Source organism: Sphingomonas sp. BK481 (genome assembly GCF_014194875.1).
GTDB classification, from domain to species: Bacteria; Pseudomonadota; Alphaproteobacteria; order Sphingomonadales; family Sphingomonadaceae; genus Sphingomonas; species Sphingomonas aerolata.
Map to the genome: position 1 here is coordinate 56,036 of NZ_JACIAP010000006.1, position 115,343 is coordinate 171,378.

Below are 115,343 nucleotides of genomic sequence, written 5' to 3' on the forward strand. Positions count from 1 at the left end.
AACACGTTTGAGGATAAGAACCTGATCCGGAACAGCGTCACCGTTCAGGTCGCCACCGGCAGACCATTGGATAGCCCATCCCTTCGGAACTACCGACGATGGTTCGGGCTGAGACACCATCGCTGAGGTGTTAGCAGTCATCGAGGCATTTGAGACAGGCGGCGTAGCATCATCGGATGTGTTGTCAGCTCTCGACGAATTTGCGCACGCCGACGTTGCCAGGACGACCGCCAAAGCGGTCAGGGTCGATTTTAGCATTCAATTTTCTCCTGTTCGATTGTCACGATCAGGGGACAACAACAGGAGTGCAACAAGTATTTGACACGACTGGGGGACAGACGATGTGGGGGGCTTGCAGCCATGTCGCTGAATGGATTTGGTCCAGCTCCTTGGTGAAAACGTACGCCGGCTCCGGAAGGAGCGCGGGCTGTCACAGGAGGAGCTGGCATTCCAAGCAGGGATGAAACGCAGCTATCTCAGCGATCTTGAGCGCGGCACAAGAAACCCCACCGTTAGGGCATTGGACAGGCTAGCAGCTGCGCTCGCTGTTGAACCGTACGGGCTCATTAAAGAGCAGCAGAAACATCCGTCGATCGCCAAAGATCATTCGGGATAGATCAAAAATACAATAATCTCATTGACTTAGAATCCCAATGACACCCCGCGATTTTATGTCCGAGTCGGCCCCAATATCGTTGTCACTTTTAAGCTTCGCACAGCTGCAGAATTCAGAGCAGAGCTTGCGCGCGCCCAGAATAATGTGAGATTACACTTACAGCTATATGAACTTGTGGCTTGGTAAGGGTTCCATCGATCCTCTCGATGACCCCCATAGTCATGCAGCTGCTCAACCAGGTCCGCATCAAAGCAGCATAGTAGCGTGGCACATATCCTATCGGTAATCCGGCTACAAATATCCGTACGGCGTTTTGATCATGTGGATTATCAATTTCCGGCATGAAGGTCACAACTTGTCCCATCATTGCTGATATCTCAAGATGCATACCGGCATTGTATCGGAAACCGGCAACTTCCATGAGAAAAAGGTGCGGCATGGTTTCGTAGCGGTAATCTATGGCACACATGAATCCGTCGCCCGGCAGAGTGGCGCCGGTAAAACCAAGAAGCGCAAAATCGCTAATCTGGCCAACGGGATCGATACGATGCTTTTCGAGATAGGTGCGAAAATCTGATCGATTCCGAGGTGGTAACCGACGCGAAAATACTTCTACGACATTGAAATGATGAACCGGGACATCCAGCGGAAAGGCAGGATGCCCAGTGAAGCCAACGCTCATTGCTTCTTGCAAATCATGGCTATAATAAGCGTAGGTAAGGGAAACCCGATCCGATGCCCTTACAAGCTCTCCTACAATGAACTTCTTACGAACTGTGGGGTTGCTCGATTGCCATATTAACAACAATCGATTCGGCTCGATCAGGTGTGATATTTTAATCATCGTCTATCGCCAACATAATACCCTGGAGACGCTCAGTCCGACGGGCTAAAACTTTTACGATTGCATCTGCCCGGAGCGCCGTAAGCGGATGCGCTGATTTGGATCCGACAAAAGATCTTAGCTCCTTCGAAAACCCGGCAACATTCCAGTTCAAGCTATCAGATATAGCTTCCCGCAACCCTGGCCTCTGACGGCAAATCGATGCTATCATTTCAAGATGGCCAGCCTGCTTAGCGTCCGAAACGTCAAATCGCATATGGTGCCTGCCACGATTGATATAGGCATCTAACCTTACCATATCGTTGAACATGGTAAGCTTTTCTTCGATGATCTCGTGAAGAAGAGACGTGCCATTATCGAATGCCGGGGCAAATCGGGGAACCATCTTTCCTACTTTGTCCGCACGCCACAACACGCCCCAGTTATCCTGATGACGATCAGTGTTTCCGATCACTGCGTCAAACACGAGCATTTTACCCCAGCTAGCCCAGTGATCCACACCGAACATCTGTCTAAATCGAGTGATTAAATACCCAATATGCTTTAGATTATGTTGCCGGCCGGTCTTAAGGTCATAGTTTTCTATCCTCCTGACCATGTAGCTGCCACCGGGTACGTAGAGGCTGTGCGTTTCTGGGGCTGCGGCGGGAATATCTGGATCGTAACCTGGAACGTCAACAAGCGCGGCGGCTGCGGTGATCGAGTCCTTCTCAATCTCATACCCGTAGAACCATGATATTAGTGTTCCAGGCTGGCCACTTGCCTCATCTTCCGCATAAAAGCATTCGGGAACGGGGACGTTCATAAGCCGCCCCACTACGCCCGCTATCATTTCCGACCAAAACTGAACTGGATATCGGGGATTTGAAAACTTCATTAGGTAGCGATGACCGGGGACGATCCGAGCGTCGGCTGGTACCTCCGGAGCGATCAAGGCATACTTGTCGCGAGCACCCTCAGGAAATGGCGAAAATTCACCGTCCTGTGCCCATCCTCGGATATCGACCGCCTGCATAACGCCTCTGTGCGTTATTCCTAAAGCGGCGTGAAGGGGCGAAGCGCACCGCTTAGAGCTGGAGCTACCGCATACTCTGCAGGACGTCGACGTTCATCTCGGCGGTCAGGTGCTTCGCGTAAAACCGGTCGATCATCTCGACGCTGGTGCGAGCGTTTCGGGCGAGGGTGAGCAGGCACATATCCTTCCCCTTGATGAGACGGAACATGATCGCTGAATGACGGAGGGAGTACAGCGTACGCGTTTCCCCAGACGTCGATTTATACAGATCAGCAGAACGCAGAACCGTACGTAGCTGACGGCCAAGGTTCCGAATAACGAACGTACGGTTCTTGTACTTCGGCATGAAAATAAAATCGTCAGGATTCCCGAACCCTGCGGCCTTGCCAGTTTTCAGTAGGGTTTCATAAATCGGCACCGCGTTCGGCATCGAGACAACCGGGGTATTCACCGTCTTGCTGAAATCCGTTGTGATCCGGAGATACTGAGTTTCCTTCGTCCGAACGATTTCGACATGACGGTGGCGTAGCTCCTTTGCATCCGACGGGCGCAGGAACGTGTTGACCGAAAACGTGCAGAACCGGCGCAACTCGTCGGTGATCTGATATCCGTAGACCTTCGTCCCTGCATCCTCGTGCCGTTTGCACTCCTTCAGCAGCGCTTGGTATTCCTTGAGCGAAAACCATCCTCGAACCTTCTGCTTCAGGCTGACCTTCGGCATCAACGGAACGTGATCAATCGCACCGGCACGGGCGGCGGCTTGAAGCGTCTTGCTGACGAGGACGAGGATCATTTTGATCGTCGCTGATGACAGATCCTTATCCCGCAGTTCCTCGACGAATTCGTCCAGGACGACGGTCTTGATACGACGAACGTCGAGGTCGCCAAGCGGCTCCTCGCAATGGCACCGGAGGATGCGACGTTGATCTAGCGCTAGACGGGGGTTCTTCTCACCGCGCGCGACCCGGCGTTCGTCGGCAACGATCACGTCCTCAGCGAAACGGCGGAACGAGTTGTCGCCTCGAACGGCCTTTGCAGTCGGTGCCAGCTTATCAGATATAGCCTGTGCATCGATCCGGGCCTTCCCGATATCGTCCGTCTTGAGCGACCTAGCGACTTGTCGTCCATCGTGACGATAGCGGGCATAATAGAAGGGTGAGCCAACCGCTTGGGTCAGCGTTACATTTCCGATCCTTTCTGTGAGCATGGGTGATTTTCTCCGTGTGGTAAGCGCCGGACGACGCTCTTGACCGTCTCGGCATAAAACCGGCCTCCCTTTTTCGCGGGGATGCCGAGCGTGTTGAGGTGGCGAGCAATCGCCGAATATGACCGTCCCTCGTCGATGAGCGGCTGGACAACGGACGCAAGCGAATGAGCATGGTCGACGGCTTGCTGGCGATGCTTGATCGCGAGTACCGATGCGTTGGCACCGAGGCGGACACCTCGCTTCTTCGCCTCAGCAAGAGCAAGGCGCGTCCGCTCCGATATCATTCGGCGCTCTTCCTGAGCCAGAGCAGCGAATATGTGCAGCTGGAAATCCGAGGCGTGCGGCATGTCGGCTACGACCAGACCGACGCCCTGCTCCATGATACCGGCGATGAAGCTGACTTTGCGGGAAAACCGATCGAGCTTGGCGATCAGCACTTTCGCTCCGAGCCGCTTGGCGGCGGCGATAGCCTGCCACAGCACGTCCCGCGTATCCGACTTCCCGGACTGGACCTCTACATAGTCCCCTAGAACCTGATCATTGTCACCGATGAATCCGTCCACCAGCGACTTTTGTGCGGCCAGACCTAACCCGGATCGTCCCTGCGCAGCGGTCGATACTCGATAATAGGCAACATACCGTGTCATTCGCTGGCTCCGTCAAAGGCAAACCTTGGTTTGCTTTGGACGGGTCATCGAATCTTCGAACCATAGCAACGACGCAGTTATCTCCGGTCTTGGCTTTGCGCCCCGTAATTGCTGTCCGCTGAGCGAGTTGCCCTCGATAAATTAGTCAAAAGCTGGTTTCTTGCCGCCTCGAAAGGATGCGTGCACCATGCGGCGGGAAGTCCCCGCCTTATGCTCTCGTCGCGTAATGGGGTGTAGAGCGAAGTCATATGGTCGAAAAATGACTGAACGCGCTCCCGCCTCATTCCAATCCGCTTAATTGTCCCTCGCTCTGCGTAAATATCAGCAGTCTGCCTTCGGAGCTCGTTCCATGTTTTCTCGTCGGCAATGAATGTGTCCATCATCACATTTTCCAGAAACATCATATCAGCGAGAAAATAGCGTATTACGTACGCGCCCAAGCGGCTGACGATGTAATTTGACTCAACACCTGGTGCCGAATGAGATGTGGTATGTATAAAACGTAGACGACATAAGTCGGAAATCACCTTCATGGTGACGGCATCGCCGAACCCAATGATCCTCAGATTCCGGACTATATCACTGCCTTCCAAATGCCTAAAGGCAGAGTCACTACTGAGATCGACAATGGCAGCTAATAGATATGTACGAACTAGCTGGGCTTCAGTCTTGGCTAATCGGCTATCGAATGGATTTCCCACGACAGAATGCTCTTCAAAATATTGCTTCTGAGTGCCCACCATAATTGCACGCAGCGCCTCATGCTGCGGCATTACGTATCGACCAGTGCTTTCGTATATCCTCAAGGCCTTACCCGAGGCGGTCCACCCCGACTGCAAGAACTCGCGCGTCATACGCAACGCTAGTCGGATATCCGACGTAGCAAGAACCTCGATGAGATTCCCAATCGTTGTACCTAGAACCGAGCTTTGAACTAGGTCAATTATTACTGGAAGCTTTTGGACTTCAACCTGCGCACCATTCTCCGCCGTGAAATCACCAGATTTCCCCTCGAGTAACTGCTTCGCGACAAAAAAGCGTCGTGCGAGAACCGCCTCGATGACAGGTGGCTCAATGGCTATTGGATCAAAGTCGAAAGCGTCGAATATAGGACTGTTTTTATGAAGGACGTATGTGCCCTCTCGCATCGCACATACCAGATTGGCGCCGATCTTTTGCGCCAGCGCCATCGCGTCGGAGAAAATTTGTGACTGAATGGACTCGTCGTCAAACTGATCGATATTATCGACGACGAGAAACACGGCGGCACCTTTGGCCGCATATCGTATTATCTTTTCTGCATATGGAAGACCCTTATTGTAATCGTCCATCAAAAGCTCGGTGATCCGACGGCGGCGCTCTGTTTCGTCATCACGTAATAAATATAACGGTCCGCGGAAAAGCGCGTCCGTTTCTTCTTTGTAAGCATGCCGCACGCAACGCTCATAGTCTGATAGAAAGGGGTCAGCGTTGATACCGCTAATTAAGCTCGAAACTAAAAACGCTAGGGCAGACTCACCCTTGGCAAAAGGTCGGAAGTCAACATGAAACCAATGTGGATAGGGTTTATCTCGCCGAGGCTCAAATATCTCCGCCGCACTGACTTTTCGGGTGTACTCCAGAAACGTTGTCTTACCGGCACCGACCTGCCCCAATACGAGCATTGCTAGTGGACGAGCTCGACTACCAGCGCCCGCGATTAGCGACGCTATCTCCGCACTACCCTTTTCACGTACCGCTCGTATTGGAGCTTTGGACGCGACCCCCTCACGCTTTTGGATATGAATTCTGACTCTGTTATCAAACCGCATACGGTCAGGAGTCCGCACGTACATTTTTGCTAAAAGTGCAGGGTCGGAATTTACGATATCTTCCGTAAACGCGGTGACAATAGCGTCTTCGATCAACGGATACAGACTGTGCCTTGTAATCCGAGAAAATCCGGCGGGGAAAAATCTGTTTAACCGGCGATCACCAATTTGATTTTCGATGCGACCGAGCAACTCGTTTTCAAGGCTCCCGTTTATGACAGCGTCTCGGGACAAAAGGTCCGTAAACTCTGCATAGTCTGTATCGAGTATCGAACGCAGGTTCGGGAAAATAATCGCTGAGGAATCGGAGAATTTCACCTGGTCCGTCCGGGTGGCAGGAAATACAATCCATGTGTTTCCGTTGGTTACAACGGCAAAGGGCAGGCTGAGTTTTCGTGCATAGTCCCGTGCCTGCGTAATGGCAGCACCTGTTTTCCCGGTTAGTAACTTTCCCCGTAGCTGGGCACGCCGCGTATCTGGAACCTCGTCGAATGTTACACCGACACGCTTGGCCTCTACCACCAACGCCGTCATACCTGTCCGAAGAGTGTAATCGGCCCAAGTGGTTTCGCCATCTTCCGATACTCGATCCTCGGAATGAAGGTCGGCGTGCGTCCAGCCCAAAATGTGATACAAAACATCGTTGATGACTTTGTGCCGCGTCTCAGCTTCGTTGGCATGCTCAAGAACTAACGTCTCGTACGACGCAAGGATCGAAGCGGGGGTTGGAATTTCGGCCATGCGGAAACATATCCCGGAATGGCTGTCGTGCACAGTAGCCATCACCCTGCTTTAACCAGCTAAGGAATGAGAATGATGACCGTCGCGCTCCGTCTAGCGAGAAGCGCAGGGAACGGACGCGAGCTCAATGCAGGGTCGTTGTACACATCGAACCATTTAAAGCAGGATCGATTATAGCGGCGATCAGCTCAGCCTTCGTTTGAGGTGAAACGGTCTTCGTCAGCATGCTTAGGACGCGGCCGATCAAATGTTGAGAACGGCTTGATCCGAACACCCATATTAACCGGCCACGTACAAACAATCTTACCAGTGAAGCCGGCGGGCTAGCTTTTAGCTGGGTTCTGGACGAATCAGCGATCGCAGCCGGGACAGACTGATCCGCCGTTGACCGTTTTTCGCTATCGGACCGGCAGCGTCCCATGCTTGAGCGCCAGGCGCATCGTAAACAATCTCAGCTTCTTCGGGACTGACGACTTTAAGAACGACCAAGCGATCGCATGTCGAATACATCGAGATGCTCTTGCCAGCTGTCATTTTAATTTGAACATCGCCTGCGGCATCGAAGGCGTCGTGAGCGGGCTGAGAGGGCGGATATAGCGTCAGCCCTAGAGCCTCTGCAGCTACGACTTCGCCTATTGACCCAACGAGGTGACCATCGGGGGTAAATGGCCGACCGGGATACAATGCAGCCAACTCCTCGGTAGCTCGGTAAATTGCCGCGACGGGTGCTGGAAGCTTGACCCGCCTATTCACCGATCACGAACCGATCAAGCGTCGGACCGAATGGCTTCGCGTTGAAAGACACCATTTCGACGATTTCGCCAGCTGCTGTAATCCGATCGAGCTCAGCCCGATTCCCCCATTTCGCAAACTTTTTACATCGGCGGCATTCCACGCGAAATGCGTTATGGGTTTCAAGCGGTTGCTCGATCCACCTTGTCCCCTCTCCGCAGGTACACCGCATTTGCATTTCAAACCCCTAAAGCTACGAGCGATCGGTGAAGCCGTATCGCGATTGAACCGCAGCGCAAAGGGATCAAAGTGGCGGTACGATGTTGACGAAGCTCGGCGGTGCATCCGTCTACCGGATGACAATCACAGTCGCTTGATCTCGCTTTAAACGATCTACCGAGGGCATGAGTGTCATTGAACCCTGCTCAAATATTTCAACATACCGGAACGATGCAGTCTGCAATGCACGGATTAGCTCGGCCTTCGTTTTAGGAGAAACTGTCTTTGACAGCATGCTCACGACCCAACCTGATCGAACGACGAGAACGGCTTGACCCGACCTCCCGTACCGACCGACCACGTACGAGGTGTATCCGCTGGTGGCACGGATGATCGTCCTTCTACGGCGATCTTCAACCGTTCATCGATCGATCGCTGTGTTTCCAGCTTTTCAGGCAGTTTCGAACCGACATGCAGGACGCGTTGACGCATCATTTCCGAAAAGACCTGCGTCCGCGTTTTCCCTGATAGGAGGCAGACGCGGTCGAACGATTCCAAAAGCGGCTTGGAAGCCCGGAAATTGACGAGGGTGTGTAAAGAGCTGGTATTCATCGATCTGCCTCTGCTGGTAAGTACCGGGTACTTATGCTCAACTGGCACGGCGAACACTTTACATAGGGTGGTTAACTAACATTGACGCGTAGAGCGGGCGCAAAGTGAATGCTTTCCAGATTGCCAGAACCGTGCCGGGGCGTTTCAAACGTCAACCCGATATGCGTCACCGAATGGTCGGATATCATACCGGGCACCGCCCAGAACGCGTCCGACGGTAGATAGGCCAATACCGAGCATCCGGATTTTCCAAGCGATATCGAGAACGGACCAAGCGCACCTACGGTCTCCTCCTTGGTACCGGCAGAGAATGAGCGCGACGACCGCAACGCGACCTCGATCGCCTGACCGACATAGCGATCGTAAGGCTTCGATGCAGACCCGATCCGACCGAAAATATCGATGACCGCTTCGTCAGTCGATCCTCCAGTCGGGGTATGACGTTGTAGGAAGTAGGTTCGCTCAACCGTCTCGATCAACACCGTCATTTCGCCGGTCGTTACGGCCTTCGGATTCGAGCTAACCATCGGTCAATCCAGTCCTCCGCATCGATTGGTCGAATTGCTATCACTGGACCACGATCGTTTGAGCCGCCGTCCGCACTTGATGGAATATGAGGACCCGAAATTCGAGTAAATGCTTCGCAACGCTCAGCGAACAGCGGCATCAATTCACGGTAGAGAATGATGAGCCGATCGTCGTCCCCGTTCCGAGATGCTCTGGCGACGAAAAACAGTTCATTCCTGATCAGGTCGAGGCTTGACCGGTCTCCCAACGCAGCGGCGTTCGCAGATGCATCGAACGAGCCGAAATAGTCGTATCCGTTGAACGTCATCGCAAACTCAAAAATCGCGGCAGCGTCATCCGGGTCGGGAAGGTCGGTGATTTCCATCATCTATGGATCAAGGATAATCGACGTCGAGACAACGAACGGCGGCACGGCAGCGGGACGGTTCAATCGTTATCTTCGCTGCAGTGTCCGAGATGGAGAGGAAAGCGGCCCGGCTGCATTCGGCTAATTGGAGAGCGTAAGCAGACGTAGGTTAACGAAGCCCCGGATGGTAGCTATGCGCGGCAGCAATAAGGGGGCTCGTCCGAAAAATGGATATTCAAGGTTATCTCGCTGAAATTCGGGCGCTTTACGCCAGCGGGCGTTCTACCGAGCACAGTTTCCGCCCCGCCCTGGCTAAATTGTTCGGCTCCATCGATCCCGCGCTGACCGTTATCAATGAGCCCAAGCATCTTACCGATGTTGGCGCGCCGGACTTCGTGTTCAACCGTGGAGATGTTGCCATCGGCTGGTGCGAGGCCAAGGACATCGGCAAGGACGTGCGAAAATTCGCTGTCACCGACTACAGCAAGGCCCAGAAGGAACGTTACAAGAAGGGCCTGCCCAACCTGATCTACACCAACGGCCTAGACTTTGAATTCATCCGCGACGGCGAGTTGGTAGATTTCATCACCGTGGCCGACCTTATTCCGACGCTGCCTGCGCGAGTCGAAAACTTCCCCACGCTCGAAAGCCGGCTGCGTGACTTCGTACAAGTTACCCCGCTTAGCATCACTTCGTCGGCTAAGCTGGCCGCGATGATGGCTGGCAAGGCGGCGATCATCAAGGACATCATGGGACGCGCCCTTGTGGCAGACATGAAAGCCAAGGACGCTACCGCCACGACAACTGACCTGATCGGTCAGTATGAGGCGTTCAAGACCAGCCTGATCCACGACATAACCGTGGAAGACTTTGCCGACGTCTACGCCGAAACCATCTCCTATGGCCTGTTCGCCGCGCGGCTGCATGATGAAAGGCCGGACACGTTCACTCGTACCGAGGCGCTGGACCTATTGCCAAAGACCAACCCCTTCCTGCGCGAACTGTTCATCTACATCGCTGGCCCCAATTTAGATGAGCGCCTACGCCGCGTGATCGACGAGCTGTGTCATGTGTTTTGCGCCACAAATATGGAACGGGTGCTGCGCAATTTTGGCAAGATCACCGCGCGGCAGGACCCGTTCCTGCATTTCTATGAGAACTTTCTAGCCGAATATAATCCAGCGAAGCGCAAGGCGCGCGGCGTGTGGTATACGCCCGAACCTGTCGTGAATTTTATCGTGCGCGCCGTGGACGAAGTGCTGAAAACCGAATTTGGGCTGGCCGATGGCTTGGCTGATACGTCGAAAATTACGATTGATTGGGACACCGGCCAGAACAACCCGAAAACGGGGAAAGCCGCCACCATTAAAAAGGAAGTCCATCGCGTCCAGATTCTTGACCCAGCGACGGGCACCGGCACCTTCCTTGCCGAGGTAGTTAAGCTGGTGTCTGAGCGCATCAAGGGCGTCGCGCCGGGGCAGTTGTCTGCTTATATCGAGCGCGATTTAATCCCGCGTCTGCATGGGTTCGAATTGCTGATGGCCTCCTACGCCATGTGCCACATGAAGCTGGACATGATCCTGACGCGACTAGGCTACAAACCGTCGGCCAACCCGCCCCGCCTTGGGGTTTACCTCACCAACTCTCTGGAAGGTGGGGAGCGCGTATTGCAGACCTTCGATTTCGGCATTCAGCGCGCCATCGCCGAAGAGTCCAAGCAGGCCAACAACATCAAACGCCAAACCCCGATCATGTGCGTGATCGGCAATCCGCCGTATTCCGGCATTAGTCAGAACAACGACAAATGGATCACCGATAAAATCGAGGATTACAAATATGTTGATGGCGTTCACTTCGGCGAACGCAAACACTGGTTGCAAGATGATTATGTAAAGTTTCTCCGCTTAGCGGAACATATGATCGCGCAGAATGGCGAAGGCGTGCTGGGATTCATCACCAATCACGGCTATCTGGATAACCCTACCTTTCGCGGTATGCGCTGGCACCTAATGCGGACATTTGATCGCATTCATATCCTAGACCTGCATGGCAATTCTAACAAAAAGGAAATCAGCCCCGACGGCTCGCCAGACAAGAACGTCTTCGACATTATGCAGGGCGTTGCAATCATCATTGCCGTAAAACATCGGCACAAGAGCAAGGCACTGAAGGCGCTCGCGGAGGTGCGTCATGGCGAGCTATGGGGCACCCGTGAGCGCAAATATGCCCAGCTTTGGGATGGCACTACCGCTAGCCTAGCCCCAACGGCGCTGCCACACAAAGCCCCTATCCATCCTTTCGTGCTGCGCGATTATGACGTGGAGGAGGAATACTCCAAGGGCATCTCGATCACCGAACTGATGCCTGCTAACGTCGCAGGCATCGTTACAGCGCGCGATGGACTGGTCATCGCCATGAATACGCAGGAACTAACCGAGCGTATTGCTGCGTTTGCCGATTTATCCGCCTCCGATGCCGAAATTCGCGAGCGGTTTTTTGGTCGCAAAGCCGGTGGCAAATATCCACCAGGCGACTCAAGAGGATGGAAGTTGCCAGCCGCGCGCAAGGCGCTCCAGTCAACAAATTGGCGTAATGACGTTCAGTCGATTGCTTACCGACCTTTTGACACACGAGCGATATTATCACGTCCTGACATGGTCGATTGGGGCCGCGTCGAGTTTATGCAGAATTTGCAATCTCGACCAAACCTATCCGCTTCATTCACGCGCACGATCGAAGGCGGCCGTAATTTCGCAGATTTCCTCGTTCACGACCTACCGATTACTCATCATACGCTGAGCATTAAGGAAGTGAACTATTTAGCCCCACTCTATCTCTACCCAAGGAAGGGCACTCTTGACCAGAGTATCCGCATAAACTTCGATGCCAAGCTGTTCGCCCAAATCCGCAAGGCGGCTAGCCTCAATAGCCAACTGATTGCGCCTGATGGCACGGACGCTTTCCGTCATGCCATCGGCGATGCCCGTCCCGATGAGGTCAAGGTGTTCGATTACATCTATGGCATTTTGCACAGCCCCGCTTATCGCGAAACCTATGCTGAGTTCCTGAAAATCGACTTCCCCCGCGTTCCCCTTCCGGCGAGCCCGAAATCCTTCCACGCGGTTAGCGAACAGGGCGAAGCGCTGCGCCGCCTGCACCTGATGGAGGCTGAAGCCGTCGGCGCAACGCCCTATCCGTTCCACGGGCCAGACGACGGCAGCGGAGACAGCGTGGTGGACAAACCGCGCTATGAGAACGGGCAAGTCTGGATCAATGCAGACCAGTATTTTGACGGCGTGCCGTCAATTGCATGGGAATTTCACATCGGCGGCTATCAGCCCGCGCAAAAGTGGCTGAAAGACCGCAAGGGACGTGCCCTGACCTATGACGACATCCGCCATTATCAGCGCATCATCAAAATCCTAATTGAAACCGATCGGATTATGCACACCATCGAATTGCTCCATTTGAGTTCTTAGCCGCTCCGCAGCCAAGACATTGCAAACAGCCTTCGATCCGGCAATCGACGATGACCCCCTGCAAGGCTTCAGTGTGATTCATCGCCGAAAGCCGTCGTTCAGGTAGCGGACGGGAACAGCGGCTTAATCTCTAGTATTCGCCTCGCAGCGCCACCGCAGTCTGATGGCGCAGTGATGAATGAACGTCGGAAGTCGGGAGGGCAAAAAGGCGGCGGGAGAAACGCTTTTTGTGTTGTCGTGGTGGTCGTTGCGATTGCTCTCCAATCTAACGAAACCCGATCGACCCTGACATCCCGGAAATAACGTGTTTTAAACCGGCGTCAGCGACCGATCCGACTCCAAAACGCTGGGTCCTACCAATCACGATCAATCCGCGCTCTAATCCGTTCTCTTGAACGGCCTTCGTAAACCGGAGCCTGGACAATCAAAAATCTCCAAAAGGAATTAGCTCTAGAGATTCGAATAACACCTTCAATCTTGATTATACTTGAATAATATGACATTAACTGTTCTATAGATCCAGCTTATATCTGTCAGATTAGTTTAAAACCGGCTGACGTTCTAGAAAATACCGATCTACCAAAACCGACTTCGTCGGATGACTGCGTCATCGATATTATAATGATATTTTAGAGATATTATTAGATATCTAATCTAAAGGTTTGTAGATGTGTTTTAGACACGCTTATTAATCAAGGTCCGAAAGCGTTTTCGAACCAAGAGGTGTAGGTCAACGAGGGCAAGGGTCTCGAAGGGGTGTATACCCGTCAGTCGGGATTGTGGTAATTCGGCCAATCTACAGCATCGCTGTAGTTAGGCTTGTCACGAAACTTGCTGATGTAGTTGATCCATCCGATATCGGCCTGAGGCTGGATGTCGATTTGATCGTGGCCCCATTGGGTACGAAGCCATGTGTCCCGAACGAGGTTCGAGAAGTCGGAGAGTAGATCGGCCCGAGGGCAGTCGATCATAACGTGATAGTGAAGCCGCTTGCCATTCCCACCCTCGATAACGGGGATGAGGGGAAGCCGCTTGCCGAAGCGGTCCGCTGGCTTGCCGAGAAGCTTTCGGCTTAGAACACTGTGGAAGTGACCGAGATTCTGGGAGGCCTTGCCTTCATCCAGATAGGCCATCGTCGAACGACACCCATTCGCAACCGGCATCCCCTGCTTCATCGTCAGCGTCACAGCATGAGGTGCATGCCAGTGATCGATCCGAGCAAACTCTCGGAACGCTGCTTGATGGGAAAGGGTTTGGGTTCGGTTCATGGTCCTCTGGCGTTGGTTGGGTAAAGTGAAAGTAGGGTTTGGTTATTTATACGGATGCCGAGGCGTTTTGTGACGTCCCGGCAACTATATTTCACTGCTTGCTAAGGTGTACTCGTCCAATGATGAGGTCATACCCACATGCATTGTCCGACAAGGGAAGCGGCTTTCCGTCGTAAGACACTTCGCTCGTGACGGGCCATCCATCATATTCGGTAAACGAAATGCTGATGAGATCTGGATCGAAAGGCTTGTTGGTATGAATAAGATACTCATGATAACCCTGGCCATCTGAACTCACTTGAAGCTCCCCGAAGCTAGCTTCGTTATCGTTGCACGGCTCAAACCAGCCTCCACCGGTCGACAGGCCAACTGACTTTAATGCCAAACCGTCGTTATATCCGTCCTTAACTCGTTCGGTGATGTCGGCAATCAGCTTACCCTGGCCATCGACGACAGTTACTTCGAAGCCACTTTGCAGTCGAATCCCAAAATCATGGAACAGGTCATCGGTCAAACCGAAGTCTGGCAATTCATATTTCTTGTCGAGATCGGCCCATACATCCTGATGGACATACTCACCCGAGCCCCAATGCACCATGCTCAGAGCAAAACTACCTCTCATGGCCCAGTGCTTAGCCATATCGAGGCCAATCGTACCACGAGTCATTTCCAACGACGTTCCTAGGACACGTACGAAGTACGATTTTGGACGTGTGGACATGTATAGAATATTATTTTTTTTGATATGAGTATTGTAGTCGGTCATATTATTCCTTGTGTTAAGTTGTGTTATTGAGTTTCCTCTTCGTCTTTATGCCAAAACTATACTTAAAAAGCAAGAAAATAGGACTAAAAGGGATTGACACGGCTAAGATTTAAGCAAGCAATATCAATGGCTTGGCAAGACCACGAAGAATATATTCGTATGCTGGAAATGCGTCCCTAAAGACACGCTTTTAGACCCCTGTACCGGTCTGTCAGAGCCTGTTGGGTGACCGGTGAGGACGACGCTACAGCAGCCAATCGAGCCACTACGAACGCAAAAAGGCCGTCCGTGAGGACAGCCTGTTTACACCTGATTTTGAAGGTGGTGCCGCTTACAGGACTCGAACCTGTGACCCCCGCATTACGAATGCGATGCTCTACCAGCTGAGCTAAAGCGGCCCGACGACGGATATCTCCGGTCGAGGGAGCGGCGCTTAACAGCGGAATTTTGCCGTGACAAGCGCTAACCCGCATTTACGTGCCGTTTACCAAGCAGCGTGCACAAGCAGCCGTAAGTGAACGGGGAAGTTTTCGGTATGGGCATGCGACGCGAGCCGGACGGCGAATACGGCGAGATCGACGAGACCGAGGCGGGGCTTCCCGGCGGGGCGACCGACGCGGGCGTCAACGACGTGATGTTCGATCTGGGCGGGGACGAACGCCGGATGCATGTCCGCGCCTATAACCACTGGGTGTCGCTGCTCAGGGGACGCCCCTATCCGACGATCGCGGACCTCGATCCCGGCTCGATCGCCGATTTCGGCCCGCATAGCGTGCTGCTCGACTTCCGCACCGATCCGGGCACGGGCGCGGATCGGGATGCCGCGGCGGTTGTGACGATCGACGATCCGCGAATCGCCTATCTCGGCGCCAAGCTGCGCGAGGAATGCGGGCTGGTCGGGCCGATCACGTCGATCGCCGACGTGCCCAGCCGGTCGCTGCTGTCGCGGCTGACCGACCATTATCTGCAGATCATCGCGAATCGCGCGCCGATCGGGTTCGAGGCCGAATTCGTCAACAGCCGCGGGCGCACGACGCTGTACCGCGGCATCCTCATGCCGTTCTCGTCGAGCGACGAGGGCATCGATTTCCTGTATGGCGTGATCAACTGGAAGGAACTCGCCGACGACCGGATGCAGGCGACGCTCGCCGCCGAGCTCGAGGCGGCGGTTCGCGCCGCGCCGGTGCCCGCGTCCGGGCTCACCGCCTATGCCCGCCACGCGCCGATGATGCCGGGGCTCGGCGCATCGCTGGCCTCGACCGGGCACGCGCCCGCCACCTCGCCGGGCGTGCCGATCTGGGCCGACGGGCCGAGCGCCGAATTCGCCGACCCCATAGCGGCGACCGGCCCGACCGATGGCCCGGCACCCGACACGCTCGCGCATGTCGTGCTCCGCACCGACGCGGAGCCCGGCGCCATCGTTCTGCTCGTCGCCCGCGCGGGGGTGGATGGCGGGCTCGACATCATCGGCACGATCACCGACGACGCGGTCCTCATCGAGCAGGCGATGGCCGCGATTAGGTAGCCGAAAACCGTGTTCGCGCCGCGCCGACGCGCCTCCGAATGCTGCACCGCAACAGCGGTGTTCGCACCTGCCACAAGCCTTGAGGTCGTATCCTACCCGGCGCATAGGCGCGGTCATGGCTGATCTTTCCACGACGCTGACCGACGCGCTCGCCGCCCGGTTGACCGAACGCGCGCTTCCGGGCGAACTCAAGGACTTCGGCACGACGGAGGCGGCGCACGCCGCGGCTTTCGTCGTCGCCACGGCGCTTCGGCGCGACGATGGCGCGCCCGCCATCGCGCTCGAACCGATCAGCGCCGACGACACGCGCCGCCGCATGCGGCTGGCGATCGTCAACGACGACATGCCGTTCCTAGTCGATTCGATTTCCGCCGCGATCGCCGCGCAGGACATCGCGATCGATCGCATCATCCATCCGGTCGTTCACACGACGCGCAGCCCCGACGGCGTGCTCCAGGCGATCGGCGACACCGGCCCCGCCGAATCGATGATCTATCTCGAGATGGAGCGCGCCGACGCGCGCGATCGGCGCGGGCTGATCGAGGAACTGACCGGCGTGCTTGCCGATGTGCGCGCGGCGGTGAAGGACTGGCGCGCGATGCAGGGCGCGATGGCGACCGATATCGCGCTGCTTCACAGCGACGGTCCCGATGCGGAAGGCGCGGCGCTGCTGCGCTGGTTCCTCGACGGGCACCTGACGCTGCTCGGGCATCAGGTCTGGTACCGCGACGGCAGCGGCGGCGCCTCGCTTGGCATCGCGCGCAATCCGCATGCCGTGCCGATCCTGGCGGAGGCCTCGCGAGCGCTCGCGATCCAGTGGTTCGAGGCGGGCAATCTCGCCCCGCTGCTGCTGAAGTCGAACCTGATCTCGACCGTCCACCGCGCCGTCCCGCTCGATCTGATCGTCGTGCCGGTGATCGAGGGCGAGACGATCGCGGGACTGTCGATCTACAGCGGTCTGTGGACCAGCGCGGCGCTGACGACGATGCCGCGCGACGTGCCGATCCTGCGCACGCGGCTCGCCGCGATGAAGGCGAAATTCGGCTTCGATCCGCGCGGCCATGCGGGCAAGGCGCTGACCCACGCATTCACCGCCCTGCCCCATGATCTGGTGATCGCGTTCGCGCCCGACGCGCTCGAGGAACTCGCGCTGACCGCGATGAGCCTGGCCGACCGGCCGCGTCCCGCGCTGGTGCTGGTCGCATCGCCGCTCGGCCGCCATCTGTTCGGCTTCGTCTGGCTGCCGCGCGACGACGTCACGACCGGCCGCCGCACCGCGATCGGCGAGATGCTCGCCGAGGCCGCGAATGCCACCGTGCTGAACTGGTCGATCGCGCTCGAGGACGGCGAGACCGCGATGCTGCGCTACACGCTCGACCTGCGCGGCGAAGGCCGCGTGCCCGACGTCGCGCCGCTCGCGCTCAGGCTGCAGCGGATGGTCCGCGGCTGGGTGTCCGACGTCGAGGCCGCGCTGGTCGAGACCTTGCCGTCGCCGCGCGCCGCGCGCCTCGCGCTGCGCTGGGCCGCCGCCTTCCCGCAAAACTATCGCAACCTCAGCAGCCCGGCCGAAGCCGCCGAGGACATCCAGCGGCTTGCCGCGCTCGACGGGCCGGGCTCGCGCGGGGTGCGCCTGATCTCCAGCGCGCCCGGCGAAGACCGCCAGCTCAAGATCTACAAGCTGGGCGGCGCGCTGCCGCTGTCCGATGCCGTGCCGGTGCTCGAGAATTTCGGTTTCCGCGTGATCGGCGAATTGCCGACCCGGCTGCAGGAGGACAGCGATCCCTTCGTGCACGACTTCGTGCTCGAGGCGAACGATGCGGTCGCGCAGGCCGATGCCGCGACGCTCGAGCGCGCGATCGCCGCGGTGCTCGAAGGCGCGGCCGAGAACGACGCGTTCAACCGGCTGATCGTCGAAGTGGGCATGAGCCCCCAGGCGGTCGTGCTGTTCCGCGCCTGGTTCCGCTATCTGCGCCAGGCGGGGCTGCCCTACGGCCTGACGACGGTGGTCGACGCGCTGCGCCGCGCGCCCAGGGTCGCGACCGCGCTGATCGCGCGCTTCGCCGCCGCGCATGATCCGGCCGATGCCGGGCATCCCGCCGATGCCGACGCGACGATCGAGGCGGGGCTCGACGCGGTGACCGCGATCGACGACGACCGCATCCTGCGCGCCTATCACAGCCTGGTCGGCGCGACGCTGCGCACCAACGCCTTCACGCCCGCCGCGGCCGAGGCGCTCGCGTTCAAGCTCGACAGCCACCTGATCCCCGGCCTCCCCGCGCCCGTGCCGTGGCGCGAGATCTGGGTATACAGCCCGCGGATCGAGGGTATTCATCTGCGCGCCGGCCCGGTTGCGCGCGGCGGCCTGCGCTGGTCCGACCGCCGCGACGATTTCCGCACCGAGATTCTCGGGCTGATGAAGGCGCAGCGCGTCAAGAACGCGGTGATCGTGCCGACCGGCGCGAAGGGCGGCTTCTATCCCAAACAGCTTCCCGCCCCGTCGAACCGCGACGCGTGGCTGGCGGAAGGGACCGAGAGCTACCGGATCTTCATCCGCACGCTGCTGTCGATCACCGACAACATCGTCGAGGGCAAGGTCGTCCATCCGGCCGGCGTCGCGATCCTTGACGGCGAGGATCCCTATTTCGTCGTCGCCGCGGACAAGGGCACCGCGACGTTCAGCGACGTCGCAAACGCGCTCGCGCTCGACCGCGACTTCTGGCTGGGCGACGCGTTCGCGAGCGGCGGCTCGGTCGGCTATGATCACAAGGCGATGGGCATCACCGCCAAGGGCGCCTGGGTCTCGGTCCAGCGTCACTTCGCCGAGCGCGGCATCGACGTGCAGAGCGATCCGATCACCGTCGTCGGCTGCGGCGACATGTCGGGCGACGTGTTCGGCAACGGCATGCTGCTGTCGAAGTCGCTCAAGATCGTCGCGGCGTTCGACCATCGCCACATCTTCATCGATCCGAACCCCGATCCCGCCGCAAGCTGGGACGAGCGCGCGCGCATTTTCGCCCTCCCCCGGTCGAGCTGGGCGGACTACGACACCGCGCTGATCTCCGAAGGCGGCGGCGTCTATCCGCGCACCGCCAAGGTCATCCGTCTCTCGCCCGAGGCGCAAGCCGTGCTCGGTATCGCGGTCGACGAGATCGAGCCCGGCGCGCTGATCTCCGCGATCCTCAAGGCGCCCGCCGACCTGCTCTGGTTCGGCGGCATCGGCACCTATGTGAAGGCGGCATCGGAGAACAACGTCCAGGTCGGCGATCCCGCCAACGACCGGCTGCGTGTCAATGCCGAGGATCTGCGCGTCACCGCGATCGGCGAAGGTGCCAATCTCGGCGTCACGCAGGCCGCGCGCATCGCGTTTTCCGAGCGCGGCGGGCGGATCAACACCGACTTCATCGACAATTCGGCGGGCGTCGACTGCTCGGATAACGAGGTCAACATCAAGATCGCGCTCAACCGCGAGATGATCGAGGGGCGCCTGGGCTATGAGGACCGCAACGCGCTGCTCGCCAGCATGACCGACGACGTCGCGCATCTCGTGCTCGAGGACAACCGGCTCCAGACGCTCGCGCTGTCGATCGCCGAAGGCGCGGGCGCGCTGGCGGGACCCGGCGGTCTTGGCGGTGCGACCGGCGGCGGCGGCGGGCCGGGCTCGATGCCCAGCTATGTCCGCGTCATCGAGATCTTCGAGGGCAGCGGACGGCTCGATCGCGCGGTCGAGGGGCTGGCCGCCAATGACGACCTGCTTCGCCGCGGGCTCGACGGCCATGGCCTGACGCGTCCGGAACTCGCCGTGCTGCTCGCCACCGCGAAGCTCGCGCTGCAGGATTCGATCGAGCACGCCGGGCTCGGCGACGACCCCGCGCTGAAACCCGATCTTCACGCCGCCTTCCCGGCCGCGATGCGCGAGCATTTCGCGCAGGCGATCGACGACCACCGGCTGCGCGGCCAGATCGTCGCGACCAAGCTTGCCAACCGCATCGTCAACCGGCTCGGCGTGCTCCACCCGTTCGAGCTGGCCGAGGAGGAAGGCGCGGCGATGGGCGATATCGCGGCGATGTTCGTCGTCGCCGAACGGCTGTTCGACCTGCCCTCGCTCTGGGCGGACATCGAATCACGACCGATGCCCGAAGCCGCACGCATCGCGCTGTTCGACGAGGTGGCGGTCGCCACGCGCTCGCAGATCGCGGATCTGCTGCGCGTGTCCGCCCCCGGCACGATGCCGGGTGCCGTGCTCGCGCGGCTCGCCAAGGGGATCACGCATCTCGATGGCCAGACCAAGGCGCTGCTGCTCGAGGAGGCGAGCGCGCAGAGCGACCGCATCGCCGCGCAGCTCGAGACGGCAGGTGCCCCGCACGACCTCGCGATCAAGGTGGTCCGGCTGTTCGAGCTCGACGGTGCGGTCGGGCTCGCCGATCTCGGCGAGCGCCTCGCGCTCGACGAGGCGGTGCTGACCCGCGCCTTCACGCATCTGGGACAGGCGCTCGGGCTCGACTGGGCACAGGCGAATGCCGCGCGGATCACCCCGTCGGATCCGTGGGAACGCCTGCTCATCGCCGGACTTGCCCGCGATTTCCAGCAGTTGCGGCTGGAGTTCCTCGCGCGGTGCGGAGCCAGGGATCCGCAGGGCGCGGTCGACACATGGCTGGCGAGCAATGCCACCCGCGTCGCGCAGTTCAAGGCGGTGATCGACCGTGCGCGCCACGCCGCCGTCCCGAACGCCGCGATGCTCGCGCAGATCGCCAGCCAGGCGCGCGTCCTGCTCGGCCGATAGGCGCAAACCGAAGCCCTGCCCCGCCACATTACCGGCGGGGCGGGAACCCATCGCGCGTCCGGCGGTTCGATGATGTCTTCCCGACAATCGCGTACGTCGCGGTTGAGTATTCACCCGCGCTTGGCCTAGAGCTACCGGGAACACGAGGCCAGCATGACCGATATCCCCAATACCCAGCCCGACAGCCGCGAGACGACGATTCTCGACGCCCCCGACCGCATGGTGAAGGTGCGCGAGATGTTCGGGATCGATTCCGACATGGAGGTGCCCGCCTTCTCCGAGGCGGATGAGCGCGTCCCCGATCTCGACCCCGCCTATGTCTTCGACGCGGACACCACGCTCGCGGTCCTTGCGGGCTTTGCGCACAACCGTCGCGTGATGGTCCAGGGCTATCACGGCACCGGCAAGTCGACGCATATCGAACAGGTCGCGGCGCGCCTGAAATGGCCGTGCATCCGCATCAACCTCGATGCGCATATCAGCCGCATCGACCTGATCGGCCGCGACGCGATCGTCCTGAAGGACGGCCAGCAGATCACCGAGTTCCGCGAAGGCCTGCTCCCTTGGGCGCTGCAGACGCCGACCGCGCTCGTGTTCGACGAATATGACGCAGGCCGCCCGGACGTGATGTTCGTGATCCAGCGCGTTCTCGAGACCGAGGGCAAGCTGACGCTGCTCGACCAGAACCGCGTGATCCGCCCGAACCCCTGGTTCCGCCTGTTCGCGACCGCGAACACGGTCGGCCTCGGCGACACCAGCGGGCTGTATCACGGCACGCAGCAGATCAACCAGGGTCAGATGGACCGCTGGAACATCGTCGTCACGCTCAACTATCTGCCCGCCAAGGTCGAGGCGCAGATCGTGCTCGCCAAGTCGGGCGAATATGACAAGCCCGACGGCAAGAAGGTCGTCGAGAACATGGTTCGCGTCGCCGACATGACCCGCAAGGGCTTCGTCAACGGCGACATCTCGACCGTGATGAGCCCGCGTACCGTCATAACCTGGGCGCAGAACGCGCTGATCTTCGGCGACGTCGGCTTTGCGTTCCGCCTGTCGTTCCTCAACAAGTGCGACGAGGCAGAACGGTCGCTGGTCGCGGAATATTACCAGCGCGTGTTCGGCAAGGATCTGCCCGAGAGCGTGATGGGCAAGGCCTGAGGCCTTGGCGAACGAAACGCCCCTCGACCGGTTCAAGGCGGTTCTCGCCGGCACCGCGCGTGCGATCGCGGAGGAGCCCGAGGTCGAGCTCGCCTTCACCGCGGACGCGCCGGCGCAGTCGGGCAAGCACATCAAGGTGCCGATGCCCGCGCGCGCGCTGCCCCCCGAACAGGTCGCGGAAGCGCGCGGGTTCGCTGACGGCTTCGCGCTTCAGCTGAAGCATCACGACATCGCGCTGCATAACCGTGCCGCGCCGGTCGAGGCGGTCGCGCGTGCGGTGTTCGATGCGGTCGAGACCGCACGTGTCGAGGCGCTGGGGTCGCGCGGCTATGCCGGGATCAGTGACAATCTCGCCATGGCGCTCGACGTCCGGCTGCGCGCCGACCCGATCACGCGCGCGCGCAACCGCGACGAGGTGCCGCTGTCGACCGCGCTCGGGTTGATGGTGCGCGAGCGGCTGACCGGGCAGGGATCGCCCGCGGTCGCCGCCCCCGGCCTCGCGCTGGTGCGGGAGTGGATCGAGCAGAAGACCGATCTCGACGCGCTGGCTTACGCGATCGACGACCAGAAGACGTTCCAGGGCCTGGCGCGCAAGATGCTCGCCGAGCTCGAGCTCGTCCAGGCGGACCAGGTCCCCGAGGAGAGCGAAGAGGGCGGCTCCGAGGACGAGGGCACCGACGAGCAGCAGCAGGACGAGGGCGACGAAGGCGACGACCAGGGCGAGGACGGCCAGGGCGAAGTCGAGGCGCGCGGCGAACAGTCCGAGCAGCAGAACGAGGAAAGCGACGGCCAGGAGCAGAGCGACGAGTCGATGGACGACATCGACGGCGAGCCCGGCGATGACGGCGAGGAGGGCATGCAGCCCGTCCGCCCCAACCGCCCGATGGCGGACATGGGCACCGCGTTCGACTACAAGCCCTGGACGACGCAATTCGACGAGGTGATCGCCGCGACCGAGCTGTGCGATGCCGAGGAACTGGCACGACTGCGCGGCTATCTCGACCAGCAGCTCGTCCATCTGCAATCTGCGGTCTCGAAGCTCGCCAACCGCCTGCAGCGCCGGCTGATGGCGCAGCAGTCGCGCTCGTGGGATTTCGATCAGGAGGAGGGTATCCTCGACGCGGCGCGGCTCGCCCGCGTGATCGTCAACCCGACGCTGTCGCTCAGCTACAAGGCCGAGCGCGAGACCGATTTCCGCGACACCGTCGTCACTTTGCTGATCGACAATTCGGGGTCGATGCGCGGGCGTCCGATCTCGATCGCGGCGATTAGCGCGGACATCCTTGCGCGCACGCTCGAACGGTGCGGTGTGAAGACCGAGATCCTCGGCTTCACCACGCGCGCGTGGAAGGGTGGCCAGTCGCGCGAGACCTGGCTCGCGGCTGGTCGTCCGCCCCAGCCCGGCCGTCTCAACGACATCCGCCACATCGTCTACAAGCGCGCCGACGAGCCATGGCGGCGTGCACGCAACTCGCTCGGGCTGATGATGCGCGAGGGGTTGCTGAAGGAGAATATCGACGGCGAGGCGCTGATGTGGGCGCATGCCCGGCTCGTCGCGCGGCCTGAGGAACGCCGCATCCTGATGGTGATCAGCGACGGTGCGCCGGTCGATGATTCGACGCTCAGCGTGAATTCGGGGTCCTATCTCGAACGCCATCTGCGTCAGGTGATCGGCTGGATCGAGACCAGGTCGCCGGTCGAGCTCGTCGCGATCGGCATCGGCCACGACGTGACGCGCTATTATGCGCGCGCGGTGACGATCATGGACGTCGAACAGCTCGGCGGGACGATCATCGAACAGCTCGCATCGCTCTTCGACACCGAGTGACGGCCATTCGGCCACCACGCGCGTGATCGCCCCCCCGCGCGGCGGGTTTGCAGGCCCCGTGAAGCGGTCGATCACGATCGCGGGTCACCAGACGTCGATCAGCCTCGAACCGATCTTCTGGCAGGCGCTCGAGCGCGAGGCGGTCCGGCTCGACCTGCCCTTGTCGGCACTGGTCGCCGAGATCGACGCGCTGCGCATCGTCGCGGACGTGCCCCCGAACCTTGCCAGTGCCTTGCGCAGCTGGTTGTTCGACGAGTCGACTTGAGAACCACTCGCATTAGCATTGACAGTGCGAACGACTCTCAATAGCGATACTCCAAGAGCAAAAGGGGTTTCACTATGTCGACTGTTTCGCCGCGGGGCGTCGCGCCGCGTCCTGCCACGATGCCCGCCTTCCTGGCCCTGTCCTGCATCGGCGCCTTCACGACCGCGCCGGCGTTCGCCGCCGATGCCGACCGGACGACGGCGACGCCCAAGGCCACGACGGATACGGCCGACGTGCAGCACCGTGACGAGATCCTGGTCAACGGCCACCGCGAACGCGACGCCGGCCCGAAACAGGTCGCGCCGCTGGTCGATACCCCGCGCTCGATCATCGTCCTGCCCAAGGAGGTGATCGAACAGACCGGTTCGAACAGCCTCGCGGATGCGCTGCGCACCGTGCCCGGCATCACCTTCGGCGCCGCGGAGGGTGGCAATCCGATCGGCGACCGCCCCTTCATCCGCGGGTTCGACAGCCAGGGCAGCATCTTCGTCGACGGTGTCCGCGACCTCGCCTCGCAGACGCGCGAGGTGTTCGCGGTGGAGTCAGTCCAGATCGTCCGCGGGTCCGATTCGACGCTCGGCGGCCGCGGCTCGGCGGGCGGCACGATCAACATCCTGTCGCGCCTGCCCGTGCTCGACACGTTCGGATCGCTCAGCGGCAGCTATGGCGAGGCGGACTATAAGCGCGTCACCGGCGACCTGAACCTCAAGATCTCCGACACCGCGGCATTCCGGATCCAGGGCATGTGGCACGACCAGGATGTCGCGGGCCGCGATGCGATCTGGCAGAAGCGCTGGGGCGTGGCGCCCTCCGTCGCGATCGGGCTCGGCACGCCGACCCGGCTGACCGCGAGCTTCTATCACATGGAAAGCAGCGAACTGCCCGACAGCGGCATCCCCTATCTCTACACGATCAACAATCACCCCGGCACCGGCAGCGTCACGACACGGCCCGCGCTCGGTACCGTGACGACCGCGGGCGGCCAGACCGGTTTTGTCTCCCGGAAAAACTTCTACGGGCTGGCCGCGCGCGACTTCCGCGACGCCGACACCAACCAAGCAACGATCCGCGTCGAGCATGATTTCGGCGGCATCACGCTGCGTAACACCGCACGCTACACGCACAGCACGCAAAGCTTCATCTTCACCCTCCCCGACGACAGCCAGGGCAATGTCTATGGCACCACCGCGACCAATACGGGCGCGAACGTGACCAATGGCGGCTATGTCTGGACGCGCGGCAACACGCGCTACGGCTATAGCGAGAGCATCGTCGACCAGACCGACCTGTACGGCAAATTCAATACCGGCGGTATCGAGCACAGCTTCTCGCTCGGCACCGAGCTTTCATGGGAAAAGACGCGGCGCGGCACGTTCGTGTCGGCGAACGGCTCGACGATCTCGCCACGCTGCAACACGGCGACGATCGCGCGCTCCTATTGCGTCAGCCTGTTCGATCCGAACCCCTATGCGCCCTGGGTCAATTACGCGAGCGACACGTCGACGACGCAGACCCCGATCGCACGGGGCGCGCTGTCCACGGAAACGCAGAACGACGCCAATACCAAGGCGGTCTACGCGTTCGATTCGATCACGCTGATCCCCGCGCTGATCCTGAACCTGGGTGCGCGTTACGACCGGTTCGAATCGACGATCACGCTGCCGGGCGCAACGCAGACGAAGCTCACGCGCGTCGACAACCTCTTCAACTGGCAAGCAGGGCTCGTCTTAAAGCCGACGCCTGAGACCAGCCTCTATGCGAGCTACGCGACCGCCGCGACGCCGCCCAACAGCCTGCTCGGCGAGGGCCGCGAGGATAACGCGATCACCGCCGCAGTGCTCGGGCTGTTGAAGCCGCAAAAGACCAAATCGTACGAGGTCGGCGCCAAGGCCAGCCTGTTCGCCGAGAAGCTGCAGCTCGGCGCGGCGGTGTTCCAGACGGAGATTTCCAACGCGCGCGTGCTCGACGACACCAACACCGCGTCGTTCATCGGCGAGACGCGGATCCGCGGGTTCGAGTTCAACGTCAGCGGGACGATCCTGCCCGGCTGGACGGTGTTCGGCGGGTTCACGCATCTCGATCCGAAGATCATCGACGGTGGCTTCACGACGCTGACCGCCCCCGCGATCACGACCACCGCGAACGGGGTGACGACCGTCGTCCAGCCTGCGCGGACCACCGGCGTCGTGTCGGTCAACACCGGCAAGCAGGTGCCGCAGACCGCGAAGAACAGCTTCACCGCGACGACCAGTGTCGATGTGACGCGCCGGCTGCAGATCGGTGGCACGGCACTGTACATGGACGAACAGATCGGCGGCTATGCCGACAATCGCGCCGCGCGACAGACCGCGGCGGGCGTCGTCACGGTAACCCCCGCGACCAAGGTCCTCACCCGCAGCACGCCCGGTTACTGGCGCTTCGATGCGCGGGCCAGTTACAAGCTGACCGACATGATCGACCTCAGCGTCAACGCGCAGAACCTGACCAACAAGACCTATTTCTCGCAGACCTATGCCAGCCACTATGCCACGCTCGCTGCGGGCCGTACGGTGTTCGGCACGGTCAACCTGCGGTTCTGAGGGCCAGAGTGACGGCGCTAGACACACTTTCGCCCGACGCCATCGCCGCGCGCCTCTCCGGCAGTCCGGAGGACCGCGCGGCGTTCGTGCGCGAGGCGGCAGACGCCGGCGTGGCGGAGGCACAGGCGGTCTACGGGCAGATGCTGCTCGACGGCGCCGGTGTCGCGGCCGATCCGGCTGCTGCCCTGGCCTGGTTCATCAGGGCGGCGGCGCAGCATCACGTGATGGCGCTCAACATGGTCGGGCGCTGCTACGATCTCGGCTGGGGCACGCCGGTCGACAAGGCGCGCGCGGCCGAATGCTACCGGGTCGCGGCTGCGCGCGGGCTCGACTGGGCGATGTACAATTACGCGACGCTGCTGGCGCTGGGTGACGGCGTGCCCGAGGACAGGCCGGCCGCGCTCGCCTTGCTGGAGAAGGTTGCCGCGATGAACACAGGGCTTGCAAGCGCGAAGGCGATCAACTTCGTCGGCAGCTTCGCCGAGGATGGCTGGGCCTGCCCCCGCGACCTCGCGCGTGCCGCGGCCTGCTATGCGAGCGCGGCAGAAGGCGGCGATTTCCGCGGCTGTTTCAACCATGCGCGGATGCTCGGTGCGGCGGGCGAGATCGACGCCGCGCTCGGCTGGCTCGAACAGGCCGGCGCGCGGGGCAACGCCGCGTTCGTGACGAAGGCGCAGGCGTTTCTCGCGACCAGCGACATCGCGGCGTTCCGCACGCGCGGCGTCGCGGCATTGCGGGAGGGCGCGCAGTGCTGATCGCGATTCCGGACGTGCTCGATTCCGCCGGCGTCGCGCGGGTCCGTACGTTGATCGACGCGGCCGAGTGGGTCGACGGCAACGCGACCTCGGGCGTGCAAAGCGCACTCGCCAAGCGCAACGAACAATTGCCCGAGGAGTCCGCTGCGACGAAGGACGCCGGTGGCATGATCCTCGACGCGCTGGGGCAGTCGGCGCTGTTCATCGCCGCGGCGCTGCCGCTGAAGGTCTTCCCGCCGCTGTTCAACCGCTATGCCGGCGGGCAGGATTTCGGGCTGCACGTCGACACAGCGATCCGTATCCGCCGCGGCAGCGATTTCCGGATCCGCAGCGACCTGTCGGCGACGCTCTTTCTCGAGGACCCCGCCGACTATGACGGCGGCGAGCTGGTGATCGAGGATCAGTTCGGGCCGCAATCGGTCAAGCTGCCCGCCGGGCACATGGTGGTCTATCCCGCCTCCAGCCTGCACCGGGTGACGCCGGTGACGCGCGGCGTGCGGACCGCGTCGTTCTTCTGGCTGCAGTCGATGGTCCGCGACGACGGCGCGCGCCGGATCCTGTTCGATCTCGATCAGGGCGTGCAGGCGGTCGCCGCGGCGCAAGGGATGGCCGACCCGGCGACGATCCGGCTGACCGGCGTCTATCACAATCTGCTCCGTCGCTGGGCCGATGCGTGACCACGCCCTGCCGATCCGGCCCCTCGTCGCGCTGGTCGCGATCGCGGGGATCAGCAGCCAGTCGAGCGCGCACGCTAACCTAGCGTTTGCCGGAATACCGGACGTGACGATCGACTATTACCTGGTCGATGGCGCCGATGCGATGGCGGTCCGCCGGGCGATCGACGCCGCCCGGCCGACCGATGCGCATGACGGCCGCCGGGTCGATGCGCTGAGCAGCTGGGACCTGCGCTGGTCCTGGCCGCGAACCAGACGCGGCGGCTGCGATCTTGCCGCGGCGACGATCCGCTACAAGGCGACCGTACGCATGCCGCAACTCGCGGCGACCGCCCGGCTGACCGCCGCCGAGCGCGCCGACTGGGACCGCTATGCCGCGGCGCTTGCCCGGCACGAGGCGGGGCATGTCCGCTACACCTATCGCCACCGCGGCGACATTTTGGCCGCGATCCGGCGGGCGACCTGCCGGACTGCGGACGCCGCCGCGCAGGCAGCGCTTGCCACGCTCGACGCCTATCATGTCGCCTATGACCGCGAGACGGCGCATGGCACCAAGGACGGGGCAAGCTTCCCCGCCTCCTGACCCGTCAGGCGAACGCCGCGGCACCCTTCAGATGCTGATAGGCGGCGATGACCTTCTGCAACTCCGATTCATGCGCCCGGTCTCCGCCATTGCGATCGGGATGATAGCGCCGCACCAGCTCGCTATAGCGTTTGCGCAGCGCGGTGCGGTCGGTGTCGGTCCCCAGCCCCAGCACGCGCAGCGATCGCCGCTCGCCATCGGACAGCACGCGGCCGTCCTTGCGCGCCCCCCCGAAACCCGCCGCCATCCGCTCGCCGAACCGCGCGCCGATCGCATCGATCGGGTCGGCAAAGTCCGCCCATTTGGGCGGCGTGTCGCCGCCGCCATGCGCAAAGGCCCGGGTCTCGCGTTCCCATCCCGCCATCGGCCGCTGCGCATGGTGGATCTCGTCCGCGGTCATCCCGTCGAAATAATTATAGCCTGCGTTGAACGCGCGGACATGCTCGAGGCAGAACCAGCGGAACTGCGGCGGCCCGCCATCGCTCGGCCCCTCGAGCGGCGGCGCGCGGAATTCGCCGGGTTCGGCACAGCCCGGCCACATGCACACACGTCCGCTGCCCTCCACGCGCCCGTGGAAACGGGGGCTGGGCCGATCCTTGCGCTCTTTTCTCGCGTCTTGCGTCACCGGCTCCCCGTCTATCCAAGACGGGCTATATAGGTCGGATGACAGACCTCGCCACCGGCTCCGTACAGGACCAGATCACCGCGCGCCTCACCGCCGCGCTCGCCCCGACCCATCTGACCGTCGTCAACGAGAGCGCGCTGCATGCCGGACATATGGGTGACGACGGCACCGGCGAGACGCATTTCCGTGTCGAGGTGGAAGCACCGGCGTTCCAAGGGCTTAACCGCGTCGCCCGGCAACGCCTCGTGAACCACGCGCTCGCCGAACTGCTCAGCACGCAGATCCACGCGCTCGCGATCAAGACGCGTGCGCCTGGAGAGGCATGATGGCCTATACGCTCTGGTACTGGCCCGGCCTTCAGGGCCGCGGCGAATTCGTCCGCCTCGCGCTCGAGGGCGGCGAGATTCCCTATACGGATGCGGCACACGATCGCGGTGCCGAGGCGCTGATGGCCGATCTCAACGACCGCACCGGCCGCACGCCCTTCGCCCCGCCCTATCTCGAACTCAATGGTCTGGTGATCGCACAGGTCGCCAACATCCTGATGTATCTGGGCGAACGCCACGACCTCGCGCCGTCGAACATGGCCGATCGGCTGTGGCTCAACCAGCTCCAGCTGACGTTCGCCGATCTCGTCGCGGAGGTTCACAACGTCCACCACCCGGTCGCGATGATGGACTATTACGCCGACCAGAAGCCCGAGGCCGCGCGCGCCGCGAAGCAGTTCCGCGAGCAGCGGCTCCCCAAATTCCTCGGTCACTTCGAGGATGCGGCACAGGCCAATCCGGGCGAATGGCTGATCGACCATCGCTGGACCTATGCCGACACCTCGCTGTTCCAGATCGTCGAGGGGCTGCGCTACATGTTCCCGCAGCGGATGCGCACGCTCGAGCCCGACTATCCCAACCTGGCCCGCATCCGCGACCAGGTCGCCGAGATCCCCGCGATCAGGGCCTATCTGAACAGCGACCGGCGGATCGCGTTCAACACCGACGGCATCTTCCGCCACTATCCCGAACTCGACGCCGCGTGAGCCTTGGTCGCTTCCCGACATCCAACACCTCCCCGGCGAAGGCCGGGGTCCAGTTGGGGGACAGGCATAACGATGGGCAGCCCTTCGCGATATCGACCTTTCCAACTGGACCCCGGCCTTCGCCGGGGAGGTGCATCGGGCTGTGAGAACCCCGCGCCCCGCCGCGCGCATCCTGCTCGTCGATGCGCAGGACCGCGTGCTGATGTTCCGTTTCACCCCCGACGATCGCCCGCCGCTCTGGTGCACGCCGGGCGGCGCGGTTGATCCGGGCGAGAGCTATGCCGCCGCCGCCCGCCGCGAGCTTTGGGAAGAGGTCGGGCTCGATATGGATTGCGGCCCCGAGGTCGCGCGCCGCGTCGTCGACTTCCGGACCTTCGAGGGCGTCGAGGTGACCGCCGACGAACGCTATTTCCGCGTCGACGTGGATACGTGCGACGTCGCGGCGGGCGGGCTCACCGATCAGGAGCGCAAGCTGCTCGTCGGTCACCGCTGGTTTTCCCGAAACGACATCGCGGGGCATGACGAAGTCCTCTATCCAGCGGACCCCGTCGAACTCCTCGACGCCACGGAGACACGCCATGCTGGATGATTTCGTCCTCCAGACCATCCTGCCCTCGACGCATGATCTGGGCGGCTTCAAGGTCCACCGCACCTTGCCGAACAAGGAGCGGACGATGGTCGGCCCGTTCCTGTTCTTCGACCAGATGGGCCCCGCGCATCTCGAGGTCGGTACGGGCATCGACGTGCGCCCGCATCCGCACATCAACCTGTCGACCGTCACCTATCTGTTCGACGGCGCGATCGACCACCGCGATTCGCTCGGCACGAAGGCACGGATCGAGCCCGGCGCGGTCAATCTGATGACCGCGGGTCACGGCATCGTCCATTCCGAACGCTCGCCCGGTGACGAGCGCGCCGGCGGGCCCAACCTGTCGGGTATCCAGACCTGGCTGGCGCTGCCCGAGGCGGTCGAGGAGATCGATCCCGCCTTCGAACACGTCACCAAGGCGCAGCTGCCGGTGATCGAGGCGCACGGTGCGCGCTCGCGGATCATCATGGGGAGCCTGTGGGGCCAGAGCGCGCCGACCACGACCTATTCGGGCACGATCTACGCCGACATCGCGCTCGACCCGGGTGCGAGCGTGCCGATCGACGCGGCGGCGGAGGAGCGCGCGGTCTATCTCGCCATGGGCGAGGCGACGCTGGAGGGCGTGCCGCTCGAGCCGCAGGTGCTCTACGTGCTGCGCCCCGGGATCGCGGCGACGCTGCGCTCGGCGAGCGGCGGGCGGGCGATGCTGTGCGGCGGCGATGCGTTCACGACACCGCGCCACGTTTGGTGGAACTTCGTCAGCTCGAACCGCGACCGCATCGAACAGGCGAAACGCGACTGGAATGCGGGCAATTTCCCGAAGGTCCCCGGCGACGAGAAGGAACGGATCGAGATCCCGGCGATACCCAAGACGGTCAGCTACCCCTGACCCGCAGATAGATCCTCCCCCGCCAGGGGGAGGATCGCGAAATGGATCCGGCCCTTGTCCCGCCCTGCGCGGTACCGCACACTCCCCCTATCGGTGCAGACCATATCGACCCCCGGCCAGATCCGGGGGCACCACGCGGGAGAGAGACATGACCGAGCTGCAGAGCCTCCGACTATCCACCGGCGTCGACCTCGACGTCGCGATCAGCGGCGATCCCGCCAACCCGCCCGTCATCCTCCTCCACGGCTTCCCCGAATCGCACCGCACCTGGCGCCACATCGCCCCCGACCTCGCGCGCGACCATTATGTCATTGCCCCCGACCAGCGCGGCTATGCGCGCTCGTCGAAGCCCGAGGGCGTCGCGAACTACACCCCCGACAAGATCGTCGCCGACCTGCTCGCGCTCGCCGATCAGCTCAAGATCGACCGTTTCACGCTGGTCGGGCATGACTGGGGCGGCGCGGTCGCCTGGATGGCCGCGCTCCAGCATCCCGACCGCATCGAACGGCTGGTGATCGTCAACGCCCCCCACCCGCTCGTCTTCCAGCGGACGATCTTCGACGATCCCGAACAGCGCAAGGCGAGCCAGTATATCCGCCGCTTCCGCGACACGAGCATCGACCAGGGCCTCACCGGCACAGGGCTCGAGAAGTTCCTCGGCTCGACCTTCGCGCATCACGTGACGCAGGCGATCGCGGGCAAGGACAAGGCCGCCTATCTCGACGAATGGTCACAGCCCGGCGCGATGACCGCGATGCTCAACTGGTACCGCGCCAGCGCGATCGTCGTCCCCGCGATGGACGAGACACCGCCCCGCCCCGCCTTTCTCGACGCACCCTTCCCGCCGATGAAGATGCCGGTCCTGGTGATCTGGGGCATGCGCGACACCGCGCTGCTGCCGAGCCAGCTCGATCTTGCCGACTATGTCCCCGAGCTGACGATCGAGAAGGTCGATGCGGGCCATTTCGTCCCCTGGGAAAAACCCGACGCGGTGATCGCCGCAATGCGCCGCTGGGGGATCTGACTCCCCCTTTGTCAGGATGACGGCAGTGGAGGTACGCCTGACCGCCACCTGTCTGAATCCTGACCAGCACATTCTGAAACCGTTCAGCGGCCGGGGAGCAAATCCCCTGTCATGCCGTTTGATACGGCGTCGAAGACAGGAGAGCATTATGCGTAAGATCATCCTCGCGGCCGTAGCCGCCGCAACCTTGGTCCCCACGTTTGCCAGCGCGCAGAGCTATGGCGAAGTCCGTCGCAGCGACCGTGAAGTGCGTCAGAGCCAGCGCGAACTCCAGCAGGTGCGCCGCTACGGCGACCGCGGCGACGTGCGCGAAGCGCGCCGCGAGCTGCGCGAAGACCGTCAGGAGCGTCGTGAGGACTGGCGCGATTATCGCCGCAGCCACGCCAACGTCTATCGCCGCCCCGCCTATGTCGGCCCACGCGGCTATCAATATCGTCCGGTCAATGTCGGCCACCGGTTCGCGCCGCAATATTACGGCCGCAACTACTGGATCAACGACTACCAGACCTATCGCCTGCCGCGCCCGGGCTTCGGCTATCAGCGCTGGGTCCGCTATGGCCGCGACGTCGTCCTGGTCGACACGCGCAACGGCCGCGTCGCACAGGTCAACAACGGCTTCTTCTACTAAGGCGCCACGACGGCCCGGGAGCGATCCCGGGCCGTATTGTTGTGGCGATCGGGGCGATCCGGTTGCACCCTCCCCAGCCCGATCGTAAAGCCCGGCGCGTGCCAGACTCCCAGATCATCATCGCCGTCCCCAAGGGACGTATCCTTGCCGAGGCTTTGCCGCTGCTCGCCCGCGCCGGCATCCATCCCGAAGCGGCGTTTTCGGACGAGGACAGCCGCGCGCTTCGCTTCGCGACCAACGACCCCGACATCTCGCTGATCCGTGTCCGCGCGTTCGATGTCGCGACGTTCGTTGCGCACGGCGCGGCGCAGCTCGGCATCGTCGGCTCGGACGTGATCGCCGAATTCGGCTATTCCGAACTTTATGCCCCGGTCGATCTCGGCATCGGTCATTGCCGCCTGTCGGTCGCCGAGCCCACCGAGATGGCGGCGAAGGACGATCCGCGCGGCTGGAGCCATGTCCGCGTCGCGACCAAATATCCGCACGTCACCGCTGCACATTTTGCTGCCCGCGGCGTCCAGGCCGAATGCGTGAAGCTGAACGGCGCGATGGAGCTCGCCCCGACGCTCGGCCTCGCGCCGCGCATCGTCGACCTCGTCTCGTCGGGCCGGACGCTCAAGGAAAACGGCCTGGTCGAGGTCGAGCGGATCATGGACGTCACCAGCCGTCTGGTCGTCAACCGCGCCGCGATGAAGACGCGCGCTCGGGTGGTGCCGCTGGTCGAGGCGTTCCGTCGTGCCGTCGAGCAGGAGCAGGCCGCATGATCCGCCTTTCCACCACCGACGCCGACTTCGCCGACCGCTTTACCGCGCTCGTCGAGGATCGCCGCGAATCGGATGCAGGCGTCACGCAGGACGTCGCCGCGATCATCGCGTCCGTCCGCCACGACGGCGAGACCGCGCTGCGCGACCTGACGCAGAAGCACGACCGCCACGACCTCGAAGCGACCGGCTGGCAGATCGACGCCGCCGACTGCAAGGCCGCGTTCGACGCGATCGAGCCCGAGCTGCGCACCGCGCTCGAACTCGCCGCGACGCGGATCCGCGCCTATCACGAGAAACAGCGCCCGACTGACAGCGACTCGGTCGACTCGGCGGGTGTCCGGCTCGGCGCACGCTGGCTGCCGGTCGACGCTGCGGGCATCTATGTCCCCGGCGGCCGCGCGGCCTATCCCTCGTCGCTGCTGATGAACGCGATCCCCGCCAAGGTGGCAGGCGTCGGTCGTCTCGCGATGGTCACGCCGACCCCCGACGGCCAGATCAACCCGCTCGTCCTCGCCGCCGCGCATCTCGCAGGTGTCGACGAGGTCTGGCGCGTCGGTGGTGCGCAGGCCGTCGCCGCACTCGCTTACGGCGCCGGCCGGATCGCGCCCGTCGACGTAATCACAGGCCCCGGCAACGCCTGGGTCGCGGAGGCCAAGCGCCAGGTTTACGGCGTCGTCGGCATCGACATGGTCGCAGGGCCCTCCGAAATCGTCGTCGTCGCGGATGCGCTCAACGACCCCGAATGGACCGCCGCCGACCTGCTCAGCCAGGCCGAGCACGACACCACGACGCAATCGATCCTGTTCACCGACGACGCGGCGTTTGCCGACAAGGTCGCCAACGCGGTCGATCGCCAGCTCAGCGAACTCGCCACCGAGGCGGTCGCGCGCGTCGCCTGGGATGCGAACGGCGCGATCATCGTCGTCGACACGCTGGCGGACGCGATCCCGCTGGTCGACCGGCTCGCCGCCGAGCATCTCCAGCTCGCCATCCCCGACCCGCAAGGGTTCTTCGACCGCATCCGTCACGCGGGCTCGGTGTTCCTCGGCCGCTACACCCCCGAGGCGATCGGCGATTACGTCGCCGGCCCGAACCACGTCCTGCCGACCGGCCGCCGCGCGCGGTTCGCGAGCGGCTTGTCGGTGCTCGACTTCATGAAGCGCACCAGCTTCCTCGCGCTCGACGAAGCCGCCTTGCGTGAACTCGGCCCCGCCACCGTCGCGCTTGCCAACGCCGAGGGTTTGCCGGCCCACGCAAAATCGGTGGCGTTGCGGCTTCGCCTCAACCACTGATTTTTGTTCGCGCGGAGGCGCGGAGGCGCGGAGATGTTGTACGCGGCGCAGCCGCCCCGATCCTCACCAGCGGGTTATTGGAGGGCCGCTGCGCGGTAAGGTCGACACCTCCGCACCTCCGCACCTCCGCGCCTCCGCGCGAACCAATCTTCTTCGCTTAGACACGCCCGAAACGCGAAGGGCTGACACGCAGCCCCCCCGCGCGTACAGGCAACCGCTTATGTCCAGAACCGCTCCCCGCACCAAGGCACGCGCCGCCGCGCGACTCGCCGCCGTCCAGGCGACCTACCAGCATGAGATGGAGGGTACCGCGATGCCCGTCCTGCTCAACGAATTCCATCAGCACCGGCTCGGCGCGACGATCGAAGACGTCGAATATGCCGAGGCGGACGTCGATTTCTTCGACGACCTCGTGACCGGAGCGAATGCCCGCAGCGGCGAGATCGACCTGCTGATCGAGGGCAAGCTCGCCAAGGGCTGGACGCTCGCGCGGCTCGACAAGCCGATGAAGGCGATCATCCGCGTCGGCACCTATGAACTGCTTGCGCGCAAGGACGTCCCCGTCGCCGCGGTCATCAGCGAATATGTCGACGTCGCGCACGCCTTTTACGACAAGCGCGAATCGGGATTCGTCAACGGCCTACTCGACGGCATCGCGAAAGAGGTTCGGGCGTAATCTATCGTCATCCTAGGCTCGACCCAGGACCCAGAGTAACAGGACGGAGCGTTCGTTACTCTGGGTCCTGACTTTCGTCAGGATGACGGTGCTGTATTGGCGGAGGACATGACCGAAGCCGAGTTCATCGCCGCGCTGCGCCGCCTCCCGCTCCACCCCGCGGCACGCGGCCTGAACGACGACACCGCGCTGCTCGACGCAGGGCCCCTCGTCGTCACCACCGACACGCTGGTCGAGGGCGTGCATTTCCTCCCCACCGACCCGCCACAGGACGTCGCGTGGAAGCTCGTCGCGACTAACCTCTCCGATCTCGCCGCCAAGGGCGCGGTTCCCGAGGGCATCCTGCTCAATTACCCGCTCGGCGACGACGCATGGGACCGCACGTTCCTCGAAGGCCTCGCCGACATCCTTACGGCCCATGACACGCGGCTGATCGGCGGCGACACGGTCACCCTCCCCCGAGGTGCGCCCCGCATCCTCACCGTCACCGCCTTCGGCAGCGACGCCGCCGCCCCCGCCCGAAACGGCGCGAAGGCGGGCGATGCGCTCTACGTCACCGGCACGATCGGCGACGCGGGCGCTGGCCTCGCCATCGCGCGCGGCAAGGATGGCCCCCCCGAACTGCTCGCCGCATACCGGCGCCCGCAGCCCCGCCTCGCCGACGGCCGCATCCTCGCGCCACACGTCCATGCGATGATGGACGTGTCCGACGGCCTCCTGATCGACGCCGGGCGAATGGCGCGTGCGAGCGGGCTCGCGGTGGCGATCGACCTCGCCAGCATTCCGCTGTCGCCCGCCTATCGCGCCTTTTCGGGCGATCGGATCGCGGCGGCGACCGCAGGCGACGATTATCAACTGCTGTTCGCCGCACCGAAAGACTTCGTGACCCACGCCACCCGGATCGGCAGTTTCGCGCCCGGCGCCGGACTGGCGCTCCACAACTCGGGCGAGCCGGTCGCGCTGCCCGCCAGCCTTGGCTACGAACACCGCCCCTCCGCATAACTTGCGCAATGTTCCCGCACTGATAGGCTCGACCAATCGGGACTCGGCAAAGCCGAGACCGGGGAGGAACTGAAAAAAGGGATAGTGCCGTATGACGACCGTCTATCTGGCCATGGTCTGCGGCGTCATCGCCGTCCTATATGGCTTCGTCACCAGTCGGCAGGTTCTCGCCGCGTCACCCGGCAATGCGAAGATGCAGGACATCGCCGCCGCCATCCAGGAGGGCGCAAAGGCCTATCTCGGCCGCCAGTACACCACCATCGCGATCGTCGGCGTCATCGTCGCCGTCATCCTGCTCGCCACGCTCGGTGTCATCTCGACGATCGGCTTCGTCATCGGCGCGGTGCTGTCGGGGGTCGCGGGCTATGTCGGCATGAACATCTCGGTCCGCGCGAACGTCCGCACCGCAGAGGCCGCACGCACCTCGCTGCAGGCCGGGCTGACCATGGCGTTCCGCTCTGGCGCGGTCACCGGGATGCTCGTCGCAGGGCTCGGGCTGCTCGCGATCAGCGCCTTCTTCTGGTACCTCACCGGCCCGGCGGGTCACGCGCCCAACGACCGGATCATCGTCGAGGCACTGACCGCGCTCGCCTTCGGGGCCTCGCTGATCTCGATCTTCGCGCGGCTCGGCGGCGGCATCTTCACCAAGGCAGCCGACGTCGGCGCGGATCTGGTCGGCAAGGTCGAGGCGGGCATCCCCGAGGACGACCCCCGCAACCCCGCGGTCATCGCCGATAATGTCGGCGACAATGTCGGCGACTGCGCGGGCATGGCCGCCGATCTGTTCGAAACTTATGTCGTCACATTGGGCGTCACGATGATCTCGATCGCGCTGCTGATCCAGGCGAGCGGCGCCGAGTTGATGCGTCTGATGACGCTCCCGCTGCTCGTCGGCGGCGTGTGCATCGTCACCTCGATCATCGGCACCTACATGGTCCGGCTCGGCGGCGGCAGCATCATGGGCGCACTCTACAAGGGCTTCTTCACCTCGACGATCCTGTCGATTCCCGCCATCTACCTCGCCACGCAGTACGTGCTCGGCGACCTTCACCGCGTGATCGGTGGTGCAGGCTATCTCGATCCCGCGACCGACGACCTGACCACCCAGGCCGCGCCGTCGCTGACGCAGAGCTTCACCGGCATGGACCTGTTCTGGTCGATGATGATCGGGCTGGTCGTCACCGGGCTGATCGTGTGGATCACCGAATATTACACCGGCACCAACCACCGCCCGGTCCAGTCGATCGCCAGGGCATCCGAGACCGGCCACGGCACCAACGTCATCCAGGGGCTCGCGATCAGCCTCGAATCGACTGCGATGCCGACGCTCGTCATCGTCGTCGCGGTGATCGTCGCCTACCAACTCGCCGGGATCATCGGCATCGCCTTTGCCGCCACCGCGATGCTGGCGCAGGCGGGCATGGTCGTCGCGCTCGACGCGTACGGCCCGGTCACCGACAATGCCGGCGGGATCGCCGAGATGGCGGGCCTGCCCGACGACGTCCGGCAGAAGACCGATGCGCTCGACGCGGTCGGCAACACCACCAAGGCGGTGACCAAGGGCTATGCGATCGGCTCGGCCGGGCTCGCCGCGCTCGTCCTGTTCGGCGCCTATACCACCGACCTCGCGACCTATTTCCCGCAGGTCACGGTCGATTTCAGCCTCAGCAACCCGTACGTCATCGTCGGGCTGCTGCTCGGCGCGCTGCTCCCCTATCTGTTCGGCGCGTTCGGGATGACCGCGGTCGGTCGCGCGGCGGGCGCGGTCGTCGAGGAGGTCCGCACGCAGTTCCGCGACAATCCCGGCATCATGCTCGGCACCAGCCGCCCCAATTATGCGCGCACCGTCGATCTCGTGACGAAGGCGGCGATCCGCGAGATGATCGTGCCCTCGCTGCTGCCGGTGCTGTCGCCGATCGCGGTCTATTTCATCATCACCGCGGTCGCCGGCCAGGCCTCGGGCTTCGCCGCACTCGGCGCGATGCTGCTCGGCGTGATCGTCTCGGGGCTGTTCGTCGCGATCTCGATGACCAGCGGCGGCGGCGCCTGGGACAATGCCAAGAAATATATCGAGGACGGCAACCACGGCGGCAAGGGATCCGAGGCGCACAAGGCCGCGGTAACCGGCGACACCGTCGGCGATCCCTACAAGGACACCGCGGGCCCCGCGGTGAACCCGATGATCAAGATCACCAACATCGTCGCGCTGCTGCTGCTCGCCGCGCTCGCGGGGGCCGGGGCGGGCTGATTCGACGCTCCTCGCCCGCAGAGGGGGAGGTGGCAGGCGCGGCCTGACGGAGGGGGCGGCACGCGCTGCCCCCTCCGTAACACCCCCCCGCCAATACCGCCGTAACGGACCCGATAGACCGTCCGCGGATGCATCTGGCTTGGACGGACCGGCTTTTGCCCCCGCATCCTGCCCCGATGCGCAACCGCCCCGAAAACCACCTCTTCTATGGCGACAATCTCGCCGTCCTCCGCAAGGAGATCGCCGACGAGAGCGTCGACCTGATCTATCTCGACCCGCCGTTCAATTCGAACGCCACCTACGGCATCCTGTTCAAGGAACCCGACGGCCGCGCCTCGAACGCGCAGATCGAGGCGTTCGAGGACAGCTGGCATTGGAACGACAGCGCCGAGGAAGCCTTCGACCAGGTCGCGCGCAGCGGCAACACCAAGGCATTCGACCTGCTCAACGCGATGCGCGGGTTTCTCGGCGAAAATGACATGATGGCGTATCTGGCGATGATGGCAGTGCGGCTGCTCGAACTGCACCGCGTCCTGAAACCGACCGGCAGCCTCTATCTCCACTGCGACCCGACCGCGAGCCACTATCTGAAACTTCTTCTCGACGGCGTGTTCGGGCACAAGGCGTATCGGAACGAGATCGTGTGGGACTATTCGTTCCGGCTGATGGACCTGCCGCATTTCTTCAACCGCAAGCACGACGTCATCCTGTTCTACGGCAAGAGTGCTGGGAGCCGTTTCGCCATGCCGAAGACGCCGTGGACGCGCAGCGAACTGCTCGCATCGCGCCGCCAGGCGGTCCATGTCGACGAGGCCGGGGTGGAGTGGATCTGGATGCCGGGCGGCAAGGGGCATTCCAAAAACAAGCTTCGCCGCATTGACGATATCCTCGCCGGCGGCAAAGCGATGTCGGACGTCTGGCCGATGCCGATCCTGTCGTCGTCGTCGAAGGAGCGGTTCGGCTATCCGACGCAGAAACCGGTCGCGCTGCTTGAGCGTATCATCGCCGCCTCATCCCGCGAGGGGGATGTCGTCCTCGATCCCTTTTGCGGTTGCGGCACGGCGGTCCACGCGGCGCAGAAGCTCGGCCGCCAGTGGATCGGGATCGACGTCACGCATCTTGCGATCTCGCTGATCGAAAAGCGGATGCGCGACGCCTTTCCCGCCGTCATGTTCAGTGTCGAGGGCACGCCGACCGACCTCGCCTCCGCACGCGATCTGGCACTGCGCGACAAATACCAGTTCCAGTGGTGGGCGGTGTCGCTGGTCGATGCGCTCCCTTTTGGCGGCCGCAAGAAGGGGGCGGATGGCGGGATCGACGGGCTCATCTATTTCAACGATCACGATGTCGCCGCAGGAAAGATGGTCACGCACCGCGCGATCGTCTCGGTCAAGGGCGGGCTCAATCCCGATGTGACGATGGTCGAGACGCTCGCGGCGACGATCGCGCGCGAAAAGGCGCCGATCGGCGTGCTGATCATGAACGCCAGGCCCACGCGCGAGATGGAGCGCCGCGCCGCCGCGGTCGGCATCTACCGCGCCGGCGTCGACGAGACGTTCCCGCGGCTTCAGATCCTCACGCTCGCCGACCTGTTCCAGGGCAAGCGGCCGCGGATCCCCAATGTCGACCGCGCCGCCTTCCGCCGCGCCGCGCGCGAAGCCACGGGCACACAGCCCGGGCTGCTGTGACGCGCCCTTGTTTCGGACGCGGCGAACACCGACATCCAGGTCTGAGGGGCGCGTATGGGCATAAGGGCCATGCGCGCCTTTCGGGCGTGCTTTCCTTTTTCGCCAAGCTGCGGTAAGGGCGCTCGTCCCGAAATTCCCCCAATTCAGAGATTATATTTGGCCAAGGAAGAACTGCTCGAGATGCGCGGCCGCGTGGTGGAACTCCTCCCCAACGCGATGTTCCGGGTACAGCTCGAAAACGACCACGAGATTCTCGGTCACACCGCCGGCAAGATGCGCAAGAACCGCATCCGCGTGCTGGTCGGCGACGAGGTGCTGTGTGAGCTCACCCCGTATGATCTGACCAAGGGTCGCATCACCTACCGCTTCAAATAAGCGCTGGCCGCGGGTCGTCCGCGGTCGTGCAGCAAGATCGAGGCAATTGTGCTCGTCCTAGCCTCCTCCTCGCCCCGCCGCCGCGACCTGCTGGCGCGGCTCGGCGTCGTGCCGTCGCGCGTGGCGTCCCCCGATATCGACGAAAGCCCGCACCGGGCCGAAGTGCCGCGCGCCTATGCGCTGCGTCTCGCGGTCGAGAAGGCATGCGCGGTCGATCGCGCGGCGGGTGAGATCGTCATCGCCGGCGACACCACCATCGCGCTCGGCCGCCGCATCCTGCCGCCCGCCGATACGCCCGACATCCAGCGCGACCTGCTCGGCAAATTGTCCGGGCGACGTCATCACTGCCTGTCCGCGGTCTGCGTGATCGACGCCGCCGGCACCGTCCGCACCCGCCTCGCCGACACGATCGTCGCGTTCAAGCCGCTCTCGAGCGCCGAGATCGACGACTACATCGCGTGCGGCGAAGGGCTCGGCAAGGCGGGCGGCTATGCGATCCAGGGCCGCGCGGAGGCGTTCGTGCGCTTTCTCTCGGGCAGCCATTCGGGGGTCGTGGGGCTCCCGCTGTTCGAAACCCGCGCGCTGCTGAAGACCGCCGGCCTCGCGCTTGCCTGAACCCGGTCCCGTCTGGCTCTACGAAGCCGGCATCGGCGAAGACCGCGCCGCGCTGGTCGAGAATGACCAGATCGTCGAGGCACTGATCGAGCGCGACGACGTGGCGCTGCGCGTCGGCCATGTCGCGCGCGCACGCCTCGTCGAGGCGCTGGGCGGCGGGCGCGGCCGCATCGCGCTCGACGGCGGCGAGGCGCTGGTCAGCCATCTGCCGCCCGGCATCACGCAGGGCGCCAGCCTGACCGTCGAGATCGTCCGCGAGGCCCTGCCCGAGGCCGGCCGCGCCAAGCTCGCCAAGGCGAACGCCACCGATCGCCCACCCTGCGCCGCGCCGACGCTGTACGACCGTCTCGTCGCGACCGGCCTGCCGATTCACGCCCCGCGCGCGCACGAGCCCGATGCGCTGGAGGCCGCCGGCTGGTCCGAACTGCTCGACGAGGCGATGAGCGGCGAGATCGTCTTCCCGCTCGGCGCGCTGCGGCTGTCACCGACCCCGGCGATGACGCTGTTCGATGTCGACGGCGCGCCGCCGCTCGACCCGCTGGCGGTCGCCGCCGCGCACGCCGTCGCGCGCGCGATCCGCCGCCACGGGATCGGCGGCTCGATCGGCGTCGACTTCCCCACCATCGCGGGCAAGGCGCAGCGAAACGCCGTCGCCGCGGCGATCGACGCGACGCTGCCGCCCCCGTTCGAACGGACCGCAGTCAACGGCTTCGGCTTCCTGCAGATCATCCGCCCGCGCGCCCGCGCCTCGATCCCCGAGATCCTGCGCGCCGATCCCGTCGGTGCCGCCGCTCGCGCCGCGTTGCGCACGCTCGAGCGCACCCCGCCGACCGCCCCGCGGCGCCATGCGCTGCCCGCCGCGGTCCATGGCCGCCTCATGGCGCACCCCGACTGGCTGGCGACGCTCGCCCGTCGTACGGGCGTCGTCCACGATCTGGAGAGCCGCTGATGCCCGCCGTGAAATGCCCGATCTGCGGCCAGCCCTCCGTCCCCGACTACGCCCCCTTTTGCTCGAGCCGGCACCGCGACCGCGACCTGCTGCAATGGCTCGGCGAAGGCTATCGCATCCCCGGCCGCGCAATATCGCAAACGGGGCTAGACAGCGGTGAAGAGCCCGACTAAACGCGCCCTTCCGATCGCACGATCGGCCCTTCATCCGATCCTGATCGGACGATGCCCGGATAGCTCAGTTGGTAGAGCATGCGACTGAAAATCGCAGTGTCGGCGGTTCGACCCCGTCTCCGGGCACCATTTTGCCCTTCTGCCGCGACCGCGGACTTCAAGCTCCGGCGAGCGTCAATGTGCGCTCAGCAGCCGCATCTTGCCGCTCATGGTCCAGCCTCTCCCGGGCGGCCATCGAGCCTATAGTCTGATCAATTGTGCTCCAGATCGCATGGCGCTCCGGCATTGAGAGCCGTTTTGACTTCACTCGGACAAATACTTGCAAAGCCCGACATCCGGGTTAGTGTGAGCGCTATCGCAAATGCTAAATTGCGCATCTCCTTCTGAAGTCGGAGACATGCAATTCGGTCGCCCATGCCCCACGCACGATGAGGCAATGCGACCCATGAGGGGAAGCCAGGATGGGCTCGACGACGTCTGCTGCTTCCACCGTTGCGGCCCAAAACCCGACGCTCGCCCGGCGTGGCCCTGCAGTCGCGCACGTGATCAGCGTTGCCGCGCTGACCTGCGCGCTGCCCGCCTTCGCGCAAGACATTGCCATTCAGAGCAACACGCTACCCCTGCCCGCGATAGACGGGGCTGGTAACGACATAGTCGTCAGCCTCCGCGCACGCACGGCGGTGATGCCCGGCTCGATCGAAAACGACGCCCCGACACACCGTCTGGTGGCCAGCCCGCCTCACCACCGCGATCGTATCCACCGTTTCGTTCGCTCCGGGCTCCAGCCCGTCTGACCTGCCAGAGGACCCATCAAATCATGCAACGCCTGCCCGTGCGTCTCGCCATCGCCGTCCTTCTCGCCAGCAGCGCGTCCGCCGCGCTGGCCGCCCCGCGCCTCGACGGCGTGCTGACCGATCACGCGGTGATCCAGCGAGGTCAGCCGATCGCGCTGACCGGCGAGGCGGCGGCGGGGGAAACGGTGATGATCACGCTGGCGGGGCGTTCGGTCACGGCAAAGGCGGACCGGGCCGGCCGCTTCGCTGCGGAATTGCCCGCGCTCGACGCCGGCGGTCCCTATGATCTGACGATCGCGGCGCAGAGCGGCGCGGCAGTGCTGCATGATGTGCTGATCGGCGATGTCTATCTGTGCTCGGGCCAGAGCAACATGGAACTGGCGGTCAGCGAGGCGCAGGACCTGATCCCCGATGCTCATGCACCCGTCGACGCCAGCCTGCGCCTGCTGACCATCCCGAAGCGCGCCGCCGCGACGCCCGTCGCGCGGCTCGATGATGCGGTGCGCTGGACCGTCGCCGGCCCGGCGAGCCAGCCCACCTTCTCCGCGGCCTGCTTCTACATGGCGCAAGCGCTGCGGCGAAGCGCGGCCGTGCCGATCGGTGCGATCCATGCGAGCTGGGGCGGGTCGCGGATCAGCGCGTGGATGAGCGACCCCGCGCTGCGGCGGGCGGGGCTCGGCGACCAGGCGGATCTGCTGGCGCTCTATGCCCGCGATCCCGGGGCGGCGAACCGGCGTGCGATGACGCTGTGGGAGACATGGTGGCGGACCGGATCGGGCGACGCGGTCGGCCGCGAGCCGTGGCAACCCGGCGCAGCGCTCGACTGGCAGGCGGTGCCCGCGATGACCAATTTCGAGACCTGGGGCATCGCCGACCTCGCCAGCTACAACGGCATGCTGTGGTATCAGCGCAGCGTCGAGATCACCGCCGAACAGGCGCGCGGTCCCGCCACGCTCGTGCTGGGGACGATCGACGATGCCGACCGGACCTGGGTCAACGGGATCGGTGTCGGCGGCAGCAGCCTCGCCTCACAATCGCGCGTCTATGCACTACCCGTCGGCACGCTGAAGGCCGGGCGCAACGTCATCACCGTCAACGACGACGACGTCTATGCCTATGGCGGGATGACCGGTCCTGCGGACACGATGCGGATCACCTTCGGGGACGGGAGCAGCGTGCCGCTCGGCGACGGCTGGCGCTATGCGAAGGCACAGCGGATCGCGGGTTCCGCCCCCCGGGTGCCGTGGGACGACATCAACGGCGCCGGGACGCTCTACAATGCGATGATCGCACCGCTTGGCCGGACGCGCGTCGCCGGGATCGCCTGGTATCAGGGCGAGTCCGACACCGGCATTCCGGGCTATGATCAGCGTCTCACCGCGCTGATCGCCGACTGGCGCACGCGTCTCGGCAGCCCGCAGGCCGGCTTCGCCATCGCCCAGCTCGCCGGCTACGGCGCACCGTCCTTTGCGCCGGGCGAGAGCGGCTGGGCCACCGTGCGCGATGCGCAACGTCGCGTCGCCGCCGCGGACCGCCACGCCGGCGTCGCGGTCACGCTCGACATCGGCGATGCGCTCGACATCCATCCGGGCGAAAAGCATGCGGTGGGGCAACGCCTTGCCCAGGTCATGCGGGCGACGGTCTATGGCGAACGGATCGCACCCTCGGGCCCGGCCCTCGCCCGTGCGCAGCGTGCCGCCGGTGGTGGCGTCGCGCTCGACTTTTCCGGCGTGACCGGCGCGCTGCACGCGAAAAGCGCGCGCGAGGCGATCGGGTTCGAGATGTGCGGCGCCGCCGCTGCAAGCTGTCGCTACGCATCCGGCACGGTCGTCGGCACGCAGGTGACGCTGCCCGGCGACGGCCAGCCCGTCACGCGGGTCCGCTATGCCTGGTCGGACGCGCCCGCGATCAACCTGGTCGACGATGCGGGGCTGCCCGTCGGCCCGTTCGAAACGCCGCTATCGTGACGCGCCGGCGGCGACGTCCGGCGAGCATGGGGGAGACGATGATGCGCAAGACTATGATGCCCACCCGGCGCGCGGCAATCGGCCCGTCGCTCGCGCTTGCGATGGCGCTCGTCGCGGCCCCCGTCGCTGCGCAGACCAGCCCGGCCGCGCCCGACCAGGCCACGGTCATGGCCACCGCGCTCGTCGCGCAGCTTCGCGCGGACGAGAAGCTGCCCCAACTGCTCAACGTCGCGCCCGCAATCCCGAGGCTCGACATTCCGGCCTATAACTGGTGGACGGAATCGCTCCACGGCGCGCTGGGGCCGATCGCGACGACCAATTTCCCCGAGCCGATCGGTCTGGCCGCCAGCTTCGATTCGCCGCTCGTCCAGGCGGTAGCAGGCGCGATCAGCACCGAGGTCCGCGGGCTCCACACGCTCGCGCGCGAAACCGGGCGGGTCGGGCATATCGGAACCGGGCTCGACAGCTGGTCCCCCAACATCAACATCTTCCGCGATCCGCGCTGGGGACGCGGCCAGGAAACCTATGGCGAGGATCCCGTCCTGACCGCGGCGATGGGCGTCGCCCTCGTCCGCGGACTGCAGGGCCCCGATCCGGAGCACCCGCAGGTCATCGCCACGCCGAAGCATTTCGCCGTCCATAGCGGGCCGGAAGCCACGCGACACCAGGCGAATGTCTATGTCTCGGCGCACGACCTCGAGGATACGTTCCTGCCGGCGTTCCGCGCGGCGATCGTCGACGGACAGGCGGGGTCGGTCATGTGCGCGTATAACCGCATCGATGGTCAGCCCGCCTGTGCCAGCGACCCGCTGCTCAAGACGCATCTGCGCGGCGCCTGGGGGTTTTCGGGCTATGTCGTGTCCGATTGCGACGCGGTGAAGGACATTGCCGACAACCACAAATATGCCCCCGACGGCGCGGCCGCGGTCGCCGCGGCACTGCGCGCGGGAGTCGACAATGAATGCAGCGGGGATACGCTGAGCGACACGGCGGGGCTCGACGCCCGCTATCGCACCGCGTTGCAGCGCGACCTCGTTACCCCGGCCGATATCGATCGCAGCCTCGTCCGGCTGTTCGCGGCGCGCTACCGCACCGGCGATCTGCCCGGTCTGGCCGGCGCGCCCGCGGCGGTGCCGGTCGACGCGGTCGGTGCCGCCGAGCATCGCCGCCTCGCGCTGACCGCCGCCGAACGGTCGATGGTGTTGCTCAAGAATAACGGCGTCCTGCCGCTGCGCGCCGGGACGAAGGTCGCGGTGATCGGGCCGCTGGGCGACGCCACGCGGGTGTTGCGCGGCAATTACGCATCGCCCTTGTCGGGACCGCCCGTCTCGATCGTCGACGGCCTGCGCACGACGCTCGGCACTGACAGAATCACGCTGGTCCCGTTCGGCGAGTCGGTGACCGACGGCGACCGCGTTCCGACCTCCGCGCTGCAGACCCCCGATGGCAAGCCGGGCGTGCTCGCACGCTATTACAACCCGGTCGCCCCGCTGCCGACCGCTTTTGCCCCCGGCACGCGCGACGCGATCGTCGCGGCGGTGCGCTATCGGGACACCCCCATCGTGACCCGGATCGAACCCGATGTCGGCGACCGTCAGCTCGCGCTGGCCGGGGTCGCCGACGTGCACCGGACGATCCGGACCGGATTCCTCATCCCCCCCGAAACCGGCACCTATCGCCTCGGCCTGTCGGGCGGGGGTGGCGTGCTGGAAGTCGACGGGGTGGTCGTGTCGGACCGTCGCAAGGCGCGCTGGAACGATCTGCCCGGGATGAAGACGCTCACGCTCACCGCCGGGCGACGCTACCGCATCGAGGTCGACGGCGGCGGCGGCGATCTCGTCTGGAAACGCGTATCGGACGATCCGACCGCCGCGCTGAAACGCGCCGCTGCGGCGGCCGACATCGTCGTCGCGGTCGTCGGCCTTACCTCCGATCTCGAAGCCGAAGAAACCGGCGTCAGCGTCCCGGGCTTTGCCGGCGGCGACAAGACCACGCTCGACCTTCCGGCCGACCAGATCGCGATGCTCGAACAGGCGCGCGCCGCGGGCAAGCCGATCGTGCTGGTCGCGATGAACGGCAGCCCGATCAATCTCGCCTGGGCCAGGGATCACGCGGCCGCCATCCTAGAGGCCTGGTACCCGGGCGAACAGGGCGGGCTCGCCGCGGCGAATATCTTGACCGGCCGGACCAATCCGTCGGGTCGGCTGCCGCTGACCTTCTACCGTAGCGTTGCCGATCTGCCGCCGTTCGGCGACTATGCGATGGCCGGACGCACCTATCGCTATTTCACCGGCACGCCGGTCTATCCGTTCGGGGCGGGGCTCAGCTACACGCGCTTCGCCTATGACGCGATCCGGGTCGAACCTGCGCCGGGCGGAGCGGAGACCGGCATCCGCGTCACCGCGCGGCTCCGCAATATCGGCAAGCGCGCGGGCGCCGAAGTCGCGCAGCTCTACCTCGATTTCCCCGACCGGCCCGGCACGCCGCGGATCGCGCTGCGCGGATTTCGCCGCGTCGACCTCAACCCCGGAGAAACCCGCATGCTCAGCTTCGACCTGTCGCCGCGCGACCTCAGTTCGGTCGCGCTCGACGGCACGCGATCGGTCGCCGCCGGCACGTACCGCGTGACGCTGGGGTCGGGCCAGCCCGGCACCGGCGTTCCGGGCACGACGACAAGCTTCACCGCGCGCGCTTCCGCGGCGCTGCCGCTATGATCGCCCGCTCGGTCCTGCTGCTCGGCACCGCGCTCGCATTCGCCGGTGCCGCCGCCCCGCCCGCCCATGCCGCCCCCCGCGATCCGCTTGCGGCGACCGGCCGGTGGAGCGCGAATGCCGATGGCCACGCCCCCGTCCCGCCGATGGGCTGGAATTCGTGGAACGCGTTCAACAGCGATGTCGACGAGGAGAAGGTGCTCGCCTCCGCGCAGGCGCTGGTCGACACGAAGCTGGCAACGCTCGGCTATCGCTACGTCAATATCGACGACGGCTGGTGGCTGAAGCGCCGCCAGCCCGACGGGCGGATGATCATCCGCACCAGCCACTTCCCGTCTGCGGCGACCGGCCCCGACACCAGCTTCCGCCCGCTCACCGACCGGCTCCACGCGATGGGGCTGAAGGCCGGGATCTATTCGGACATCGGCCGCAACAGCTGCGGCCAGATTTACACCCCCGATTTCAAGAACCAGCCTGAAGGCAGTGTCGCCGAACGCGAAGTCGGGCTCTACGGCCATGTCGATCAGGACATGAAGACCTATTTCCGCGACTGGAATTTCGATTTCATCAAGGTCGATGCCTGCGGTATCCGGGGGTTGCCCGCGGACGCGCCGCGCGTGCGATCGGGTCTCTATCGCGCGCTGCCACCGCTGGTCGACATGCAGTCGCTCGGCCGGTCCGACGTGGCGGGTATCCGCCGCCTCTATGAAGATGTCGGGGCGGCGATCCGCGCCGAGGCGGCGGGACGGCCCTATGTCTATTCGCTATGTCTCTGGGGCGCGGGCGACGTGCGCGCCTGGGGCAAGGACGTCGGCAACACCTCGCGCACCAGCGACGACATCCAGCCGCTCTGGCCGCGCATGCTGACCAATATGGACACCGTGACGCACCGTGCGCTCTATGCGCATCCCGGGTCGTGGAACGACGCCGACATGCTGTTCGTCGGGTCGGGGGATTTCGATCGCAGCCATCTCGTCGAGGCGCGGGCGCATTTCACGCTCTGGGCAATGCTGAACTCGCCGCTGATCATCGGCTATGACCTGCGCAAGCTGACGCCCGATCTGCTCGCGATCTTCGGCAATGCCGACATCGTCGGGCTGAACCAGGACCCGGCCGGCAATCAGGCGGTGCTCGCCTATGACTCGGACGAGGTGCAGATCCTCGTCAAGACGCTGGCCGACGGCAGCAAGGGCGTCGCGGTCGTCAACCGGACCGCGCAGCCCGCCAAGGCGACGCTGACCGCCGAGCATCTCAAGCTGCGGCCCGATACCGATGTCCGGTTGCGCGACCTGTGGAGCAAGGCGGACAGCAGCTTCCGCAAGGACATGGCCCTGTCGCTGGCCCCGCACGAGACGCGCGTGTTCCGCGCCGCCGGCACCCGGCGTCTTGCCGACGGGCTCTATCTTTCCGAACAGACCGGGCGGGTCAATCCGGCGGTGGACGGGGTCGCATCGCCCCAGGCCGATCCGACCATCCACCATTCGATCACCCCCTGGATCGGCACGCACGGCCCGGGCGAGCATCCGCAATATGGCGGCTGGGGCGGAGCCGAGGCGGACCGGGCACCTTTTGGCAAGCTGTTGCGGATCGCCGGGACGGACTTCGACACGGGGCTCGGCGTGCTCGGTCAGTCGCGTCTCGAGGTGCGCAATGCCGGGTTCACGCGCTTCGCAACGAAGGTCGGCGTCAACGATTCCGGCACCCCCAAAGCCGGCACGGTCACGTTCGAGGTCTGGGGCGACGGGCGCCTGCTCGCGACCTCGCCGGCGATGGCGTTCGGCATGGTCGCCGCGCCGCTGCGCGCGGACATCAAGGGGGTGCGGATCGTCGAACTCGTCGCCCGCGGCAGCACCTCGACCGCGACGCAACCCGTCGCCTGGGCGGAGGCGGCGCTGCTGCGATAACAGCGGGTGGCGCCGCCCTATCGGGTCGCGCCGCCCGCCGGCGGCAGTCGTGAGAGGCGGAAGCTGTCGATGTCGATCCAGCCGGTGCTGCGGGCGGGCGCGTAGCAGAACAGCGCGAACTGCTCGCCCTGGAACGTACCTGTCTGCCATGCGAAGGCGAGCGGGAAGTCACCGCCGAGGCCCGTCCAACGAACACCGTCTGCGCTATAGGCGACCCGGCCCCGGCTCGTCGTGAAGTCCATGTCAGTGCGCAGCCACAGCGTATCGCCCGGCGGCAGGTCGGTGGTGGCACGCGTTTCGGTCTGCGCCCCCTCGACCCGGTCGGTCGACACCTCCATCGCGACCCGCGCGCGGCGGTTCGCGTCGCGCGTCACGGTCAGGTTCGCGCTGATCTGCCCCAGCGTGCCAAAGCCGCAGCGGTCGCCGGGTGCCAGACGAGCGATATCAAGCTTCACCTCGCCGCGGCTTGCAGGCCCCTGCCCCTTTTGCGTCAGCGTGTTGCGTGCGGTCCAGAACCGCTCCGCCACGGTCGGGCGCAACCGCAGCCAGCCGGGGCGTGCGGCAAGCGACCAACGTTCCGGTTCGGGATTATGGTTCCACTGCCATTGCAGCTCGAGCCGCCGCCCGCCGAAGTCGTCCGACGTCGCAGGCTCGGCAAAGCGATGGCCCGCGATCGGCTTGGCCGCCTGACGCGGCACGCGGCCCGGGGCGGCGGGGGTCCCCCAGATCGGCCAATCGTCGCGCCAGAAGACCGGGCTGATATTGGTCATCCGCCCGATCGCGCCGCTATCCTCCATCACGAACCCGAACCAGCGCCCGTCCGGCAGATCGACCAGCGCGCCCTGGTGCCCACCGGTCGTGTCGTCGATCTGGTCGCGGGTTTCCCACGGCCCGAACAGGCTGCGCGACCGCGATACGGACAGCGCAAGCCGCGGCGGCAGCGCGTTGAACAGATAATAATAGTCGCCACGCCGCAGCAGCTTGGACCCTTCGGCCCCCTTGATATAATGGATCTTGCGTGATGCCGTGACGTGCGCGAGCGCACGATCGAGCGTCAGCAGCGTGATCGTCCCGTCGGCGGTGCTCGCGGTGGCGAGATAGGCGCGGCCGTCGGGCTCGATGAACAGGCCGGGATCGAACGCCTGGCGATCGAGCTCATGGTAGCGCCACGGGCCGCGGACGTCCCTGGCATACCAGATCCGCGTATTCTGCCCGACCGGCGTATTGGCCAGATAATAGGTGCCCGCGTGATAGCGCAGGCTCGAGGCATAGAGCCCCTTGCGATAGGCATTGCCGCCGACCAGGTCATATTGCGGCCGACCCTCGAGACGCGCCACCAGATGCGACGTGATCGTCCAGTTCACCAGGTCGCGACTGTGCAGGATCGTGATGCCCGGCGTGTTCGCAAAGGTCGTCGACGCGAAATAATAGTCGCGACCGACGCGGATGATGTCGGGATCCGGATAGTCCGCATAGAGCACCGGGTTGCGGTAGCTGCCATCACCCTGATCCGACCGCCAGACCTGCGCCGAGGCCGCGGTCGCGAGGAGCAGGCCCGCGGTGATCGCCGATCCCGCCTTCATTTGCCGAACGCCAGCGCGCGCGCGAAGAACGGCATCATCTGGTCCTGCACACGTCCCGCGACGCCACTGGTATGATCGCCCGGATAGATCGCGAAGCCGTTGGCGATGCCGTAGCGATCGAGCGCCTCGTGAAACTTGACCGCGTCGTCCTTCAGGCCGTCGCGGTCGCCCACGTCGATCCCGATCGCGGCATAGCGGCGCAGGTCACTGGCATATTGGTCGAGCATGGCGAGCGGGGCGTTGGCGGCCCAGCGCGCGGTCACGTCGGGCTGGGGCCGGCCGTCCTTGACGGGCAGGTCGAGATAGAGCGGCGGGGCCTTGGGATTGGGCGACCAGGCGGCGGCCGTGGCGAGCTGCGCCCGCACGCCCCAGGGCAGCGACGCGCCGTCGGCGGGCGATTTCAACGCCCGGATCGTGGCCTCGACCGCTGCATCGGGGGTGCCCAGCGCGCGTGTCGACAGGCAGCAGGGGCTCATCATGTAGAGCGCGCCGAAAATATCGGCATGCTTCATCCCGATCCGTGCGGTGCCATAGCCACCCATCGAATGCCCCGCGAGGCCGCGACTGCGACGATCCGCGATCGTCCGGTAATGCGTGTCGACATAGGCCACCAGATCGTGCGCGACGAAGGCCTCGAAATCGCCCACCGTCACCGACCGCGAATAGAAGGATCCGTTGTGCACCGTCTTGCTGTCGGGCAGCACGACGATCATCTCGCGGACGCCCTTGGCGAACGCCCCCTCGATGGTCTGCGGCACATGGATCTCGCCGATCCATTGCTCCACGCCGATCGAATAGCCGTGCAGCGCATAGACCACGGGATAGCGCTTGCCGGGGCTGGTCCGGTAGCCGGGCGGGAGGATGACGATGACCGCGCGGTCGGGACTATTCCCCTCCAGATTGCCGGTGATGGCGGGGGAATGGACGGTGATGCGCTCGACCGTGACGGCCTTCGCCCCCGGCACGACCGCGGGCGCCGGGGTCTTCACCTGCGCGCCCGCACTCCCGATCGACGCCAGCCCCAGCGCCGCACCCAGCAGCCATGCTACACACCGATTCCGCATCGCATCCCCCATTCATCGTCACTGCCGAACACGTCATGCCCGGCCGGCCGGTCAGCGCAGATCGAGCACCAGCACCGACTTTGCCGGGACGGTCACGCTGAGCGTCCCGCCCGCAATCCGGGCATCGGCGAAGGGCTGCGGGGTCACCGCATCCGGCGAATCGAAGCTGTTATGCGCGTCCATCGTCGGACCGGTGACGATCCGGCCGCTCGCCTGGGTCGCCTGCAACCCCGTCATCGCGACCGAGACCGGCATCGCCCGATTGGGGTCGAGGTTGACCAGCGCGACATGCACCTGCCCTGCCGCGTCGCGCACCGCCGACGCGCTGACCGCGGGCACCGCCACCTCGTCCTTGTGATACCAGGGCGAAGTCAGCGTGATCGGCAACGACGTCGCGCCCTGCCACGGCTTGTACAGGTCGAACACCCAATAGGTCGGCGTCTTCACCATCCTGGCGCCGTCGGTCAGCAGCATCGCCTGCAGCACGTTCACCATCTGCGCGATCGCCGCCATCTTCACCCGGTCGGCATGGCGCGCGAAGATGTTGATGTTGAGCCCCGCGACGACCGCATCGCGCACCGAATTCTGCTGCTCGAGAAAGCCCGGATTGCTGCCCGGCGTCGGGTCATACCATGTCCCCCATTCGTCGACCGCAAGCATCACGCGCTTGGCCGGATCATATTTGTCCATGATCGCCGAATGCTTGGTGATGAACTCCTCCATCTGCAGCGTGTGCGCCATGGTGCTTGCCCATTCGCGCTCGGCAAAGCCCAGCGCCGGCCCCTTGTCGGCCCAGTTCTTGTCGCGCGGACGCGTGTAATAATGCAGCGCGAGTCCGTCGATATTCTTGCCGGCGATGCGCATCATCGCCTCGGTCCATTCATAGTTGGAATCGCTCGGGCCGCTCGCGATCTTGAGCATCGGGCCGTTGGCGGACTTGGCGAACTGGGCATAGCGGTTGGTCAGGTCGGCGGCATATTCGGCGCGCATGTTGCCGCCGCAGCCCCATAATTCGTTACCGATGCCGAGATACTGAATCTTCCACGGCGCGGCGTGGCCGTTGCGCTCGCGCTCCTTGGCCAGCACGGTGGTACCCTGCGGCGCGGTCATGTATTCGACCCATTGCGCGGTCTCGGCGGGCGGTGCGCTGCCGACATTGGCCGAGACATAGGTGCTGCCGCCCAGCCGGTCCATCAGCCCGAAATATTCGTGCGTGCCGAAACTGTTATCCTCGTTGACGCCGCCCCAGTTGGTATTGACCTTGGTCGGCCGCGCCTTGGTCGCACCGATCCCGTCACGCCAGTGATATTCGTCGGCGAAGCAGCCACCGGGCCAGCGCACCATCGGCACGTTGATCGCCTTCATCGCCGCGAGCACGTCGCGCCGATAGCCGCCGTCATTGGGGATCCGCGAGTTCTTGCCAACCCAGATGCCGCCATAGATGCCATGACCGAGATGCTCGGCGAACTGCCCGAACACGTCGCGGTGGATCTGCGGGCCGGGCTTGTCGGCCTGCAATGTCGCACTGGCCGTTTCCGCCGACAGGGTCTGCGCTGCGGCGGCGCCGGACAGCGCCGTGCCCGCAAGGATCAAAGGCGCGAGCAACGACGCGGCGGTGATGCGTCCCATGCGACGAGGGCGGATGGCGCACGACCGTGCGAGGCGAGGACTGATCCGGTTCATGCTCTCCCTTTCGGCCCCTTGGCGAGGCCCCGTCTTTTGAAGTTAATAGTAGGAGTAGTCGACTCTGCGCATCCGTCAACTCCGCTCGGCGACCGACGGCCTTGTCAGGGTCGCTTGAACGTCCACCGTCCCGCCGGGCTTGCCGGATCGAAGGCCGCGAGTGTCGGCGTGCTCGCACCGATCGCGACCAGCGCGAGATCGCGCCCGTCGCCGGGCACGACCTTCGGTTTGATCCGGTAACTGCCGTCGGTGAGCTGATCGATCTGCCATAGGGGCTCGGCGTCTGCGGTGGCGGCGGTGATCGTCTCAACCTCCCCGTTCGGGGTGGCGGCGAGCATGCGCGACGTGCCTGCGATCGCGATCCGGTAATAGGGGGCGCCGAAATAGCCCCCCGCCGCGGGCACCGGCGTGATCGTCCACAACTGATGCGGCCGCACCAGATAGTCCGCCAGATCTACCCGGATCCGCCCGCGTGGCCAGTCGGCAGAATCCTGAGCCAGCGTCTGGTCGGGGATCGGCCCGACCGGATCGGTCGCGGCGGCCATGAAACTGCGGCGGACGTCGAACGGAATGCGGACGATATCGGTCGCCAGACTCAAGGCATAGCCGCTGCGCTCGGAGGCGATCTCATAGGTGCCCGGCGCCACCGTCTCGCCCACGACTGGCCAGCCGTCGGTCCACCGCAGGGGTTCGATCGCAAGGACGCTCCGTCCGCTGCGATCCATATCGGCTTCATAATGCAGCGACAGCTTCTCGACCCCGCCGGCGAGCGCGATCCGTCCGAAATGCCCCGGTCCGATGCGGCGACCGCGCGCGCTGACGACCATCTTGCCGCCGCCCCGCAGCAGCGGGATCCCCATATGGTCGAGATAGGGGCCAAGCGGGCTGCGCGCCCGGCCGGCACGGATGTGATAGGTCGAATTGGGCCCGTCGCAGCACGTGCCGTGCGTCCCCAGCAGATAATAATAGCCGTCGCGATACAGCATCGCGGTGGCCTCCATGTCGATCGCCACGTCGACGGGGGCGTTGCCCGCCATGCGCAGTCCCGTCTTCGGGTCGAGTTCGATCATCCGGATCGGGCCGAAATACGTGCCGTAGGTCAGCCACAACCGCCCCTCGGCGTAGAGAAACGCGGGATCGATCGCATCCGCGGTCTCGACACCGTCGCTCGACGCGACGACGCCGATGTCGTGGAACTTGAAGCGCGGCGATGCCGGATCGAGCGACAGCGTCCACATCATCTTGACCTGGCTGGCATGGCCGCCCCCCATGCCCCCGCCGCCGACCGCATAGGCAACGTAATAGCGGTCGCCGATCTGGATGACGTCGGGCGCCACCCCGCCGCCCGGCCGCTCGGGTCCGCCATGCCAGGTCCAGCCGTCGTCGGATACCAGCCCGCCGCCGCGGGTGCCGAACGTGTAGTATTTCCCGTCCGACAGCGTGACGGTCGAGGGATCGTGGATGAAGGGTTCGCCCGCCAATTGCCCGGCGGCGGGCGCTGCGCCCATGATTCCCAGGCACACGGCGATAAGTCCGCACCGCATCCGGGTACCTCGCTGTTGCCGATCCGCGGTATCGCGACGGGGACTATCGAACATGGGTCGTCAGATCGGTGATCGGACGGCCGGCTTCGTCGACGAAGCGGACGCAGAAGCTGCTCAGCCCTGGGCCGTTGATCACCGCGCCGCGGATGACGTTGCTTCCCTTGCGCAGCGTCAGACGATCCGACAGCACATCGTCCATCACCATGCGACGGTCGTTGAACAGCCCGACCGCCTCGGTGCCGTTCAGCCACCAGATCGATGCCGCGTTCGAACCGACCGCCAGGCGGACGTCGCGCTGCTCGCGGGGGCTGTCGACGATCGTCACCGCCCAGAATATCACGCCATAGGTCGGCGCCCCCAGTGCCTTGGCGAAGTCGAACAGCTTGACGTCGAACCCTTTCGAATCAAGCGCATGCCAGCGCAGTGGCCCGGCGGCCTCTTCGATCTGCCCGTCCCTCGGGATTGCGGCCGGCGACCCCGGCTGGGATGCGGTCAGGGCCTGCCGGACATAGGTGGCGGTAAAGCCGGTGTTCGTGCGATTGGGTTTGGCGATCGGTTCGAGCAACAACCAGCGGCGCAGAAAGCCGTCGCGGTCGGGCGTCGTCGTCGCCTCCGACACCGCCGTGAAATAGGGCGCCAGCGCGGGCGGTATCGGTCTGGCCGCAGTCTGGGGATCCGCCACGGCGGTGATTGCGTTCGAACCCGGCGTCGCCAAAGGCTCCGCCGCCGTGCCGGGCGACAGGCCTGCCAGCAACGGCACGCATGCCCAGTGCACAAGCGATCCCCGCGATGCGCGACTTCGATCGGTGATGAGCCCCGTCATCTCTCTCCCTCCGCCACGGCATCGGGTCGATCCACCGGCGCCTTCGCCCGATGCCTGCCCTGCTCGTAAGGCGGGAACGTAAGTCGATACCGCTATCATGTCCAGCCGCGTATCGGTTGGCTTTCCAAGGCCTGATGACATGGTAGCGCCGTCGAAAGTTAGCGCTATAGTCTGAGTAAGATTGACCGATCAGCAATCGGCGATACCGGGACTTGGGAGAGGGTATATGACGGGAACGGCTTGGTTTTGCCTGCTGGGGACACTGGTTTCGACCGCGACGCCCGGCGTGGCGCGCGCGCTGCCGCGCGATGCCGCAGCCCCGCAGGATGCCACCGCACGACCACGCATCGCGCCTGCCCACACAGGTCGGGCCGCGCGCCCGGACGCGGTTGCACCGACGCTTGGCGAGGCGGGCTATTACGAGGCACCGGCCGTCAACGTGCTGGTCTTCTCGAACTGGTATGACGGGCTGTTCGCCGATTCGAAGATCAGCGGCGTCGAGATCATCCAGCAGGGCGAACGGATCGCGACCAATGGCGACGTGCGCCTGTCCGCCACGCCGGGGCAATGGGATGCGACCGCGCGATTCGTCGACCGGCAGGTCGATCGCGCGGCCGGCACCGTCACCGTCACGCTCGAATATCCCGACTATAACTGGCGATACCGGATCCGCTCCTCGACCAAGGGCGCGGCCGTCGCGCTGGCGGTGATCCTCGACGCGCCCGTTCCCGCGGCGCTTGCGGGCAAGGCGGGATTCAACCTCGAATTCCTCCCCGCCGCCTATTTTCACCACGGCTATATCGCGGACGATCGCAGCGGCGTCTTCCCGCTGCACCCCGCCGACACGATGACCGCGACGCCACAGCGCAATGCGGCGAGCGGTCGCGCCGAGGGGCCGGGCGCAGAGCCGAACGCCATTGCGCAGGGCACCCGCTTAGTCCTCGCGCCCGAGGATCCCGCCCGCCGCGTGACGATCCGCTCGAGCGCGCCGGTGCAGCTGTTCGACGGTCGTAATCAGGCGCAGAATGGCTGGTTCGTGCTCCGCTCGCTCCTCCCCGCCGGGCGGATCGGGACCGTGCTCGAATGGGAGGTTCAGCCGAACAGCGTCCCGGGCTGGCTGCGCGCGCCCGTGATCGCGCATTCGCAGCTCGGCTATGCCCCCGGCGCACGCAAGGTCGCGACGATCGAGCTCGATCGCAACGATCGCACGACGGCACCGGCGCGCCTGCTGCGGGTCGGCGCCGATGGCAGCACGACCACGGTCAAGACCGCACCGGCGACCCGCTGGGGCGACTATCTGCGCTACAGCTATCGCCAGCTGGATTTCAGCGACGTCCGCCAGCCCGGCCTCTATATGCTCAAATATGGCGCGACGCGCACCGCGCCGTTCCGCATCGCCGACGACGTCTATGCCGGCGCATGGCATCCGACGCTCGACGTCTACTTCCCCGTCGCGATGGATCACATGTACGTGAACGAGGGCTATCGCGTGTGGCATGGCGACGCGCATCGTGACGATGCACGCCAGGCGCCGCTGAACCACGAGCATATCGACCTCTACGCGCAGGGGCCGACCACCGACACGAAGTACAAGCCGGGGGAGCATATCCCCGGTCTTGCGGTCGGGGGCTGGTTCGACGCGGGCGATTTCGACATCCGTACCCAGTCGCAATATCAGGTCGTCCGGTCGCTGGTCGACACCTGGGAGCAATGGCGCCCGACGCGCGACACGACCGCGGTCGACTGGACCCGTCGCCGGACCGAAATTCACGTCCCCGACGGCACGCCCGATCTGCTCCAGCAGATCCGCCACGGCACGCTCCAGCTCGTTGCCCAGTTCGATGCGGTCGGTCATGCCATCCACGGCATCGTCGAGCCCGACGTCGCGCAATATACGCATCTCGGCGACGCATCGACCAAGACCGACGGGCTGATCCACGATCCGGCGCTGAAGCTCGGCGAGGAACGCGGTGGCCGCAGCGGCACCCCCGATGATCGCTGGGCCTTCACGACCAAGGCCTCGGCACTCAATTATGGTTCGATCGCCGCGCTTGCCGCCGCATCGCGCTCACTTGGCGAGGCCGATCCGGCATTGGCAAAGACGGCGCTGGGAATCGCGACGCGCATCTGGGCAGAGGAGCAGACGCATGCCCCCGACCTGTACCAGCATGGCAACACCACCGGTGGCCCGCTCGACTCGGAGCGGTTCGCCGCCGCTGTCGAGTTGCTGCGCACGACCCGCGACCCGCGCTATGCCACCGCGGTCCAGACGCTATGGCCGGCGATGGAACGGCGCTTCGCGTTCAACCTGCGCGATGCCGTCGCCGCGATCCCGCTCATGCCCCAAAGCTATCGCGAGGGCATGATCCCCGCGGTCCGCGCCTATGCGGCCGCGACGGTCAAGGCGGCCGCGGCAAACCCGTTCGGCGTGCCGATCACCACGGGCGGCTGGGCCGGAAGCGGCACGGTGATCGCCGGTGCGCTGAACGCCTATGCGCTGCACAAGGCGTTTCCGGACATCATGCCCGCCGATCCGGTGTTCCGCGGTGCGGAGTTCCTGCTGGGGCATCACCCCGGTTCGGACATCTCGTTCGTGTCGGGGGTCGGCACCGTGTCGAAGGAGGTCGCTTACGGCAACAACCGCGCCGACTTCTCGTTCATCGCCGGCGGCGTGGTGCCGGGCGTCCTGATCGTGAAGCCCGATTTCCCCGAGAATCACGAGGACTGGCCGTTCTTCTGGGGCGAGAATGAATATGTCATCCCCGAGGGCGCGATGTGGATAGAACTGGCGCACGCAATGCAGGATCTCGCGGGCAAGCCCCCGGCGAAGTGACGCGCAGCGGGTGCCGCGCCTAGCGCCGCACCCGCGTGACGTGACCCATCTTGCGGCCGGGCCGCGCCGTCCCCTTGCCGTAGAGGTGGAGATGCGCGCCCGGTTCGGCGAGCAGATCCTGCCAGCGATCCACGTCGCTGCCGATCAGATTCTCCATCGTCGCCTCGCGCCCGGTCAGCGTCGGTGCGCCGAGCGGCAGGCCGCAGATCGCGCGAATATGGTTCTCGAACTGCGAGCATTCGGCGCCCTCGATCGTCCAGTGCCCCGAATTATGCACCCGCGGCGCCATCTCGTTGAACACCGGCCCGTCCGCGCCGACGAAGAATTCGCAGGCCAGCACGCCGACATAGTCGAGCTCGGTTGCAATCCGCTCGGCGAGTGCCGCCGCCTCGTCCGCCTGCGCCAGCACCGCGGCGGGCGCGGGCACCGTGGAGTGCCGCAGGATCGCATCGCGGTGGAGGTTGAGCGGCGGCGCGTAGCGGACGATGCTGCCATCCAGCCCGCGCGCGATCAGGATCGAGAATTCATGCTCGAACGGCACGAACGCCTCGAGCACCGCGGGGCCGCCGATTGCATCCCAAGCGTCCTGTGCACCCTCGGGCGCATCGATCTTCACCTGCCCCTTGCCGTCATAGCCGAACCGCGCGGTCTTGAGCACCGCAGGCGTCCCGACCCGCGCCAGTCCCTCGCGCAGGCTGGCAAGGCTGTCGACCGCCGCCCATTTCGCGGGCCGGCCACCGACGCTCTCGACGAAGCGCTTCTCGCCGATCCGCTCCTGCGCCACCCGCAAGGCGCGCGGGCTCGGATGCACGGGCACACGGTCGGCGAGCCATTCGACCGGCTCGACCGCGATGTTCTCGAATTCGTAGGTCACCACGTCGCAGGCGTCGGCGAAATCGGCGAGCACGATGCGGTTGTGATAATCGGCGCGCGTCATCGTCGAGGCGGACTGCGCGGCGACGCTTTCCTGGTCGGGGGCGAGCACATGCGTGTGATAGCCGAGCTGCGCTGCGGCGGTCGCGAGCATCCGGCCGAGCTGACCTCCGCCAAGGATGCCGATGGTCGATCCGGGGGGAAGCGGCGTCATGTCGGCGTCTTTCAGGCTGGGTCGGTGGCGACGGAGTCGGTCTGCGCGGCGCGCCAGGCTTTCAGCCGCTCGGCCAACGCGTCGTCGGCGGTCGCGAGGATCGCCGCGGCGAGCAGCCCCGCGTTGATCGCACCCGGCTTGCCGATCGCCAGCGTGCCGACCGGGATGCCACCGGGCATCTGGACGATCGACAGCAGGCTATCCATGCCCTTCAGCGCCTTGGATTCGACCGGCACGCCGAGCACCGGCAGGTGCGTCATCGAGGCCGCCATGCCGGGCAGATGCGCCGCGCCGCCCGCGCCCGCGATCACGACCTTCAGGCCCCGATCGGCGGCGGTGGTCGCATAGTCGTAAAGCCGCTGCGGCGTACGATGCGCGGACACGACCCTGGTCTCGTACGCGACACCGAGCGCATCGAGCGTCTCGGCAGTGTGGCGCATCGTCTCCCAGTCGGAGGTGCTGCCCATGATGATGCCGACTAGAGCCAATTTCGCCCCCCGCTTCAGGAAGCGCCGTGCCTAGCGACGCGGGGGGACGAGGGCAACGCTGTTGGTGGCATCGTACGGATCGACCGGCAAACGCGATTGCCACCATTTCCGACCGCACCTCCCCGGCGGAGGCCGGGGTCCAGTTGGGGGATGCCGTCAACGAAGCACGTCGCCCCGTTACTGCGACCTTTCCAACTGGGCCCCGGCCTTCGCCGGGGTGGCGCATCTCGCCGGCGTGGGTCATTCGAGAAGAAGGGCTTACCGCTCGCTCAGATAATAACGATCGGTCGCGTTCAGGTCCGCGTCCAGTTCGTACACGATCGGCTGACCCGTCGGGATCTCGAGGCTCGTGATCTCGTCGTCCGGGATGTTGGACAGGTGCTTGACCAGCGCGCGCAGCGAATTGCCGTGTGCCGAGATCAGCACGCGCTGCCCGTCCTTGAGCGCAGGCGCGATCCGCGCGTCCCAATAGGGCAGCACGCGATCGATCGTGTCCTTCAGGCTCTCGGCCTTCGGAATGGTGATACCGTCGTAACGCCGATCCTTCGACAGGTCGAACTCACTGCCATCCTCGAGCGGGGGCGGCGGCACGTCGAAGCTGCGGCGCCAGATATGGACCTGCGCGTCGCCGTGCTTGGCGGCGGTCTCGGCCTTGTCGAGCCCGGTGAGCCCGCCATAATGCCGCTCGTTCAGCCGCCAGTCCTTCTCAACCGGCAGCCAGAGCCGCCCCATCGCCTCGAGCGCGATGTTCAGCGTCTTGATCGCGCGCGTCTGCAGGCTGACGAAGGTCTGGTCGAAATCGAGCCCCTTGGCCGCCATCAGCTCGCCTGCCGCCTTGGCCTCGCCCTCGCCCTTGGCGGTCATGTCGACATCCCACCAGCCGGTGAAACGGTTTTCGAGGTTCCAGCTGGACTGGCCGTGGCGGATCAGGACGAGTTTGGGCATGCGGGCTCCTGCAATGGCGAAGGACGAAATGGAAATGCGGCGATTGCCCCCTAACCGTCATCCTGACGAAAGTCAGGCTGACGGTTAGGGATCAGATCGTGTCGATTACATCCGCGAGCGTCTCGAGCATGGCATGCGCAAGCTGCTTCGACCGTTCCGGCGACCAGCCATATTCGGCATCGGGATTCGCGTCGTGATCCTTGAACGGCATCTCGAGCGTCATCGACACCGCGCCGAAGCGCTCGGCAAGCTGGTTGGTCGACATCGACAGGTTGGCGGTGCCGGGCGCGGATTTGGGATAGCCCTTCTCGGTCTGGAAGTCGGGCGTGTGCGCCGCGAGCCGGCGGCCATAATCGTAAAATTTCTCGCCATGTGCATCGGTCCAGGACGGGATGCCCTCATAGCCCGCGATGAAGTTCGCCGGGATCGCCTCGTCGCCATGAATGTCCATCGCGACGTCGACGCCGGTCACGTCCATCGCGTTGCGGACGCACAAGACTTCGGGGCTCTTTTCCGCGCTCGGCGTCGCCCATTCGCGGTTTAGGTTCACGCCGGCCGCATTGGTGCGCAGATGCCCGCGGTATGTGCCGTCGGGGTTCATGTTCGGCACGACGTGGAACGTCGCCTTTTCCAGCAGCGTCGCGGTCACCGGGTCGGCCGAATCGGTCAGCCGCTCCAGCGCGCCTTCCATCCACCATTCGGTCATCGATTCGCCGGGATGCTGGCGGCCATAGATCCAGACCTGCTTGGGCCCGGTGCCGATCGTGAAGGCATCGATCGCCTGCCCGTCGAGCGACTGGCCAAGCTCGCGGTGCGTGACGCCCGGCAGCAGGGCGGTCCGCGCGACCAGCGCCGCATGCATCTCCATCGTGTACGGCGCGAAATAGGCGAACCAGGCGAGGTCCGTCCCGGCGGTGAAATCGAATTCGAGCACGCCATCGGCGTAGCGCGTTTCGATCATCCGCCACGCCTGCCGATCGGTGCTCGCGCGCGCCTTGTAGCCGGGCCAGCCGAACGGATAGGCCGAACGACCGGCATTGAGGATCCGGTAAGTCAGCGTGCGGCCCGCCGCCCCCGCCACGCGGAAGTAGAACCACTGGAAATAGTCGGAGTCGCGGTCGTTGACGATTTCCAGGTCGATCCGGTCGCCATCGACCCGCACGAGGCGGATATTGCCGCCATCGAAGGCGGCGTTGATGGCGAGAGGCGTGGCGGCGGCGGCGGTCATCGGGCGATCGTTCATTTCACCTGGATAGTGCGACCGGACTCGCCGGGGAACCCCGCGAACAGCGCGCTGGCGAGCTTTTCGGCCTGGATCTGGCTCGTTGCATCGGGCTTCCTCGCGTCAGCGAAGGTCTGCGCCCGCCCCTCCCAGACCGGCGACTGGTCGAGCGACCGCTTGATCGTCACCGCCATCTCGGTGACCAGGATCGCGTCGCGGCCGCCCCCGCCAATCGGGAAGCCGACCCCGCCGCCGAGCCCCACACCGCCGCCGCCCCGGCCGCCGCTGAAGCCACCGCCGCCAATCCCGACGCTGAACGGCGACCGCTTGGGCGGCCCCGCCTGCGTGGTACGCGTGAAGGCGACGGTCGCGACCAGCAGCGGCTTCGTCCCCGGCGCGGGCGGGTTGTACCCGACCTTGATCAGCTGGCCCTGCACGGCGGCGGCATAGCTCTTGAACTCGAGGCTCGCAGGCGCGCCCGCGGTCAGCGGCTGGACCGCGATCGTGCCGCGGTCGAGCGGCTCGCCGAGGTGATAGCGCAAGACCTCGGTCGGCGGCAGCGACGGACCGGTCGCGCAGGCCGTGAGGGATGCGCCCGCCAGCGCGAGAACCATGATCGAACGAACCGCCATCGGGACTTCCTTAGAATGTTGCGCTACAGTAACGCTTGGACCAGCCGGGAGGGTTCCCGGCCGGAACGAGTGCGTCTGTTGCTTGACTTGGACACACCCCGCCATTAGGCGATCCCGTCTTTCCGCACACCTAGATTTGAAAAGAAGCGAATCGATCATGAAGATCCGCAATTCCCTGAAGTCGCTCAAGGATCGTCACCGCGATAACCGCGTGATCCGTCGTCGTGGCCGTACCTACGTCATCAACAAGACCAACCGTCGCTTCAAGGCACGCCAGGGCTAAACCCCTGAAGACCAGCGTCATTTTTGACGTCGGTCGTGTCCTGTACGATTGGGATCCCCGGATCCTGTACGAGCGCCTGATCGATGACGATCGGGCGCTCGACGCGTTCCTGCGCGATGTCGTCACGATCGATTGGCATTTCCAGCATGATGCTGGCCGCGACTTCGCCGACACCTCGGCGGAGCTGGCCGCTTTGCATCCGCAGCATGCCGACCTGATCGCCGTCTGGGGCCCGCGCTTCAGCGAGAGTATCGGCCCGGCGATTGCGGGGATGCACGAACTCGTCCGCGATCTCGACGCAGCCGACATACCGCTGTTCGCGATCACGAATTTCAGCCACGAATTCTGGCCGCCGTTTCGCGCCCGCGAATCGGCGATGTTCGACCGCTTCCGCGACATCGTCGTGTCGGGCGACGAGAAGATCGTGAAGCCCGACCCCGCCATCTATCGGCTCGCGCTCGATCGATTCGGCGTGCGTGCGGACGAGACGGTGTTCGTCGACGACAATCCGGCCAATATCGCCGCCGCACGCGCGCTAGGGATCGAATCGGTGCTTTTCACCGACGCCGCCAGCTTCCGCTCGCGACTCGTCGAGCTTGGCCTGCCGATTGCCGCTACGGGCGAAACGCGCCCGCGCTGAACCGTGCGCGCACGACAATGCGCGCCCGTACTTCCCATAGAAACGCCCCAAGACCGCGCATCGGATGTGCCGCGTCAGGACCGATCGTGTCGCCCGATATGGCAACCCACTCCGACGCCGCTGGCCAGCCGGAGAGTCACCTCGCCGCGCACGCGCCTACGACGAACCGCCTCCTTCCCGGGGCGGACAGAAGGAACATCACGACAACTGGTGGAAATGGTTGAGGAATGTTCATCATTTCTACGCTATAGAGAGGGTCACGGGATTGGGGTTTTTCGGGAATTTCGATGTACGATGAACAGGGCGCACGGCGAGATCGTCGTGCCATTCTAAAGAACGGTCTTGTATTGGCCGGTGCACTTGCAGTTCCGAGTGCGGTATCTGCAACACAACGTCTTACGGCACGCGATTTGAAGCCGATGACTCAGCCACCATTGCCGCGTTCGCCGGCGATGCCGATTTCGTCGTCGCGCGTCGTGCGCCCCGAATTGCTGCGCCAGGCGATGGCCGCGCTGGGTCGCAACGGCAGCCGGATCCCGCATCACGACCGGATCGCGATCGCCGATTTCACCGCCTCGTCGTCGCAGCCGCGGTTCCACTTCGTCGACCTCGCCAGCGGCCGCAGCACGTCGCTGCTCGTGTCTCACGGCAGCGGTTCGGACCCGGCGCATACCGGCTATCTCGAGCGCTTCTCGAACGCGTTCGGCTCGAATGCGTCGTCGGAAGGCGCCTTCGTGACCGACGATTATTACGTCGGCAAACATGGCCGGTCGCAGCGGCTGATCGGGCTCGATCGCACCAACAACAACGCACTCGGTCGGGCGATCGTCGTCCATTCGGCCTGGTATGCGAACAAGGACATGATCGCGTCGCACGGCATGCTCGGCCGCAGCCAGGGCTGCTTCGCGGTCGGCGAGAAGGATCTCGACCAGGTGTTTGCACGCCTGGGTCAGGGTCGGATGATCTTCGCCGCGAAGGTCTAAGGCGCACACGCCGGTTGGCGCATCGCGCGGCGTACGCCGCCGATCGCCCCGGACCATAACAGCGCGGGCAGCCCGGCATAGCCAAGCCCGAGATGCGCCGGCCGTGCGGCAAGCAGGTCGGCGACCCCGAGCGTCCCCGCGCGCAGGCCGGCCCGCCCGACACCGCACCAGCGCCGCGCGGTTTCCCATCGGATCAGCCGGCGATCCTCCCCCGAACAGCGATGCCGTGCGAGAAACTCGGCCTGGATCGCCCCCAATGCGCTGCCCAGCGCCGTCAACGCAGCGCGATCGGGCACCGCGCGCCGTGCCAGGATGTGCGCCACGATCAGCACCGCGATCGGGTGCGCCTGTTCGCCGAACCGATCCGCATGCCGCTCTGCCAAAATCGCCGCGGCCACGGTCTCCATCCGCTCGGTGAACCGCTTCGAGACCCCGCCCGCGTGCACGCGGTACACCATCAGCGGCTCGTCGAGGCGCGCGATCGCGCCGAACCGGCGGATCCGCTGATACAGGTCGAAATCCTCCGCATAGAGCCGTTCGGGCCGCATGAACGGATCGAGCCGCCGCGCCGCGTCGCCGCGAATCATGACCGATGACCAGATCAGCGGGTTCTCGATTCCTGTCAGCCAGTCGATGAGCATCGGCGTGGTGATCGCGGCATGCTCGGACGGCCTGATGACGCCGTCCACGAGCAGGTCCGCCGCCGTCCCGAGCAGCACGGTCGCCGGTTTCGCCTCCAGATACGCGACCTGACGGGCGAAGCGGTCGGGGCGGCACAGATCATCGGCATCAAGCGCGGCAATATAGCGGCCTCGCGCTGCAGCGACCCCGGCGTTGCGCGCCAGCACCGGGCCACCATTGACCGGCATCGCCACCAGCCTGACGCGCGGATCGGACCAGCCCGCAACGCAGGCGCGGGTCGCGTCGGTCGAGCAGTCGTCGACGACGATCACCTCGAAATCGGTGAAAGACTGCGCGGCGAGGCTGTCGAGCGTGGCGGGCAACAAGGCTGCGCCATTATACACCGGCATGACGACGCTGATGACCGGATCGGGCCTGGGGCGGACGGCACGCGTCATCGAGGGGGAGCGCTCGGCATCCCCCTCGCCTTGCACGGTCAGGCTTTAACGGGCGATTACGTAGAGTTACGCGGCACGCCGCTGAGCGTGTCCTTCGCTCAGCCCTTCGCGATCCAGGCATCGCCGATCTCGCGCAGCATATCGAGCGGTACGCGACCATAAGCGAGCACCGCCGCATGATAGGCCTTGAGGTCGAACGCCGTGCCCATCTTCGCCTTGGCGCGCTCGCGGATATCGACGAACACCGAATGGCCAAGCTTGTAGCTCGCCGCTTGGCCCGGGTTGACGCAATAGCGCTCGACCTCGCGCGTCGCGAAGCCCTCCGCGTCGATGAAATGACGGATCGCCTGTTCGCGGGTCCAGCGCAGGTGATGGATGCCCGCATCGACGACACAGCGGTTCGCGCGGAACAGCTGGAACTTCAGATAGCCGAGCCGCCCGAGCGGATCGTCGTCATACATACCGATCTCGTCCGCGAGCTGTTCGGCGTAAAGCGCCCAGCCCTCGCCATAGCCCGAAAAACTCGTCATCTTGCGGATCAGCGGCAGCCGCGTGTTCGACAGCGCAAGCCCGCTCTCCATCTGATGCCCCGGCAGACCCTCGTGATAGACCGTCGTCGCGAGGCAGAATTTGGGCCAGTCGGCGCTGTCCTTCAGGTTGAAATAGACCAGCCCCGGGCGCGAGCCATCGATCGCCGGTGGTTGTGCGAACGCCGCGGCGGCACCGGCTTCGGTCTGCGCAGGCACGCGCCGCACTTCGAACCCGTAAGGCGGCATCCGCTCGAACACGCTTGGCAGTTTCGCGCGGATCGCCGCGAGCCGGTCGTTGCAATAGGCGATCGCCTCGCGCTTGCCCGCATCGGTGTTGGGATAGAGCTGGTCGGGATTCTTGTAGAGCGCCGCCATCCGCGCACCAATGCTCCCCTTGCTGTACCCCTGTTTGCGCAACAGCGTATCGAGCTGCGCCGACAGCATCTTCGCCTGGTCGAGCCCGAACCTGTGCACCTCGTCGGGTGACAAATTGGTCGTCGTCGTTGCGTGCAACGCGGCGGGATAAAAGGCGGCGCCCTCCTTCAGCTTCCACACGCCGGCATCATGCGTGGCCGCCCGGCGGAGGTCGCGGGTCGCGGCAATCTGCCGGTCGAGCGCGGGCAGCACCGCCGCGTCATAGATCCGCGCGGCATCGCGGCCATAGCTTTCGCCCAGCCCCTTGGCCGCCGCGCGCCGGACGAGACTCTGCACGACCAGCGCCTCGCTTGCGGGCTGGCGCGTCTTGGTCATCTGGTCGAGCGCGAGGTCGAGGATGAAGTCGGGGGCGACGACGCCGACGCCCGCGTCATGCCGCATGCGCGCGGTGTTCGCGTCGATCTGTCCGGCAAATGCCTGGAGCCGTTGCAGATAGGCGTCGGCATCACCCTTCGTCTCGATCCGGTGCTTGGTGTCGAGGAAATCGGGCACCGACTGATACGCACCCGACAGCTGCGACACGACATAGGGGCTGGGGCCATAGGACGTGCCGCCGAAATCGAACGCCTGCACCGCCGCCGCCGACCGCCGCGTATAGACTACGCAGTCGAGGTCGATCCGCTCCGCCGGCGACAGCCCGGTGCGGTCGATCGCCGCGAGCTGCGCCAGCTCGGCCCTTGTCTGCACCTTGGCCGCAGCGATCCCCGCCGCCGACGGGTCTGACAGCTTCGCGCGCAGATCGGCATTGGCGCCGGTGTCGAGCCCGAGCGAGGTCGCACTCTCGGGACTGCGCCGCAACTGCGCCTGAACGAGCTGGTCGAACAGCCGCGACAGCTGCGTCGCGGGCGTCTCTGCCGCCTGCGCGAGTACCGGTACCAGCGATGCCGCGCCGCCCAGCATCGTGCCCGCAAGCACCGCGCGGCGATGGATCTTCAAACTCATCCCACTCTCCGAAATGCAAACGGCCCGCCTTCCACCGGGAAGACGGGCCGTTCTTCGTCACGTCGTGATGCCAGAGGCGATCAAGCGGTGCGCGTTCCCGACAGCGGGAAGCTGCCGAAGGCGCCTGCACCGACGGTGCCGGTCATCGTGTCGCCATCGACGGTCGCCTTGCAGTCGAGCGTCATCGGCATCGGCACGGTCATCGCCTGCTTCCAGCTTAGCGTATCGCCATCGACCTCGCCGGTCACATCCATGCCGCCCATCGCACCCGACACCGCGCCCGAAAAGCTGGTGTCCGCGCTGTTCACGGTCAGCGTCATCTTCTGATCGCCAAGCGGCGACTTCACGACGCAATCCCAGCTGCCATCGACATTTGCCATGCTATTCTCTCCTTCGATTACTTGGCCTTGGCCGCAAGCGGCGTCACCGGAACCACCGGCAGCCCCGCGACCGAAGCCGCGCTCACGACCTCGACCGGCAACCCCAGGCTGTCAAGCTGCGGCTTGACCGTCTTGGCGTCGCCGACGACCACCCAGGTGAATTTCTTCACGTTGATCACCCCCGCGATCGCGGTGTTCAGCTGCGGCAGGGTCAGCGCGCCGTAGCGTCGCGTGATCGTCGCGTAATAATCGTCGGGGCGCTTCAACAAATCATTCTGCTGCATCGCGCCGAGCACCGCGCCCGACGTCTCGAAGCTGCCGGGCAGCGCGCGAATCCCGCCGTCGATCGCCAGCCCGAATTCGGTCTGGGTCATCGGCTTTGTCGTCACGAACTGCGTCACGTCCTGTTGCAGCGCGGTGATCGACGGGCCGGTCTTGTCCGCCTGCACCCCGGCCGAAATGCCATAGGGCGCATCGAACGCGGCCGTCTGGAACCGCCCGCCCGCGCCGTAGGACCAGTGCTTCTCCTCGCGCAGGTCCATGTTGATCCGGCTGAGGAAGCTGCCGCCCAGCGCGTCGTTCGCGGTGTTGAACACCAGCATGTCGTCGCTGCCCTTCAACCCGGTCCGCTGGCCCGCGAGGATCAGCGATTGTGGGCTGTTGGGCCGGTCGACCAGTACGATCTTCGGCGTCAGCGGGGTGCGCGTCGTCGGGAAGCTTTTGACGCCCGCCGGCCCCTGCGCCGTCCAGTCGCCGAACCCGCGGTCGAGCACCGCCCTGACCTCGGCGAGCGGGCGGTCGCTGACGACGAAGATCTTTGCCTTGTCGGGGCGCAACCACGCCTGCTGGAACGCGACCAGGTCGGCGCGCGTCAGCGCGGCGACCGCCTTCGGATCACCACCGCCCTGTGCCTTGCCGTAAGGGGTATCGCCGTTGATCAGCTTGCCGATCACGCGGTTGCCCAGGCCCTGCGGGCTGGTCAGTTCCTGCTGGATGCCGGCCAGCTGCTGGTTGCGGACCCGGCCGACCTCCTCGTCCGCGAAGGCCGGATTGCGCGCGATATCCGCGAACAGCGCGACCGCGGGCGTCAGGTTCGCGCTCGGCACGCTCATCGACAGCGTCGTCCGGTCGAGCGAGGTGCCCGTCCCGATCGATGCGCCCAGCCGCTCGCGCGCCTCGGCCAGCGCGATCCCGTCGAGCGTCCGCGTCCCCTCGTCCATCACGCTCAGCGTCAGCTGCTGCGTGCCAAGCTTGTCCGCGACATCCGCGGCATAGCCCGCGTCGAAGCTCAGTACCACCTGCGTGATCGGCACCGCATCGCGCCGCGCATAGACGAGCTCGATCCCGTTCGACAGCCGCGCACGCTCGACCGCAGGGAAGGCAAGCCCGGTCAGCGTGCCGACCGCGGGGATGCCGCCCGCGCGCGTGCCCTTGACCGGCGTCTCTGCCGCGGGCTTCACCGCGACCGCGGGCGGCACGACCGCCTCCTCATATTTGTCGCGCTCGCCGTCGACCACGGTCAGCGTATAGGCGGGGCGCGTCAGCCAGCGCGTCGCGGCGGCCTTGACGCTCGCCGGCGTCTGCGCCGCGATCGCCGCCAGCTCCTTCTTGTAGTGGCCCGGGTCGTTAGCATAGAGCGCGCCGCCCGCCAGCGCGACCGCCTTGCCGCCGAACCCGCCGACCGATTCATAGCCGCGGATTCGTCCAGCGACCGCCTGTGTCTGGACGCGCTGGATCTCGTCCGCGGTCGGTCCGGTCTTCAGGAAGTCGGCAAGGATCTCGTCGAGCCGCGTCGACACGACTGCGGGGTCGACGCCCGGCCGCACGATCGCGCGGATCGTGAACATGCCGATCTGCGCCATGTCGCTATAGCCGGCGGACACGTTGACCGCGAGCTTCTCCTTGCGGACCAGCGCATTGTCGAGCCGCGACGAGGCGAGCCCGCCCAGCACCGTACCGCCGACGTCGAGCGCCGCGGCATCGGGATCGAGCATCCCCGGCACTGCCCAGTTCTTGGTGATCATCACCGCCGCGACGCGGTCCTTCATGACTTCGTTTACCGGTGCGGTGAGTGTCGGCACGGTGACGGTCGGCAGGACCGACTTGGGTCCCGTCTTGATATCGCCGAAATATTTCTCGACCAGCGGCCGCGCGGTCGCGGCATCGACGTCGCCCGCGAGCACAAGCACCGCATTGTTGGGGCCGTAATGCGAGCGGAACCAGTCCTTCACATCGGCAAGGCTGGCGCGGTCGAGATCCGCCATCGACCCGATCGGGGTGTGGCCATAGGGCGTGTCCGCGGGGAACAGCCCGCCGAACAGCTTGTACTGGACGAGGCCGTAAGGCTGGTTGTCGCCCTGGCGCTTCTCGTTCTGGACGACGCCGCGCTGCTCGTCGAGCACGCCCTGCGTGATCGCGCCGGTCAGATGCCCCATCCGGTCGCTCTCGAGGAACAGCGCGCGCTCGAGCGCGGCGGCGGGGACCGTCTCGAAATAGTTGGTCCGGTCGAACGAGGTCGTACCGTTAAAGTCGGTTGCCCCGACCTCCTTCAGCGGCGCGAAGAAATCGCCCGGCGCATTCTCGCTGCCGTTGAACATCAGATGCTCGAACAGATGCGCAAAGCCCGTGCGGCCCTGCGGCTCGTGCTTCGACCCGACGTCATACCAGACCGATACCGCGACGACCGGCGCCTTGCGGTCGGTGTGCACGATCACGCGCAACCCGTTCTTCAGCGTGAACTGCTGATAGGGAATATCGACCGACGTCACCAGCGCGGCGACCGGTGCGGGCTTTGCGACCTGCGCGCCAACGGGCGCGACAAGCGCGGCGGTGGCGACGCCAGCTAGGGCCAAGAGCTTCAACGACATGGATTTTCCCCCGGGATACGACGACTGTTATACCAAGGTATAACAGTGGATTGCCGCCCCGCAAGCTGCCGCCTTCGCGGTTGGCGCGGATCTCGATCGATCCTCGGCGCCACGACCTGCGCCGCCCGCCCGTACCATCACCGGGTCCGCGCCCGTGCCTAGCGCAGCAGCCCCGCTGCGCGGAGCGCACCGTTGATCATGTCGCCGACCTGCGATCGGCCCGGACTGTGGCTCCACGGGTGCGGACGCGGCGATGCGGGCTTCGGCTTCGCGCGGGTCGCCGCCGCGCGCGCCGATGGGCGCTCGATCAGCCCGAAGAACGCAGCGCTGTGCAACGTCGACGAGATTCCCACCTCCAGCATGTGCGGACCCGGCTGGCCGAGGCCGTCGGCGCCCGTCGTGGCCAGCGGTGTGCCATGGCCCAGCCCGCGGATCCGATACTCCTCGACCGCGGCACGGCCCTGCGCGTCGCGCCAGAGGCGATGGGCATGGCCTTCGACCTGTTCGACCTCGTCGGGTGCGTAGGCGAGCCCGTGCACGCCGCGCCACTGTGCGACGATCGCATCGGCATTGGCGGGCACCACGGTCGCATCGGCATCGCCGTGCCAGACCGAGACGCGCGGCACGCGACCGCCGGCCGGCGCCGCGCCGTCGACCAGCGCGGCCAGCGCGGAATCTGCGGGCAGGCCCCGCCCGCGCATCCGGTCGAGCGCCTGCGACATCGAGGTCGCGGTGCCATAGGGAAGCCCCGCAATGATTGCCCCGGCAGCGAACAGCTCGGGATAGGTGGCGAGCATTACGCCAGCCATCGCGCCGCCGGCCGACAATCCCGTCACATAGATGCGGTCGGGATCGATCGCGACGTCGCGGACCATCGTCGCAATCATCGACCGGATCGACTGCGCCTCACCGCCACCGCGGCGAATGTCCTCGGCGTCGAACCAGTTGAAGCAGAGATTGCCGTTATTCGCGCGCTGCTGCTCGGGATAGAGCACGGCGAACCCGTGCCGGTCGGCAAGATCGGACCAGCCTGCCCCCCGGTCATACCCCGTGGCGGTCTGCGTGCAGCCATGGAGAACGACGACCAGCGGCATCCGCCGGTCGGACGTCGCCTCGGGCACATAGGTCAACGCACGCAACGCGCCGGGATTCGCGCCGAATGATTCGAGCGGGCGCAGGCGTGAGTCCTCGTTCTCTGGCTGCTCGGCGAAGCGCGCCGCCGCGGCGTGTTGCGCCTGCGCCAGTTGCGCGAGTGTTTCCGAAAGCCTGGCCATCGATCGTCCCGTCATGCGCGCCCGACGCCTTGACGCCCGGCTCCGTGAATGGTGCAGTGCAGCATATCTTGTGCCGCCCCTGCCCGATCACAAGGGTAAATCGCCGCCGGACCTCAGCCGTGCGACCGCGCGAAGGCGGCAGCGTCGGCGACCTGTGCGTCGCTCGGGCGGACGCCGGTGTAGAGCACGAACTGCTCGAGCGCCTGAAGGATCGCGACCTCGGTGCCGGTGATGCAGCGTTTCCCCGCCGCTGCCGCGGCGCGCAGGAACGGCGTTTCCGGGGGATATTGCACGACGTCGAACGCAATGGCGCTCGCCGCGATCATCGCCGGCGGAAAAGCGAGCGCGTCCGCATCGGCACCCGTCATCCCCATCGGCGTGACGTTGATCAGCAGGTCCGCCTGCTCTTCCGTGTGAAGATCCGTGGCCCATGCAAAGCCATAGAGATCGGCGAGCGCACGACCGGCGGGTTCGTTGCGCGCGACGATCACGCCGTCGCGAAAGCCCGTGTCGCGCAACGCCGCGGCGACCGCCTTTGCCATCCCGCCCGACCCGCGCAGCATGAACCGCGTTGCCGGATCGATATCCGCGATCAGCGCTGCGACCGCGGCATAATCCGTGTTGTGCCCGGTCAGCACGCCTTCGTCGTTCACGATCGTGTTGACGCTGTCGATCGCCGCGGCCGAGGGCGCGAGTCCATCGAGCAGCGCGATCACCGCCTCCTTGAACGGCATCGAGATCGCGCAGCCGCGGATGTCGAGCGCCCGGATACCGCGCACCGCGCCCTCCAAGTCGCGGGTCGAGAACGCCTTGTAGACATAGTCGAGTCCGGTCAGCGCATAGAGCCGATTATGGAACCGGGTCCCGAAATTGCCCGGTCGCGCGGACAAGGACATGCACAGGCGTGTATCGCGCCCGATCAGCGGACGAGCGGGTTCCGGGGCTGAGGTCTGTTGGGTCATCACCATAAAATAGGACGGCGATCCGCCGGGGTCGAGATACAAGCGCGGCGGAACAAGCGCCGCTACCCGGCGTAGAACCGGCGATGCGCGTCGTAACCCTTGCCGAACCGGACGATTTCGATGGCTGGCGCGATGCAGCGCGCGGCCTGATGGCCGATGACGTGCCACCCGACGATGTCGTGTGGCAGGTCGGCAGTGCCCCCGCCGACCTGTTCGGGACGGTGCCACCGGATCCTCCTGCAGCATCCGCGCCGCGGGCTGCCTCCGCGACCGTCTCGGTCCCGCGCGCGTTCCTTGATCTTGCCCGCAGCGTCATCCTCGGCAGCGATCCGGAGCGGTTCGCGTTGCTCTACACGCTGCTCCACCGCCTGCGCCGCGAACCCAAGCTGATCGAGGATCGGGCCGATCCTCTCGTGCGACGGCTTGACCGGATTGCGAAGGACGTCCGCCGCGACATCCACAAGATGCGCGCGTTCCTGCGCTTCCGCGAGGTCGAGGAGGAGGGCGAAACCCGGTTCGTCGCCTGGTTCGAACCCGATCACCACATCGTCCGCGCCAACGCCGCCTTCTTCGTCAATCGCTTCGCGAGCATGCGCTGGTCGATCCTGACCCCCGAGGTGGCGATCCACTGGGACGGGACGATGCTCAGCGAAGGGCCGGGCGCCAAGAAGACCGACGCACCCGAGGGCGATCCGACCGAAGAGGTCTGGAAGACCTATTACGCCAGCACCTTCAACCCCGCGCGCGTGAAGATCGGCGCGATGTTGAAGGAGATGCCCCGCAAATACTGGAAAAACATGCCTGAAACCGATCTCGTCCCCGGCATGATCGCCACCGCACAGGCGCGCGAGAGCGGCATGATCGAGCGCGCCCGCGACGTCGTCGGCGGTAACAGCATGATCGCCTGGGAGGCGCTGCGCGACGAGGCCGCGGGCTGCACCCGCTGCCCGCTCTACAAGCCCGCCACCCAGACCGTGTTCGGCGAGGGACCGATCGACGCGCCGCTGATGTTCGTCGGCGAACAGCCGGGCGACCAGGAGGATCTTGCCGGGCGGCCGTTCGTCGGCCCCGCCGGTCAGATGTTCGATCGCGCGATGGCGGAGGCGGGACTCGACCGCAGCCGCGCCTATGTCACCAACGCGGTCAAGCATTTCAAGTTCGAGCAGCGCGGCAAGCGGCGCATCCACGCCAAGCCCGGCGCCGGCGAGATCGAGGCCTGCCGGTGGTGGATCGAACAGGAGCAGATGCTCGTCGCGCCCAAGGTGACGGTCGCGCTCGGCGCCACCGCGGCCCGCTCGCTGTTCGGCAAGGTGATGACGATCGGCAAGGAACGCGGCCGTGCGCTGCAGCTTCCCGGCGGCGGCGAGGCATGGATTACCGTCCATCCCAGTTACCTGCTGCGCCTGCCGGACAAGGTTCAGGCCGACGAGGAATATGCGCGATTCGTCGAGGATCTGCGTATGGCCGGCGCGCGCCTGGCCTAGGCGAACCGATTGGCCCTTCCCTTCGTGCGCCGCATCGCGCAAATCCCCGCGCCATGTTCGAAAAGATTCTGGCCGTGCTGGCCACCTTCACGATCTGGGTGATCTCGTCCGGCGGCTATGTTGGCATCGCGATCCTCATGGCGATCGAAAGCGCGTGTATTCCGCTTCCATCCGAGATCATCATGCCGTTCGCCGGCTATCTCGTGTCGACCGGCCGGTTCGACCTGTATCTCGCCGCGACAGCGGGCGCGATCGGGTGCAACCTCGGCTCGATCGTCGCCTATGAGGTCGGCAAGCGTGGCGGTCGACCGATGGCCGAGCGCTGGGGTCGCTATGTCCTGATCGGCCCGGGCGAGCTCGATGCAGCAGACCGGTTCTTCGCGCGCTGGGGCAACATGGCGGTGCTGATCGGGCGTCTGCTCCCCGTCATCCGATCGTTCATCGCCTTTCCGGCGGGTGTCGCGCGGATGAAGCTCGTGCCCTTCCACCTCTACACCTTCATCGGCTCCTGGCCGTGGTGCTTCGGGCTTGCCTGGGTCGGCATGAAGCTTGGCGACAAATGGGACAGCGACCCGCGTGTGAAGGCCGCCTTCCACAGCGCGGACCTGCTGATCGGCATCGTCCTGATCGCGCTGGTCGGCTTCTATATCTGGCACCGCGTCCGCGGGCTGAAGCGTCACCCGTAACCACGACGCCGGGCAAGCGCGCGCAGGTCTTCGTCACGGGTTGGTGCCAGCATCTGCACGCGGCGCTGGTACGCGGCGACGATCTCCGGCCCGGCCTGTGCGGGTGAACCGCTGTCAAACGGTGGCTGGGGATCATATTCGAGTGCCAATTGCACCATGCGTGCATGCGCCTCGCCGCGGATCAGCGCGATCAGCGTCAGCGCAAAGTCGATGCCTGCCGTCACACCGCCGCCGGTGACTCGGTTCCGATCGACCACGGTGCGCGCGTCGACGGGGATCGCACCGAAGAGCGGCAACATGTCACGCTGAGCCCAGTGGCACCCCGCGCGGTACCCGTCGAGCAATCCCGCGGCACCCAGGATCAACGAGCCGGTGCAGACACTGGTGACCCATGTCGCGCCTGCCCCGACGGCCCCCACCCATGCCATCGCTTCGTCGTCGGCGATGACGTCGTTGAGTCCGAAGCCTCCCGGGACGCAAAGGATGTCCGCGTACGGCACCTCGGCAAAGATCGCGGTCGGAAGGATCGAAAACCCGGCGTCGGTTGGCACCGGATTGCGCGTCTTCCAGACGAGATCGACCTGCGCCTCGCCAAGCCGTGACAGGATCTGGGCAGGACCGGTGAGGTCGAGCTGGGTGACGTTGGGAAACAGTAGGAAGGCGATACGAAAAGGGTCGCGCATGGCACAAGCTCCGTCCAGAGGGGCTGCCCAGGCGCGCGGCGGAACCGTCCGCGCTTCCCCGTGGTGATCCACTCGGCGCCAGTCACGCGGACGCGCCAACGCTATGCGGTTGTCTTTGACGACGCAACAGCATCGACGGGTTCGCGCCCTGCACGCAAACCGGTCGCGGCAGCTTAGGGGAGGACGGGCACCTCGGCTGCACGCTCCTTGTTTTCGCGGCGCGCTTCGCGAACGCGCTGCCCGAAGCATCCGGTTGCGCCGCCCGGCCCGACGGTCGAACAACTGCCGATGCTGTTCGCACCGACACCGGTGCCAAGCGTACCCTGTGCCTTGGCCGCCCAGCTCTCATTTTCGGGCGTCACGGCGAATTCGCGCAATTCCTTGGGGACGCGATATTGCTCCTGCGCGCTGCGACGCACGCAGACGACGATTTCCTCGCCCTGTGCATTGGTCGGGCAGCGCTCGTTGCCGAACAGCGTGAGCACGCCGTTGACCGGCGCGCTGCGCGACACCTCACCCGGCGCGGACGCGGGCTTGGCTGCGGGGGCACCGGGCTTGGCCGGGATTGCCGCACCCGACGTCACCGTCTGCGCCGCCACCGGGCCGGCGACCAGCAAGGCCGCTGCCATCATCATCCTCATACGCACCACTCCCATAATCCGTATCTGTTGGCCGACAGGATCGGCGATCGTCGGTGGCCCTAGGCTGAACGCCGCAACGCCACGCGTTTCAGTCCCAACGGCCGGCGGCGCGGTCAGATCCGCTTTGCGGTCGCGATCGCGACCTTGCACCCCAGCCGGATCAGCGCGCTCATCACCGGATAGCCGGGGGTTTCCTCCGCGCCGGCAGCGATCGCGGTCGCCTTGTGCTCCAGCTCCTCGGCCTGGAAATCGAGGATCGCCGCGCTCAGTTCGGGATCGCTGTCGCCCAGCGCGACGAGCTGCTCGGCATAATGCTTGTCGATCTCGGTCTCGACCGCCGCGGTGCAGGCCATCGCGGCACGCGGGCTGATCGCGGCAGTGACCGCGCCGAGCGCGAAGCCCGCGACCTTCCATATCGGCTGCAGCACGGTCGGCCGCACGCGCCGCTCGACGATCATCCGGTCGAAGAACGCGCGGTGACGCTCCTCCTGCTGCGCCATGTGGTGGATCAGGCGCGACGACGGGTGCCGGTCGCCCAGCACCGCGAGCTGCCCCGCATAGATGCGGATCGCGCCATATTCGCCGGCCTGGTCGACGCGGACCATCGCCTCGCTCGGATGCTTGCGATCGCCTGGCTTCCAGCCTGTGCCGCGCGGGACGGTCGGGATCGGGGTCGCGGTGGTCATCGTGTCTTCCTCATCAGCACGAAGATGGTGATCGCGCCGCCCAGGGAAAAGATCGCGTTGAACCCGGCAAGCGAAATTCCCGCCAGCGACCACTGCGCCGAATCACAGCGCACCATAGGCGCGTTCATGATCGCGGCGAGCCGTTCGGCCGGCGTCGTGCCCGCCATCGACACCGTCGTGGTGCAGGCGGTGATGCCGTTCCACCAGTGATATTCGACCCCGGCATGGAACAGCCCGATCGCGCCGCTGATCCCGATCAGCAACGCCGCGACGAGCACCAGCGAGGCGCGCAGCGAACGCTGCGGCACCACGAACGTCGCCGCCGCGAGCAACACCGCCGAATAATGCGGCCAGCGCTGCCAATGGCACATCTCGCATGGATAGAGCCCACCCAGATATTGCGACCCGAGCGCCCCCAGCAACAGCAGCAGCGGCAGCACGAGCGCGATCGACCGGGCGATCTCCTCGTTCTTGGTCATCCCCAGCCCGCGGCGTACGCTCACTTGACGGGTGCCTTGGTCGCGGCGGCGACCTGCGCGGCGCCGCCGAGCCGGGCGACCGTCTTCAGCGCATAATAAAGCTGGAAGTCCTCGACCCCCTGCTTCTTCAGCGCCTCGGGCGTCGCCAAGAAGCGCGGATCGTCCTTGGTATCTTCCTCGAGCACCGCATTGTCGGCCTTCACCTCGTTGATCAGGTGACGGCGCAGATCGGCCTCGCGGAACACCGGGCGCGCCTTGTGATCGGGATCGCTGATCTGCGGCACGCGAATATCGGGTTCGATCCCGCCCTCCTGCACCGACCGGCCCGACGGCGTGAAGTAGCGCGCGGTCGTCAGGCGCAACGCGGTCTCGGGGCCGAGCTGAAGCACGGTCTGGACCGATCCCTTGCCGAAGGTGCGTTCGCCCATGATCAGCGCGCGGTGATGATCCTGCAGCGCGCCGGCGACAATCTCGGAGGCCGACGCGGTCCCCGGATCGGTCAGCACGACAACCGGCAGGCCATGCGCGTCATCGCCAGGCTTGGCGTAGTAGCGCTCGATATCCGTCTTCTCGCGGCCACGCTGCGACACGATCTCACCGTGATCGAGGAACGCGTCGCTGACCGCGATCGCCTGGGTCAGCAGCCCGCCGCCATTCTGGCGTAGGTCGACGACATAGCCGAGCGGGCGATGCCCCAGCGACTTGTCGATCGCCATGATCGCCGCGCGCGTGTCCGCGCCGGTATTCTCGCTGAAGGTGTTGATGTTGATATAACCGACATCGCCGCGCACCTCCCATTTCACCGGCTTCTGGACGATGATTTCGCGCAGCATCGACACGTCGAGCGGCTTGTCGCGACCCGGCCGGACGAGCCCCAGCGTGATCTTGCTGCCGGGCTTGCCGCGCATCTGTGCGACCGCCTCGTCGAGCGAATCGCCGTAGATCAGCTTGCCGTTGATATGCGTGATGTAATCGCCCGACTTGACGCCCGCGCGCGCGGCGGGCGAGTCTTCCTGCGGCGTCACGACCTTGATCGCGCCGTCCTCCATCTGCACCGTCAGGCCGAGGCCGCCATAATTGCCTTCGGTCATGATCCGCAGATTCTCGTAATCCAGCGCATCGACATAGCTCGAATGTGGGTCGAGGCTTGCGAGCATCCCCTGGATCGCGCCCTTGATCAGCGTCTTGTCATCGACCTTGTCGACATATTCCGCCTTCACGCGGTTGAAGACGTCGAGAAACTGGTCGAACTCGCGATACGTGTCGGTATCGACCGCCGCCATCGCCGAGGTGGCCAGCGGCACGAGGGTTAGCGCGCCGAGGATGGCGGTAGCGGTAAGGATCGGACGTGGCATCTAAGGTCCTGAAACCGGGGGAAGGCACAGCGTAGCGGTATAGTGCGCGCGGAGCAAAGCCGCGACGGTCTTCGCGGTCTGGCGAATGGACGCCGGACCGGTTCGTCGTTGATTAGCCGATCAATGCAGCCGCGTCGACGGGTCGCCCGCGCCGCCGAAGCTCGACCGTGATCAGCGGATCCTCGCCCCCCGGCGCGGTGCCGATCCGCGATCCGGCGACGACGCGAACGCCCGGTTTCACCCCGCTGTCGGCAAGCCCGGTCAACAGCGTCGTCCAGCCATCGCCATGATCAAGGATCACGATCCGGCCATAACCGCGAAACGCCCGCGCATAACGGACGATGCCCGCCGCCGGCGCGACCACGCGCGCGTCCGGCGCAACCGCGAAGGTCAGGCCGCGCGATCGCACGCCCACATCGGACACCGCGTCGAAGCCGGTGACGAGCCGACCGCGTACGGGCAGGCGATAGGCACCGCGGACGCGGGCGGCGGGGATGCTGCCGGGGGCAAGCGGGCGCGGCACCGGCCCCGCCAGCGCCGCCAGGTCGAGCGCGGTCGCCTCCGCACTGCCCGACTCGGCGAGGCTGTCGACCAGGTCGCGCGCGCGCTCGCCCAGCGCGATCGCGCGATCGGATTCGCCGATCGCGCCGCGCCCCAGTGCCTGGCTGCGACGGCGATGCGTCGCTTCGAGTTTGGCGAGCGCGACGCGTTGTGCCTCGAGCCGGATCCGTCCGTCACGCAGCGCGCGTGCCGCCTGCGCTGCGCCCGTCTGCAGGCGCCGGGTCCGCCGGAGCGCGGTGCGCACCGCGTCGGCCCGCAGCCGGACCGCAGGCAGGGCGGTGCCCAGAACCGCACGGACATGGACGAGATCGTCGACTGATCCGGGCTGTGCGACCGCGACGATCGTTGGCCGCCGCGCGAGCGATTGCAGCGCCGCCAGCAACCGCGCGATCGGCGACTGGACGACCCCCAGGGCCGCGCGCTGTTCGGTGAGCAGCTGTTCGAGGATGGCGAGGCGGATCCGCGCGGCGGCGATGTCGGCGCGGGTCGCGTCGATCCTTGCGGCCATCGCGCGCGCTTCGGCCCTGGCGCGCTCGGCAGCGTCGCGCTCCTGCGACGCGGCGGCGGCCAGACGTTCGGCGCGTATCGCCGCGATCCGCGCGCCGCGTCTCGCCTCGATCAGTCGCTGCTGCGGTGTCGCCGCCGCACTCGCGCGCGGGGTGGCGGCAAGACCAAGGGCGACTGCCGCGAACAGCAACAGCACTGCCGATGACAGGCGCGATGACGCGGTGATCCGCATCGTCAGCCTTCGCGGTGATACGGGTGGTTGGCCAGGATGCTCGTCGCGCGGAAGAGCTGTTCGGCGAGCATCGCCCGCGCGAGCAGATGCGGCCAGGTCGCGCGCCCGAAGGAGACCAGCAGGTCGGCCTCGTCGCGCGCGGCATCGTCGAACCCGTCGGCCGCGCCAATCATGAACCGCGCCTCGCGCACGCCGTCGTCGCGCCACCGCTCAAGCACGCGCGCGAACGCCATGGACGACAGCACGTCGCCCTTTTCATCGAGCAGGATCCGCCGGGTCTGGTCGCCGACCGGGGGCATCCGCCCCCCCGTGTCGGGAAGCTCGGACACCTTGGTCGGCCAAGCGATGCGCTTCAGATAGCGATCGACGAGTTCGGCTTCGGGCGATCGCCCGATCCGGCCACGGGCGACGATATGCAGCAGCATCGCCCGCGCACCCGGGTCAGTCTTGGTCGGACAGGTCGGCGAACGGAGCGGTCGGTGGCGTCGGCGCATCGCCGAACGCCCACATCCGCTCGAGATTGTAGAAGCTGCGGACTTCGGGGCGGAAAAGGTGGACGATGATGTCGGTGGCGTCGATCAGGACCCAGTCCGCGGTCGGCAGCCCCTCGATCTTCACCGGACGCTTGAACTCGGCCTTGATACGCTCGGCCAGCTTCTGTGCCATCGAGGCGACCTGGCGGGTCGAACGGCCGCTGGCGATCACCATGTAATCGGCGATGCTCGTCTTGCCCGCGAGCGGGATCGAGATCGTCTCGACCGCCTGGTCGTCGTCGAGCGACGCGAGGATCAGGCGATGCAGCGCCTCAACCTCTTCGGGGTCGGTCGCGCGAGGGGCAGTAGGGGAAGTGGCCAAGTCAGCTCCTGGGTCAGGTTACCGGCCCGGCAACATGCTGGAACCAGTCGGGATTTTCGGCGCGCAGGCCGGTTGCGGAGGTCGGGTCGGGTCGGAAGCGCAACAGCACAAGGGCCGGCAATCTCCACGTCGTCCAGCTCTTCGCATGGTCTGTGCGCCGTTGGAAGCGCCGCAGCCAACCCATCGCGGGGGCCGCGAGGGCGCGCCCGTCATATCCCGGCCGAGCGATTACCGCAATCGGAACCTCGCGGGCGATCGCGCGCCAGTTCTTCCACCGGTGGAAGTCGGCAAGATTGTCGGCGCCCATCAGCCAGATGAAGCGGATCTTCGGATGGCGCCGCCTGAGCTTGCGGATCGTGTCGAGCGTATAGCGGGTGTGCAGCCGGGTCTCGATATCGGTGGCGCGGATCGGGGCGCGCCGCGCCATCCGCCGGGCAGAGGCGAGCCGCGCGGACAGCGGCGCCATGTCGCGCGCCGCCTCTTTCAGCGGATTGCCCGGCGAGACGAGCCACCACGCCTCGTCGAGCGCGAGCGCCTCGATCGCCGACAGCGTGATCGCGCGGTGCCCCCGATGCGCCGGGTTAAACGAACCGCCGAGAATGCCGATGCGGGTCATGGCGTCACGCGCGGCGCCGATCGGCCCGACACCTCACCCGCGCACCTGCCCCGTACCGCGCCCGATCCACTTGTAGGTCGTCAGCCCCTCCAGCGCGACCGGGCCGCGCGCGTGGAGCCGCCCGGTGGCGATGCCGATCTCCGCACCCAGTCCGAATTCGCCGCCATCGGCAAACTGGGTCGAGGCGTTCCACAGCACGATCGCGCTGTCGACCTGCGCGAGAAACCGCTCGGCGACATCCGCATCCGCCGCTACGATCGCATCGGTATGATGCGATCCGTGCCGCGCGATATGCGCGACCGCGCCGTCCAGCCCGTCGACGATCGCGACCGAAGCGATCGCGTCGAGATATTCGGTATCCCAGTCCGCCGCGTCCGCCGCCGCGATTTCGGGGACCAGCTTACAGGCGTCCGGATCACCACGCACGACGCATCCCGTCGCCGCCAGCCGCTCGATCAGCACCGCCGCCCCCGCATAGCCGCGGTCGATCAGCAGCGTCTCCATCGCGCCGCAAATGCCGGTCCGGCGCATCTTCGCATCGACCACCACCGCCGCGGCCATCGCGGGGTCGGCGGATGCATCGACATAGACATGATTGATCCCGTCGAGATGCGCGAGCACCGGCACGCGCGCCTCGGCCTGGACACGCGCGACCAGGCTCTTGCCGCCGCGCGGGATGATCAGGTCGATCGCGCCGTCCGCCTTGAGCATCGCCCCCACCGCTGCGCGGTCGGTGGTCGGGACCAGCTGTACCGCGTCCGCGGGGACCCCACCCGCGGCGAGGCCTTCGATCAGGGCGGCGTGAATCGCACGATTGCTTGCGACGGCTTCCGATCCGCCGCGCAGGAGTGCGGCATTGCCTGCCATTACGCACAACGCCGCGGCGTCGGCCGTCACGTTGGGCCGGCTTTCATAGATGATCCCGATCACGCCGATCGGTACGCGGACCCGGCTGAGGACGAGGCCATTGGGACGCGCACGCGAATCCATGATCTGGCCGACCGGATCGGCGAGCGCGGCGACCGCGGCGACGCCGTCCGCCATCGCCGAAATCCGTCCGGGATCGAGCCGCAACCGATCGAGCAGCGCCCCCGACAGCCCCGCGGCGGCCGCGCGCGCCATATCCTCGCGGTTCGCCGCCTCGATCGTCGCCGCCGCGTCGCGCAGTGCCGCAGCCGCAGACACCAGGCCTGCGGCCTTGCGCGGAGTCGGCAGCGCCGCGAGAACGCCAGATGCGACGCGAGCGCGCGCGCCCATATCGGCGATCAGGGTTGCGGGGTGCGTCTCGGCGTCGGGAAGGTCGTTCATGCCATCCGACTATCACGCCAAACCGACTCGCGCCAACGCCCGGGCTGCGTTACGCTTGCGTTATGAACGGGGACATGGGGGCAGCGGCGGACATCGCCACGGGGGCATTGGTCGGGCGCGCGTTCGAACCATGTGCGGGCGAATCGACTGCGATCAGCAGGGCGCATGCAACGGACGCGCTCTGTCTCAATTGCGGCACCGCGCTGATCGGCGCGCACTGCCATGCCTGTGGCCAGGCCGCGCATGTCCACCGGTCGCTCGGCGCGATCGGGCATGAGATCGCGCATGGCGTGTTTCATTTCGAGGGCAAGATCTGGCGCACGCTGCCGCTGCTCGTCCTGCATCCCGGCACGCTCACCCGGCGCTACGTCAATGGCGAGCGCGCGCGGTTCGTCTCGCCACTCGCGCTGTTCCTGTTCACCGTCTTCCTGATGTTCGCGACGATCGGCGCGGTCGGTGGCGAGATGACCGACGAGATCGCCGCCCCCACGACGCGCGACCGCGCCGAATTCGCACGCGGGCTGGACGAGGCCCGTGGCGACCTTGCCCGCATCGAGCGGGACCGCGCGATCGCGGTGCGCACAGGTCAGTCGACCGCCGATCTCGATACGCAGGCACTCGTCCTGCGCGGCAGCATCCGAGCGCTGACGAGCGCAAGCGGCACGACCAGACGCGACACGGACGACTTCACCTTCACCGACGTGAAGAAGACCGGCTGGCCACTGCTCGACCGCGGCATCGCCAAGGCGAACGCGAATCCCGGGCTGATGATCTACAAGCTTCAGTCGAGCGCGTATAAATATAGCTGGGGGCTGATCCCGCTCTCGGTGCCGTTCATGGCACTGCTGTTCCTGTGGCGCCGCAAGCACCATCTCTACGACCACGCGATCTTCGTGACCTATTCGCTGGCGTTCATGATGCTGCTGGTGATTGCACTGATGCTCGGCGGCATGGCGGGGCTGGCAAGCGGGTGGATCGTCATGGCGGCGTTGCTCGTCCCGCCGGCCCACATGTTCGCGCAGCTTCGCGGCGCCTATACGCTCGGCAAGGTTTCTGCGGGCTGGCGTACCATCGCGCTGCTCACCTTCGCGTTCACCGTGCTGATCGCGTTCGTCGTGCTGATCCTGCTGCGCGGTCTGACGGAGTAGACCTGGCCGCCAGCGGTTGCTCGGCTTCGCCTCGATGAGCCCCTCCCCGCGTCCGGCTCACTCGCTCACCGACACGGGTATAAGTTTGCCAGCACGCGCGCATAGCCGTCCTTCAACGGCCGCTTCTGATAACTCGCCGGCAAATCCGACAGGCCGTCGAGCATGTCCATGATTCCCACCGACTCGCCCTCGGGGACGCAGGCGATCGGCGGCTTGCCTGCCGCCGCACGTGCCGCCCGCTCGGCCTTCAACTGCGTCGTCGCGGCCTTCGCCTCCGCCTTCAGTGCCGGGAAGTCGGGCGACATCAATGCCATTGGCCCCTGGTCGCGGAGCGCATTGGCGCGGGCGAGAAACGTCCCCACGGTCATCGCCGCGGACGCGGGCACCGCCATCCCACCCACGAGTATCGCCGCGATCACGGCCTTGGGAAGCACATACGACATGGGCGGCCTTTCCGAAGAAAAGACCGCCCATGGAGGCATTTAGCTGACTAGCCGCTGAACCGGATCAGGCGCCTAGCGGGGTCGGCGTTCCGAACGGCCCATTGGGTCGCCGGGTCTTGGGGATCGACGTCCCCGCCTTTGGTACGAGGCTAGCCTTCGCACCCGGATCCGGCCGGTCGAGATCTTCGCCCGCGATCAGCTGCTTGATCTCGTCACCCGTCAGCGTCTCATATTCGAGCAGCGCGCCCGCAACCGTGTGGAGCTGGTCGACATGATCGCTCAGCACCTGCTTGGCGCGGTCGAGACCGCCTTCGACGATCCGCTTGATCTCGTCGTCGATCAGCTGCGCCGTCTGGTTCGACATGCGCGACGGACGGCTCGACGAGTAACCAAGGAACGATTCACCCTCGGGCTCGCCATATTCGAGCGGGCCGACCTTGTCCGACATGCCCCAGCGCGTGACCATGTCGCGTGCCAGACCCGTGGCGTACTGGATGTCGCCGCTCGCGCCCGACGAGACCTTGTCGTAGCCGAAGATGACCTCCTCGGCGACACGACCACCCATCGACACCGCGAGGTTCGCGTACATCTTGTCGCGGTGATAGCTGTAGCTGTCACGCTCGGGCAGACGCATGACCATGCCCAGCGCACGACCGCGCGGGATGATCGTCGCCTTGTGGATCGGATCCGAGGCAGCCTCATGCATCGCGACGACGGCATGGCCGGCCTCGTGATACGCGGTCATGCGCTTCTCGTCGTCGGTCATGACCATGGAGCGACGCTCTGCGCCCATCATGACCTTGTCCTTGGCCTCTTCGAACTCGGCCATCGCCACCAGGCGCTTGCCCTTGCGCGCCGCGTGCAGCGCCGCCTCGTTGACGAGGTTGGCGAGATCGGCACCCGAGAAGCCCGGCGTACCGCGCGCAATGACGCGGGCATCGACGTCGGGTGCGAGCGGCACCTTCTTCATGTGCACTTCGAGGATCTTGATCCGGCCCTCGATATCCGGGCGGGGCACGACGACCTGGCGATCGAAGCGACCCGGACGCAGCAGTGCAGGGTCGAGCACGTCGGGACGGTTGGTCGCGGCAATAATAATGATGCCCTCGTTCGCCTCGAAGCCGTCCATTTCGACCAGCAGCTGGTTCAGCGTCTGCTCGCGCTCGTCATTGCCGTTGCCGAGACCGGCGCCACGATGACGACCGACCGCATCGATTTCGTCGATGAAGACGATGCACGGTGCGGACTTCTTGGCCTGCTCGAACATGTCGCGCACGCGGCTCGCGCCGACGCCGACGAACATCTCGACGAAGTCGGAGCCCGAGATCGTGAAGAACGGCACCCCCGCCTCGCCAGCGATCGCACGGGCGAGCAGCGTCTTGCCGGTACCCGGCGAGCCGACCAGCAGAGCGCCCTTGGGGATCTTGCCGCCGAGACGGGCGAACTTGGTCGGGTCCTTCAGGAACTCGACGATCTCCTCAAGCTCCTCACGCGCCTCGTCGATGCCCGCGACGTCGGCAAAGGTGACCTTGCCTTCCTTCTGCGTCAGCATCTTCGCGCGGCTCTTGCCGAAGCCCATCGCGCCAGAGCCGGAATTCTTCTGCATCTGCTTCAGGACGAAGAACGCGATGCCGAGGAATAACAGGAACGGCAGCGACTGATAGAGCAGCAACGCCAGCATCGACGGCCCTTCCTCAGGCTTTGCGCTGATCGCCACGCCCTTTTCGCGCAGCTTGGGAACCAGCGTCGCGTCCTGGATCGGATAGGCCTTGAACTTCTCGCCGCTCGACAACGTACCCGAGATGATGTCGCGCGAGATGTTCACGTCCTTGACGGTGCCCTCGTCGACCTTGTCGAGGAACGCCGAATAGGCGATCGTGTTGCCGCTCGAGGTCGCGGTGCGGCCGTCGAACATGGTCACGAACAGCGCCAGCGCGACGAGAATGCCGACCCATATGAGCAGGCTCTTCATCCACGGGCTGCCATTTTCGGGGCCCTGTGGCTTGTTGCCGCGGTTGTCCCCTCGATTGTCATTGTCGTTCATGGGTGCCGGATACCTTTCGAACCTACAAGATAAGCGCGCGCAGGTTAATGGCAATGGAACAAGCCGCGACTTGGCAGCAATCAATGTGTCCGCGCGGGACGAATCTACACCGAGCGACGCGGCGGCGCGGGGCGGAAGCGCCAGACGCCCGCGCGGGGCGATGCGATCACTCCCGCCTGAGTCGCGCGCTTGCCCGCGATCAACGCATCGAGCAGCCGTTCGATATTGACCGCCGCGCTCCAGTCGCCCTCGATCGTGGCGGCCGCGTCCTGCCCGGCACCGTCGCGTGCGGCCTCCGTCACCGCATCACGCACCACGCCGATCGCGCGCCGGACCATGCGGCGCAAAAGCTCGCGCGGCACGTCGCCGACGGTCAGCCGGACCTCGCCCGCCGCGACTTTCGCACGGTCGGCCCAGAGCCATTCGACCGCAGCGCGGACATCGGCATCCGCCTCCGCCAGTGCCGCGGCCGCGCGCGCCAGATTGGGGGTGCCCAGCCATTCGTTCGCGCCGAGCAACCGACGAAATCGCGTGCGGTCATGCCGATCGTCGTGGTTCGACGGATCGTCGAAGAACGGCACCTCGGCGCGGCGGACGATCGCGCGAAGCTCCGCCCGGCGCCAGTCGAGCAGCGGCCGGATGACGGGGATGCCCGCGACCTCGGTCCGGGCGCGCACGCCTGCCAGCCCCGCCAGTCCCGACCCGCGCGCGGCGCGCATCAGGAACGTCTCGGCCTGGTCGTCGGCATGGTGCGCGGTGAGCACGCATCCTGCGCCGATCGCGCGCGCATGGTCCGCGAGCAGCGCATAGCGGACGGTGCGCGCCTGCGCCTGGATGCTAGCCCCGGTGATCGGCTCGGTCGGCGCCAGCGTCGCGTGGCGGATTCCGAACGTCGCGCAATGCGCCGCCACCATCGCCGATTCGCCCGCGGCTTCGGGGCGCAGACGATGGTCGACGCTGGCCACGGTGAAACCAGTCCCGAGCGATTCCTGCGCGAGCGTCAGCATCGCCATGCTGTCGGGTCCGCCCGACACCGCCAGCACGGGCGATGTTAGCCCCGCGCCAAGCCTTGCGACCTCCGCTGCAAAACGCTGGGCCTCCTCGGTGAGGACAGGATCGCTCATCCTGCCGGCCACCACACGCCGCGATCTGCGCTCACTTGCACTTGGCGGTGGCTCGTCCGGCAGCGACCTTGGCGGTCATGTCGCGTGAGAGCTTGGCGCCATAGACGTCGTTGAGCTCGTCATACACCTTGCACGCATCGGCGGACTTGTTCAGCTTGGTCAGCGACTGGCCGAGATAATAGAGGCTTTCGGACGCCCGTTCACCATCGGGCATCTTCTTGTAATTGTCGTAGAAGGCCATCGACGCGAGGCTCGGCTTGCCCTCGTCGAGATAGGCGCGGCCAAGCAGGTTCTGTGCATAGCTCGCGCGCCGATCCTTTGGATAGGTCGCGACCACCTTCTTCAGCTGCGTCTGCGCCTCGGCATAGCTCTTGGCCGCCCACAGCCGATAGCCGTAGAGATACTCGTCCTCCGCCGGATTGCCCGTCGACGGCTTCTCGACTGCGTTTGCTGGCCGCGCGGCGGCGGTGGCCCCCGATGGCCGCGCCGGCGGCCCGGCGTCCTCGTCCGGACCACCCGTACCCTCGACGTCCGATCCGGCTGCACCGGGCGCGCTGTTCGTCCGGGCCGTCTCGATCAGCTTCATCCGGTCGTCGGTCGCGCGCCGATACGCGTCGAACTGCTCCTGCAGCTGGCGGATCTTGTACTCAGTCTGCTCGACCTGCCCGGTCATCGACGCAATCTGCTGTTCGAGCGAGGTCACGCGCTGCGCCAGATCGGCGACCGCGCTGGTGGCGGGCGTGCCGGGACCGGGGCCTGCGGTCGTCTGCGGCCCCGTCACCTCGGGCTGCAACAACTGCCCGGCCCCGCCCGGAAACACCTTGCGCTGGACCGCGCGCATCTCGCTCTCGAGCTTGCCGACACGACCTTCGACGTTCGACTGTGCGGATGCCGCGACGGGCAGCGATGCACCGGCAAGCAGGATGCCGACGATGATGGATTTATGCATGGGCTATACCCCCCGGGGCACTGGATAAGACGAGCGATATAGCTGCAACATCATTCCTGTCGCCAGCCTTAAGGCGTTCCCGATGCATTGCCCGGCGCCCCCTCGGCAGCGGCATCGCCACCGCTCGCGGCAGGCGCGCCGTTGAGCCGTGCGGCGATCGCCGGGGCGCCGACGCGGACGTCCTTGATCGCGCGTTCGCCGGTTCCCAGCGGCGGCACGTTCGAGCCGTTGAGCGTAACCGTCAGCTTGTCCGGGCGACCGACGTTGATCATCGGATCCTTCGCGTCACGCGGCACGTCGAACCGATCGCCGGCCTTCATCGTCCCCAGATACAGCGTCTTGTTGTCGGCATCATAGACGCGCATCCACACTTCGTCGGTCGCGGCCAGCGTGACCTGCCCGGTCTCCAGCGCCGGCGCCGCGGGCGCCGCTGCGGGGGAGGCCGGCGTCGGGCTGGGCACTTCGGCAACCGTCGCCACCGATCCCGCCGCAGACCCGGACGTGGTCGCGCCGCCACGGAACAGGTCGGTGCCGTACCAGATGCCGACCAGGATCAGCACGGCCAGCGCGATGCCGAGCGCGATCACCGCCACGCCGCGCGACGGTACCCGCGACGGATCGGACATTTCATAGGGTTCGTATTCGGGCGTGCGGCGCACGATCTTGCCGAGCTCGGCACGCACGAGATTGGCTACGCGTACCTCGTCCGCGCCAACCGCGCGCGCATAGGCCTTGGCGAACCCGACCGCATAGGTCGACGACGGCAAAGTCGCGTAATCAGACGCCTCGATCGCCTCGAGATGCCGCAGCGGCACGCGCGTCCGGCCCCCGACATCGGCGATCGTCAGCCCCTGTGCCTCGCGCGTTGCACGCAGGATATCGCCGGCCCGTTCGGGCGAGGCGGGCGGAGGGATCTGCCCGGTTGCGACGTCGTCCATTCTTGTCTCCGATTATGGGCTGTAGCGCGCGCCCATCAAGGCGGGTCATGTTCCAGAGCCAATAACCCATGTCAACGCGAAGGCCCTAGCGAAACCCGCGCGTCAGGCGAGCTCGACACCGTTTTCCGTTGCCCAGTCGGTCAGCACGGCGCGCATGTCGCGCGGTGGATCGGCTAGCAGGGCCGTCATCTTCGCGGTGATCGCCGCCAGATCGAGCGAGCGCGCCATCGCCTTGATCGGCCCGACCGCCGCCGGGGTGATCGACAGCCGGTCGATCCCGATCCCCGCGAGCGCCATCGCCTCGAGCGGCCGCCCGCCCATCTCGCCACACACGCCGAGATCGACACCGGCGGCACGCGCGGGCTCGACGAGCCGGGCAAGGAACCGCAGGATCGACGGGCTCAGCCAGTCATAGCGCTCGGCGAGCTTGGGATTGGCGCGGTCGGCGGCGAACAGGAACTGTGTCAGGTCATTGGTGCCGACTGACAGGAACTGGATCTTGGGCAGCAGGATGTCGAGCATCTCGGCAAGTGCCGGCACCTCGAGCATCGCGCCGTAGCGGATCGTCGTCGGCAGCTTGCGCCCGCGCCCCGCCAGCCAGCTTCGCTGCGCCTCGAACAGCGCCTTGGCCTCGTCGAATTCCCAGGGTTCGCTGACCATCGGGAACATCACGTTAAGCGTGCGCCCCGCCGCCGCCTCCAATAGCGCGCGCGCCTGCACCTTCATCAGCCCGTCGCGCTCGAGCCCCAGCCGCAGCGCGCGCCAGCCCATCGCCGGATTTTCCTCATCCGCGGCGGCCTTGTTGAGATAGGGCAGCGCCTTGTCGCCGCCGATATCGACGGTACGGAAGATCACCGGCCGATCGCCCGCTACCTCCAGCACCTCGCGGTACAGTCGCTGCTGGCGCTCGCGCTGCGGCAGCGTCGCAGATACGAGAAACTGGAATTCGGTCCTGAACAGGCCGATCCCGTCCGCGCCGGTGATGTCGAGCGCGGCCGCATCGTCGCGCAACCCGGCATTGACCATCAGCGTCAGCCGGTGGCCATCCTTCGTGATCGGCGGCACGTCGCGCAGCGCCGCGAACGCCGCCCTGCGCTTCTGTCGCAGCGCGAGCCGCGCCTCGAACGCCTCCTCCATCGCCGCGGAGGGCCGCGCGAAGACATTGGCGTCGGCACTGTCGAGCAGCAGCAGGTCGCCCTCGGCGATCAGCCGCCGGACGTCGCGGACACGGCCGAGCACCGGCACGCCCATCGCCCGCGCGACGATCGTCACGTGCGCGGTGAGCGATCCCTCCTCGAGGATCACGCCCTTCAACCGCCGCTTGTCATATTCGAGCAATTCGGCCGGCCCCAGATTGCGCGCGATCAGGATCGTGTCCTGCCTGAGCCCCATCTGTGCGGCGGTACCCATCTGGCCCGACACGATCCGCAGCAGGCGGTTCGCCAGATCCTCCAGATCGTGCATCCGGTCGGCGAGCAGGGGATCGTCGATCTGCCGCATCCGCTGGCGGGTGCGCTGCTGGACGCGCTCGATCGCCGCCTCCGCAGTCAGGCCGGAATCGATCGCCTCGTTGATCCGCCGCGCCCAGCCCTCGTCATAGGCGAACATCTTGTAGGTCTCGAGGACCTCCTCATGCTCGCCGCCGACGCCGAACTCGGCCTCGCGCGTCATCCGCTCGATGCCTTCGCGCATCTTGTCGAACGCGGCATAGACACGGTGCCGCTCGGCATCGGTGTCCTCGGCGACGGTATGCTCGATATGGATGCGCGGCTGGTGGAACACGGCAAAGCCCGCGCCCATCCCGTCGACCAGCTTCTGCCCCGGGATCCGCATCGCCGCGGTCGATTGCGGGCGATCCGATCCGCCGCCCGCGGTGTCGATCAGCCCGGCATTGGCGATCAGCTCGCTCAGCACCATCGCGACGGTCTGCAGCGCCTCGATCTCGACGTCCTGATATTTGCGCGTTTCGGCATGCTGCACTGCAAGAACGCCGACCGCGCGTTCGCGCCGGATGATCGGAACCCCGGCAAAGCTGTGATAGCGCTCCTCGCCGGTCTCGGGCTTGTAGGCGAAATCGGGATGGCTCGCCGCCTCATCGAGATTGAGCACCTCGACCTGCTGCGCGATCGTGCCGACCAGCCCCTCGCCCAGCGCCAGCTTGGTGACGTGCACCGCCTCCTGCGCAAGGCCGCGCGTCGCGAACAGCTCGAGCACGCCTTCGCGCAGCAGGTAGATCGAACAGACCTCGCTATCGATCGCCGCGGCGATGATACCGACGACCGAATTGAGCTTGGCTTGCGCGGTCGTGCGCGCGGCCATCACGTCGTGAAGGCTGGTGAGGATCTCGCGGGCGGAGGCGGCGGCCGAAACGGGCATGGGGAGGAGCTACCAGATCAAGCGCTTGGGTGCCACGCAACAAAAGTATTCTTCTGCGCAAGCCCGGTCGATCGTCATTGCTGCATGCCCCGCCTCAAACGTCGAACAGCCCGTCCTGGCTCCCAACCGGCGGGTTGAGTCCGAGATGCTTCCAGCCGCCCGCGTTCATGCACCGCCCGCGCGCGGTCCGTGCAACGAGGCCGAGCTGGATCAGATAGGGCTCGATCACCTCTTCGATGGTGTCGCGCGGTTCGCTGAGGCCCGCTGCCAGCGTCTCGACCCCGACCGGACCGCCGCGATAAATGTCGGCGATCATCATCAGATAGCGCCGGTCCATTGCGTCGAGCCCCAGCGCATCGACCTCGAGCCGGTTGAGCGCGGCGTCGGCGGTGCGCGCATCGACGATCTCGGCGCCCGCGACGTCGGCAAAGTCGCGAACCCGGCGGAGCAGCCGCCCGGCGATGCGCGGCGTGCCGCGTGCGCGCCGCGCCACCTCCATCGCCCCGTCCTTCGAAATCGCGAGACCGAGCAGTCCGGCCGCACGCGTCACCACCCGCTCGAGCTCGTCGACGGTATAGAATTGCAACCGCACCGGGATGCCGAAGCGATCGCGCAGCGGCGTCGTCAGCAGCCCCTGTCGCGTCGTCGCGCCGACCAGGGTAAAGCGCGGCAGGTCGATCCGCACGCTGCGTGCCGAGGGCCCCTCGCCGATCATCAGATCGAGCGCACGGTCCTCCATCGCCGGGTACAGCACCTCCTCGACAGCGGGCTGCAACCGGTGGATCTCGTCGATGAACAGCACGTCGCCATCCTCGAGATTGGTCAGCAGCGCGGCGAGGTCGCCCGACTTGGCGATCACCGGCCCCGAGGTGGCGCGGAACCCCACCCCCATCTCGCGCGCGACGATCTGTGCGAGCGTCGTCTTGCCGAGCCCCGGCGGCCCGAAGAACAGCACATGGTCGAGCGCATCGCCGCGTGCCTTGGCCGCCTGGATGAAGATGCGCAGATTCTCGCGCGCGGCCTTCTGCCCGACGAATTCGTCGAGATTCTTGGGGCGCAGCGCCGCATCCACGTCCTCGGGGCGGCGGGCTGGCGTGAGCAGGCGTTCGGCATCGGTCATCAAGCCCGTTCCCTACCCGTTCACGCCCGCCCCTGTCACCCCGTCGCGCGCGTCTCGCCCGACCGGCCTACCGAATTCACGGGATCAGCCGGTCCGCGCGCAGCTGCGCGAACAGGTCGAAGAACGCATCATCGGTCGGCTGATAGCGCGTAAAGCCCATCCGCCGGCTCTTGCCCATGTCGGTGACGACCTCGATCGGCCGGCCGAGATCGGCATCGGTGTGCCACGGCGAGGCGAGACGCGTGAGATCCGCCTCGACCAGCCCCTCGCGCTCTGCGATCCGCTGCCACACGACCGCGTCATCGGCCATCTGCTCTTCGAGCGGCACGACCGTCCCGTCGAACGGCGCCGCCTCGATCCCGAACCAGTCGGCGATCCGCGACCACATCCAGCTCCAGCGGAACACGTCGCCATTGACGATGTTGAAGTCCTGGTTCGCCGCCTCGGGCGTCGTCGTCGCCCAGACGAGCTGCGCTGCGAGCTGGCGCGCGTCGGTCATGTCGGTCAGCCCGTTCCACTGCGCCGCCGATCCCGGAAAGCGGAACGGCCGCCCGGTCTCGCGGCAGAGCGTCGCATAGGCCGCCAGCGTCGTCCCCATGTTCATCGCATTGCCGACCGCCTTGCCGATCACCGTATGCGGACGGTGCACGCTCCAGCTGAAGCCGTCGCGCTCGGCCGCCGCGAACACTTCGTCCTCCTGCGCATAATAGAAATTCTCGACTTCGAGCCGGCCCTGCTCCTCGCGGAACGGCGTCTGCGGCAGCACGCCCTTACCATATGCCTCGAATGGCCCGAGATAATGCTTGAGGCCCGTCACCAGCGCGACATGCCGCACCGACTTGGCGGGACGCAGGCCGTCGAGCAGGTTGCGGACCATCGCGCCGTTGACGCGGATATTCTCCGCCTCGGTCGCCTGGCGCGACCAGGTCGAGACGAACACCGCGTCGGGCGCCAGATCCTTCAGCGCGGCGGCGGTACCCGCAGCGTCGGTCAGGTCGGCAGCAACCGGGTGCACGCCGGGCTGGTCGGACGGACGCCGCGCGAGGCCATGAACCGTCCATCCCTGTTCGATCAGCAGCGCCGCCGTCGCGCTGCCGACAATACCGCTCGTGCCAACCACCAATGCCGTCCGGGCCATCGTCATTCTCCGTTTCACTTGAACGCAGTAGCTAGGCATCGCCAGCGACGCGTTCTAGACGGCACCATTCGGGGCCCCGGGCACCTTTCGGGACCCAGCGACGTTCAGGGACCCAGCATGACGACTACCCCCGATCCCGATCCCGCCCCGATTGCCGACGACTGGCGCGAGGATTGCGCACCGCGCCGGGTGCTCGACCTGTTCGCGACCAAATGGACCAGCATGGTCCTCCACACACTCGACGCGCGGCACGAGGGCGGCGCGCGCACCGGCGTCCTCCACCGCAGCCTGCCCGGCATTTCGAAGAAGATGCTGACGCAGACGCTGCGCGACATGGAAGGCAGCGGGCTGATCCTGCGCGACGTGCTCGCGACGATGCCCCCCGCGGTCGAATATCGCCTGACGCCGCTCGGCAGGCGGTTCGTCGAGCCGGTCAACCTGCTCTACGACTGGGGCCGCACCAATGCCGATGCGCTCGACGCGTTCGGCCCCGGCCCCGCGCCCCGCCGGTCCGCGAAACGGCCGAAGACCGACTGAGACTAGGGCTTCGACGCCTTGCGCAGCGCCAGCCGGACGAGCGCGTCGAGCGTCGCGCCAGGCCCCAGTTCCTCGTCCGCCGCCGCCACCGCGACGCTCGCCTCGGCAGGCCGGAAGCCCAGGTTGAGCATCGCCGACACCGCATCCGCCGACGCCCCTGGCGCCGCATTGACCACCGCGGGGCCGAGCCCGAGTGCGATCCCGCCGACCTTGTCCTTCAATTCCATGACGATACGCTGGGCGAGCTTCGGCCCGACGCCGTTCGCGCGCGCGACCATCGCCTTGTCGCCGCTGGCGATCGCCCGTGACAGGTCGACGGGTTCGAGCGCGGACAGGATCGCGAGCGCAACCCGCGCGCCGACGCCTTGCACCGCGGTCAGCAACCGGAACCAGTCGCGCTCATCGGCGCTCGAAAATCCGACGAGCCGCTGGAAATCCTCGCCGACCAGCAGTTCGGTGAAGACGGTGCAGGCCTCGCCGATCGGCCCGAGTGCCGACAGCGTGCGTGCCGACGCGCCGACCAGATAGCCGACCCCGCCGACGTCGATCACCGCATGGTCGATCCCGGTCGAATCGAGCCGGCCCTTCAGATGGACGATCATGCGCCTACTCCCGTGCGTCGCGACAGCGCCGCCGCGCTCGCGACATGATGCGCGTGCGTGATCGCCACCGCCAGCGCGTCGGCGGCATCGGGGCCGGCGAGTTTCGCGCCGGGCAGCAGCACCGCCATCATCGCCTGAATCTGTTTCTTGTCCGCGCCGCCGGTGCCGACGACGCCCTTCTTGACGGTCGAGGGGTGATATTCGCCGATATGCAGCCCCGCCCCGGCCGCCGCGAGCAGCACCACGCCGCGCGCCTGCCCCAGCTTCAGCGTCGACTGCGCATTGGTGTTGCCGAGCACCTCCTCGACCGCAGCGCCATCCGGCCGCTCCGCACGGATGACGTCGAGCAACGCCGAATACAACGCCGTCAACCGCCGCGGTAGCGCCATCGACGGATCGGTCCGGATCTGGCCATTGGCGATATGGCTCAGCCGGTTACCGTCCGCACGGATGACACCCCAGCCCGTGGTGCCGAGGCCAGGGTCGAGTCCGAGGATGATCATGCGAAGAAGGAAGACTGGTTCGCGCGGAGGCGCGGAGGCGCGGAGGGGGTGCGCACTCGGCTCTCGTCGCGCGTTAGCGCAACTTTCACGCCATCGGGCTTGCCTGCAGGTGTGACGCCGCTGGCGCGGAAGACGCGTGCGCGAAGCACCTCTCTCCGCGCCTCCGCGTCTCCGCGCGAACCAATCCTTCTTCTCACTGGCTCAACCCAGCGTCTCCATGATCTCGTCCGAGATCTCGTAATTGCCCCACACCGTCTGCACGTCGTCGTCATCGTCGAGCGCGTCGATCAGCTTGAACAACGTCGCCGCATCGTCCGCATCGACCGCGACCATGGTCTGCGGCCGCCAGGCGAGCTTCGCGCCCTCGGCCTCGCCAAGCGTCGCCTCGAGCGCCTTGGCGACTTCGTGCAGATCGCCCTGCGCGGTCCAGACCTCGTGCCCGTCCTCGCTCGACGTCACGTCCTCGGCCCCCGCCTCAAGCGCAGCCTCGAACACCGTGTCGGCATCGCCCGCGCTGGCGGGATAGGAGATCAGCCCGACGCGGTCGAACGCATGGCTGACCGAACCGCCGGCGCCCAGGTTGCCGCCATTCTTGCCGACCGCGACGCGCACGTTGGTTGCGGTACGGTTGCGGTTGTCGGTCAGTGCCTCGATGATCAGCGACACGCCGCCCGGGCCGAAGCCCTCATAGCGGATCTCTTCGTAATTCTCGGCATCGCCGCGGCTCGCCTTGTCGATCGAGCGCTGGATGTTCTCCTTGGGCAGCGACGCCGCCTTGGCCGCATTCACCGCCGCGCGCAGGCGCGGGTTCATGTCGACATCGGGCAGGCCCATCTTGGCCGCAACCGTGATTTCCCGGCTGAGCTTGCTGAACGCCGACGAGCGCTTCTTGTCCTGCGCACCCTTGCGATGCATGATGTTCTTATATTTGGAATGGCCTGCCATCTGTGCCTCTATAGCTAATGCGCCGCTCTTAGGCTCCGGCACCCGATTTCGCCAGAGCATCGATTTTCGCGTCGATCGCGTCGAGCCGCGCGAGCACCAGATGGTCGATCTTGTGATGCACGCGCAAAATGTCGAGCTCGGCGCGCAGATTGGTCTCGTAATCGAGGCTCGCGGCGAGCCGGTCCTTCGCCGATTGCCGATTCTGGCTCATCATGATGATCGGCGCCTGGATCGCCGCGACCGTCGACAGCAGCAGGTTGAGGAAGATGTAGGGATAGGGATCGAACGCCGCGTTGAAATGGGTGAGGATGTCCGAATTGAGGATCATCCAGCCGAGCAGCACCGCAGTGAACGCGATGATGAACCCCCACGACCCGCCGACCGCCGCAACCCGGTCCGAGAGCCGCTCGCCGAACGTCGCGCGTTCGTCGGCCAGGTCGGCGGCGTCGCGACTGACCGTAGTCCCCGCCTCGATCCCCGCGAGCACGCGGCGCTGCTCGTCGTTGAGCTCGCCGGGGGGCTTGCCGAGCAGGTGGTGCGAGAGATCGTCGAGCGGAGAGGATGTAACCATGCGAAAGGCGTAACCGCGATTGCGGATTAAGCCAGCGCGCAAAACCGCGCTTGCGACGAGACCCGCGAAAGACTCCTTGCCCCGATGCGCCCGCACCTGCCAAACGCGCGGCATGACGGTTAGCGTGAATATGGGCACCGACGGCAATGGTACGGCCGTCGGCGTCGACCTGGAGGAACTTCTCGCCACGCGCCTGCTGGTGCAGGGCAATTCGGGATCGGGAAAATCGCATCTGCTGCGCCGCCTGCTCGAACGGTCGGCGGGGCATGTCCAGCAGATCGTGATCGATCCCGAGGGCGATTTCGTGACGCTCGCGGGCCCGCATGGCCATGTCGTGATCGAGGCGGGCGACTATAGCGAACGCGAAATCGCGCGCATCGCCACCCGCCTGCGCGAACACCGGACGTCCGCTGTGCTCAGCCTCGAGGGACTCGAGGTCGAAGGGCAGATGCGCTGTGCCGCATCGTTCCTCTCCGCGCTGTTCGATGCGCCGCGCGAGCATTGGTATCCGGTGCTGGTGGTCGTCGACGAGGCACAGATGTTCGCGCCCGTCACCGGCGGCGAAGTGTCCGAAGAGGTCCGCCGTGCCTCGCTCGCGGCGATGACCAACCTGATGTGCCGCGGCCGCAAGCGTGGTCTCGCCGGCGTGATCGCGACTCAGCGTCTGGCGAAGCTCGCGAAGAACGTCGCGGCGGAAGCATCGAACTTCCTGATGGGCCGCACCTTCCTCGACATCGACATGGCACGCGCCGCCGATCTGCTCGGCATGGAGCGGCGTCAGGCGGAGGCGATCCGCGACCTCCAGCGCGGCACGTTCATGGCGCTCGGCCCCGCGGTCTCGCGGCGGCCGATCACCGTGAAGATCGGCGACGTCGCCACCTCGGCACGCAGCGGCAGCCCCAAGCTCACACCGCTCCCGAGTGCCGCGCCGATGGACCTGCAGGACCTGCTGTCCGAGCCCGTGGTCGACGCCCCCGAACTCGGCCTGCTCTTCGATTCGCGGCCACGGCGCGTTCCGGCGGAAGAACTGCTCGACGGTATCGCCCGCCCGCCCGAGCCGCGCACCGCCGCGCCCCCGCCGCCCGAGAAGACCGAAGACGAGGTCGAGGCGGTCTATGCCGACGTGTTCCGCGCGATCGTCGAGGATCCCGAATCAACGCTGCGCCCGCCTTCGGTGCTGTTCCAGGACTTCCAGGTGCGCTGCCGGATGGGCGGCCTCGCCAAGCCCCCGCTCGATCTGCCGGGCTTCGTCCGCCGGCTGAGCTGCGCGCGCGCCGGCATCTTCGACATGACCGACGAGGCGTGGACCGCGGCACTCGATGTCGCCAGCGGCCTGCCTGACGACATGCTCGGCGCCTTCCTGCTGGTCGCACGCGCCGCGCGTGAGGGCGAACCCTGCCCCTCCGACGCGCGCATCGCCGCGACCTATGGCACCAGCTCGCTCGGCCGCGTGAAGCGCCTGATCGGCTATATCGAAAGCCGCAACCTGATCGTCTGCCGCACAGACCTGGCGGGCAAGCGCTCTATCACGATCCCGGGACTCGGCTGGACGACACTGCCGGCAGAAGCGGCTTAACTAGACCGCGAAAGCGAAGACCAGTCCGGCGACCACGCCGATCTGCACGATCGCGATCATCTGCAGCCGGCCGACGAACTGCTGCTTGCGGGTCTTGTGGCGAAAACGACGGCGCGCCCAGAAGGCGCCGGGGCTGCCACCGAGCGCTGCGAACCAGAGCAAACGGGATTCGGGGATGCGCCATGCGCCACCGCGCGATCGGCGCTTGTCCAGCGCGAACGCGGCGACCGTGACCGCGTTGATCACCAGAAACAGAAATGACGCCGCAGCGATCGATACGAGCATGGCTCACCGGTACCGCGTCGACGTTGACGCGGCGTCCACCCCGGCGTCGATGACGCATCGCGAGGGAGACACCGCGCAGAGACCGATCCTCAGATCATCCCCAAAGCCTGGAGGTACACCTCGAGGATCGCCTCCTCCTCCTGATATTCTTCCTTCTTCTTCTTGCGGATCGACAGGATCTTGCGGATCGCCTTGGGGTCGTAGCCACGACCCTTGGCCTCGGCCATCACGTCCTTGATGTCGTCCGCGATACCCTTCTTCTCTTCTTCGAGACGCTCGGCGCGCTCGATCAGCAGGCGCAGTTCGTCCGCTGCGACCGCGCCGCCGCCCATGCCGTGTTGGCGTTCGTCCGTCATGATACTCGTCCCCATTCGCTCGAAACACAGACCCGCATGCGGCGACCGGGGTCCCGAGGACCGCCGATGAATCGCGCCGCTGCAAGTGCGGCGCCGCGTCTAGGCGGTAACCGTTCGCGGCTCAAGCGACCCCGGGTCAGACGACCGCATTCTTGGCGACGCTGGCCTTCATCCGCTCGAGCTGCTCGGGCGTGGCGTCGCCCTGGTGCTGCGCCTTCCACTGCGAATAGGGCATGCCGTACACAGCCTCGCGTGCCGCATCCTTGTCGAGACCACCGGCCTCCTCGACCCAGTCGGACAGACAGTTGCGGCAGAATCCCGCCAGACCCATCAGGTCGATATTCTGCGCATCGTCGCGGTGGCGCAGGTGGCGGATCAGCCGGCGAAAGGCCTGCGCCGCTACGGCATCGTCGAGTGTGTCCAGCGTGTCGCTATCGTGGTTCATTCGTATGCTCCGTAGTTGATCCCACCGAGATAGGGTTTAAGGCCCGTGGCGGCAAAGACCTCCCCCAGGAAACGCAACGCATGACCATGGCCATCGCACCCCGCTCGCGCAAAGTCCGCATCCTCGCGACGCTAGGCCCTGCCAGCAGCACGCCCGAGATGATCGCGACACTGTTCCGCACCGGCGCCGACGCGTTCCGCATCAACATGAGCCACGGCGACCAGCAGTCGAAGATCGCGGTGATCCAGGCGATTCGCGCGCTGGAGAAGCAATATCGTCGTCCCTCGACGATCCTCGCCGATCTCCAGGGTCCCAAGCTGCGCGTCGGCAAGTTCGACGGCGGCCGCACCGTGCTCGAAACCGGCTCGACCTTCGTGCTCGACCGCGACACGACGCCGGGCGATGCGACCCGCGTCGAGCTGCCGCATGACGAGATCTTCGCCGCGATCGAGCCGGGCGCGCGCCTGCTGCTCGACGACGGCAAGCTGGTGCTGCGCGTCGTCTCGCACAGCCCGCGCGAAATCACGACGCGCGTCGAGGTCGGCGGTGCGCTGTCGAACAACAAGGGGCTGAACGTCCCCGACGTCGTGCTGCCGATGGCCGCGCTGACCGAGAAGGATCGCAGCGATCTCGACTTCGCGGTCGACCAGGGCGTCGACTGGATCGCGCTGTCGTTCGTCCAGCGCCCCGAGGATCTGTGGGAAGCGCGCAAGCTGATCGGCGGCAAGGCCGCGCTGCTCGCCAAGATCGAGAAGCCCGCCGCGATCGAGCGGCTCGAGGAGATCGTCGAGGCCTGCGACGGCGTGATGGTCGCGCGCGGCGATCTCGGTGTCGAAATGCCTCCGCAGGCGGTGCCGCCGCTGCAGAAGCGCATCGTCGAGGTGTCGCGCCGCATGGGCCGCCCGGTGGTGGTCGCGACGCAGATGCTCGAATCGATGATCACCTCGCCCTCGCCGACGCGGGCCGAGGTCTCGGACGTCGCGACCGCGGTCTATGACGGTGCCGATGCGATCATGCTCTCGGCGGAAAGTGCCGCGGGCGCATGGCCGGTCGAATCGGTCGCGATGATGGACGCGATCGGCGTGTCGGTCGAGGCCGATCCCGAGCATGGCGACCGCATGCACTTCACCGTGATGAAGCCCGATCCGACGACGGCCGACGCGCTGGCCGAGGCGGCGAAGAACATCGCCGCGACGGTATCCGCGGTCGCGATCATCTGCTTCACCACCTCGGGCTCGACCGCACGGCGGATCGCGCGCGAGCGGCCTTCGGTGCCGCTGCTGGTGCTGACGCCGAGCCAGGACACCGCGCGCCGCCTCGGCCTGTTGTGGGGCACGCATGCGGTCCACACCCGCGACGTCGAATCGTTCGAGGACATGGTCGCCAAGTCGAAGCGCATGGCGCTGCGCCACGGCATGGCGAAGGCGGGCGACCGCGTGATCGTGCTCGCGGGCGTGCCGTTCCGTACGCCGGGCTCGACCAACGTGCTGCATGTCGTCCGGATCGTCGGCGACGAGCTGAAGGGCCACCACTCACAGGCCTGAGGCGGCTCCCCCTAGCGCTCCCCCCTAGCGCTCCCCCGCCAAATCCGCGATGGCTGGTACACGGACCGGACGGGGGAGCAACCGCATGACGTTACGCGAAAAGATCGGCTGGGGTGCGATGAGCCTGCTCGGGGCGTGCGCGCTCGCGGTGGTCGCGTTCCAGCGCGGCGAGCATGTCAACGCGCTGTGGATCGTCGCCGCATCGGTCTCGGTCAACCTGATCGCCTATCGCTTCTACGCCCGCTATATCGCGCGCAACGTCATGCAGCTCGATGCGACGCGCCCGACCCCGGCGATCCGCCGCGCGGACGGGCTCGATTATGTCGCGACCGACCGCAACGTCCTGTTCGGCCACCATTTCGCGGCGATCGCCGGCGCCGGACCGCTGGTCGGGCCGGTGCTCGCGGCGCAGATGGGCTATCTCCCCGGCACGCTCTGGATCCTCGCCGGCGTCGTGCTGGCGGGCGCGGTGCAGGACTTCATGATCCTGTTCATCTCGATGCGCCGCGACGGCCGCTCGCTCGGCGAGTTGATCCGCATGGAAATGGGCGCGGTGGCGGGCACGATCGCGCTGATCGGTGCCTTTGCGATCATGGTCATCATCCTCGCCGTGCTCGCGCTGATCGTCGTGCGCGCGCTCGCGGGCAGCCCCTGGGGGCTGTTCACCGTGGCCGCGACGATCCCGCTCGCCTTCGCGATGGGGATCTACACGCGCTGGATCCGTCCGGGGCGCATTGGCGAAGTCTCGATCCTCGGCGTCATCGGCCTGCTGCTCGCGATCGTGTACGGCGGCCAGGTCGCCGAATCCGCCTTCTGGGGTCCGATCTTCACGCTGACCCCGGTGCAGCTGTGCATCCTGATGGTCGGCTATGGCGCGGTCGCGTCGGTGCTGCCGGTCTGGCTGCTGCTCGCGCCGCGCGACTATCTGTCGACCTTCCTCAAGATCGGCGCGATCGTCGCGCTGGCTATCGGCATTGCGGTCGTCGCACCGCCGCTGCGCATGCCCGCGCTCACCAAGTTCATCGACGGCAGCGGTCCGGTCTGGTCGGGCGGGCTGTTCCCCTTCCTCTTCATCACGATCGCCTGTGGTGCAGTCTCTGGCTTCCACGCGCTCATCGCCAGCGGTACCACGCCCAAGCTGATCGCCAGCGAGGGTGACGCGCCCTTCATCGGCTATGGCGCGATGCTGATGGAAAGCTTCGTCGCGATCATGGCGCTGGTCGGTGCGACGATCCTCGATCCCGGCATCTATTTCGCGATGAACAGCCCCGCCGCGGTGCTCGGCACCGACGCGGCGTCGGCGGCCGCCGCGGTCACCAACATGGGCTTCGCGATCACGCCCGAGGCGCTGGCGCAGGCCGCGCGCGACGTCGGCGAGACTACCATCATCAGCCGCACCGGCGGCGCGCCGACGCTCGCGGTCGCGATGGCGGAGATCTTCAGCAACCTGATAGGTGGTCAGGCGATGAAGGCGTTCTGGTACCACTTCGCGATCCTGTTCGAGGCGCTGTTCATCCTGACCGCGGTCGATGCCGGCACCCGCGCCGGGCGCTTCATGCTGCAGGACCTAATCGGGCTCGTGGTGCCGTCGTTCCGCAATGCCTCGGCGATCGGCCCGGGCATCGTCGCGACCGCGCTGTGCGTGACCGCCTGGGGTTTCTTCCTCTATCAGGGCGTCACCGATCCACTCGGCGGGGTGAACACGTTGTGGCCGCTGTTCGGCATCTCGAACCAGATGCTCGCCGCGGTTGCGTTGATCCTGGCCACGGTCGTGCTGTTCCGGATGAAGCGTCAGCGTTATGCCTGGGTGACGATCCTGCCCGCCGCATGGCTGTGCCTGTGCACGATCACCGCGGGGCTGTTGAAGCTGTTCTCGAACGATCCGAAGGTCGGCTTCCTCGCGCATGCGTCCAAGTTTGCAGACGCGGCGGCGCGCGGCGAGATGCTCGCGCCCGCCAAGACGATGGCGGAGATGCAGCGGATCATCTTCAACGACCGCATCGATGCGGCGCTGATCGCGCTGTTCCTCGGCGTCGTCGTGTCGATCCTCGCCTTCGGCATCCGCAGCTGCCGCGCGGCGCTGAAGGTCGATCGCCCGACCGTGACCGAGGTCCCGCCCATGCTGGTCCCGGCGGAATGACGCCGCGCATCCGCCACCTGCTGGCACGCGCGCGGGAGACCGCGCTGATGATGGTGGGCCAGCCCTCCTACACCGCCTATCTGCGGCACATGGCCGAGCATCACCCCGGCCATGCGGCGATGGACCCCGCGGCGTTCTTCCGCGACCGCGAACAAGCGCGCTACGGCGGCAAGGGCGGTGGCCGATGCTGCTGAACGACCCGCCGCGCTCGATCGTCGCCGCGCTGCGCGGCGCGACCGGCGGCGATCACGACCGCGTCGACACCGCCTATGGCGACTTCGACCTCGCCGCGCCCGACAGCTATCGCGCGTTCCTCCATGCGCATGCGCGCGCGCTTCCCGCAGCGGAGGATGCACTCGAAGCCGTCCCGGGCCTGCCCCACTTCCGCCCCCGCACGCCCCTCCTCGCCGCCGACCTCGCGGCGCTGGGCGAGACGATGCCTCCACCCCTGCCCTTCACGCTGCCCGCGGGCGACGCGGCCGCCTGGGGCGCGCTCTATGTCGTGGAGGGATCGCGGCTCGGCGGCATCATGCTTGCGCGCACCGTGCCCGACGGGCTGCCGACCACCTATCTCGGCGCGCGGCATCTGTCGGGCGAATGGCGCGAGCTGCTCGGCGCACTCGACAACGCTGCGACGCTTGCGGGATCGGACGTCTGGATCGACGAGGCGATCACCGGCGCACGCGCGACCTTCGACCTGTACCGCCGCGCCGCCGCCGCGCGCTGAGCCTCAATCCTCGATCGGGGCGGTCATGATCACGCGCAGCCCGGGCATGTTGTCATGCTGCGCGATCGATCCCGACAGTCGTCCGACCACCGCGTTCATCATCCGGCTGCCAAACCCGACGCGCGTGCCGGTCTGACCGACGCCCTTGTCCGCGACGATCAGCCGGATCTGGTTGCGATATTGCTCGAGCGCGATCAGGATCGGCCCGGGCTGTCCGCCATAAGCATATTTGCTGGCATTGATGACGAGCTCGGTCAGGATCAGCCCGACATTGACCGCACGGTCGGTCGGCATCAGCACGGGTGCGAGGTCGAGCCGCATCTGCGCGCCCCATTCCTGCCCCAGCGTCCCCTTCATGTCGCCCGCCAGTTCCTCGAGATAGCGCGCGAGGTCGACCGACTGGACCTGGTCGTCGCGGTACAGACGCCGATGCACCAGCGCGACCGCGGACAGCCGTGCCTGCGCCTCGGCAAGATGCGCGGTGACGTTCGCGTCGCCCGCCGCCTTGGCCTGTAGCGCGAGGAAGGCGGAGACCATCTGCAGGCTGTTCTGCACACGGTGATTGACCTCCTTCATCAGGACGTCCTTCTGCTCGATCAGCACGTCCTTTTCGGCCAGCGTCCGCTGCAATTCACGGTTGAGCGCGCGCATCCGGTTGCTCGCATAGCTGTCGTGGAACATCCGACGCAGCCGATAGCCCGCCTCGATCTCTTCGAGCGACCAGCGCCGCGATTCGCCACGCACCTCTTCGGTCCATGACGCGAACGACGTGCGCGGCGTCAGCTGCTCGGCAGGGTCCCCGGAGGTCGCCTTGTGCGGATTGCCCGCCCATTCAATCTCTGTGATCCGCTCCGCACGAAACCACAACAGCACCGCGCCCTCGTCGATCAGCGGCATCGCAAGCAGCCCGCTCGCCTTCGACCGATAGCGTTCCGCAGGCGGGTAGAGCGTCGACAGCGCATGCGTCGCAACGATGTCGCCTGTCCCGCGGCTGCGGATCCACTCGACCAGGTCCAGTACGTCTCTGTCGTCCGGACACTGGCCGTCGCGCTGCACCGCGCCGTGCTGGACGAGCGCGAAGCCGTCACTCGCCAGCATCCGGCGCAGGTCGTCGCCGACCGCCGCCGCGGTCCGCTGTGCGCTGCCCTCGGTGGCCATCTTGAGCACGACGACGTCTTCCACCGACCGCAGCCGCAGGCGTTCGCGGTATCCCTCGGCCTCCTCCTTCGCGCGGATCTGTCGGGCGAGGCTGCTCGCCAGCGTGCTCGCGGTCGCGCGGATATCGGGCGCCAGCGTCCGCGGCGTCATGCTGTGGCAGGCGATCATCCCCCACAACAGCCCGTCCTTGACGATCGAGATCGACGCGGACGCCGCGACGCCCATATTGGTCATGTAGCGCAGATGGATCGGCGACACGCTGCGCAGCGCGACGTCGCTCAGGTCGAGCCTCTCGAACCCAGCAGGGCGCAGGATCGCGGGTGTATAGACCGCATGCGGGATCGCGCGCGTCCGGTTACGGACATACAGCGCGCGCGCCTGTTTCGGGATGTCGGTCGCAGGAAAATGATGGTTGAGGAAGCTGTGCAGCGCGGGATCACGATCCTCCGCCATCACGCGCCCGGATTCATCGTCGAGAAAGCGATAGACCATGACGCGGTCGAACCCGGTCAGAGTCCGGAACGCGACCGCCGCCTGCTCGCACAGCGCCTGGAGATTGCCCGATCGCTCGAACGCGGTCGCCATCGAATCGAGCCAGCCGAGCACGGTCGCAGCGCTCGACGGCGCCGTCGTGGCGGGTTCGAGCTCAACGAGGACGTGTTCCTCGCTCGCATGCAGGACCATGTGGAACTGCTCGCTCGTACCTGCGACCAGCGTGCCGACCGCGGCGCCGATCATGCTGCCGCGCCCCGACCGCTCCGCCAGCAGCGCGGCGACGTCCTGCCCGATCAGCGTCGCGAGGTCCGCGCCCAGCCAGTCGGGGGTCAGCCGCGTTTCGATATCGCCCGCGCCCGCAACGACGCGCAGGCTCGCCGCATCGGCGACGAGCAACAGCCCGTGCGGCTGGATCGCGCCGGGAATGTGTATGGGCTCCCGATCGCAGGCCGTAAGGTCCAACGCGGTATCAGTCACAGATGCTGGGCCTTTCCCTCAAGCCGCGACCATGTCGTTTCGCGCGCGGAAAAGCAAATAAGCCAAGGCAGTTACGCCACCGCCGCCATCGCCTCCACGGGCGCATCCGCCCGGTCTGCATAGCGGCGCGCGATCACCGCACAGGCGATCAGCTGGATCTGGTGGAACAGCATCAGCGGCAACAGGATCACACCGACCTGCGCCGCAGGGAACAGCACGCCGGCCATCGGCACCCCCGACGCCAGGCTCTTCTTCGAACCACAGAACAGCAACACGATCGCATCCTCGCGCGGCAACCGCATCAGCCGTGCGATGGTCAGCGTCAGCGCCAGCACGATGGCCAGCAGGGCACAGGAGAGCAGCCCGATCAGGAGCAGGTCGCCGAGCGACACCCGGCTCCACAGCCCCTCGACCACCGCCGCCCCGAACGCGCCATAGACGACGAGCAGGATTGATCCGCGATCGACGATCGTCAGCATCGCCTTGCGCCGCGCCACCCATGCACCGATCCAGGGCCGCAGCACATGCCCCGCCACGAACGGCACGAGCAGCTGGACAATGATCGTCTCGACGCTCTCGATCGACATCCCGCCGGCATTGCCTGCGCTCCGCATCAGCAACGCGACCAGCGCGGGGGTGATCAGTATGCCGAGCAGGTTGGAAAAGGATGCGCTGCAGACCGCGGCCGCGACATTGCCGCGCGCGATCGCGGTAAAGGCGATCGACGACTGGACCGTCGAGGGCAGCAGCGTCAGGAACAGCACGCCCGTCGCCATCCGCGCGTCGACAAAGGGCAGCGCGGTCAGCCCAAGTCCGAGCGCGGGAAAGGCGACGAACGTCACCCCCAGCACGGCGAGGTGGAGCGGCCAGTTGCGCAGTCCGTCCCAGATCGCCGCGCGCGACAATTTCGCGCCGTGAAGGAAGAACAGCAGGAAGATTGCGACGTCGGCGACATAGCCGACAATCGTCGCCGCCTGTCCCCGCGCCGGCACCAGGCTCGCCAGCACGACGGTGCCGAGCAGCATCAGGATGAACGGCTCGAAGATCGATAGGAAGCGCCGGATCACGGATGCGCGGTCACATAGGCCTCGAGGGTCGCCAGATGCCCGGCGATCGCCTCGTCGTCGAGGAAACTGCCGAGGAAGCTGTTGCGCGCCAGCGTCACGATCTGCCCGCGCGACAGGTTACGCGCACGCACAGTCTGACGGTAGTTCTCGCCGATATAGCCGCCGAAATAAGCCGGGTCGTCCGAATGGATCGTCGCACGCAGGCCGAGATCGAGCATCCTGTCGATCGGATGGTCCTCGATCCGGTCGACGTTGCGCAGCGCGACGTTCGACAACGGGCACACGGTCAGCGTCATCGCCTCGCGGGCGAGCCGCGCGACCAGCACCGGATCCTCGAGCGCACGGTTGCCGTGATCGATCCGGTCGACGCGCAGGATGTCGAGCGCTTCGTGGATATAGGCGGGCGGGCCCTCCTCGCCGGCATGCGCGCACAGCAGCAGCCCGGCTTCCGCCGATGCTTCGAACACGCGCGCGAACTTCGACGGCGGATGCCCCATCTCGGACGAATCGAGCCCGACGCCGATCATCTGGTCGAGCCAGGGCTGTGCCTGTTCGAACGTCCTGAACGCATCCTCCTCGTCGAGATGCCGCAGATAGCTCATGATCAGCCCTATGCTCATCCCGTGCTTCGCCCGCGCCGCATCGATGCCTGCGAACAGGCCGTTGGCGACGACGTCGAACGGGATTCCGCGATGCGTGTGCGTCTGCGGATCGAAGAAGATCTCGGCATGGACCACGCCGTCCTGCGCGACCCGGTCGAAATAGGCGAGCGCCAGATCGTGGAAATCCTCCTCGGTCTGCAGCACGGCCGCGCCCGCATAATAGATGTCGAGAAAGGTCTGAAGGTTGGTGAAGCTGTAGGCCGCGCGCACGTCCTCGACGCTCTTGAACGGGATCGCGACCTTGTTGCGTTCGGCAAGCGCGAACATCAGCTCGGGCTCGAGGCTGCCCTCGATATGCAGATGCAGTTCGGCCTTGGGCAGGTTGGTGATGAAGTCGTCTGTCATGCTCGATCCCGTCGTGATGTGCGTCACCGCGCAACCATTCCGCGCGTCACGCACTTTGCGCAAGGTCGAAACCCGTTGCATGACATCGCTGTCACGTTACCGCGGACCGGCTATTGCCGCCTCTTACCGATCACGCGAAGGACCCATCGATGCCCACAGGACTGGTCGCACTGCTCGACGACATTGCCGGGATCACCAAGCTGGCCGCGGCCAGCCTCGACGATATCGGTGCTGCGACCGGCAAGGCGGGCAGCAAGGCGATCGGCGTGGTGGTCGACGATGCCGCGGTCACGCCGCGCTACATGGTCGGGTTCTCGCCCAAGCGCGAATTGCCGATGATCGGCAAGATCGCGCTTGGTTCGTTCCGCAACAAGCTGCTCTTCATCCTCCCCGCCGCCCTCGCGCTGAGCGCGTTCGCACCCTGGGCGCTGACCCCGCTGTTGATGATCGGCGGCACCTATCTGTGCTTCGAGGGCGCGGAAAAGATCCTCGAGGCGCTCGGCGGCGGCCATGCCGAAGCCGAAGCCACCGCCCCGATCGATCCGAAGACGCTCGAGGACCAGAAGGTCTCTGGCGCGATCCGCACCGACTTCATTTTGTCGGCGGAGATCATGGTCATCGCGCTGTCGGACGTCGCCGCCGAACCGATCTGGGAACAGGCGATCGTGCTTGCGCTGGTCGGCGTCGCGATCACGATCCTCGTCTACGGCGTCGTCGCGCTGATCGTGAAGATGGACGATATCGGCCTGCACCTGACTGAGCGGAAAAGCCCCGCGGTCCAGGCGTTCGGACGCGGCCTGGTCAAGGGCATGCCGGTCGTCATGTCGGTGTTGTCGGTCGTCGGGACCGCCGCCATGGTGTGGGTCGGCGGGCAGATCATCGTCCACGGGATCGAGGATTTCGGACTGACGACGATCCCGCACTTCATCCACGACACCGCCGCAGGCGCCGCCGCCGCGGTGCCGGTCGCCAAGGGCGTGGTGAACTGGGTGGTCAACGCCGCATTGTCGGGCGTCGTCGGCCTCATCCTCGGTGGCGCGATCGCACTTGGCCTCCACGCGGTGAAGAAGCCCAAGGCGCACTGAGCGCTAGCGGCTCCTTCCATTCCCGTCATCCTGGACGAAAGTCAGGATCCAGAGCCAGGAACGTCAGCGTCCGTTACCCTGGATCCTGACTTTCGTCAGGATGACGGCGTGGGGGGAACAGCCCCCCGGCAACCGATGCGCCCCTTATTTCGCCGTCCATTTGTCCATCCAGCCGATCACCTCGCCATACCATTGCAGGCTGTTCTTCGGCTTCAGCACCCAGTGATTCTCGTTCGGGTTGACCAGCAACCGTGACGGAATCCCGCGCCGCTGCAACGCGGTGAAGCTCGCGAGCCCCTGCGTGTAGGGAATGCGGAAATCCTTCTCGCCGGTGATCACCAGCATCGGCGTCTTCCAGTTGGCGACGTAGTTGACCGGGTTCCATTTTTCGAACGCGGCGGGGTCTTCGTAATAGGTCTTGCCGCCATGCTCCCACTCGTCGAACCACAGCTCCTCGGTCTCGTACGCCATTGCGCGCGCATCGAAGACGCCGTCATGCTGGACGATGCACTCGAACCGGTCGGGCCACTTCCCCTCGATCCAGTTCATCATATAGCCGCCGTACGACGCACCGAGCGCGCAGGCGCGGTCGCCGTCAAGCCAGCCGAATTTGGCGGTCGCCGCCGCCAGCCCCTTTTGCAGATCCTCGAGCGGCCAGCCGCCCCAATTGTTGCTGATCGCGTCGGTGAAGGCCTGGCCGTACCCCGTCGACCCGTGGAAATCGACCGCGACCAGCCCGTAGCCCGCGCCCGCGAACACCGCCGGGTTCCAGCGATAGGACCAGCTGTTGTTGCTCGACCCCTGCGGCCCGCCATGCACCATATAGGCGACCGGGACCTTCCCATTCTGGGTCGAGGCCGGGCTGCCATACGGCTTCACCGCATAGCCCCAGACGGTGTCGTCGTTCGCGCCCTTGAAGTTGAACCGCGTGACAGTCGGCATGTCGATGCCCGCGAGCTTTGTCGCGTTGACCGAGGTCAGCCGCTCCGGCTTCGGCATCCGCGTGCCCTTCACCGCGAGCGCGTAGAAGTCGTCGGGTGCGGTCAGGCTGCTGATCGCGACGACGACGCCCCTGGGCGTCGGCACGACCGCACCGACATGGCCCTCTTGCGTCAGCCGAGTTACCTTGCCCGTCACGGGATCGACCGCGAACACAGGCGTCTCCTGCGTGTCGTCCGCGGTGACGTAGATCCGCTTGCTGTCGGGGCTCCATGCGATTGACGCAACCGAACGATCCCAGCCCTGCGTCACCGCGCGGACCTGACCGCTCGCCAGGTCGCGCGTCATCAGCACCTGGCGATCCGCTTCGAACCCGGCGCGCGCCATCGCGAACCAGGCGAGCGTCCGGCCGTCGGGCGACACCGTCGGCAGATTGTCCATGCCGGTGTTCGCCGCCGTCAGGTTGACCGGTGCCGCGGCGCCGTCCGCGGGGACCGAGAAGATGTCGAGATTGGTCGAGGTCGCTTCGATCCGCCCCGCCTCGCGCAAAGCGAAATACAGCGTTCTGCCGTCCGCGCTCCACGACACTTCCTCGCCGCCGCCGAACGGCTTCGACGGCGCGTCGCCGATCAGCGCGCCGGTCACCGCGACGCCGTCCCCCTGCGCGCCCGCGGCCGTCAGCGGCAGCACGAACAGCTGCGACCGGTCGCCATTCGACCATGTGTCCCAGTGCCGCACGAACAGCTGGTCATAGGTCCGCCCCGCTCCGGCGTTCGGGTCCTTCTTGACCATCGCGGGCGCAAGGCTCGGCGCGCCGGGCTTGCGATCGGCCCACACCACGAGCTTGTCGCCGGTCGGTGCGACCTTGAACCCGCCGAAACCGCCCTCGAAGCTTGTCAGCTTGCGCGGCGTGCCGCCGGCGATCCCGATCGACCAGACCGCGTCGCTGCCGCCCTTGTCCGACTGGTAATAGACGGTTGCGCCATCGGCGGAGAATTGCGCGCCGGTCTCGTTCACATCGGCTTCGGCGATCAGCGGCTCGGGTTTCGCACCCTTGCGTGTCAGGTCGAGCCGCCAAAGGTCGAACCGCCCGCGATCAGCGGCGAGATCGGTCTCGCGCTGCTCCCACACCAGCCAGCGGCCGTCCTTCGACACGGCGGGCGAGGACACGCGCGACAGCTTGACGACATCGTCGATGGTCAGCTGGCGGGCGGTGGCGGGGGCGCTTGCAAGAGCGAGCACGGCGAGGCTTGCGGACAGCAGGATCTTCATGCGCGTCTGCATAGAATGCTTGCACGATCGCGCGCAATCGCCACGTCGTCGCGCACGATGAAGCGTAAATCCTCCTTCCCGCCCGTGGCCGCCGACGATGCGCGGCTGCTCGTCCTCGGCAGCCTGCCCGGCGACCGTTCGCTCGCCGAAGCTCGCTATTATGCGCATCCGCAGAACCAATTCTGGGCGCTGATGTCGGGGGTCGTGGCGCGCGATCTGGTCGCGCTGGCCTATGACGAGCGGCTGGTCGCGTTGCGCGATGCGGGCGTGGCGCTGTGGGACGTGATCGGATCGGCGCACCGCGTCGGCAGCACCGACGCCGCGATCCTCGATGCGCAGGACAATGCGGTCGCCGACCTCGTCGCGCGCCTGCCCGACCTCCGCGCGATCGCGTTCAACGGCGCTACCGCGTTGAAGCTGGGGCTCAGACAGGGGCTCGGAACGCTCGGTCCGCAAATCGTCGCGCTGCCGTCGAGCAGCCCGCTCCACACGATCGGCCGCGCCGCCAAGCAGCCCGCCTGGGACGCGCTCGCCGCCTTCCTCGCCGTGCCCCGCTAGATCCGCACCGCGCCTGCCGCGCACACATCGGCGATCGTCGGCCAGCCATTGACCGCCATCAGCAGATCCGCCTCCGCCAGCAGGCATCGCAGCACATGCGCCGCCCCCGCCGCCCCATCGAGCGCGAGGCCATACGCATAGGGCCGCCCGACGCCCACGGCACGCGCGCCGAGCGCGATCGCCTTCACCACGTCGCTGCCCGACCGGATCCCTGAATCGAACAGCACGGGCACGTCGCCCGCCGCCGTGACCACGCCCGGCAGCATGTCGATCGCCGCGATTCCGCCATTGGCCTGACGCCCGCCATGGTTCGAACAATAGATCGCATCCGCGCCGGCATCGATCGCGCGGCGCGCATCGTCGGGATGGCAGATCCCCTTCAGGATCAGCGGCAGCGTGGTCAGCGAGCGCAGCCACGCCATGTCGTCCCAGGTCAGCACCTTGCCGAACACGCCCGCCCATTGCCGCACTGCCGCTG

General features: G+C 65.9%; 104 protein-coding genes, 2 tRNA genes, 1 pseudogene and 1 riboswitch (2 of these 108 running past the window's edge). Of the genes and pseudogenes, 47 read left to right on the forward strand and 60 right to left on the reverse strand.

Going from position 1 to position 115,343, the window contains the following annotated elements; all coding sequences use genetic code 11:
* Positions 1-258, reverse strand: the 5' portion of a protein-coding gene (locus FHY04_RS12975; protein WP_183936742.1) for a hypothetical protein. The gene continues 456 nt to the left of window position 1, outside the view; only the first 258 of its 714 coding nucleotides appear in the window; it begins with the start codon at positions 256-258; its stop codon lies off the left edge, out of view.
* 112 nt (positions 259-370) lie between these two features.
* On the opposite strand from FHY04_RS12975, the gene FHY04_RS12980 reads away from it, so the two are divergent.
* Complete coding sequence (locus FHY04_RS12980; protein ID WP_183936743.1) at positions 371-616, forward strand: helix-turn-helix domain-containing protein; 246 nt, start codon at positions 371-373, stop codon at positions 614-616.
* 112 nt (positions 617-728) lie between these two features.
* On the opposite strand, the gene FHY04_RS12985 is transcribed toward FHY04_RS12980, so the two are convergent.
* From FHY04_RS12985 to FHY04_RS13020, 9 genes are all read right to left on the reverse strand, one after another.
* Complete coding sequence (locus tag FHY04_RS12985; RefSeq protein WP_183936744.1) at positions 729-1,460, reverse strand: HIRAN domain-containing protein; 732 nt, start codon at positions 1,458-1,460, stop codon at positions 729-731.
* A complete protein-coding gene (locus FHY04_RS12990) occupies positions 1,453-2,475 on the reverse strand; it encodes a hypothetical protein (RefSeq protein ID WP_183936745.1) in 1,023 nt (340 codons plus the stop codon). The genes FHY04_RS12985 and FHY04_RS12990 overlap by 8 nt, the downstream gene beginning before the upstream one ends.
* 64 nt (positions 2,476-2,539) lie before the next feature.
* Positions 2,540-3,682 (reverse strand): hypothetical protein, encoded by a 1,143-nt coding sequence (locus FHY04_RS12995; protein WP_221211783.1) that lies wholly within the window; start codon positions 3,680-3,682, stop codon positions 2,540-2,542.
* The gene (locus tag FHY04_RS13000; RefSeq protein ID WP_183936746.1) at positions 3,655-4,329 is read right to left on the reverse strand and encodes a recombinase family protein; all 675 of its coding nucleotides are present in this window, start codon (positions 4,327-4,329) and stop codon (positions 3,655-3,657) included. The genes FHY04_RS12995 and FHY04_RS13000 overlap by 28 nt, the downstream gene beginning before the upstream one ends.
* A gap of 77 nt (positions 4,330-4,406) precedes the next feature.
* On the reverse strand, positions 4,407-6,881 hold the full coding sequence (locus FHY04_RS22305; protein WP_221211784.1) for a hypothetical protein: 2,475 nt from the start codon (positions 6,879-6,881) through the stop codon (positions 4,407-4,409).
* A 330-nt stretch (positions 6,882-7,211) separates the two neighbouring features.
* Positions 7,212-7,634, reverse strand: a complete 423-nt coding sequence (locus tag FHY04_RS23060) for a DUF6998 domain-containing protein (RefSeq protein ID WP_409349165.1) — start codon at positions 7,632-7,634, stop codon at positions 7,212-7,214.
* Positions 7,635-8,129: 495 nt separating this feature from the next.
* Positions 8,130-8,444 (reverse strand): hypothetical protein, encoded by a 315-nt coding sequence (locus tag FHY04_RS13010; protein ID WP_183936747.1) that lies wholly within the window; start codon positions 8,442-8,444, stop codon positions 8,130-8,132.
* 71 nt (positions 8,445-8,515) lie between these two features.
* A complete protein-coding gene (locus FHY04_RS13015; RefSeq protein ID WP_183936748.1) occupies positions 8,516-8,932 on the reverse strand; it encodes a hypothetical protein in 417 nt (138 codons plus the stop codon).
* Between the two features lie 11 nt (positions 8,933-8,943).
* On the reverse strand, positions 8,944-9,336 hold the full coding sequence (locus FHY04_RS13020) for a hypothetical protein (protein ID WP_221211785.1): 393 nt from the start codon (positions 9,334-9,336) through the stop codon (positions 8,944-8,946).
* Between the two features lie 209 nt (positions 9,337-9,545).
* On the opposite strand from FHY04_RS13020, the gene FHY04_RS13025 reads away from it, so the two are divergent.
* Positions 9,546-12,797, forward strand: coding sequence for a type ISP restriction/modification enzyme (locus tag FHY04_RS13025; RefSeq protein WP_183936750.1), 3,252 nt, complete (start codon positions 9,546-9,548; stop codon positions 12,795-12,797).
* A 767-nt stretch (positions 12,798-13,564) separates the two neighbouring features.
* Here FHY04_RS13025 and FHY04_RS13030 read toward each other — a convergent pair.
* The 3 genes from FHY04_RS13030 to FHY04_RS13040 all read right to left on the reverse strand — a co-directional run bounded on the left by FHY04_RS13030 (position 13,565) and on the right by FHY04_RS13040 (position 15,229).
* The gene (locus FHY04_RS13030; protein ID WP_221211786.1) at positions 13,565-13,984 is read right to left on the reverse strand and encodes a hypothetical protein; all 420 of its coding nucleotides are present in this window, start codon (positions 13,982-13,984) and stop codon (positions 13,565-13,567) included.
* Between the two features lie 172 nt (positions 13,985-14,156).
* On the reverse strand, positions 14,157-14,831 hold the full coding sequence (locus tag FHY04_RS13035) for a hypothetical protein (RefSeq protein WP_183936752.1): 675 nt from the start codon (positions 14,829-14,831) through the stop codon (positions 14,157-14,159).
* 322 nt (positions 14,832-15,153) lie between these two features.
* A tRNA-Thr gene (locus tag FHY04_RS13040) sits at positions 15,154-15,229 on the reverse strand.
* A 143-nt stretch (positions 15,230-15,372) separates the two neighbouring features.
* Between FHY04_RS13040 and FHY04_RS13045 the strand changes: the two are divergent.
* The 9 genes and pseudogenes from FHY04_RS13045 to FHY04_RS13085 all read left to right on the forward strand — a co-directional run.
* Positions 15,373-16,179, forward strand: a pseudogene (locus FHY04_RS13045) (hypothetical protein); the annotation flags it as partial.
* 292 nt (positions 16,180-16,471) lie between these two features.
* Positions 16,472-21,136 carry an NAD-glutamate dehydrogenase domain-containing protein gene (locus FHY04_RS13050; protein ID WP_183936753.1) on the forward strand — a complete coding sequence of 1,555 codons (4,665 nt, stop codon included), beginning with the start codon at positions 16,472-16,474 and terminating at the stop codon, positions 21,134-21,136.
* Positions 21,137-21,289: 153 nt separating this feature from the next.
* Positions 21,290-22,294: a cobaltochelatase subunit CobS gene (gene cobS, locus FHY04_RS13055; protein ID WP_031393922.1), complete on the forward strand. Its 1,005-nt coding sequence runs from the start codon at positions 21,290-21,292 to the stop codon at positions 22,292-22,294.
* 4 nt (positions 22,295-22,298) lie between these two features.
* The gene (cobT, locus tag FHY04_RS13060) at positions 22,299-24,122 is read left to right on the forward strand and encodes a cobaltochelatase subunit CobT (RefSeq protein WP_183936754.1); all 1,824 of its coding nucleotides are present in this window, start codon (positions 22,299-22,301) and stop codon (positions 24,120-24,122) included.
* Positions 24,123-24,144: 22 nt separating this feature from the next.
* Positions 24,145-24,387 (forward strand): ribbon-helix-helix domain-containing protein, encoded by a 243-nt coding sequence (locus FHY04_RS13065; RefSeq protein ID WP_183936755.1) that lies wholly within the window; start codon positions 24,145-24,147, stop codon positions 24,385-24,387.
* A gap of 74 nt (positions 24,388-24,461) precedes the next feature.
* Complete coding sequence (locus FHY04_RS13070; RefSeq protein ID WP_183936756.1) at positions 24,462-26,966, forward strand: TonB-dependent siderophore receptor; 2,505 nt, start codon at positions 24,462-24,464, stop codon at positions 26,964-26,966.
* Positions 26,967-26,974: 8 nt separating this feature from the next.
* Positions 26,975-27,721: a tetratricopeptide repeat protein gene (locus FHY04_RS13075; protein ID WP_183936757.1), complete on the forward strand. Its 747-nt coding sequence runs from the start codon at positions 26,975-26,977 to the stop codon at positions 27,719-27,721.
* Positions 27,715-28,398 (forward strand): Fe2+-dependent dioxygenase, encoded by a 684-nt coding sequence (locus FHY04_RS13080; protein ID WP_183936758.1) that lies wholly within the window; start codon positions 27,715-27,717, stop codon positions 28,396-28,398. The genes FHY04_RS13075 and FHY04_RS13080 overlap by 7 nt, the downstream gene beginning before the upstream one ends.
* Positions 28,391-28,978 carry a DUF922 domain-containing protein gene (locus FHY04_RS13085; protein WP_183936759.1) on the forward strand — a complete coding sequence of 196 codons (588 nt, stop codon included), beginning with the start codon at positions 28,391-28,393 and terminating at the stop codon, positions 28,976-28,978. Before FHY04_RS13080 ends, FHY04_RS13085 begins: the two co-directional genes overlap by 8 nt.
* Positions 28,979-28,982: 4 nt before the next feature.
* On the opposite strand, the gene FHY04_RS13090 is transcribed toward FHY04_RS13085, so the two are convergent.
* A complete protein-coding gene (locus FHY04_RS13090; protein WP_183936760.1) occupies positions 28,983-29,519 on the reverse strand; it encodes a J domain-containing protein in 537 nt (178 codons plus the stop codon).
* Between the two features lie 122 nt (positions 29,520-29,641).
* Between FHY04_RS13090 and FHY04_RS13095 the strand changes: the two genes are divergently transcribed.
* The 21 genes from FHY04_RS13095 to FHY04_RS13195 all read left to right on the forward strand — a co-directional run bounded on the left by FHY04_RS13095 (position 29,642) and on the right by FHY04_RS13195 (position 50,924).
* The gene (locus tag FHY04_RS13095; RefSeq protein WP_183936761.1) at positions 29,642-29,929 is read left to right on the forward strand and encodes a BolA family transcriptional regulator; all 288 of its coding nucleotides are present in this window, start codon (positions 29,642-29,644) and stop codon (positions 29,927-29,929) included.
* A complete protein-coding gene (locus tag FHY04_RS13100; protein ID WP_183936863.1) occupies positions 29,929-30,636 on the forward strand; it encodes a glutathione S-transferase in 708 nt (235 codons plus the stop codon). The genes FHY04_RS13095 and FHY04_RS13100 overlap by 1 nt, the downstream gene beginning before the upstream one ends.
* Before the next feature lie 202 nt (positions 30,637-30,838).
* Positions 30,839-31,225, forward strand: coding sequence for an NUDIX hydrolase (locus FHY04_RS13105; RefSeq protein WP_409349167.1), 387 nt, complete (start codon positions 30,839-30,841; stop codon positions 31,223-31,225).
* Positions 31,215-32,114 (forward strand): pirin family protein, encoded by a 900-nt coding sequence (locus tag FHY04_RS13110; RefSeq protein WP_183936763.1) that lies wholly within the window; start codon positions 31,215-31,217, stop codon positions 32,112-32,114. The genes FHY04_RS13105 and FHY04_RS13110 overlap by 11 nt, the downstream gene beginning before the upstream one ends.
* A 148-nt stretch (positions 32,115-32,262) precedes the next feature.
* On the forward strand, positions 32,263-33,138 hold the full coding sequence (locus tag FHY04_RS13115) for an alpha/beta fold hydrolase (protein WP_183936764.1): 876 nt from the start codon (positions 32,263-32,265) through the stop codon (positions 33,136-33,138).
* Positions 33,139-33,286: 148 nt separating this feature from the next.
* The gene (locus FHY04_RS13120; protein WP_183936765.1) at positions 33,287-33,766 is read left to right on the forward strand and encodes an RcnB family protein; all 480 of its coding nucleotides are present in this window, start codon (positions 33,287-33,289) and stop codon (positions 33,764-33,766) included.
* A gap of 98 nt (positions 33,767-33,864) precedes the next feature.
* Positions 33,865-34,530 (forward strand): ATP phosphoribosyltransferase, encoded by a 666-nt coding sequence (gene hisG, locus FHY04_RS13125; RefSeq protein WP_031441074.1) that lies wholly within the window; start codon positions 33,865-33,867, stop codon positions 34,528-34,530.
* Complete coding sequence (hisD, locus tag FHY04_RS13130) at positions 34,527-35,822, forward strand: histidinol dehydrogenase (RefSeq protein ID WP_183936767.1); 1,296 nt, start codon at positions 34,527-34,529, stop codon at positions 35,820-35,822. The genes hisG and hisD overlap by 4 nt, the downstream gene beginning before the upstream one ends.
* A gap of 220 nt (positions 35,823-36,042) precedes the next feature.
* Positions 36,043-36,498 (forward strand): transcription antitermination factor NusB, encoded by a 456-nt coding sequence (nusB, locus tag FHY04_RS13135; protein ID WP_031396492.1) that lies wholly within the window; start codon positions 36,043-36,045, stop codon positions 36,496-36,498.
* A gap of 108 nt (positions 36,499-36,606) precedes the next feature.
* A complete protein-coding gene (thiL, locus tag FHY04_RS13140; protein WP_183936768.1) occupies positions 36,607-37,500 on the forward strand; it encodes a thiamine-phosphate kinase in 894 nt (297 codons plus the stop codon).
* A 91-nt stretch (positions 37,501-37,591) separates the two neighbouring features.
* On the forward strand, positions 37,592-39,748 hold the full coding sequence (locus FHY04_RS13145; protein WP_183936769.1) for a sodium-translocating pyrophosphatase: 2,157 nt from the start codon (positions 37,592-37,594) through the stop codon (positions 39,746-39,748).
* Positions 39,749-39,924: 176 nt separating this feature from the next.
* On the forward strand, positions 39,925-41,436 hold the full coding sequence (locus FHY04_RS13150; protein ID WP_183936770.1) for a DNA methyltransferase: 1,512 nt from the start codon (positions 39,925-39,927) through the stop codon (positions 41,434-41,436).
* A 156-nt stretch (positions 41,437-41,592) separates the two neighbouring features.
* Positions 41,593-41,811 carry a translation initiation factor IF-1 gene (gene infA / locus FHY04_RS13155; protein ID WP_031441079.1) on the forward strand — a complete coding sequence of 73 codons (219 nt, stop codon included), beginning with the start codon at positions 41,593-41,595 and terminating at the stop codon, positions 41,809-41,811.
* A gap of 45 nt (positions 41,812-41,856) precedes the next feature.
* Complete coding sequence (locus FHY04_RS13160) at positions 41,857-42,426, forward strand: nucleoside triphosphate pyrophosphatase (protein ID WP_031441080.1); 570 nt, start codon at positions 41,857-41,859, stop codon at positions 42,424-42,426.
* Complete coding sequence (locus FHY04_RS13165) at positions 42,419-43,375, forward strand: ribonuclease (protein ID WP_183936771.1); 957 nt, start codon at positions 42,419-42,421, stop codon at positions 43,373-43,375. Before FHY04_RS13160 ends, FHY04_RS13165 begins: the two co-directional genes overlap by 8 nt.
* Entirely contained in the window at positions 43,375-43,548 is a 174-nt protein-coding gene (locus FHY04_RS13170; protein WP_183936772.1) for a DNA gyrase inhibitor YacG, read from the forward strand. Before FHY04_RS13165 ends, FHY04_RS13170 begins: the two co-directional genes overlap by 1 nt.
* A 53-nt stretch (positions 43,549-43,601) precedes the next feature.
* A tRNA-Phe gene (locus FHY04_RS13175) sits at positions 43,602-43,677 on the forward strand.
* A 332-nt stretch (positions 43,678-44,009) separates the two neighbouring features.
* On the forward strand, positions 44,010-44,342 hold the full coding sequence (locus FHY04_RS13180; protein WP_107931635.1) for a hypothetical protein: 333 nt from the start codon (positions 44,010-44,012) through the stop codon (positions 44,340-44,342).
* 23 nt (positions 44,343-44,365) lie between these two features.
* A complete protein-coding gene (locus FHY04_RS13185; RefSeq protein WP_183936773.1) occupies positions 44,366-46,309 on the forward strand; it encodes a sialate O-acetylesterase in 1,944 nt (647 codons plus the stop codon).
* Positions 46,310-46,350: 41 nt separating this feature from the next.
* Complete coding sequence (locus tag FHY04_RS13190) at positions 46,351-49,023, forward strand: glycoside hydrolase family 3 C-terminal domain-containing protein (RefSeq protein WP_260171515.1); 2,673 nt, start codon at positions 46,351-46,353, stop codon at positions 49,021-49,023.
* Positions 49,020-50,924: an NPCBM/NEW2 domain-containing protein gene (locus tag FHY04_RS13195; protein WP_183936774.1), complete on the forward strand. Its 1,905-nt coding sequence runs from the start codon at positions 49,020-49,022 to the stop codon at positions 50,922-50,924. The genes FHY04_RS13190 and FHY04_RS13195 overlap by 4 nt, the downstream gene beginning before the upstream one ends.
* Before the next feature lie 17 nt (positions 50,925-50,941).
* Here the strand turns inward: FHY04_RS13195 and FHY04_RS13200 are convergent, their stop codons facing one another.
* The 5 genes from FHY04_RS13200 to FHY04_RS13220 all read right to left on the reverse strand — a co-directional run bounded on the left by FHY04_RS13200 (position 50,942) and on the right by FHY04_RS13220 (position 57,573).
* Positions 50,942-52,507 (reverse strand): glycoside hydrolase 43 family protein, encoded by a 1,566-nt coding sequence (locus FHY04_RS13200; protein WP_183936775.1) that lies wholly within the window; start codon positions 52,505-52,507, stop codon positions 50,942-50,944.
* Positions 52,504-53,571, reverse strand: coding sequence for an alpha/beta hydrolase family protein (locus tag FHY04_RS13205; RefSeq protein ID WP_260171516.1), 1,068 nt, complete (start codon positions 53,569-53,571; stop codon positions 52,504-52,506). Before FHY04_RS13205 ends, FHY04_RS13200 begins: the two co-directional genes overlap by 4 nt.
* A 51-nt stretch (positions 53,572-53,622) precedes the next feature.
* Complete coding sequence (locus tag FHY04_RS13210; protein WP_183936777.1) at positions 53,623-55,200, reverse strand: alpha-N-arabinofuranosidase; 1,578 nt, start codon at positions 55,198-55,200, stop codon at positions 53,623-53,625.
* Between the two features lie 158 nt (positions 55,201-55,358).
* Positions 55,359-56,762 carry a family 43 glycosylhydrolase gene (locus FHY04_RS13215; RefSeq protein WP_260171517.1) on the reverse strand — a complete coding sequence of 468 codons (1,404 nt, stop codon included), beginning with the start codon at positions 56,760-56,762 and terminating at the stop codon, positions 55,359-55,361.
* Positions 56,763-56,841: 79 nt separating this feature from the next.
* Positions 56,842-57,573: an acetylxylan esterase gene (locus tag FHY04_RS13220; protein ID WP_311724823.1), complete on the reverse strand. Its 732-nt coding sequence runs from the start codon at positions 57,571-57,573 to the stop codon at positions 56,842-56,844.
* 274 nt (positions 57,574-57,847) lie between these two features.
* On the opposite strand from FHY04_RS13220, the gene FHY04_RS13225 reads away from it, so the two are divergent.
* Positions 57,848-60,454, forward strand: a complete 2,607-nt coding sequence (locus FHY04_RS13225; protein ID WP_183936779.1) for a glycoside hydrolase family 9 protein — start codon at positions 57,848-57,850, stop codon at positions 60,452-60,454.
* Between the two features lie 19 nt (positions 60,455-60,473).
* Here FHY04_RS13225 and FHY04_RS13230 read toward each other — a convergent pair whose 3' ends face one another.
* The 5 genes from FHY04_RS13230 to FHY04_RS13250 form a co-directional block, all read right to left on the reverse strand.
* Positions 60,474-61,541 carry a 5-(carboxyamino)imidazole ribonucleotide synthase gene (locus tag FHY04_RS13230; protein WP_183936780.1) on the reverse strand — a complete coding sequence of 356 codons (1,068 nt, stop codon included), beginning with the start codon at positions 61,539-61,541 and terminating at the stop codon, positions 60,474-60,476.
* Positions 61,542-61,552: 11 nt separating this feature from the next.
* Complete coding sequence (gene purE, locus FHY04_RS13235; RefSeq protein ID WP_056408927.1) at positions 61,553-62,008, reverse strand: 5-(carboxyamino)imidazole ribonucleotide mutase; 456 nt, start codon at positions 62,006-62,008, stop codon at positions 61,553-61,555.
* A gap of 279 nt (positions 62,009-62,287) precedes the next feature.
* Positions 62,288-62,974, reverse strand: coding sequence for a 2,3-diphosphoglycerate-dependent phosphoglycerate mutase (gene gpmA, locus FHY04_RS13240; RefSeq protein WP_183936781.1), 687 nt, complete (start codon positions 62,972-62,974; stop codon positions 62,288-62,290).
* A gap of 91 nt (positions 62,975-63,065) precedes the next feature.
* The gene (locus FHY04_RS13245) at positions 63,066-64,217 is read right to left on the reverse strand and encodes a M14-type cytosolic carboxypeptidase (RefSeq protein ID WP_260171518.1); all 1,152 of its coding nucleotides are present in this window, start codon (positions 64,215-64,217) and stop codon (positions 63,066-63,068) included.
* Positions 64,214-64,828: a hypothetical protein gene (locus tag FHY04_RS13250; RefSeq protein ID WP_107931619.1), complete on the reverse strand. Its 615-nt coding sequence runs from the start codon at positions 64,826-64,828 to the stop codon at positions 64,214-64,216. Before FHY04_RS13250 ends, FHY04_RS13245 begins: the two co-directional genes overlap by 4 nt.
* 157 nt (positions 64,829-64,985) lie before the next feature.
* Here FHY04_RS13250 and ykgO point away from each other — a divergent pair, with 157 nt between their 5' ends.
* From ykgO to FHY04_RS13265, 3 genes are all read left to right on the forward strand, one after another.
* On the forward strand, positions 64,986-65,111 hold the full coding sequence (ykgO, locus tag FHY04_RS13255; RefSeq protein ID WP_003046794.1) for a type B 50S ribosomal protein L36: 126 nt from the start codon (positions 64,986-64,988) through the stop codon (positions 65,109-65,111).
* 4 nt (positions 65,112-65,115) lie between these two features.
* The gene (locus FHY04_RS13260; RefSeq protein ID WP_183936866.1) at positions 65,116-65,751 is read left to right on the forward strand and encodes an HAD family phosphatase; all 636 of its coding nucleotides are present in this window, start codon (positions 65,116-65,118) and stop codon (positions 65,749-65,751) included.
* A 287-nt stretch (positions 65,752-66,038) separates the two neighbouring features.
* A complete protein-coding gene (locus tag FHY04_RS13265; protein WP_031439528.1) occupies positions 66,039-66,734 on the forward strand; it encodes a murein L,D-transpeptidase catalytic domain family protein in 696 nt (231 codons plus the stop codon).
* On the opposite strand, the gene FHY04_RS13270 is transcribed toward FHY04_RS13265, so the two are convergent.
* From FHY04_RS13270 to FHY04_RS13295, 6 genes are all read right to left on the reverse strand, one after another.
* The gene (locus FHY04_RS13270; RefSeq protein ID WP_183936782.1) at positions 66,731-67,813 is read right to left on the reverse strand and encodes a glycosyltransferase family A protein; all 1,083 of its coding nucleotides are present in this window, start codon (positions 67,811-67,813) and stop codon (positions 66,731-66,733) included. The genes FHY04_RS13265 and FHY04_RS13270 overlap by 4 nt on opposite strands.
* 98 nt (positions 67,814-67,911) lie before the next feature.
* Positions 67,912-69,720, reverse strand: a complete 1,809-nt coding sequence (locus FHY04_RS13275; RefSeq protein WP_183936783.1) for a DUF885 family protein — start codon at positions 69,718-69,720, stop codon at positions 67,912-67,914.
* A gap of 80 nt (positions 69,721-69,800) precedes the next feature.
* Positions 69,801-70,100, reverse strand: coding sequence for a hypothetical protein (locus FHY04_RS13280; protein ID WP_031439525.1), 300 nt, complete (start codon positions 70,098-70,100; stop codon positions 69,801-69,803).
* A gap of 17 nt (positions 70,101-70,117) precedes the next feature.
* Positions 70,118-72,967 (reverse strand): pitrilysin family protein, encoded by a 2,850-nt coding sequence (locus FHY04_RS13285; RefSeq protein WP_183936784.1) that lies wholly within the window; start codon positions 72,965-72,967, stop codon positions 70,118-70,120.
* 158 nt (positions 72,968-73,125) lie between these two features.
* Positions 73,126-74,241, reverse strand: a complete 1,116-nt coding sequence (locus tag FHY04_RS13290; RefSeq protein WP_183936785.1) for a PHB depolymerase family esterase — start codon at positions 74,239-74,241, stop codon at positions 73,126-73,128.
* A 113-nt stretch (positions 74,242-74,354) separates the two neighbouring features.
* The gene (locus FHY04_RS13295) at positions 74,355-75,203 is read right to left on the reverse strand and encodes a shikimate 5-dehydrogenase (RefSeq protein WP_031439962.1); all 849 of its coding nucleotides are present in this window, start codon (positions 75,201-75,203) and stop codon (positions 74,355-74,357) included.
* 83 nt (positions 75,204-75,286) lie between these two features.
* On the opposite strand from FHY04_RS13295, the gene FHY04_RS13300 reads away from it, so the two are divergent.
* Complete coding sequence (locus tag FHY04_RS13300) at positions 75,287-76,687, forward strand: UdgX family uracil-DNA binding protein (protein ID WP_183936786.1); 1,401 nt, start codon at positions 75,287-75,289, stop codon at positions 76,685-76,687.
* 53 nt (positions 76,688-76,740) lie between these two features.
* On the forward strand, positions 76,741-77,373 hold the full coding sequence (locus FHY04_RS13305; RefSeq protein WP_183936787.1) for a DedA family protein: 633 nt from the start codon (positions 76,741-76,743) through the stop codon (positions 77,371-77,373).
* On the opposite strand, the gene FHY04_RS13310 is transcribed toward FHY04_RS13305, so the two are convergent.
* From FHY04_RS13310 to FHY04_RS13355, 10 genes are all read right to left on the reverse strand, one after another.
* On the reverse strand, positions 77,364-78,056 hold the full coding sequence (locus tag FHY04_RS13310) for a DJ-1/PfpI family protein (protein WP_183936788.1): 693 nt from the start codon (positions 78,054-78,056) through the stop codon (positions 77,364-77,366). The two genes, FHY04_RS13305 and FHY04_RS13310, sit on opposite strands and share 10 nt — an antisense overlap.
* 18 nt (positions 78,057-78,074) lie before the next feature.
* Positions 78,075-78,152: riboswitch (ZMP/ZTP riboswitch) on the reverse strand.
* Positions 78,153-78,229: 77 nt separating this feature from the next.
* Entirely contained in the window at positions 78,230-78,697 is a 468-nt protein-coding gene (locus FHY04_RS13315; RefSeq protein WP_183936789.1) for a hypothetical protein, read from the reverse strand.
* Positions 78,698-78,810: 113 nt separating this feature from the next.
* A complete protein-coding gene (locus FHY04_RS13320; RefSeq protein WP_042466726.1) occupies positions 78,811-79,383 on the reverse strand; it encodes a demethoxyubiquinone hydroxylase family protein in 573 nt (190 codons plus the stop codon).
* Positions 79,380-79,862: a disulfide bond formation protein B gene (locus FHY04_RS13325; protein WP_031395676.1), complete on the reverse strand. Its 483-nt coding sequence runs from the start codon at positions 79,860-79,862 to the stop codon at positions 79,380-79,382. The genes FHY04_RS13320 and FHY04_RS13325 overlap by 4 nt, the downstream gene beginning before the upstream one ends.
* 20 nt (positions 79,863-79,882) lie before the next feature.
* On the reverse strand, positions 79,883-81,217 hold the full coding sequence (locus tag FHY04_RS13330) for a S41 family peptidase (RefSeq protein WP_056679059.1): 1,335 nt from the start codon (positions 81,215-81,217) through the stop codon (positions 79,883-79,885).
* A 112-nt stretch (positions 81,218-81,329) separates the two neighbouring features.
* Positions 81,330-82,517 (reverse strand): murein hydrolase activator EnvC, encoded by a 1,188-nt coding sequence (locus FHY04_RS13335; protein ID WP_159511566.1) that lies wholly within the window; start codon positions 82,515-82,517, stop codon positions 81,330-81,332.
* A gap of 2 nt (positions 82,518-82,519) precedes the next feature.
* Complete coding sequence (locus tag FHY04_RS13340) at positions 82,520-82,942, reverse strand: 23S rRNA (pseudouridine(1915)-N(3))-methyltransferase RlmH (protein ID WP_183936790.1); 423 nt, start codon at positions 82,940-82,942, stop codon at positions 82,520-82,522.
* A gap of 16 nt (positions 82,943-82,958) precedes the next feature.
* Complete coding sequence (gene rsfS, locus FHY04_RS13345) at positions 82,959-83,372, reverse strand: ribosome silencing factor (protein WP_031395980.1); 414 nt, start codon at positions 83,370-83,372, stop codon at positions 82,959-82,961.
* Between the two features lie 13 nt (positions 83,373-83,385).
* Positions 83,386-83,988, reverse strand: coding sequence for a nicotinate-nucleotide adenylyltransferase (locus FHY04_RS13350; RefSeq protein WP_183936791.1), 603 nt, complete (start codon positions 83,986-83,988; stop codon positions 83,386-83,388).
* Between the two features lie 33 nt (positions 83,989-84,021).
* A complete protein-coding gene (locus FHY04_RS13355) occupies positions 84,022-85,296 on the reverse strand; it encodes a glutamate-5-semialdehyde dehydrogenase (RefSeq protein ID WP_183936792.1) in 1,275 nt (424 codons plus the stop codon).
* 62 nt (positions 85,297-85,358) lie between these two features.
* On the opposite strand from FHY04_RS13355, the gene FHY04_RS13360 reads away from it, so the two are divergent.
* Entirely contained in the window at positions 85,359-86,444 is a 1,086-nt protein-coding gene (locus tag FHY04_RS13360) for a DUF3667 domain-containing protein (RefSeq protein ID WP_183936793.1), read from the forward strand.
* A gap of 65 nt (positions 86,445-86,509) precedes the next feature.
* Here the strand turns inward: FHY04_RS13360 and FHY04_RS13365 are convergent, their stop codons facing one another.
* The 8 genes from FHY04_RS13365 to FHY04_RS13400 all read right to left on the reverse strand — a co-directional run bounded on the left by FHY04_RS13365 (position 86,510) and on the right by FHY04_RS13400 (position 96,576).
* Positions 86,510-86,887: a hypothetical protein gene (locus FHY04_RS13365; protein WP_236701807.1), complete on the reverse strand. Its 378-nt coding sequence runs from the start codon at positions 86,885-86,887 to the stop codon at positions 86,510-86,512.
* Positions 86,888-86,951: 64 nt separating this feature from the next.
* Entirely contained in the window at positions 86,952-88,931 is a 1,980-nt protein-coding gene (ftsH, locus tag FHY04_RS13370; protein WP_031396187.1) for an ATP-dependent zinc metalloprotease FtsH, read from the reverse strand.
* Positions 88,932-89,035: 104 nt separating this feature from the next.
* The gene (tilS, locus tag FHY04_RS13375; RefSeq protein WP_183936794.1) at positions 89,036-90,055 is read right to left on the reverse strand and encodes a tRNA lysidine(34) synthetase TilS; all 1,020 of its coding nucleotides are present in this window, start codon (positions 90,053-90,055) and stop codon (positions 89,036-89,038) included.
* A 31-nt stretch (positions 90,056-90,086) separates the two neighbouring features.
* The gene (locus FHY04_RS13380) at positions 90,087-91,004 is read right to left on the reverse strand and encodes a YbgF trimerization domain-containing protein (RefSeq protein ID WP_183936795.1); all 918 of its coding nucleotides are present in this window, start codon (positions 91,002-91,004) and stop codon (positions 90,087-90,089) included.
* A gap of 68 nt (positions 91,005-91,072) precedes the next feature.
* Positions 91,073-91,942 carry a helix-turn-helix domain-containing protein gene (locus FHY04_RS13385; protein WP_043158400.1) on the reverse strand — a complete coding sequence of 290 codons (870 nt, stop codon included), beginning with the start codon at positions 91,940-91,942 and terminating at the stop codon, positions 91,073-91,075.
* A 102-nt stretch (positions 91,943-92,044) separates the two neighbouring features.
* Positions 92,045-94,318, reverse strand: coding sequence for a phosphoenolpyruvate--protein phosphotransferase (gene ptsP, locus FHY04_RS13390; RefSeq protein ID WP_031396191.1), 2,274 nt, complete (start codon positions 94,316-94,318; stop codon positions 92,045-92,047).
* 94 nt (positions 94,319-94,412) lie between these two features.
* Positions 94,413-95,438 (reverse strand): Holliday junction branch migration DNA helicase RuvB, encoded by a 1,026-nt coding sequence (gene ruvB / locus FHY04_RS13395; RefSeq protein ID WP_031440317.1) that lies wholly within the window; start codon positions 95,436-95,438, stop codon positions 94,413-94,415.
* A gap of 76 nt (positions 95,439-95,514) precedes the next feature.
* A complete protein-coding gene (locus tag FHY04_RS13400; protein WP_037532038.1) occupies positions 95,515-96,576 on the reverse strand; it encodes an SDR family oxidoreductase in 1,062 nt (353 codons plus the stop codon).
* 117 nt (positions 96,577-96,693) lie between these two features.
* On the opposite strand from FHY04_RS13400, the gene FHY04_RS13405 reads away from it, so the two are divergent.
* A complete protein-coding gene (locus FHY04_RS13405) occupies positions 96,694-97,113 on the forward strand; it encodes a helix-turn-helix domain-containing protein (protein ID WP_183936796.1) in 420 nt (139 codons plus the stop codon).
* 2 nt (positions 97,114-97,115) lie between these two features.
* On the opposite strand, the gene ruvA is transcribed toward FHY04_RS13405, so the two are convergent.
* The 4 genes from ruvA to FHY04_RS13425 all read right to left on the reverse strand — a co-directional run bounded on the left by ruvA (position 97,116) and on the right by FHY04_RS13425 (position 99,734).
* Positions 97,116-97,715 carry a Holliday junction branch migration protein RuvA gene (ruvA, locus tag FHY04_RS13410; protein WP_031440320.1) on the reverse strand — a complete coding sequence of 200 codons (600 nt, stop codon included), beginning with the start codon at positions 97,713-97,715 and terminating at the stop codon, positions 97,116-97,118.
* A complete protein-coding gene (gene ruvC / locus FHY04_RS13415; RefSeq protein WP_031395213.1) occupies positions 97,712-98,218 on the reverse strand; it encodes a crossover junction endodeoxyribonuclease RuvC in 507 nt (168 codons plus the stop codon). The genes ruvA and ruvC overlap by 4 nt, the downstream gene beginning before the upstream one ends.
* A 201-nt stretch (positions 98,219-98,419) precedes the next feature.
* Positions 98,420-99,163, reverse strand: a complete 744-nt coding sequence (locus tag FHY04_RS13420; RefSeq protein ID WP_183936797.1) for a YebC/PmpR family DNA-binding transcriptional regulator — start codon at positions 99,161-99,163, stop codon at positions 98,420-98,422.
* Positions 99,164-99,191: 28 nt separating this feature from the next.
* The gene (locus FHY04_RS13425; protein WP_183936798.1) at positions 99,192-99,734 is read right to left on the reverse strand and encodes a DUF1003 domain-containing protein; all 543 of its coding nucleotides are present in this window, start codon (positions 99,732-99,734) and stop codon (positions 99,192-99,194) included.
* A gap of 112 nt (positions 99,735-99,846) precedes the next feature.
* Between FHY04_RS13425 and FHY04_RS13430 the strand changes: the two genes are divergently transcribed.
* The gene (locus tag FHY04_RS13430; protein WP_183936799.1) at positions 99,847-101,310 is read left to right on the forward strand and encodes an ATP-binding protein; all 1,464 of its coding nucleotides are present in this window, start codon (positions 99,847-99,849) and stop codon (positions 101,308-101,310) included.
* On the opposite strand, the gene FHY04_RS13435 is transcribed toward FHY04_RS13430, so the two are convergent.
* The 3 genes from FHY04_RS13435 to FHY04_RS13445 all read right to left on the reverse strand — a co-directional run bounded on the left by FHY04_RS13435 (position 101,311) and on the right by FHY04_RS13445 (position 102,396).
* A complete protein-coding gene (locus FHY04_RS13435) occupies positions 101,311-101,595 on the reverse strand; it encodes a DUF1294 domain-containing protein (protein ID WP_183936800.1) in 285 nt (94 codons plus the stop codon). It lies immediately after the preceding gene.
* Positions 101,596-101,684: 89 nt separating this feature from the next.
* A complete protein-coding gene (locus tag FHY04_RS13440) occupies positions 101,685-101,951 on the reverse strand; it encodes a DUF2312 domain-containing protein (protein ID WP_031395220.1) in 267 nt (88 codons plus the stop codon).
* Between the two features lie 136 nt (positions 101,952-102,087).
* Positions 102,088-102,396 carry a DUF1244 domain-containing protein gene (locus FHY04_RS13445; RefSeq protein WP_031440324.1) on the reverse strand — a complete coding sequence of 103 codons (309 nt, stop codon included), beginning with the start codon at positions 102,394-102,396 and terminating at the stop codon, positions 102,088-102,090.
* Positions 102,397-102,476: 80 nt separating this feature from the next.
* Here FHY04_RS13445 and pyk point away from each other — a divergent pair, with 80 nt between their 5' ends.
* The 4 genes from pyk (at position 102,477) to FHY04_RS13465 (ending at position 106,807) form a co-directional block, all read left to right on the forward strand.
* Positions 102,477-103,940 carry a pyruvate kinase gene (gene pyk, locus FHY04_RS13450; RefSeq protein ID WP_183936801.1) on the forward strand — a complete coding sequence of 488 codons (1,464 nt, stop codon included), beginning with the start codon at positions 102,477-102,479 and terminating at the stop codon, positions 103,938-103,940.
* 85 nt (positions 103,941-104,025) lie between these two features.
* Positions 104,026-106,080 (forward strand): carbon starvation CstA family protein, encoded by a 2,055-nt coding sequence (locus tag FHY04_RS13455; RefSeq protein ID WP_183936802.1) that lies wholly within the window; start codon positions 104,026-104,028, stop codon positions 106,078-106,080.
* On the forward strand, positions 106,077-106,274 hold the full coding sequence (locus tag FHY04_RS13460; protein ID WP_183936803.1) for a YbdD/YjiX family protein: 198 nt from the start codon (positions 106,077-106,079) through the stop codon (positions 106,272-106,274). The genes FHY04_RS13455 and FHY04_RS13460 overlap by 4 nt, the downstream gene beginning before the upstream one ends.
* Positions 106,265-106,807 carry a biliverdin-producing heme oxygenase gene (locus FHY04_RS13465; protein WP_183936804.1) on the forward strand — a complete coding sequence of 181 codons (543 nt, stop codon included), beginning with the start codon at positions 106,265-106,267 and terminating at the stop codon, positions 106,805-106,807. Before FHY04_RS13460 ends, FHY04_RS13465 begins: the two co-directional genes overlap by 10 nt.
* 3 nt (positions 106,808-106,810) lie before the next feature.
* On the opposite strand, the gene FHY04_RS13470 is transcribed toward FHY04_RS13465, so the two are convergent.
* From FHY04_RS13470 to FHY04_RS13480, 3 genes are all read right to left on the reverse strand, one after another.
* Positions 106,811-108,937 (reverse strand): histidine kinase dimerization/phosphoacceptor domain -containing protein, encoded by a 2,127-nt coding sequence (locus FHY04_RS13470; protein WP_031440327.1) that lies wholly within the window; start codon positions 108,935-108,937, stop codon positions 106,811-106,813.
* 71 nt (positions 108,938-109,008) lie between these two features.
* Positions 109,009-110,001 (reverse strand): bile acid:sodium symporter family protein, encoded by a 993-nt coding sequence (locus tag FHY04_RS13475; RefSeq protein ID WP_409349168.1) that lies wholly within the window; start codon positions 109,999-110,001, stop codon positions 109,009-109,011.
* Complete coding sequence (locus FHY04_RS13480) at positions 110,001-111,011, reverse strand: adenosine deaminase (protein WP_183936805.1); 1,011 nt, start codon at positions 111,009-111,011, stop codon at positions 110,001-110,003. Before FHY04_RS13480 ends, FHY04_RS13475 begins: the two co-directional genes overlap by 1 nt.
* Positions 111,012-111,160: 149 nt before the next feature.
* Here FHY04_RS13480 and FHY04_RS13485 point away from each other — a divergent pair, with 149 nt between their 5' ends.
* Positions 111,161-112,096 (forward strand): DUF808 domain-containing protein, encoded by a 936-nt coding sequence (locus FHY04_RS13485; RefSeq protein ID WP_166747105.1) that lies wholly within the window; start codon positions 111,161-111,163, stop codon positions 112,094-112,096.
* Positions 112,097-112,240: 144 nt separating this feature from the next.
* Here the strand turns inward: FHY04_RS13485 and FHY04_RS13490 are convergent, their stop codons facing one another.
* Complete coding sequence (locus tag FHY04_RS13490; RefSeq protein ID WP_183936806.1) at positions 112,241-114,307, reverse strand: S9 family peptidase; 2,067 nt, start codon at positions 114,305-114,307, stop codon at positions 112,241-112,243.
* Positions 114,308-114,364: 57 nt separating this feature from the next.
* Between FHY04_RS13490 and FHY04_RS13495 the strand changes: the two genes are divergently transcribed.
* Entirely contained in the window at positions 114,365-114,865 is a 501-nt protein-coding gene (locus FHY04_RS13495; protein WP_183936807.1) for a DNA-deoxyinosine glycosylase, read from the forward strand.
* On the opposite strand, the gene FHY04_RS13500 is transcribed toward FHY04_RS13495, so the two are convergent.
* Positions 114,862-115,343, reverse strand: the end of a protein-coding gene (locus tag FHY04_RS13500) for an alpha-hydroxy-acid oxidizing protein (RefSeq protein ID WP_183936808.1). 679 nt of this gene lie beyond the right edge of the window; only the last 482 of its 1,161 coding nucleotides appear in the window; the start codon falls outside the window, past its right edge; the stop codon is at positions 114,862-114,864. The genes FHY04_RS13495 and FHY04_RS13500 overlap by 4 nt on opposite strands.

Coding starts and splice junctions, on each gene's coding strand:
- purE (WP_056408927.1), bottom strand. CDS start 62,008: ATGGGCAGCACCTCCGACTGGGAGACGATGCGCCACACTGCCGAGACG.
- FHY04_RS13225 (WP_183936779.1), top strand. CDS start 57,848: ATGACGGGAACGGCTTGGTTTTGCCTGCTGGGGACACTGGTTTCGACC.
- FHY04_RS12990 (WP_183936745.1), bottom strand. CDS start 2,475: ATGCAGGCGGTCGATATCCGAGGATGGGCACAGGACGGTGAATTTTCG.
- FHY04_RS13280 (WP_031439525.1), bottom strand. CDS start 70,100: ATGGCAAATGTCGATGGCAGCTGGGATTGCGTCGTGAAGTCGCCGCTT.
- FHY04_RS13400 (WP_037532038.1), bottom strand. CDS start 96,576: ATGGCCCGGACGGCATTGGTGGTTGGCACGAGCGGTATTGTCGGCAGC.
- FHY04_RS13115 (WP_183936764.1), top strand. CDS start 32,263: ATGACCGAGCTGCAGAGCCTCCGACTATCCACCGGCGTCGACCTCGAC.
- ptsP (WP_031396191.1), bottom strand. CDS start 94,318: ATGCCCGTTTCGGCCGCCGCCTCCGCCCGCGAGATCCTCACCAGCCTT.
- FHY04_RS13025 (WP_183936750.1), top strand. CDS start 9,546: ATGGATATTCAAGGTTATCTCGCTGAAATTCGGGCGCTTTACGCCAGC.
- FHY04_RS13150 (WP_183936770.1), top strand. CDS start 39,925: ATGCGCAACCGCCCCGAAAACCACCTCTTCTATGGCGACAATCTCGCC.
- hisD (WP_183936767.1), top strand. CDS start 34,527: ATGATCCGCCTTTCCACCACCGACGCCGACTTCGCCGACCGCTTTACC.
- FHY04_RS13315 (WP_183936789.1), bottom strand. CDS start 78,697: ATGAGGATGATGATGGCAGCGGCCTTGCTGGTCGCCGGCCCGGTGGCG.
- FHY04_RS13205 (WP_260171516.1), bottom strand. CDS start 53,571: ATGCGGAATCGGTGTGTAGCATGGCTGCTGGGTGCGGCGCTGGGGCTG.
- FHY04_RS13145 (WP_183936769.1), top strand. CDS start 37,592: ATGACGACCGTCTATCTGGCCATGGTCTGCGGCGTCATCGCCGTCCTA.
- FHY04_RS13420 (WP_183936797.1), bottom strand. CDS start 99,163: ATGGCAGGCCATTCCAAATATAAGAACATCATGCATCGCAAGGGTGCG.
- FHY04_RS13275 (WP_183936783.1), bottom strand. CDS start 69,720: ATGAGTTTGAAGATCCATCGCCGCGCGGTGCTTGCGGGCACGATGCTG.
- FHY04_RS13180 (WP_107931635.1), top strand. CDS start 44,010: ATGGGCTCGACGACGTCTGCTGCTTCCACCGTTGCGGCCCAAAACCCG.
- FHY04_RS13285 (WP_183936784.1), bottom strand. CDS start 72,967: ATGTCGTTGAAGCTCTTGGCCCTAGCTGGCGTCGCCACCGCCGCGCTT.
- FHY04_RS13070 (WP_183936756.1), top strand. CDS start 24,462: ATGTCGACTGTTTCGCCGCGGGGCGTCGCGCCGCGTCCTGCCACGATG.
- FHY04_RS13305 (WP_183936787.1), top strand. CDS start 76,741: ATGTTCGAAAAGATTCTGGCCGTGCTGGCCACCTTCACGATCTGGGTG.
- FHY04_RS13480 (WP_183936805.1), bottom strand. CDS start 111,011: ATGACAGACGACTTCATCACCAACCTGCCCAAGGCCGAACTGCATCTG.
- ruvB (WP_031440317.1), bottom strand. CDS start 95,438: ATGACCGATGCCGAACGCCTGCTCACGCCAGCCCGCCGCCCCGAGGAC.
- FHY04_RS13290 (WP_183936785.1), bottom strand. CDS start 74,241: ATGGCCAGGCTTTCGGAAACACTCGCGCAACTGGCGCAGGCGCAACAC.
- FHY04_RS13360 (WP_183936793.1), top strand. CDS start 85,359: ATGAACGGGGACATGGGGGCAGCGGCGGACATCGCCACGGGGGCATTG.
- FHY04_RS13245 (WP_260171518.1), bottom strand. CDS start 64,217: ATGAACGATCGCCCGATGACCGCCGCCGCCGCCACGCCTCTCGCCATC.
- FHY04_RS13490 (WP_183936806.1), bottom strand. CDS start 114,307: ATGAAGATCCTGCTGTCCGCAAGCCTCGCCGTGCTCGCTCTTGCAAGC.
- FHY04_RS13120 (WP_183936765.1), top strand. CDS start 33,287: ATGCGTAAGATCATCCTCGCGGCCGTAGCCGCCGCAACCTTGGTCCCC.
- FHY04_RS13000 (WP_183936746.1), bottom strand. CDS start 4,329: ATGACACGGTATGTTGCCTATTATCGAGTATCGACCGCTGCGCAGGGA.
- FHY04_RS12985 (WP_183936744.1), bottom strand. CDS start 1,460: ATGATTAAAATATCACACCTGATCGAGCCGAATCGATTGTTGTTAATA.
- cobS (WP_031393922.1), top strand. CDS start 21,290: ATGACCGATATCCCCAATACCCAGCCCGACAGCCGCGAGACGACGATT.
- FHY04_RS13365 (WP_236701807.1), bottom strand. CDS start 86,887: ATGTCGTATGTGCTTCCCAAGGCCGTGATCGCGGCGATACTCGTGGGT.
- FHY04_RS13460 (WP_183936803.1), top strand. CDS start 106,077: ATGACGCCGCGCATCCGCCACCTGCTGGCACGCGCGCGGGAGACCGCG.
- FHY04_RS13330 (WP_056679059.1), bottom strand. CDS start 81,217: ATGCCACGTCCGATCCTTACCGCTACCGCCATCCTCGGCGCGCTAACC.
- FHY04_RS22305 (WP_221211784.1), bottom strand. CDS start 6,881: ATGGCCGAAATTCCAACCCCCGCTTCGATCCTTGCGTCGTACGAGACG.
- ftsH (WP_031396187.1), bottom strand. CDS start 88,931: ATGAACGACAATGACAATCGAGGGGACAACCGCGGCAACAAGCCACAG.
- FHY04_RS13015 (WP_183936748.1), bottom strand. CDS start 8,932: ATGACGGTGTTGATCGAGACGGTTGAGCGAACCTACTTCCTACAACGT.
- FHY04_RS13270 (WP_183936782.1), bottom strand. CDS start 67,813: ATGACGCGTGCCGTCCGCCCCAGGCCCGATCCGGTCATCAGCGTCGTC.
- FHY04_RS13355 (WP_183936792.1), bottom strand. CDS start 85,296: ATGAACGACCTTCCCGACGCCGAGACGCACCCCGCAACCCTGATCGCC.
- FHY04_RS13110 (WP_183936763.1), top strand. CDS start 31,215: ATGCTGGATGATTTCGTCCTCCAGACCATCCTGCCCTCGACGCATGAT.
- ruvC (WP_031395213.1), bottom strand. CDS start 98,218: ATGATCATCCTCGGACTCGACCCTGGCCTCGGCACCACGGGCTGGGGT.
- thiL (WP_183936768.1), top strand. CDS start 36,607: ATGACCGAAGCCGAGTTCATCGCCGCGCTGCGCCGCCTCCCGCTCCAC.
- FHY04_RS13350 (WP_183936791.1), bottom strand. CDS start 83,988: ATGACCCGCATCGGCATTCTCGGCGGTTCGTTTAACCCGGCGCATCGG.
- FHY04_RS13090 (WP_183936760.1), bottom strand. CDS start 29,519: ATGTGGCCGGGCTGTGCCGAACCCGGCGAATTCCGCGCGCCGCCGCTC.
- FHY04_RS13295 (WP_031439962.1), bottom strand. CDS start 75,203: ATGACCCAACAGACCTCAGCCCCGGAACCCGCTCGTCCGCTGATCGGG.
- FHY04_RS13340 (WP_183936790.1), bottom strand. CDS start 82,942: ATGCTGCTGCATATCGTCGCCCGTGGCCGGATCGGGCGATCGCCCGAA.
- FHY04_RS13210 (WP_183936777.1), bottom strand. CDS start 55,200: ATGGGACGCATCACCGCCGCGTCGTTGCTCGCGCCTTTGATCCTTGCG.
- FHY04_RS13105 (WP_409349167.1), top strand. CDS start 30,839: ATGTTCCGTTTCACCCCCGACGATCGCCCGCCGCTCTGGTGCACGCCG.
- FHY04_RS13170 (WP_183936772.1), top strand. CDS start 43,375: ATGCCCGCCGTGAAATGCCCGATCTGCGGCCAGCCCTCCGTCCCCGAC.
- FHY04_RS13485 (WP_166747105.1), top strand. CDS start 111,161: ATGCCCACAGGACTGGTCGCACTGCTCGACGACATTGCCGGGATCACC.
- FHY04_RS13405 (WP_183936796.1), top strand. CDS start 96,694: ATGACGACTACCCCCGATCCCGATCCCGCCCCGATTGCCGACGACTGG.
- FHY04_RS13085 (WP_183936759.1), top strand. CDS start 28,391: ATGCGTGACCACGCCCTGCCGATCCGGCCCCTCGTCGCGCTGGTCGCG.
- FHY04_RS13425 (WP_183936798.1), bottom strand. CDS start 99,734: ATGGTTACATCCTCTCCGCTCGACGATCTCTCGCACCACCTGCTCGGC.
- FHY04_RS13050 (WP_183936753.1), top strand. CDS start 16,472: ATGGCTGATCTTTCCACGACGCTGACCGACGCGCTCGCCGCCCGGTTG.
- FHY04_RS13215 (WP_260171517.1), bottom strand. CDS start 56,762: ATGGGCGCAGCGCCCGCCGCCGGGCAATTGGCGGGCGAACCCTTCATC.
- FHY04_RS12995 (WP_221211783.1), bottom strand. CDS start 3,682: ATGCTCACAGAAAGGATCGGAAATGTAACGCTGACCCAAGCGGTTGGC.
- FHY04_RS13230 (WP_183936780.1), bottom strand. CDS start 61,541: ATGACGCCGCTTCCCCCCGGATCGACCATCGGCATCCTTGGCGGAGGT.
- FHY04_RS13325 (WP_031395676.1), bottom strand. CDS start 79,862: ATGACCAAGAACGAGGAGATCGCCCGGTCGATCGCGCTCGTGCTGCCG.
- FHY04_RS13320 (WP_042466726.1), bottom strand. CDS start 79,383: ATGACCACCGCGACCCCGATCCCGACCGTCCCGCGCGGCACAGGCTGG.
- FHY04_RS13100 (WP_183936863.1), top strand. CDS start 29,929: ATGGCCTATACGCTCTGGTACTGGCCCGGCCTTCAGGGCCGCGGCGAA.
- FHY04_RS13385 (WP_043158400.1), bottom strand. CDS start 91,942: ATGGACGACGTCGCAACCGGGCAGATCCCTCCGCCCGCCTCGCCCGAA.
- tilS (WP_183936794.1), bottom strand. CDS start 90,055: ATGAGCGATCCTGTCCTCACCGAGGAGGCCCAGCGTTTTGCAGCGGAG.
- FHY04_RS13190 (WP_260171515.1), top strand. CDS start 46,351: ATGCGCAAGACTATGATGCCCACCCGGCGCGCGGCAATCGGCCCGTCG.
- FHY04_RS13430 (WP_183936799.1), top strand. CDS start 99,847: ATGACGGTTAGCGTGAATATGGGCACCGACGGCAATGGTACGGCCGTC.
- ykgO (WP_003046794.1), top strand. CDS start 64,986: ATGAAGATCCGCAATTCCCTGAAGTCGCTCAAGGATCGTCACCGCGAT.
- FHY04_RS13455 (WP_183936802.1), top strand. CDS start 104,026: ATGACGTTACGCGAAAAGATCGGCTGGGGTGCGATGAGCCTGCTCGGG.
- FHY04_RS13265 (WP_031439528.1), top strand. CDS start 66,039: ATGTACGATGAACAGGGCGCACGGCGAGATCGTCGTGCCATTCTAAAG.
- FHY04_RS13020 (WP_221211785.1), bottom strand. CDS start 9,336: ATGGAAATCACCGACCTTCCCGACCCGGATGACGCTGCCGCGATTTTT.
- FHY04_RS13310 (WP_183936788.1), bottom strand. CDS start 78,056: ATGCGCGACCCTTTTCGTATCGCCTTCCTACTGTTTCCCAACGTCACC.
- FHY04_RS13095 (WP_183936761.1), top strand. CDS start 29,642: ATGACAGACCTCGCCACCGGCTCCGTACAGGACCAGATCACCGCGCGC.
- FHY04_RS12980 (WP_183936743.1), top strand. CDS start 371: ATGGATTTGGTCCAGCTCCTTGGTGAAAACGTACGCCGGCTCCGGAAG.
- FHY04_RS13200 (WP_183936775.1), bottom strand. CDS start 52,507: ATGAAGGCGGGATCGGCGATCACCGCGGGCCTGCTCCTCGCGACCGCG.
- FHY04_RS13300 (WP_183936786.1), top strand. CDS start 75,287: ATGCGCGTCGTAACCCTTGCCGAACCGGACGATTTCGATGGCTGGCGC.
- FHY04_RS13195 (WP_183936774.1), top strand. CDS start 49,020: ATGATCGCCCGCTCGGTCCTGCTGCTCGGCACCGCGCTCGCATTCGCC.
- FHY04_RS13035 (WP_183936752.1), bottom strand. CDS start 14,831: ATGACCGACTACAATACTCATATCAAAAAAAATAATATTCTATACATG.
- FHY04_RS13445 (WP_031440324.1), bottom strand. CDS start 102,396: ATGAACCACGATAGCGACACGCTGGACACACTCGACGATGCCGTAGCG.
- FHY04_RS13440 (WP_031395220.1), bottom strand. CDS start 101,951: ATGACGGACGAACGCCAACACGGCATGGGCGGCGGCGCGGTCGCAGCG.
- FHY04_RS13010 (WP_183936747.1), bottom strand. CDS start 8,444: ATGAATACCAGCTCTTTACACACCCTCGTCAATTTCCGGGCTTCCAAG.
- FHY04_RS13380 (WP_183936795.1), bottom strand. CDS start 91,004: ATGCATAAATCCATCATCGTCGGCATCCTGCTTGCCGGTGCATCGCTG.
- pyk (WP_183936801.1), top strand. CDS start 102,477: ATGACCATGGCCATCGCACCCCGCTCGCGCAAAGTCCGCATCCTCGCG.
- FHY04_RS13250 (WP_107931619.1), bottom strand. CDS start 64,828: ATGGCGGTTCGTTCGATCATGGTTCTCGCGCTGGCGGGCGCATCCCTC.
- FHY04_RS13495 (WP_183936807.1), top strand. CDS start 114,365: ATGAAGCGTAAATCCTCCTTCCCGCCCGTGGCCGCCGACGATGCGCGG.
- FHY04_RS13335 (WP_159511566.1), bottom strand. CDS start 82,517: ATGCGGATCACCGCGTCATCGCGCCTGTCATCGGCAGTGCTGTTGCTG.
- nusB (WP_031396492.1), top strand. CDS start 36,043: ATGTCCAGAACCGCTCCCCGCACCAAGGCACGCGCCGCCGCGCGACTC.
- FHY04_RS13465 (WP_183936804.1), top strand. CDS start 106,265: ATGCTGCTGAACGACCCGCCGCGCTCGATCGTCGCCGCGCTGCGCGGC.
- ruvA (WP_031440320.1), bottom strand. CDS start 97,715: ATGATCGTCCATCTGAAGGGCCGGCTCGATTCGACCGGGATCGACCAT.
- gpmA (WP_183936781.1), bottom strand. CDS start 62,974: ATGCCCAAACTCGTCCTGATCCGCCACGGCCAGTCCAGCTGGAACCTC.
- FHY04_RS13435 (WP_183936800.1), bottom strand. CDS start 101,595: ATGCTCGTATCGATCGCTGCGGCGTCATTTCTGTTTCTGGTGATCAAC.
- FHY04_RS13185 (WP_183936773.1), top strand. CDS start 44,366: ATGCAACGCCTGCCCGTGCGTCTCGCCATCGCCGTCCTTCTCGCCAGC.